The sequence below is a fragment of the Micromonospora sp. WMMD1076 genome, from assembly GCF_029581475.1.
Lineage (GTDB): Bacteria > Actinomycetota > Actinomycetes > Mycobacteriales > Micromonosporaceae > Micromonospora > Micromonospora aurantiaca.
The window spans coordinates 1,174,946-1,289,152 of record NZ_CP120862.1 but is presented as its reverse complement, the minus strand read 5'-3'; the positions used below and the strand labels follow the sequence as shown (position 1 = coordinate 1,289,152).

106 protein-coding genes, 1 pseudogene and 1 riboswitch (1 of these 108 running past the window's edge) are annotated in these 114,207 nt (G+C 72.4%); of the genes and pseudogenes, 33 read left to right on the top strand and 74 right to left on the bottom strand.

Translation table 11 applies throughout. The annotated features are described in order from the left end of the window. The first annotated feature begins 92 nt into the window (after positions 1-92). From O7622_RS06360 to O7622_RS06345, 4 genes are all read left to right on the top strand, one after another. Positions 93-2,876 (top strand): immune inhibitor A domain-containing protein, encoded by a 2,784-nt coding sequence (locus O7622_RS06360; protein ID WP_282312321.1) that lies wholly within the window; start codon positions 93-95, stop codon positions 2,874-2,876. Positions 2,877-3,232: 356 nt separating this feature from the next. After that, positions 3,233-5,635 carry an immune inhibitor A domain-containing protein gene (locus O7622_RS06355; protein ID WP_282314056.1) on the top strand — a complete coding sequence of 801 codons (2,403 nt, stop codon included), beginning with the start codon at positions 3,233-3,235 and terminating at the stop codon, positions 5,633-5,635. A 179-nt stretch (positions 5,636-5,814) separates the two neighbouring features. Then, on the top strand, positions 5,815-6,213 hold the full coding sequence (locus tag O7622_RS06350; RefSeq protein WP_282312320.1) for a hypothetical protein: 399 nt from the start codon (positions 5,815-5,817) through the stop codon (positions 6,211-6,213). A 120-nt stretch (positions 6,214-6,333) separates the two neighbouring features. Further along, entirely contained in the window at positions 6,334-7,266 is a 933-nt protein-coding gene (locus O7622_RS06345) for an alpha/beta hydrolase (RefSeq protein ID WP_282312319.1), read from the top strand. 1 nt (position 7,267) lies between these two features. Here the strand turns inward: O7622_RS06345 and O7622_RS06340 are convergent, their stop codons facing one another. Further along, a complete protein-coding gene (locus O7622_RS06340) occupies positions 7,268-7,633 on the bottom strand; it encodes a hypothetical protein (RefSeq protein WP_282312318.1) in 366 nt (121 codons plus the stop codon). Continuing rightward, positions 7,630-10,752 (bottom strand): SseB family protein, encoded by a 3,123-nt coding sequence (locus tag O7622_RS06335; protein ID WP_282312317.1) that lies wholly within the window; start codon positions 10,750-10,752, stop codon positions 7,630-7,632. The genes O7622_RS06340 and O7622_RS06335 overlap by 4 nt, the downstream gene beginning before the upstream one ends. Before the next feature lie 152 nt (positions 10,753-10,904). Between O7622_RS06335 and mycP the strand changes: the two genes are divergently transcribed. Further along, entirely contained in the window at positions 10,905-12,119 is a 1,215-nt protein-coding gene (gene mycP / locus O7622_RS06330; RefSeq protein ID WP_282312316.1) for a type VII secretion-associated serine protease mycosin, read from the top strand. A 61-nt stretch (positions 12,120-12,180) separates the two neighbouring features. Here the strand turns inward: mycP and O7622_RS06325 are convergent, their stop codons facing one another. Then, complete coding sequence (locus tag O7622_RS06325) at positions 12,181-12,474, bottom strand: WXG100 family type VII secretion target (protein ID WP_013473567.1); 294 nt, start codon at positions 12,472-12,474, stop codon at positions 12,181-12,183. A gap of 20 nt (positions 12,475-12,494) precedes the next feature. Then, entirely contained in the window at positions 12,495-12,812 is a 318-nt protein-coding gene (locus O7622_RS06320; protein ID WP_018787788.1) for a WXG100 family type VII secretion target, read from the bottom strand. Between the two features lie 245 nt (positions 12,813-13,057). Between O7622_RS06320 and eccE the strand changes: the two genes are divergently transcribed. The 4 genes from eccE to rarD all read left to right on the top strand — a co-directional run bounded on the left by eccE (position 13,058) and on the right by rarD (position 16,794). Continuing rightward, positions 13,058-14,860 carry a type VII secretion protein EccE gene (gene eccE, locus O7622_RS06315; protein ID WP_282312315.1) on the top strand — a complete coding sequence of 601 codons (1,803 nt, stop codon included), beginning with the start codon at positions 13,058-13,060 and terminating at the stop codon, positions 14,858-14,860. Between the two features lie 67 nt (positions 14,861-14,927). Then, complete coding sequence (locus O7622_RS06310; RefSeq protein WP_282312314.1) at positions 14,928-15,314, top strand: phage holin family protein; 387 nt, start codon at positions 14,928-14,930, stop codon at positions 15,312-15,314. 56 nt (positions 15,315-15,370) lie between these two features. After that, positions 15,371-15,859: a GNAT family N-acetyltransferase gene (locus tag O7622_RS06305; RefSeq protein WP_282312313.1), complete on the top strand. Its 489-nt coding sequence runs from the start codon at positions 15,371-15,373 to the stop codon at positions 15,857-15,859. Then, positions 15,856-16,794: an EamA family transporter RarD gene (gene rarD / locus O7622_RS06300; protein ID WP_282312311.1), complete on the top strand. Its 939-nt coding sequence runs from the start codon at positions 15,856-15,858 to the stop codon at positions 16,792-16,794. The genes O7622_RS06305 and rarD overlap by 4 nt, the downstream gene beginning before the upstream one ends. A 26-nt stretch (positions 16,795-16,820) precedes the next feature. Here the strand turns inward: rarD and O7622_RS06295 are convergent, their stop codons facing one another. Both O7622_RS06295 and O7622_RS06290 read right to left on the bottom strand, forming a co-directional pair. Beyond that, positions 16,821-17,510: a zf-HC2 domain-containing protein gene (locus O7622_RS06295; protein WP_282312309.1), complete on the bottom strand. Its 690-nt coding sequence runs from the start codon at positions 17,508-17,510 to the stop codon at positions 16,821-16,823. Then, positions 17,507-18,076, bottom strand: coding sequence for a sigma-70 family RNA polymerase sigma factor (locus tag O7622_RS06290; protein WP_282312308.1), 570 nt, complete (start codon positions 18,074-18,076; stop codon positions 17,507-17,509). The genes O7622_RS06295 and O7622_RS06290 overlap by 4 nt, the downstream gene beginning before the upstream one ends. Positions 18,077-18,246: 170 nt before the next feature. Between O7622_RS06290 and O7622_RS06285 the strand changes: the two genes are divergently transcribed. Beyond that, positions 18,247-20,373, top strand: coding sequence for a PhoX family phosphatase (locus O7622_RS06285; RefSeq protein ID WP_282312307.1), 2,127 nt, complete (start codon positions 18,247-18,249; stop codon positions 20,371-20,373). A gap of 118 nt (positions 20,374-20,491) precedes the next feature. Here O7622_RS06285 and O7622_RS06280 read toward each other — a convergent pair whose 3' ends face one another. Continuing rightward, the gene (locus O7622_RS06280) at positions 20,492-21,274 is read right to left on the bottom strand and encodes a helix-turn-helix domain-containing protein (RefSeq protein ID WP_282312306.1); all 783 of its coding nucleotides are present in this window, start codon (positions 21,272-21,274) and stop codon (positions 20,492-20,494) included. 153 nt (positions 21,275-21,427) lie between these two features. Here O7622_RS06280 and O7622_RS06275 point away from each other — a divergent pair, with 153 nt between their 5' ends. After that, positions 21,428-22,618: an MFS transporter gene (locus tag O7622_RS06275; protein ID WP_282312305.1), complete on the top strand. Its 1,191-nt coding sequence runs from the start codon at positions 21,428-21,430 to the stop codon at positions 22,616-22,618. Between the two features lie 145 nt (positions 22,619-22,763). On the opposite strand, the gene O7622_RS06270 is transcribed toward O7622_RS06275, so the two are convergent. The 22 genes from O7622_RS06270 to O7622_RS06165 all read right to left on the bottom strand — a co-directional run bounded on the left by O7622_RS06270 (position 22,764) and on the right by O7622_RS06165 (position 46,437). Next, a complete protein-coding gene (locus tag O7622_RS06270) occupies positions 22,764-23,804 on the bottom strand; it encodes a polyprenyl synthetase family protein (protein WP_282312304.1) in 1,041 nt (346 codons plus the stop codon). Between the two features lie 89 nt (positions 23,805-23,893). After that, on the bottom strand, positions 23,894-25,447 hold the full coding sequence (gene nuoN, locus O7622_RS06265) for an NADH-quinone oxidoreductase subunit NuoN (protein WP_013283614.1): 1,554 nt from the start codon (positions 25,445-25,447) through the stop codon (positions 23,894-23,896). A gap of 60 nt (positions 25,448-25,507) precedes the next feature. Next, positions 25,508-27,040: an NADH-quinone oxidoreductase subunit M gene (locus tag O7622_RS06260; RefSeq protein WP_282312303.1), complete on the bottom strand. Its 1,533-nt coding sequence runs from the start codon at positions 27,038-27,040 to the stop codon at positions 25,508-25,510. Positions 27,041-27,104: 64 nt separating this feature from the next. Then, positions 27,105-28,994 carry an NADH-quinone oxidoreductase subunit L gene (gene nuoL / locus O7622_RS06255; protein ID WP_282314055.1) on the bottom strand — a complete coding sequence of 630 codons (1,890 nt, stop codon included), beginning with the start codon at positions 28,992-28,994 and terminating at the stop codon, positions 27,105-27,107. 79 nt (positions 28,995-29,073) lie between these two features. Then, positions 29,074-29,373, bottom strand: coding sequence for an NADH-quinone oxidoreductase subunit NuoK (nuoK, locus tag O7622_RS06250; RefSeq protein WP_013283611.1), 300 nt, complete (start codon positions 29,371-29,373; stop codon positions 29,074-29,076). Between the two features lie 55 nt (positions 29,374-29,428). Further along, positions 29,429-30,199, bottom strand: coding sequence for an NADH-quinone oxidoreductase subunit J (locus O7622_RS06245; protein WP_282312301.1), 771 nt, complete (start codon positions 30,197-30,199; stop codon positions 29,429-29,431). Next, positions 30,196-30,843 (bottom strand): NADH-quinone oxidoreductase subunit NuoI, encoded by a 648-nt coding sequence (gene nuoI / locus O7622_RS06240; RefSeq protein ID WP_128137504.1) that lies wholly within the window; start codon positions 30,841-30,843, stop codon positions 30,196-30,198. Before nuoI ends, O7622_RS06245 begins: the two co-directional genes overlap by 4 nt. A gap of 1 nt (position 30,844) precedes the next feature. Then, complete coding sequence (nuoH, locus tag O7622_RS06235; RefSeq protein ID WP_282312300.1) at positions 30,845-32,200, bottom strand: NADH-quinone oxidoreductase subunit NuoH; 1,356 nt, start codon at positions 32,198-32,200, stop codon at positions 30,845-30,847. Continuing rightward, positions 32,197-34,638 carry an NADH-quinone oxidoreductase subunit G gene (locus O7622_RS06230; protein ID WP_282312298.1) on the bottom strand — a complete coding sequence of 814 codons (2,442 nt, stop codon included), beginning with the start codon at positions 34,636-34,638 and terminating at the stop codon, positions 32,197-32,199. Before O7622_RS06230 ends, nuoH begins: the two co-directional genes overlap by 4 nt. Positions 34,639-34,696: 58 nt before the next feature. Further along, complete coding sequence (gene nuoF / locus O7622_RS06225; protein WP_282312297.1) at positions 34,697-36,013, bottom strand: NADH-quinone oxidoreductase subunit NuoF; 1,317 nt, start codon at positions 36,011-36,013, stop codon at positions 34,697-34,699. Further along, positions 36,010-37,122, bottom strand: a complete 1,113-nt coding sequence (gene nuoE, locus O7622_RS06220) for an NADH-quinone oxidoreductase subunit NuoE (RefSeq protein WP_282312295.1) — start codon at positions 37,120-37,122, stop codon at positions 36,010-36,012. The genes nuoF and nuoE overlap by 4 nt, the downstream gene beginning before the upstream one ends. Then, a complete protein-coding gene (locus O7622_RS06215; RefSeq protein ID WP_013283604.1) occupies positions 37,119-38,444 on the bottom strand; it encodes an NADH-quinone oxidoreductase subunit D in 1,326 nt (441 codons plus the stop codon). The genes nuoE and O7622_RS06215 overlap by 4 nt, the downstream gene beginning before the upstream one ends. Then, complete coding sequence (locus O7622_RS06210) at positions 38,441-39,178, bottom strand: NADH-quinone oxidoreductase subunit C (RefSeq protein ID WP_282312294.1); 738 nt, start codon at positions 39,176-39,178, stop codon at positions 38,441-38,443. The genes O7622_RS06215 and O7622_RS06210 overlap by 4 nt, the downstream gene beginning before the upstream one ends. Further along, positions 39,175-39,855 carry an NADH-quinone oxidoreductase subunit B gene (locus O7622_RS06205; protein ID WP_013283602.1) on the bottom strand — a complete coding sequence of 227 codons (681 nt, stop codon included), beginning with the start codon at positions 39,853-39,855 and terminating at the stop codon, positions 39,175-39,177. Before O7622_RS06205 ends, O7622_RS06210 begins: the two co-directional genes overlap by 4 nt. A gap of 11 nt (positions 39,856-39,866) precedes the next feature. Next, complete coding sequence (locus O7622_RS06200) at positions 39,867-40,232, bottom strand: NADH-quinone oxidoreductase subunit A (protein ID WP_013283601.1); 366 nt, start codon at positions 40,230-40,232, stop codon at positions 39,867-39,869. Positions 40,233-40,366: 134 nt separating this feature from the next. Continuing rightward, positions 40,367-41,641: a geranylgeranyl reductase family protein gene (locus O7622_RS06195; RefSeq protein ID WP_282312293.1), complete on the bottom strand. Its 1,275-nt coding sequence runs from the start codon at positions 41,639-41,641 to the stop codon at positions 40,367-40,369. A 134-nt stretch (positions 41,642-41,775) separates the two neighbouring features. Further along, the gene (locus O7622_RS06190; RefSeq protein WP_282312292.1) at positions 41,776-41,994 is read right to left on the bottom strand and encodes a hypothetical protein; all 219 of its coding nucleotides are present in this window, start codon (positions 41,992-41,994) and stop codon (positions 41,776-41,778) included. A gap of 74 nt (positions 41,995-42,068) precedes the next feature. Next, complete coding sequence (locus tag O7622_RS06185; RefSeq protein WP_091046507.1) at positions 42,069-42,779, bottom strand: demethylmenaquinone methyltransferase; 711 nt, start codon at positions 42,777-42,779, stop codon at positions 42,069-42,071. A gap of 99 nt (positions 42,780-42,878) precedes the next feature. Next, positions 42,879-44,135, bottom strand: coding sequence for a cell wall anchor protein (locus tag O7622_RS06180; RefSeq protein WP_282312284.1), 1,257 nt, complete (start codon positions 44,133-44,135; stop codon positions 42,879-42,881). Between the two features lie 425 nt (positions 44,136-44,560). Beyond that, complete coding sequence (gene mqnC, locus O7622_RS06175; protein ID WP_282312283.1) at positions 44,561-45,751, bottom strand: cyclic dehypoxanthinyl futalosine synthase; 1,191 nt, start codon at positions 45,749-45,751, stop codon at positions 44,561-44,563. Positions 45,752-45,824: 73 nt separating this feature from the next. Continuing rightward, entirely contained in the window at positions 45,825-45,980 is a 156-nt protein-coding gene (locus O7622_RS06170) for a hypothetical protein (protein WP_282312282.1), read from the bottom strand. A 178-nt stretch (positions 45,981-46,158) separates the two neighbouring features. Then, positions 46,159-46,437, bottom strand: coding sequence for a type II toxin-antitoxin system prevent-host-death family antitoxin (locus O7622_RS06165; RefSeq protein WP_282312281.1), 279 nt, complete (start codon positions 46,435-46,437; stop codon positions 46,159-46,161). A gap of 72 nt (positions 46,438-46,509) precedes the next feature. Between O7622_RS06165 and O7622_RS06160 the strand changes: the two genes are divergently transcribed. Next, positions 46,510-47,160, top strand: coding sequence for a hypothetical protein (locus O7622_RS06160; protein ID WP_282312280.1), 651 nt, complete (start codon positions 46,510-46,512; stop codon positions 47,158-47,160). Between the two features lie 28 nt (positions 47,161-47,188). Here the strand turns inward: O7622_RS06160 and paaE are convergent, their stop codons facing one another. From paaE to paaA, 5 genes are all read right to left on the bottom strand, one after another. Then, a complete protein-coding gene (gene paaE, locus O7622_RS06155; RefSeq protein WP_282312279.1) occupies positions 47,189-48,301 on the bottom strand; it encodes a 1,2-phenylacetyl-CoA epoxidase subunit PaaE in 1,113 nt (370 codons plus the stop codon). Further along, positions 48,298-48,774: a 1,2-phenylacetyl-CoA epoxidase subunit PaaD gene (gene paaD, locus O7622_RS06150; RefSeq protein ID WP_282312277.1), complete on the bottom strand. Its 477-nt coding sequence runs from the start codon at positions 48,772-48,774 to the stop codon at positions 48,298-48,300. The genes paaE and paaD overlap by 4 nt, the downstream gene beginning before the upstream one ends. Then, positions 48,771-49,529 carry a 1,2-phenylacetyl-CoA epoxidase subunit PaaC gene (gene paaC / locus O7622_RS06145; RefSeq protein ID WP_282312275.1) on the bottom strand — a complete coding sequence of 253 codons (759 nt, stop codon included), beginning with the start codon at positions 49,527-49,529 and terminating at the stop codon, positions 48,771-48,773. Before paaC ends, paaD begins: the two co-directional genes overlap by 4 nt. 20 nt (positions 49,530-49,549) lie before the next feature. Next, complete coding sequence (gene paaB / locus O7622_RS06140; protein ID WP_135244135.1) at positions 49,550-49,837, bottom strand: 1,2-phenylacetyl-CoA epoxidase subunit PaaB; 288 nt, start codon at positions 49,835-49,837, stop codon at positions 49,550-49,552. A 110-nt stretch (positions 49,838-49,947) separates the two neighbouring features. Further along, complete coding sequence (gene paaA / locus O7622_RS06135) at positions 49,948-51,015, bottom strand: 1,2-phenylacetyl-CoA epoxidase subunit PaaA (RefSeq protein WP_282312273.1); 1,068 nt, start codon at positions 51,013-51,015, stop codon at positions 49,948-49,950. Between the two features lie 359 nt (positions 51,016-51,374). Between paaA and O7622_RS06130 the strand changes: the two genes are divergently transcribed. Beyond that, positions 51,375-52,355: a hypothetical protein gene (locus tag O7622_RS06130; RefSeq protein WP_282312271.1), complete on the top strand. Its 981-nt coding sequence runs from the start codon at positions 51,375-51,377 to the stop codon at positions 52,353-52,355. Continuing rightward, positions 52,355-53,293 carry a hypothetical protein gene (locus O7622_RS06125; RefSeq protein WP_282312269.1) on the top strand — a complete coding sequence of 313 codons (939 nt, stop codon included), beginning with the start codon at positions 52,355-52,357 and terminating at the stop codon, positions 53,291-53,293. Before O7622_RS06130 ends, O7622_RS06125 begins: the two co-directional genes overlap by 1 nt. Positions 53,294-53,380: 87 nt before the next feature. On the opposite strand, the gene O7622_RS06120 is transcribed toward O7622_RS06125, so the two are convergent. From O7622_RS06120 to O7622_RS06105, 4 genes are all read right to left on the bottom strand, one after another. Beyond that, positions 53,381-54,232: a menaquinone biosynthesis protein gene (locus tag O7622_RS06120; protein ID WP_282312268.1), complete on the bottom strand. Its 852-nt coding sequence runs from the start codon at positions 54,230-54,232 to the stop codon at positions 53,381-53,383. A gap of 136 nt (positions 54,233-54,368) precedes the next feature. Further along, on the bottom strand, positions 54,369-55,610 hold the full coding sequence (locus O7622_RS06115) for an MFS transporter (RefSeq protein ID WP_282312267.1): 1,242 nt from the start codon (positions 55,608-55,610) through the stop codon (positions 54,369-54,371). A gap of 41 nt (positions 55,611-55,651) precedes the next feature. Beyond that, entirely contained in the window at positions 55,652-56,233 is a 582-nt protein-coding gene (locus O7622_RS06110; RefSeq protein ID WP_282312266.1) for a winged helix-turn-helix domain-containing protein, read from the bottom strand. Between the two features lie 55 nt (positions 56,234-56,288). Further along, a complete protein-coding gene (locus O7622_RS06105; protein ID WP_282312265.1) occupies positions 56,289-56,609 on the bottom strand; it encodes a helix-turn-helix transcriptional regulator in 321 nt (106 codons plus the stop codon). Between the two features lie 263 nt (positions 56,610-56,872). On the opposite strand from O7622_RS06105, the gene O7622_RS06100 reads away from it, so the two are divergent. Next, positions 56,873-58,918, top strand: a complete 2,046-nt coding sequence (locus O7622_RS06100; RefSeq protein ID WP_282312264.1) for an AAA family ATPase — start codon at positions 56,873-56,875, stop codon at positions 58,916-58,918. 63 nt (positions 58,919-58,981) lie between these two features. Here O7622_RS06100 and O7622_RS06095 read toward each other — a convergent pair whose 3' ends face one another. Genes O7622_RS06095 through O7622_RS06080 form a run of 4 tightly spaced genes read right to left on the bottom strand, consistent with a single transcriptional unit; the run spans position 58,982 to position 61,205 of the window. Then, entirely contained in the window at positions 58,982-59,581 is a 600-nt protein-coding gene (locus O7622_RS06095; RefSeq protein ID WP_282312262.1) for a hypothetical protein, read from the bottom strand. Positions 59,582-59,585: 4 nt separating this feature from the next. Continuing rightward, positions 59,586-59,939: a YbaB/EbfC family nucleoid-associated protein gene (locus O7622_RS06090; protein ID WP_282312260.1), complete on the bottom strand. Its 354-nt coding sequence runs from the start codon at positions 59,937-59,939 to the stop codon at positions 59,586-59,588. A 9-nt stretch (positions 59,940-59,948) separates the two neighbouring features. Continuing rightward, on the bottom strand, positions 59,949-60,875 hold the full coding sequence (locus O7622_RS06085; protein ID WP_282312259.1) for a WXG100 family type VII secretion target: 927 nt from the start codon (positions 60,873-60,875) through the stop codon (positions 59,949-59,951). Positions 60,876-60,884: 9 nt separating this feature from the next. Then, positions 60,885-61,205, bottom strand: a complete 321-nt coding sequence (locus O7622_RS06080; protein WP_282312258.1) for a type VII secretion target — start codon at positions 61,203-61,205, stop codon at positions 60,885-60,887. Between the two features lie 149 nt (positions 61,206-61,354). Here O7622_RS06080 and O7622_RS06075 point away from each other — a divergent pair, with 149 nt between their 5' ends. The 3 genes from O7622_RS06075 to O7622_RS06065 all read left to right on the top strand — a co-directional run bounded on the left by O7622_RS06075 (position 61,355) and on the right by O7622_RS06065 (position 63,841). Beyond that, positions 61,355-62,242: an ABC transporter ATP-binding protein gene (locus O7622_RS06075; protein WP_282312257.1), complete on the top strand. Its 888-nt coding sequence runs from the start codon at positions 61,355-61,357 to the stop codon at positions 62,240-62,242. 9 nt (positions 62,243-62,251) lie between these two features. Next, positions 62,252-62,989, top strand: coding sequence for an ABC transporter permease (locus O7622_RS06070; protein WP_282312256.1), 738 nt, complete (start codon positions 62,252-62,254; stop codon positions 62,987-62,989). Between the two features lie 93 nt (positions 62,990-63,082). Then, complete coding sequence (locus tag O7622_RS06065; protein ID WP_282312255.1) at positions 63,083-63,841, top strand: VOC family protein; 759 nt, start codon at positions 63,083-63,085, stop codon at positions 63,839-63,841. Between the two features lie 149 nt (positions 63,842-63,990). On the opposite strand, the gene O7622_RS06060 is transcribed toward O7622_RS06065, so the two are convergent. From O7622_RS06060 to O7622_RS06045, 4 genes and pseudogenes are all read right to left on the bottom strand, one after another. Then, complete coding sequence (locus tag O7622_RS06060; RefSeq protein ID WP_282312253.1) at positions 63,991-64,770, bottom strand: ABC transporter ATP-binding protein; 780 nt, start codon at positions 64,768-64,770, stop codon at positions 63,991-63,993. Beyond that, positions 64,767-65,861 (bottom strand): iron ABC transporter permease, encoded by a 1,095-nt coding sequence (locus O7622_RS06055; protein ID WP_282314054.1) that lies wholly within the window; start codon positions 65,859-65,861, stop codon positions 64,767-64,769. The genes O7622_RS06060 and O7622_RS06055 overlap by 4 nt, the downstream gene beginning before the upstream one ends. 77 nt (positions 65,862-65,938) lie before the next feature. Then, a complete protein-coding gene (locus tag O7622_RS06050; protein ID WP_282312252.1) occupies positions 65,939-66,871 on the bottom strand; it encodes an ABC transporter substrate-binding protein in 933 nt (310 codons plus the stop codon). A gap of 106 nt (positions 66,872-66,977) precedes the next feature. Beyond that, positions 66,978-67,071, bottom strand: a riboswitch (cobalamin riboswitch). 120 nt (positions 67,072-67,191) lie between these two features. Further along, a pseudogene (locus O7622_RS06045) lies at positions 67,192-68,511 on the bottom strand (M14 family metallopeptidase); the annotation flags it as partial. A gap of 205 nt (positions 68,512-68,716) precedes the next feature. On the opposite strand from O7622_RS06045, the gene O7622_RS06040 reads away from it, so the two are divergent. Next, positions 68,717-70,054, top strand: a complete 1,338-nt coding sequence (locus tag O7622_RS06040; RefSeq protein ID WP_282312251.1) for a C39 family peptidase — start codon at positions 68,717-68,719, stop codon at positions 70,052-70,054. A gap of 70 nt (positions 70,055-70,124) precedes the next feature. Here O7622_RS06040 and O7622_RS06035 read toward each other — a convergent pair whose 3' ends face one another. From O7622_RS06035 to mqnE, 3 genes are read right to left on the bottom strand one after another with little or no spacing between them, the layout of a single operon-like run. Beyond that, positions 70,125-70,397, bottom strand: a complete 273-nt coding sequence (locus O7622_RS06035; protein WP_091414468.1) for a DUF4229 domain-containing protein — start codon at positions 70,395-70,397, stop codon at positions 70,125-70,127. Between the two features lie 26 nt (positions 70,398-70,423). Further along, the gene (locus O7622_RS06030; protein ID WP_282312247.1) at positions 70,424-70,852 is read right to left on the bottom strand and encodes a hypothetical protein; all 429 of its coding nucleotides are present in this window, start codon (positions 70,850-70,852) and stop codon (positions 70,424-70,426) included. A 7-nt stretch (positions 70,853-70,859) separates the two neighbouring features. Next, positions 70,860-72,029, bottom strand: coding sequence for an aminofutalosine synthase MqnE (mqnE, locus tag O7622_RS06025; protein ID WP_282312246.1), 1,170 nt, complete (start codon positions 72,027-72,029; stop codon positions 70,860-70,862). A gap of 222 nt (positions 72,030-72,251) precedes the next feature. Here mqnE and O7622_RS06020 point away from each other — a divergent pair, with 222 nt between their 5' ends. The 3 genes from O7622_RS06020 to O7622_RS06010 all read left to right on the top strand — a co-directional run bounded on the left by O7622_RS06020 (position 72,252) and on the right by O7622_RS06010 (position 77,740). Continuing rightward, on the top strand, positions 72,252-73,901 hold the full coding sequence (locus O7622_RS06020; RefSeq protein WP_282312245.1) for an NlpC/P60 family protein: 1,650 nt from the start codon (positions 72,252-72,254) through the stop codon (positions 73,899-73,901). Between the two features lie 109 nt (positions 73,902-74,010). Then, positions 74,011-75,648, top strand: a complete 1,638-nt coding sequence (locus tag O7622_RS06015; RefSeq protein ID WP_282312244.1) for a hypothetical protein — start codon at positions 74,011-74,013, stop codon at positions 75,646-75,648. A 190-nt stretch (positions 75,649-75,838) separates the two neighbouring features. Further along, positions 75,839-77,740: a DEAD/DEAH box helicase gene (locus O7622_RS06010; protein WP_282312243.1), complete on the top strand. Its 1,902-nt coding sequence runs from the start codon at positions 75,839-75,841 to the stop codon at positions 77,738-77,740. A 79-nt stretch (positions 77,741-77,819) separates the two neighbouring features. On the opposite strand, the gene O7622_RS06005 is transcribed toward O7622_RS06010, so the two are convergent. Both O7622_RS06005 and O7622_RS06000 read right to left on the bottom strand, forming a co-directional pair. Then, a complete protein-coding gene (locus O7622_RS06005) occupies positions 77,820-78,041 on the bottom strand; it encodes a hypothetical protein (protein WP_282312242.1) in 222 nt (73 codons plus the stop codon). After that, positions 78,034-78,285: a flavin reductase gene (locus O7622_RS06000; RefSeq protein ID WP_282312241.1), complete on the bottom strand. Its 252-nt coding sequence runs from the start codon at positions 78,283-78,285 to the stop codon at positions 78,034-78,036. The genes O7622_RS06005 and O7622_RS06000 overlap by 8 nt, the downstream gene beginning before the upstream one ends. Positions 78,286-78,442: 157 nt before the next feature. On the opposite strand from O7622_RS06000, the gene O7622_RS05995 reads away from it, so the two are divergent. Together O7622_RS05995 and O7622_RS05990 are read left to right on the top strand one after the other, a co-directional pair. Beyond that, a complete protein-coding gene (locus tag O7622_RS05995; protein ID WP_255368150.1) occupies positions 78,443-78,652 on the top strand; it encodes a DNA-binding protein in 210 nt (69 codons plus the stop codon). A 104-nt stretch (positions 78,653-78,756) separates the two neighbouring features. Next, a complete protein-coding gene (locus tag O7622_RS05990; protein WP_282312237.1) occupies positions 78,757-79,377 on the top strand; it encodes a putative glycolipid-binding domain-containing protein in 621 nt (206 codons plus the stop codon). A 16-nt stretch (positions 79,378-79,393) separates the two neighbouring features. On the opposite strand, the gene O7622_RS05985 is transcribed toward O7622_RS05990, so the two are convergent. Both O7622_RS05985 and O7622_RS05980 read right to left on the bottom strand, forming a co-directional pair. Then, positions 79,394-80,488 carry a PLP-dependent cysteine synthase family protein gene (locus O7622_RS05985; RefSeq protein ID WP_282312236.1) on the bottom strand — a complete coding sequence of 365 codons (1,095 nt, stop codon included), beginning with the start codon at positions 80,486-80,488 and terminating at the stop codon, positions 79,394-79,396. Between the two features lie 119 nt (positions 80,489-80,607). Next, the gene (locus O7622_RS05980; protein ID WP_282312234.1) at positions 80,608-81,066 is read right to left on the bottom strand and encodes an Lrp/AsnC family transcriptional regulator; all 459 of its coding nucleotides are present in this window, start codon (positions 81,064-81,066) and stop codon (positions 80,608-80,610) included. A gap of 257 nt (positions 81,067-81,323) precedes the next feature. On the opposite strand from O7622_RS05980, the gene O7622_RS05975 reads away from it, so the two are divergent. Then, positions 81,324-81,590 (top strand): BldC family transcriptional regulator, encoded by a 267-nt coding sequence (locus O7622_RS05975; RefSeq protein WP_013473529.1) that lies wholly within the window; start codon positions 81,324-81,326, stop codon positions 81,588-81,590. A 57-nt stretch (positions 81,591-81,647) separates the two neighbouring features. Here the strand turns inward: O7622_RS05975 and O7622_RS05970 are convergent, their stop codons facing one another. After that, positions 81,648-82,292, bottom strand: a complete 645-nt coding sequence (locus O7622_RS05970; protein WP_282312232.1) for a UbiX family flavin prenyltransferase — start codon at positions 82,290-82,292, stop codon at positions 81,648-81,650. A gap of 142 nt (positions 82,293-82,434) precedes the next feature. Between O7622_RS05970 and O7622_RS05965 the strand changes: the two genes are divergently transcribed. Continuing rightward, positions 82,435-83,400 carry a terpene synthase gene (locus O7622_RS05965; protein WP_282314053.1) on the top strand — a complete coding sequence of 322 codons (966 nt, stop codon included), beginning with the start codon at positions 82,435-82,437 and terminating at the stop codon, positions 83,398-83,400. Between the two features lie 21 nt (positions 83,401-83,421). Here the strand turns inward: O7622_RS05965 and mqnP are convergent, their stop codons facing one another. The 3 genes from mqnP to O7622_RS05950 all read right to left on the bottom strand — a co-directional run bounded on the left by mqnP (position 83,422) and on the right by O7622_RS05950 (position 86,433). Then, positions 83,422-84,327, bottom strand: a complete 906-nt coding sequence (gene mqnP, locus O7622_RS05960; RefSeq protein ID WP_282312230.1) for a menaquinone biosynthesis prenyltransferase MqnP — start codon at positions 84,325-84,327, stop codon at positions 83,422-83,424. Beyond that, positions 84,324-85,784, bottom strand: coding sequence for a menaquinone biosynthesis decarboxylase (locus O7622_RS05955; RefSeq protein ID WP_282312229.1), 1,461 nt, complete (start codon positions 85,782-85,784; stop codon positions 84,324-84,326). Before O7622_RS05955 ends, mqnP begins: the two co-directional genes overlap by 4 nt. A 94-nt stretch (positions 85,785-85,878) precedes the next feature. Beyond that, positions 85,879-86,433, bottom strand: a complete 555-nt coding sequence (locus tag O7622_RS05950) for a carboxymuconolactone decarboxylase family protein (protein WP_282312228.1) — start codon at positions 86,431-86,433, stop codon at positions 85,879-85,881. 63 nt (positions 86,434-86,496) lie between these two features. On the opposite strand from O7622_RS05950, the gene O7622_RS05945 reads away from it, so the two are divergent. Beyond that, on the top strand, positions 86,497-86,967 hold the full coding sequence (locus tag O7622_RS05945) for a MarR family winged helix-turn-helix transcriptional regulator (RefSeq protein ID WP_282312227.1): 471 nt from the start codon (positions 86,497-86,499) through the stop codon (positions 86,965-86,967). Between the two features lie 9 nt (positions 86,968-86,976). Here the strand turns inward: O7622_RS05945 and O7622_RS05940 are convergent, their stop codons facing one another. Then, a complete protein-coding gene (locus O7622_RS05940; protein WP_282312225.1) occupies positions 86,977-88,458 on the bottom strand; it encodes an ATP-binding protein in 1,482 nt (493 codons plus the stop codon). A 96-nt stretch (positions 88,459-88,554) separates the two neighbouring features. Between O7622_RS05940 and O7622_RS05935 the strand changes: the two genes are divergently transcribed. Then, positions 88,555-88,779: a hypothetical protein gene (locus O7622_RS05935; protein ID WP_282312223.1), complete on the top strand. Its 225-nt coding sequence runs from the start codon at positions 88,555-88,557 to the stop codon at positions 88,777-88,779. On the opposite strand, the gene ccsB is transcribed toward O7622_RS05935, so the two are convergent. Genes ccsB through hemL form a run of 6 tightly spaced genes read right to left on the bottom strand, consistent with a single transcriptional unit; the run spans position 88,748 to position 94,806 of the window. Beyond that, positions 88,748-89,722: a c-type cytochrome biogenesis protein CcsB gene (gene ccsB / locus O7622_RS05930; RefSeq protein WP_282312220.1), complete on the bottom strand. Its 975-nt coding sequence runs from the start codon at positions 89,720-89,722 to the stop codon at positions 88,748-88,750. The genes O7622_RS05935 and ccsB overlap by 32 nt on opposite strands. Then, on the bottom strand, positions 89,722-91,341 hold the full coding sequence (locus O7622_RS05925; protein ID WP_282312219.1) for a cytochrome c biogenesis protein ResB: 1,620 nt from the start codon (positions 91,339-91,341) through the stop codon (positions 89,722-89,724). Before O7622_RS05925 ends, ccsB begins: the two co-directional genes overlap by 1 nt. Then, entirely contained in the window at positions 91,341-92,243 is a 903-nt protein-coding gene (locus tag O7622_RS05920) for a cytochrome c biogenesis protein CcdA (RefSeq protein WP_282312217.1), read from the bottom strand. Before O7622_RS05920 ends, O7622_RS05925 begins: the two co-directional genes overlap by 1 nt. After that, positions 92,243-92,818: a TlpA disulfide reductase family protein gene (locus tag O7622_RS05915; protein ID WP_282312216.1), complete on the bottom strand. Its 576-nt coding sequence runs from the start codon at positions 92,816-92,818 to the stop codon at positions 92,243-92,245. The genes O7622_RS05920 and O7622_RS05915 overlap by 1 nt, the downstream gene beginning before the upstream one ends. Beyond that, a complete protein-coding gene (locus tag O7622_RS05910) occupies positions 92,818-93,465 on the bottom strand; it encodes a histidine phosphatase family protein (RefSeq protein WP_013283542.1) in 648 nt (215 codons plus the stop codon). The genes O7622_RS05915 and O7622_RS05910 overlap by 1 nt, the downstream gene beginning before the upstream one ends. A 3-nt stretch (positions 93,466-93,468) precedes the next feature. Next, complete coding sequence (gene hemL / locus O7622_RS05905; protein ID WP_282312215.1) at positions 93,469-94,806, bottom strand: glutamate-1-semialdehyde 2,1-aminomutase; 1,338 nt, start codon at positions 94,804-94,806, stop codon at positions 93,469-93,471. Positions 94,807-94,963: 157 nt separating this feature from the next. On the opposite strand from hemL, the gene O7622_RS05900 reads away from it, so the two are divergent. Further along, positions 94,964-95,296: an STAS domain-containing protein gene (locus tag O7622_RS05900; RefSeq protein ID WP_282312214.1), complete on the top strand. Its 333-nt coding sequence runs from the start codon at positions 94,964-94,966 to the stop codon at positions 95,294-95,296. Between the two features lie 125 nt (positions 95,297-95,421). Here O7622_RS05900 and O7622_RS05895 read toward each other — a convergent pair whose 3' ends face one another. Beyond that, a complete protein-coding gene (locus tag O7622_RS05895) occupies positions 95,422-97,014 on the bottom strand; it encodes an ABC transporter permease (protein ID WP_282312213.1) in 1,593 nt (530 codons plus the stop codon). Further along, positions 97,011-97,952 (bottom strand): ABC transporter ATP-binding protein, encoded by a 942-nt coding sequence (locus O7622_RS05890; protein ID WP_282312212.1) that lies wholly within the window; start codon positions 97,950-97,952, stop codon positions 97,011-97,013. The genes O7622_RS05895 and O7622_RS05890 overlap by 4 nt, the downstream gene beginning before the upstream one ends. A 53-nt stretch (positions 97,953-98,005) precedes the next feature. Here O7622_RS05890 and O7622_RS05885 point away from each other — a divergent pair, with 53 nt between their 5' ends. Further along, positions 98,006-98,530, top strand: a complete 525-nt coding sequence (locus O7622_RS05885) for a MarR family transcriptional regulator (RefSeq protein WP_282312211.1) — start codon at positions 98,006-98,008, stop codon at positions 98,528-98,530. Between the two features lie 4 nt (positions 98,531-98,534). Here O7622_RS05885 and O7622_RS05880 read toward each other — a convergent pair whose 3' ends face one another. Together O7622_RS05880 and O7622_RS05875 are read right to left on the bottom strand one after the other, a co-directional pair. After that, the gene (locus O7622_RS05880) at positions 98,535-99,092 is read right to left on the bottom strand and encodes a response regulator (protein WP_073826503.1); all 558 of its coding nucleotides are present in this window, start codon (positions 99,090-99,092) and stop codon (positions 98,535-98,537) included. Beyond that, positions 99,089-103,453, bottom strand: coding sequence for a HAMP domain-containing protein (locus tag O7622_RS05875; RefSeq protein ID WP_282312210.1), 4,365 nt, complete (start codon positions 103,451-103,453; stop codon positions 99,089-99,091). Before O7622_RS05875 ends, O7622_RS05880 begins: the two co-directional genes overlap by 4 nt. A gap of 170 nt (positions 103,454-103,623) precedes the next feature. Between O7622_RS05875 and O7622_RS05870 the strand changes: the two genes are divergently transcribed. Next, positions 103,624-105,684, top strand: coding sequence for a SpoIIE family protein phosphatase (locus tag O7622_RS05870; protein ID WP_282312209.1), 2,061 nt, complete (start codon positions 103,624-103,626; stop codon positions 105,682-105,684). A 163-nt stretch (positions 105,685-105,847) separates the two neighbouring features. On the opposite strand, the gene O7622_RS05865 is transcribed toward O7622_RS05870, so the two are convergent. Further along, the gene (locus O7622_RS05865) at positions 105,848-107,416 is read right to left on the bottom strand and encodes an FAD-binding oxidoreductase (RefSeq protein ID WP_282312208.1); all 1,569 of its coding nucleotides are present in this window, start codon (positions 107,414-107,416) and stop codon (positions 105,848-105,850) included. 100 nt (positions 107,417-107,516) lie between these two features. On the opposite strand from O7622_RS05865, the gene O7622_RS05860 reads away from it, so the two are divergent. Both O7622_RS05860 and O7622_RS05855 read left to right on the top strand, forming a co-directional pair. After that, the gene (locus tag O7622_RS05860) at positions 107,517-109,610 is read left to right on the top strand and encodes a S9 family peptidase (protein WP_282312207.1); all 2,094 of its coding nucleotides are present in this window, start codon (positions 107,517-107,519) and stop codon (positions 109,608-109,610) included. Positions 109,611-109,625: 15 nt separating this feature from the next. Beyond that, positions 109,626-109,766 carry a hypothetical protein gene (locus O7622_RS05855; RefSeq protein ID WP_282312206.1) on the top strand — a complete coding sequence of 47 codons (141 nt, stop codon included), beginning with the start codon at positions 109,626-109,628 and terminating at the stop codon, positions 109,764-109,766. 4 nt (positions 109,767-109,770) lie between these two features. Here O7622_RS05855 and O7622_RS05850 read toward each other — a convergent pair whose 3' ends face one another. The 5 genes from O7622_RS05850 to O7622_RS05830 form a co-directional block, all read right to left on the bottom strand. After that, entirely contained in the window at positions 109,771-111,282 is a 1,512-nt protein-coding gene (locus O7622_RS05850) for an FtsX-like permease family protein (RefSeq protein ID WP_282312205.1), read from the bottom strand. Then, positions 111,279-111,980 carry an ABC transporter ATP-binding protein gene (locus O7622_RS05845; RefSeq protein WP_282312204.1) on the bottom strand — a complete coding sequence of 234 codons (702 nt, stop codon included), beginning with the start codon at positions 111,978-111,980 and terminating at the stop codon, positions 111,279-111,281. Before O7622_RS05845 ends, O7622_RS05850 begins: the two co-directional genes overlap by 4 nt. Next, positions 111,977-112,513: a PadR family transcriptional regulator gene (locus O7622_RS05840; protein WP_282312203.1), complete on the bottom strand. Its 537-nt coding sequence runs from the start codon at positions 112,511-112,513 to the stop codon at positions 111,977-111,979. Before O7622_RS05840 ends, O7622_RS05845 begins: the two co-directional genes overlap by 4 nt. A gap of 89 nt (positions 112,514-112,602) precedes the next feature. Next, positions 112,603-114,141: a SpoIIE family protein phosphatase gene (locus tag O7622_RS05835; RefSeq protein ID WP_282312202.1), complete on the bottom strand. Its 1,539-nt coding sequence runs from the start codon at positions 114,139-114,141 to the stop codon at positions 112,603-112,605. Positions 114,142-114,143: 2 nt separating this feature from the next. After that, positions 114,144-114,207: the end of a sensor histidine kinase gene (locus O7622_RS05830; protein ID WP_282312201.1), read on the bottom strand. Its footprint extends 1,283 nt past the window's final position; 64 of the gene's 1,347 nt are visible here — the last part of the coding sequence; its start codon lies off the right edge, out of view; its stop codon occupies positions 114,144-114,146.

Here is a 114,207-nt window from a genome sequence, read left to right as displayed (position 1 = left end):
CGGTTACGTTCAGCCGACCGGCGGATTTCGACGAGCGTCACTGAGACGGCCGGTCCTCCACCATTCCCTACGAACGGAGTGGCATGCTCCCCATGTCGCAGCACAGGGCACGGCGACGCTTACTCGTCGCACTGCCCGTCATCGCGCTCGCGGCCACGTCGCTGACCGTGACGGGCAGCGCGGCGGCCCAGCCGGCCCGGTCCGCACCGGTCACGATCGGGGCGGACGAGCACTACATCAACTACGCCGAGCCCGAGGTCCAGCCGGACACCGGCGGCAGGGAGGTCAAGGGACGCGACGGCGTCTTCTCCTCGCCGGCTGACGAGGCCCGCGCCTACGACCGCAAGTACGCCGGGGGCAACCCGATCGCGGCCCGCGAGCTGGCCAAGCTGGAGGCCAAGTCCATCCGGACCGGCCACAGCCCTCGGAAGATCAAGAAGGCCAAGAGCACGCAGACCGCGAAGCTGCTGACGCTGCTCATCGAGTTCAACGACAAGGCGAACGACGACTTCACAGGCGTGATGGTCCCGAAGACGGTGTTCGAGGACCGCACCTGCGTTCCCGGCACCGTGCAGAACGGGCCGCGGCACAACACGATCCCGAACCCGGCCACGCTGCCGCACAAGGACAACAACTCGATGTGGGTGCCGGACTTCTCCCCGGCCCACTACGACAAGATGCTGTACAGCAAGAAGGGCATCACCGAGCGGGTCCGCAAGGACCTGAAGGGGCCGGACGGCAAGCCGGGCATCAGCCTCGCCGGGCGGACCATGCACAACATGTACCTGGAGATGTCCAAGGGCGCGTACACCGTGGACGGGCAGGCCAGCCCGTGGATCACGGTGCCGCACTCGGAGGGCTGGTACGCGGCCTCGCGCTGCTTCCAGGACGAGAACGGCAACTGGGTCGCCGGGCGTGAGCAGTCGATGAACGGCCACCCGGACAACCCGCAGGGCGCCGGGCGCCTCGCCACCGACGCGATCGACGCGCTCGCCGCGGCCGACCCGGACTTCCCCTGGGCCGACTACGATATCGAGGACCAGAGCGACCGCGACGGCGACGGCAACTACCACGAGCCGGACGGCGTGATCGACCACCTGGTGCTGGTGCACGCCAACCAGGGCAAGTCCCGCGGCGGCGGCGACGTCGGCGTCTACTCGGTCTGGGCGCACTCCTCGACGGTGGCCGGTGGCTACACGATCCCGGGCACCAACCTCAAGGTGTCGAACTACATCGTGCAGCCGGAGGACGCCGGCGTCGGCGTCTTCGCCCACGAGTTCGGGCACGACCTGGGCCTGCCGGACCTCTACGACACCTCCGGCAACGCCGACTCCGACGTGGACTTCTGGGACCTGATGGCGTCCGGTTCGCACTCCGGCGAGATCTTCCAGGCGCTGCCCACCCACATGGGCCTCTGGGACAAGTGGGTGCTCGGCTGGGCCGAGCCGAAGACGTTCGGGCCGGGTGACCGGTCCAAGCTGGTCAAGCTCGGGCAGACGTCACGTACGCCGGTCGGCACCGAGGACGGCATCAAGATCGACCTGCCGGACAAGGTGATCTCGCTTGCGACCCCGCACAGCGGCGGGAACATGTGGTATTCCGGCGCGGACCAGAACTGGGCCGACGTCAAGCTCAGCCGCACGGTGTCCGTCCCGAACGCCGCGGACGCGAAGTTCTGGATGTGGAACAACTACGTCATCGAGGCGGACTGGGACTTCGGCTTCGTCGAGGTCTCCACCGACGGCGGCGCCACCTGGAGCGAGCAGAAGGTGTACGCCGAGGGCGGCGCGCTGGTCTCCACCAACGACGGATACGCCGACCCGAACGGCCGCATGGTCGACTTCGGCAACAAGAAGTACGGCCTGACCGGCAGCACGAACGGCTGGCGCCACGACTACGTCGACCTGTCGTCGTACGCCGGGCAGACCGTGCAGGTGCGGCTGCGCTACGCCACCGACGAGGCGTTCGTGGAGCGCGGCTGGTTCGCCGACGACTTCTCGGTGACCGGCGGCGGCGCCACCACCTGGAGCGACGACGTGGAGAGCGGCGCGGCGGGCTGGACCCAGACCGGCGGCACCTTCACCGACACCAGCGGCGCGGGTTGGTACATCGACTCGGGCACCCAGGTGAAGTCGCACTACTACCTGGCCGAGTGGCGTAACTTCGACGGCTTCGACAAGGGCCTGAAGTACACCTACGACACCGTCTACTCGCACGAGGCGTGGAAGGTCGACCGGATCGCGTACAACGCGCCGGGCATGCTGGTCTGGTACCGGGACACCCAGCTCGGCGACGTCAACCACGTCACCGCGCAGATGACGGCGCTGCCCAGCTACGGCGCCAAGGGCGGTCTGCTGATCGTCGACTCGCACAACGACCCGCTGCGCCGCAAGGGCGTCGCGGCCGAGAAGGACCCGTCGGTGCTGAAGAACCTGCCCAGCCGGCCGCAGTCCTCCAACGCCGCGTTCGGCCTGAAGCCGACGTACCCGTTCAAGGAGTGCCTGGAGGCGGCGGACGAGCCGTACAGCGAGTACTGCACGAAGTTCGGCCCGCAGGCTCCGGTGCGCGGCTTCACCGACGCCAAGGGCTGGTACCCGGGCATCGAGATCCGCGACGGCGCCGCGTACGCGCGGGACAACGACGCCTCGGTGGTCGTCCCGTCGCGGGGTAACCAGCAGTACACGACCCGGGTGGTGAACCCGGACGGCACCCCGGCGACGGACTACTACGGTTCGACGCTGGGTGGCGGGGCGATCGTGCTCGGCACCGGCAACCCGGGTGACGCGGGCGTCCAGTACGGCGTCTCGATCATCATCAAGCGGGCCGCCAAGGACAACTCGTACGCCACTGTGTACGTGGTTCCGCCGCGGAGCTGAACCGTACGTTCAAACCGGAACCGGAATGACCGAAAAATGAGCTGAACAAGCTCGATGAGGGAAGGGTCGGGAGCGCGAGTGCTCCCGACCCTTCCGCGTTACCGCTTAATCCATGACTGTCACTGCGATCCATGATCCAGACATCGTTGCTGGTCAACGGCCCGGTAACAGGTCGGCGTGTGACGGTGAAAAGCATCCCCAACAAAAAGTTGCTACAAATCGACGCACACATCTTCCCACCAGTCGCAGCAGTGTCTATGTTCACCCTTGGTCCCACTAGTGGGACGTTCCACCGGCCCGTACCCCCAGTTGGGCCGGTTCCCTCACACCGGAGGTACCACGTGCGCAAAGTCGCAGTGGGTCTGCTCGGGCTTTCGCTGACCGCGACGGGACTGGTGGCAGGCACGTCCGCCAGCGCCGCGCCGACGCCGAAGTTGCCGGCCGCCGCCCCGTCGGTGGCCGAGCCTGCGCAGGCTGAGCACGACCTGCCCAACCCGCTCGAGGAGAAGCGGCGCGCGCTGCGCCAGGAGGGCCTCAGCGAGGTCCTGTCCGGCAGGGCGAAGGCCCAGAAGATCAACGGCAGCACTGTCGTCAAGGTCGGCGAGCAGGCTGTCGCAGGTGCCGCGGCGGGCAGGTCCGCCAAGAGCACCAAGGCCGGCAAGGGTCCGACCAAGGACCAGTACGTCGAACTCTCCCGCGAGCGGACTGACAAGATCTTCGTCATCCTCGCGGAGTTCGGCGACGAGCGGCACCCGAACTACCCGGACCAGGACACCGACCCGGACACCCCGGGCCCGACCCGGTTCGACGGTCCGCTCCGCAACCAGATCCCCCAGCCCAACCGGGCGGTGGACAACTCCACCGTGTGGCAGGCGGACTACAGCGCCGACCACTTCCGGAAGCTGTACTTCGGCACCGCCCCCGGTGACGAGTCGCTGAAGCAGTACTACGAGGCCCAGTCCTCGGGTCGGTACAGCGTCGACGGCGAGGTCACCAACTGGGTGAAGGTGCAGTACAACGAGGCCCGCTACGGCCGCTCCGACGGCTACCCGTGCGCCTCGAACGTCTGCACCAACACCTGGGCGCTGGTCCGCGACGCCGCCAACAAGTGGGTCGCCGACCAGAAGGCGCAGGGCCGCTCCGACGCGGAGATCGCCGCGGACGTCAAGGCGATGGACGAGTGGGACCGGTACGACTTCGACGGCGACGGCGACTTCAACGAGCCGGACGGCTACATCGACCACTTCCAGATCGTCCACGCCGGCGGCGACCAGGCCGACGGTGACCCGTACCAGGGTGAGGACGCCATCTGGAGCCACCGGTGGTACGCCTTCGCCAGCGACCAGGGCAACACCGGACCGGAGAACTTCCCGGCCGGCGGCACCCAGATCGGCAACACCGGCGTCTGGATCGGTGACTACACGATCCAGCCGGAGAACGGTGGCCGGAGCGTCTTCTACCACGAGTACGGCCACGACCTCGGTCTGCCGGACGACTACAACGTGGTCAGCGGTGGGGACAACAACAACGAGCACTGGACCCTGATGGCCCAGAGCCGGCTCGGCGCCAAGAACGACGGCGGCATCGGCGAGCGCGGTGGCGACCTCGGCGCCTGGAACAAGCTCCAGCTCGGCTGGCTCGACTACGAGGTCGTCGTGGCCGGCCAGAAGCGCACCCTGGAGCTGGGCCCGCAGGAGTACAACTCCGACAAGGCCCAGGCCGCCGTGGTGGTGCTGCCGCAGCGGGAGTACACGTTCCAGAACGGCAAGCCGTTCGAGGGTACGAAGCAGTTCTTCTCGGGCAACGACGACGACCTGAACAACACGATGACGCGCACTGTCGACCTCACCGGGAAGACCAACGCCGCGCTGTCGATGAAGGGTCGCTACAGCATCGAGGCGGACTACGACTACCTGTTCTTCGAGGCGTCCACCGACGGCGGCCAGACCTGGGCCTCGCTGCCCGGTACGGCCAACGGCACCCCGCTGAAGGAGATCTCCCCCGGGCGCTACGCCCTGGACGGCTCCAGCGACGGCCAGTGGGTCGACGTCAACATCCCGATGGACGCGGTCGCCGGCAAGGTCGCGCAGTTCCGGCTCCGCTACCAGACGGACGGCGGTGTCTCCGAGGGCGGCTTCTACGGTGACGCGATCACCGTGACCGCCGACGGCCAGACGGTGCTCACCGACGGCGCCGAGGCCGGCGCGAACGGCTGGACCCTCAGCGGCTTCAGCATCGTCGAGGAGACCTACACCCGTAAGTTCGACAACTACTACATCGCCGGCAACCGGTCGTACGTCTCGTACGACAAGTACCTCAAGACCGGCCCGTACTTCTTCGGCTACGCGAACACCCGCCCGGACTACGTGGACCACTACGCGTACCAGGAGGGTCTGCTGATCTCCTACTGGAACCTCCGGTTCGCGGACAACGACACGTTCGCGCACCCGGGTGAGGGTCGGAACATGATCATCGACGCGCACCCGCGGCCGATCTACAACCTGACCGGGCAGCCCTGGCGGGCCCGCGTCCAGGTCTACGACGCGCCGTTCAGCCTGAAGAAGGCCGACTCGTTCACGCTGCACCTCAACAGCCAGCCGCAGTACATCCGCGGCCAGGCGGCGCAGCCGCTGTTCGACGACACCAAGCAGTACTGGTACCCGGAGCTGCCGAACCACGGCGTCAAGCTCCCGGCCACCGGCACCAAGATCAAGGTTCTGGAGCAGAACGGCACCTCGCTGAAGGTCCGCTTCTCCTGATCCACTGATCGACGCACCACGCGATGCCCGGGCGGTTCACCCGCCCGGGCATCGCCCTTTCCGGGGAACCCGGCGTACCCCACCCGCGTCCCATCCGGGTGACACCCCGCACCACGCTGCCGGCCGCCCTCGCGATGGCGCTGCTCGCCGGCGCGGGCTGCGGCCGAGACGGAGGACCAGTGCCCGACGACCGCCAGCCGCCCACACCGCCGGTCTCCGCCGCGCCCGCCTCCCCGCGCGGACCGGGCGCGGACGCGCCCGCAGCGAGCGGCGCGGCCTCGCCCGCCGACCGCCCCACGCCGCTGTCCGCCACCGACCTGCCGACGCTGCGCCGGCCCGCCGGCCCGCCGAAGAGACCGACTGACAACCGGCCCACGGGCGTCGTCGCCGGCTGGATCACCCGGGGCGGTTCCGGGCCGTGCTACGGGCTGATGGACGAGAACGGCACGGAGTACGCGGTGTACGGCCCGAACGCCGGCGAGCTGCGCAAGGGCGACCTGGTCACGCTGCGGCTCACCGCGCGGGACCGCTCCGTCGACTGCGGACCCGGCATCCCGATGCGGATCATCGAGGAGTGACAGGCGGTATCCGCGCCCTCACGCGGCCGGGTATGCGGTTTCGGGTGACCGCCCGGAGAAATCCCTGATCCTCGTCACCTGCGGGGCCGGTGGGTGACCTGCGGCCCTAGGCTGTGCCCCATGACCGACCAGCGCGGCGGACCCGTCGACGAGTCCTGCGTCCTGCCCGAAGGGCCGTGGACGCACCGGTTCGTCGGCGCCAACGGCAGCCGGTTCCACGTCGTCGAGGCGGGCACCGGCCCGATGGTGCTCTTCCTGCACGGCTTCCCCGAATACTGGTACGCCTGGCGCGAGATGCTGCCGGCGGTCGCCGACGCGGGCTTCCGCGCGGTCGCTGTCGACCTGCGCGGTTACGGCGCGAGCGACAAGCCACCCCGGGGGTACGACGGCTACACGCTCGCCGCCGACGTCGCCGGCCTGATCCGGGCACTCGGTGAGCGGTCGGCCACCGTGGTCGGCACCGGCGCGGGCGGGCTCATCGGCTGGACCGCCGCCTCCTTCCACCCGACCCTCGTCCGGCGGCTCGTGGTGCTCGGTGCGCCGCATCCGCTGCGGCTGCGGGCGGCCATCTTCGCCGATCCGCGCGGCCAGTTCACCTCGGCCACCGCGACGCTGAAGTTCCAGCTCCCCCGCTACGAGCACGTACTGACCCGGGACGGCGCCACCGAGGTGGAGGAGATCCTGCGCCGGTGGGGTGGCCCGCGCTGGGTGTCCGGCCCGGACTTCGCCGACTACGCCCACTGCTGCCGGGTGGCGATGCAGATCCCGCAGGCCGCGTTCTGCGCGATGGAGGGCTACCGCTGGGCGTTCCGCTCGGTGCTGCGGCTGCACGGCTACCGCTTCGTGAAGCTGATGCAGAAGCCGCTGGTCACGCCGACCCTGCAACTGCACGGCGCGCTCGACCGGGCCTCGCTCCCCCGTACCGCCCAGGGCTCCGGCCGCTACGTCACCGCCCCGTACGAATGGCGGCTGCTCGACGACGTGGGCCACTTCCCGCACGTGGAGGCCCGGGACGTGGTGCTCGGCGAGATCCTGCGCTGGGCGAAGTCCTGACTCAGACCCGCTGCTCACCGAGGTCGGCCACCTCGGCCGACGGCGCCCAGCCCTGGTAGACGCCGAAGTCGAACGCCTCCAGCCCCATCGCCTCGGCCACCGGCCAGCGCCCGCCGGTGTACTCCAGCCGCAGCCAGCCCTCGTGCTCGGCCAGCACGATGAACGGCTGTCCCTGCCAGGTGCAGGTGGTCCGCACGTACGCCAGATCGTCGACCTCGGCGGCCGGCACCACCCGGACGTACCGGCCGGGGCGTACCTCGGTGAATCCCTCGTCCGGGCCGGGCTGGTACAGGCGGATGTCGTCGCCGTCGGGGCTGGCCTGGTACTCCCGCCCCCGCCAGCGGGCCACGTAGCCGTCGCGGGTCACGCCTCGCCCGCCTTCCGCCACAGCAGCTCGTCGGTGTCCAGGACCGCGACCAGCCTGCTGTCACCGTCCGCGCCGACCCGCCACAGCTCGGCGCCGTGCGGGAGCCGGGCGCTGTCCACCTTGAACTCGGCGATCACGTCGCTGCTCTCCCCCGGCGCGAAGCCGTTGCCGCGGAACGGGGGCCGCTCGATCACCCAGCCCTCCATCGCCCGCATCGCCGCCTCGTTCGGGCCGCCGTACGGGATCCGGTAGAGACTCGGCCGGTAGGCGGGCCAGCGCAGTAGGTAGACCTCGTCGTCGTCAGGGGAGAAAGGCGAGCCCGGGTGGCCGAGGCCGAGCGCGCGGTACAGCTCCGCCGGGGTACGCAGGTGTGCCAGTTCCCCGGCCCGGTGCACGAATCCGGAGACCCGGTCGTAGCCACGCTCCAGGTAGTACGCGAGCTGGCTCGCCGCTATCGCCTTCTGCATGGTCACCGGCCGGTTCGCGGCGATCGTCGGCGCCTCCGGGCGCTGTCGCTCCGCCGGCTGCGGCGGGGCGGCCGGCTCCGGGTCGTCGCCGAGGCCCACCTCGGCCGCCCAGTTGGCGAGCGCGAGGACCTGCTCCCCCGGGTACGCCGCGCCGACCGGGCTGCCCGGGTTGACCCGGAACGACCACGCCACGTCCGGCCACCTGCGGATGAGCTGGACGAATTTGACCCGTACCGTCTCGACCCGGCCCTCGGCGTGGTCGGCCAGGCGTTCCGGCGAGGTGTAGACCGAGACGCACCGCCCGCCCTCGACCTCGTCGGCGTGCCAGACGAAGCCGGGATCACCCGGCCGGCTGCCGGCGGCCGAGTCGGGCGCGACCGGCAGCAGCACCCGGGCCAGCAGCAGGGTGGTGAGGAAGCCGTCGGTGCTGCCACTGCCCGCGGCGGCCAGTAGATCCTCCTCGACGTCGTTCGCCGGTACGAATTCGGCGGCCGATCCGTCGCCTGACGGCGGATCCTCTGTCGTTTCGGGGGCCGCGGGCCCCGCCGTGTCCGGCGTCCGCGTGGACAGCGCCACGGTCGGCTCACCGGGCGCGAACAGCGACGTGGTGACCGGTTCGTCGCCGGTCGCCGGCTCGACGAGGGACACGGTCGGCTGTTCCGCCGGCACGGGTTCGGACAGCGACGCGGCCGGCTCGGCCGGCGGGCTGGTCAATGGCGCGGTGGGGTCGTCCGGCGCGGAGTCCGACAGCGACATCGTCGACTCGGACGGCGCCGGATCGAACAACGACACGGTCGGCTCCGCCGGTGCCCGGTCGAACAACGACACGGTCGGCTCCGCCGGTGGCCGGTCGAACAGCGGAGCGGTCTGCTCGGTCGGGATCGGATCGAACAGCGAGACCGTCGGCTCGGCCGACGACACCGCCGCCGCCGACGCGAACAGCGGCACGGTGGCCTCGCCTGCCGGTGGTGGCGGCTCGAACAGCGACGTCGTGGGCTCGGACTCCGACGCGAGCGACACCGTCGGCTCGTCGGAGGACGTACTCCGGTCCGTCGCGGCGGTGGCCCCGGTACGGGTCGGCGTCGGCTCGGTGAGGTTCACCGTGTCGTCGGCGACCTGCGGGTCCACGGAGAGCGGCATCGTCGGGTCGGTGGTTCCGGCCCACGGCGTGGCCGCGCCCTCGGCCGGTTCCGAGCGCACCGGACCGGCCGGCTGCGCGGACCAGAGCGGCGCGGGCTCGGTCAGGTCGCGGGCCTCGATGACGGTGCCCTCGATCACGATGGGTGTGAAGTCGCGGCGTGGCGCGGACGGCGCGGAGACCGGTTCGGCGATCGACGGAGGCAGTCCCTCCGCCGGCTCGTCGATCGTCTCCCACCGCGTGGTCTCGTCCTCGGTGCCGCCCGGCGCGGCCCCCCATCCGTCAGCAGTGGCCGGTCCGGCGTGCGTCGCCGCAGCCGGGCCCGCGTCGGCCGGTCCGGCGTGACGGCGGGGCAGCGCCTCGGTGGTGTCCCCGGGCGGGCGGGTCGGCCGGAACGCCTGGGTCGCCTCGTCCGGCCGGGGCAGTGACGGCTCGTCCGGCTGGGCCGCGAACGCGTGGGTCGGACCCTCGCGGACCGGCTCGTTCACCGGCCGTCGGCGCGGGAACGGCTGCCCGCCGGCGAACCGGGTCGGTGGGGTGGCCCGGTCGCCGGCCCGGCGCGACGGGTCCAGCGGCGACGGGCGCCGGGCCGAGCGGCCACCGGACGAGGGTTCGAAGAAGGAACGCGACGGCGGCGGAGCGGAGCCCACCGGCGGCTCGTCGGCGGGTGCAGCCGGTGCGGCGGCGAAGGGGTCCGGCTCGTCCGGGCGACGGCGCAGGTCGGTGAGCCAGCCGTCGAGAGCGTCCGTATCCGCCTCGGCGCCGGAAGCGGTCCGGCTCGGGACGTCGCTGTCCGCCGCTCGGCGGCGCGGCGGCACGGTGGGCAGTCGCCGTCCCAGGACCGAGGCGGCCCGCATCGGCACAGTGGCCGGCTCGTCGGTCTCCATCAGCCGCTCGTCCCGGCCCGGCGGCCCGGCGACCGGCGGCACGGCCGGAGGCGGCACCGCGGGTGGCGGCACGACCGGAGGCGGAGCAGCGGCCGGCGGGACGACGGCAGGGGGCACCCGAGCAGGGGTGACGGCCGACGGCGGGACGGGAACGGCGGGCGGGCGGGGCGCGGCCTCGGGCACCGTGTCCCGGGCTCCCCGGGTTGCGTTCTCCACCCGTTCCAGCCGGGCCCGGGCGCCCATCGTGCGGCCGGGCAGCCGGACGTCGCCCCGGGAGAGCTGAGCCACGTACCAGGCGGGCAGGTAGCCCTCGATCGGCAGCCCGGGATCGACCGCCAGCCACCACTCGGGGTTCGGCCAGCCGGCCGCCAGGTCCGGGTAGGGGACGCGGCGGGTGGGGCCGGCGTTCTCCCCCAGGCTCGCGCGCAGCGCGGCGACGGAGGTGAAGGCCAGCACGTGGGTGCGACCCCCGGAGGTCCAGGTGCCCCACCCGGCGGTCGGTCCGTTCGCGACCGGAAGCAGGAGATCGACGCGGGTCAGCGCACGGAAGTAACGCTGCTGGTCCTGCGCGCGCAGCGCGTCCCGCATCGCCACCTCGGCCTCGGTGGCCGGCTCCCATCCGGTCACGGCCACCTCTCCTTCCGCGAACAGGCCACAGGCATCGCCTACAACCTACAAGGTGGCAACAAGATCAGGACTTCTGGCCATCGACGGTCGGCCCTGAGGTCGGCGAGGCGCTAACATCCCGTTCCGGAGCCGACACGTTACGGAGGTCGTCGATGTCTCGGCCTGTCGCGTACCCCGTCGTGGCCGCCCTGGCGACGCTCCTCGTCATCGCGTGTCCGGTCGCCCCGGCGGCGGCCCGCGCGCCCGCCGGCTGCGCCTCGCCGCCCGCGCCGGCCCGGCCGGTGGCGGAGCAGCCGTGGCCGCAGCAACGGTACGCCCCGGACCGGCTCACCCCCCTCGCAACGGGGGCCGGAGTCGTGGTCGCTGTTGTCGACTCGGGAGTGGACCGGTCCCACCCGCAGCTCGCCGGTCGCGTCCTCGACGGCGCCGACTTCCTCGACCGGGGCGGGGACGGCACCCGGGACTGCGCCGGGCACGGCACCGGGGTGGCGAGCATCATCGCCGCCGCGCCGCAGCCCGGCGTCGCGTTCCGCGGCCTCGCGCCGGACGCGCGCATCCTGCCGGTACGGGTGAGCGAACAGCAGGTGGTCGATGGGCGGGAGTCGGGGCGTACCGTCGACGCGGCCGGGTTCGCCCGGGCCGTCCGCTGGGCCGTGGACCACGACGCCGACGTACTCAACCTCTCGGTCGTGCTGTACGCGGACGACCCGGCCGTACGCGCCGCCGTCGCCTACGCGGTGCGGCGGGACGTGGTCGTGGTGGCCGCCGCCGGGAACCTGCACGACAACGGGGATCCCCGGCCCTACCCGGCCGCGTACGACGGGGTGCTCGGCGTCGGCGCGATCGGGCCGGACGGGACACGCTCGGTGTTCTCCCAGACCGGCTCGTACGTGGACGTGGTCGCCCCGGGCAGCGAGGTGCTGATGGCGGCGCCCCGGTCGGGTCACCAGCGGGCGGAGGGGACCAGCTACGCCACCCCGTTCGTGGCGGGCACTGCCGCGTTGCTGCGCCAGTACCGGCCCCGGCTGAGCGCGGACGAGGTGGCCGGCCGGATCGTGGCCGCCGCCGACCCGGCGCCCGGGCGGGACGCGGGCTACGGCGCGGGGGTGCTCAACCCGTACCGGGCGGTGACCGAGTCGGCCGGCGCGACCGATTCCCGTACCCGGCCCGGGGCGGCGCTGCCCGCCGAGCGGCCCGATCCGGCCGCGCTCGCCCGCCAGTCCCGCCGGGACACCGCCCGGGACCGGGCGCTGCTGGCCGCCGCCGTCGCGGGCGGGGCGGTGGCACTGGTGGCGGCGCTCGCCCTGGTGCTGCCGCGCGGCGCACGCAGGCGGTGGCGGGCGGCGGACCCGGCAGCTCCGAGCTGATCGCCGGCCACGCGCGACGCCGCGCGACCCGGTTCACCTGCCCGGGCCGCGCGGCGTCGGTTCACTGGAACAGGTTGGCGTTGCGCTTCTCGGTGTCGAGGTAGTCGGTCGCGGAGTCCTCGACGGCGAGCTTGATGTCACGCAGCATCGCCTGGAGGTCCTGCGAGGCGGCCCGCCACCGGGACTGCCGCACCTCGTACGCCTCGCGGGCCTCGCCGTTCCAGCTCGCCACCAGCGGGGCGGCGTCGCGTTCGAGCTGACCGAGCTGACTCTCCAGCGTGGACAGCGCCCGTTGGATGTCGGCGCCCGCCTGTTGCAGGGCGGCGAAGTTGACGACCAGCACACCGTGCTCCATGGATTCGATCCCTCCGGTTGTCAGAGCGGCAGCTGGATGCCGCGGTTGGTGCCCGCCACCCGGCCGGCGGCCTCGGTGTCGGAGACGTCGTAGTGGCGGCCGGCGCTGCGGATCGCGGTCGCGGTCTCGCGCAGCGCCCGCTGGAGGGCGGCCTGGTCCTGCGCCCACTGCTGCTTGACCTGCGCGAACGAGCGCCCACCGGCGCCCCGCCAGGCCTGCTGCAACACCTCCAGCTCGGCCATCAGGCCGCTGAGCATGGTCTGGAGCGACTGGTCGACCTGCTCGAACTTCGCGGCGGTCTGCTGCATCACCGCGGCTTCTGCCTGGGTCTGGGACATCCCGGACGTCACCTCGTCTCCTCGGTCGTGGCTGGCCACCGTGTGACCACCGTGGACTCGTCGGCGGGAGTCCGGGGCCGGTGGAGGGGGAAGCCCGGCGGCGGCGGACACGCAACTCGACGATTTCGTCGCTGACGGTAGCCGTCCGACTCCGGTTCTGCTACCCCTTCGGGCTCCCCTGTGGACAACCCGCCCACTACGATGAGCCACGCAAGCGTCACGCGGAGGCCCGGCGAGGAGGTGCGGTGACCGCGAGCACGTCCGAGCGGCCCGCGTCCGTCCCGGTCCGCACGCCACAGTGGACGAACCGTCCGACCGCACGGCTGCGCGCCGGTCAGATCGTGGCCACTCAGGTCGCGGCGGCAGTGCTGATCGCGGCTGCCGGGCGGGGTGTCGTGCCGACGGCCGTCGCGCTGCTGTCGGCGGCCCTGCTGCTGCCGGCCGCGTGGGTCCGGGTGCGCGGCCGCTGGCTGCACGAGTGGCTCGCCACCGCCGCCGCGTACGTGACGCGGCGGCGCGCCCTGCCACCGGCGGCCGACCCGGCGGCGCTGCTGGGGCTGCTCCGGCCGGGCTCGGTGGTCGGCGCGACTGAGGCGTCCGGCGGGGCGGCCGTGCTGCACGACGCCGCCGGGCTGACCGCGCTGCTGGAGCTGGGCGACCCGGACGACCTGCTCGGCGACCACTCGCACGAGCTGCCCACGCCGTTCGACCTGCTTCCCCCGGCGGGTCCGGACGCCCCCGCGATCCGGCTGCAACTGGTGTTCTCGTCGTCGCCCGCACCGGCGCCCGCGGTTGCCGGCGGTCCGGCCGGGACGTCGTACCGCCGGCTCACCGACGGGCGGGTGGCCGGGCGGGCCCGGGTGGTGCTGGCCGTCCAGGTGCTGCGCGCCGACGGCTGGCCGGACGAGGACCTGTTGCGGGCGCTGTCCGGCACCCTGCGGCGACTGGTCCGCCGGCTCGGCCCGCTCACCGCCCGGCCGCTGGGCGGCGACGCGGCGCTGCGGGTGATCGCCGAACTGGCCCACCACGAGCCCGGTGCCCCGGTACGGGAGACCTGGCCGCTGCTCACTGTCGGTGGCTTGGCGCAGGCCACCTGGCGACTGCGCCGGTGGCCGGATCCGCGTGGCGAGGCGGCCCGGGGGCTGGTGGGCCGCCTGCTCGCGCTGCCCGCGACCGCCACCACGGTCGCGCTCACAGCCGGTCCGCGCACCGGCGTCGCGCCGACCCCGGCCGAGCTGGCGGTACGGGTGGCGGCCGGGAGCGCGGCCGAGCTGTCGACGGCGGAACGCACGCTGCGCAGAGTGGCCGGTGACGTCGCAGCGGAGCTGCGCCGGCTCGACGGTGAGCACCTCGCCGGGCTGGCCGCCACGCTGCCGTTGGCGGTGACCGGTGGGGCCGCGTCCCCGGCCGGGTCGCCTCCGCCCGCGCTGGACCTGCCCTCGGCCACCGCCGGCCTGATGGTGGGCGCGAACCGGCACGGCGCCGCACTCACCGTCCGCCTGTTCCGCCCGGCCGCGACCCGGGTGCTGCTCGTCGGCGGCGTGCCCACGGCGCAACTGCTCGTGCTGCGGGCGCTGGCGCTCGGCGCGCGCGTGGTGGTGCAGACCGGCCGCCCCCGCTTCTGGGAACCGTTCGTGCGGGGTGTCGGGACGGTCGGCGGCGGCGTACCGCTGCTCCCGCCGGGCCGTCCGACCGGTGGCGCGCCCGGCTCGCCGCTGCACCCGCTGTTGGTGGTGGTGGACGCCGGCCCGGTGCCGCCGGAGGCCGGACCGGCGGCCGCCTGGCAGTCGGTGCTGGTGGTCCGCGACGAGCTGACCCCGGCCGACACGCCCGCGCTGGCCCGGGCCGACCTGGCGATCCTCCAGCCGCTCGACCCGGACGAGGCCGCGCTGGCGGGCGCCGCGCTGGGCCTGGGCGGTTCCGCGGAGTGGCTCACCCGGATCCGCGACGACATGGTGGCTGTGGTCAACCGGCGGGCCCTGCGCTGGGCGCTGCTCTCGCCCACACCTGTCGAGTCGCAACTGGTCGGTCGTCCGGCCCGGCACTGACGAGCCGCACCGCCGCGTACCAGGTCGAGCCTTCCGCTGGTGGTACGGCCGTGGCACGATCCCGGCCATGGATTTCCTGAAGGGTCTTCTGATTCGCGTGGGTTCGACCGCGGTGGCGTTCTGGCTCGCCACCCTGCTCATCCCGGGCATCTCGCTCGACTCCGACTCGGCCACCGAGACGGTGATCACGCTGGTGCTCGTCGCGGTCATCTTCGGTGTGGTGAACGCGGTGCTCCAGCCGATCATCAAGACCGTGGGGTGCGGCTTCTACCTGCTGACCCTCGGCCTGATCGCACTCGTGGTGAACGGCCTGCTCTTCCTGCTCACCAGCTGGATCGCCGGTGAGGCCGGGCTGCCGTTCCACGTGGACGGGTTCTGGCCGGCGGCGGTGCTGGGCGCGCTGTTCGTCGGCATCGTCACCTGGATCCTCGGCGCCGTCCTCGACCGCGACTGACACCGGACCCCGGCCGGCCGCCGTCGCGACCGGCCGGGGGTACTAGCCTCGACCGGGTGTTCACCCTGACCCGCGCGGACGGCTACGAGATCAGCACCGACCCGGACCGGATCGACCTGGACCGGGTGCACGCCTGGCTCTCCACGGACGCGTACTGGGCGCTGGGGCGGGCTCGGGAGACGGTCGCGCGCGCGTTCGCCGGCTCGATCGGCTTCGGCGTCTACCGGCCGGGTGACGGCCGGCAGGTCGCTGTCGCCCGGGTGGTCACCGACGGGGCCACGTTCGCCTGGCTGTGCGACGTGTACGTGGACCCGACCGCGCGGGGTTGCGGGCTGGGCACCTGGCTGGCCGGCGCGGTCCGCGACCACCTGGGCGAGCTGGGCGTACGCCGGATCCTGCTGGCCACGCTCGACGCGCACGGGGTCTACGCGAAGATCGGCTTCCGGCCGGTCGCGGCGGATCGGTGGATGGAGCTGGATCAGCGGGTGACGCCGGTCACCGATAAGGACCAGGAGAGCGATCCACCACTTACGGTGGAGCGGTGAACCAGCTCCGGCTCGGCTACCTGTACGGCATCGGCGCGTACCTGATCTGGGGTTTCTTCCCGATCTACCTCAAGCTGCTGCGCCCGGCCGGGCCGGTGGAGATCCTCGCGCACCGGATCCTCTGGTCGGTGGCGTTCGTGGCGTTGCTGCTGGCCGCCACGCGGCACGCCGGCTTCCTGCGCAAGCTGGCCGGGCGGCCCCGGGCGCTCGCCGGCATCGGCCTCGCCGCCGCGCTGATCGCCGTCAACTGGGGTACGTACATCTACGGCGTCAACTCCGGCCGGGTGGTGGAGACGGCGCTCGGCTACTTCATCAACCCGCTGGTGTCGGTGCTGTTCGGCGTGCTGGTGCTGCGGGAACGGCTGCGCCGGGCACAGTGGGCGGCGCTCGGCGTCGGCGCGCTCGCGGTCGCGGTGCTCACCGTCGACTACGGCCGCCTGCCCTGGCTGGCGCTCACCCTGGCGTTCAGCTTCGCCGGGTACGGCCTGGTCAAGAAGCAGCTCGCGCTGCCCGCCACGGAGGGGCTGTTCGTCGAGTCGGCGGTGCTGGCGCTGCCCGCACTGGCGTACCTGGGATGGCTGTCGGCGCGCGGCGACTCGACGTTCGGGCACGTCTCGGCCGGGCACACCGCGCTGCTGGTGCTCGCCGGGGCCGCCACCGCGATCCCGCTGCTGCTGTTCGCCGGAGCGGCGAACCGGCTGCCGCTGTCCACCGTCGGCATGCTGCAGTACCTCGCGCCGATCCTCCAGCTCGGCTGCGGCGTGCTGATCTTCCACGAGCCGATGCCGCCGGCCCGGCTGGCCGGCTTCGCCCTGGTCTGGCTCGCCCTGGTGGTCTTCACCGCCGACGCCCTACGTCACTCCCACCGCACCCGCCAGGCCGCCCGCACCCCGGCCACCCCCACCCCGGCCCCCACCCCCACCCCGTCTCGCTGATCTGTGAGTGGGGGCGGGCAGGGCAGTCAGCGCAGGTCGTAGGCCAGGACGGGGGCGTTTGTTCCTCGGAGCAGCTCCAGGCGGACCAGCTCGCCCTTGGTGAAGCGGGTGACACCGGAGAAGCGCAGGTCGTCACCGGGAGCGGCGAGCCAGGAGCCGACCTGCTCCGTCGCGCCGTCCGGGCCGTGCGCCACCAGCCGGAACGTGTACGCCTCCCGGTGCCCGGCCCGCCTGTCGTACCCGCAGTGCATGGTGACCTCGGTGCCCCACGGCGTCTCGGTCAGCCCCACCTCGGCGTGCACCGGCACCGTCCCGGCCACCGGCCGCATCGAGGCCAGCGCCACCGGCGGCTTCGACGGCTCGGCGGGCGACTGCACGAGCCCCACCCCGACACCCGCCAGCACGGCGAGCGCGGCGGCGGCGAGCGCTGTCAGCGCGTACCGTCGGCGGGAGCGGGACCGCTCGCGGCGCTTGCGCTCGCGCGCGGCGTCGAGCAGCGCGGGCACCCGCGACGTCTCCGGCCCGACCTCCAGGAACTGTTCCAGCCCGGCCGGGTCGAGCCGCCCCAGCAGGCCGGGCAGCACGGCGATCTCGGCCACCGCCTCCCGGCACTGCGCGCACCCGGCCAGGTGCCGCTCGTAGGCGACCCGGTCCGCCGGGGCGAGGGCGCCGAGCACGTACGCCCCGTCGTCGTGCGCGAACTCGCAGCGTGTCATCCGGTCACCCCCATCTCGGCCAGCGCCAACCGTAGTGAGCGCAGCGCGTAGTGGGTACGCGACTTCACAGTCCCCGGCGGTACGCCCAGCCGTGCCGCCGCCTCCGCGACCGAACGTCCCTGGTAGAAGCACTCGACGAGCACCTCCCGGTGGGTCGGGCTGAGCCGGTTGAGCGCCTCGGCCACCGTCCACGCCTCCACCGCGCGCTCCGTCTCGTCGACCGACTCGGCGGTCTCGGGCAGTTCGTCGGTGTAGACCTCGCCGACCCGGGCCGAGCGCCGCCGCCAGGCGTCGATCGCCAGGTTCCGCGCGGTGGTGAACAGCCAGGCGCGTACCGAGCCGCGTCGCGGGTCCAGCGACTCGGGGTGCCGCCAGGCGCGCAGGAGCGTCTCCTGCACCAGGTCCTCGGCCCGGGGCCGATCGCCGTTGACCAGCCGCAGGGCGTGCGCGTACAACGCGTCGGCATGCTCGTCGTGCAGCGCGCGCAGCAGTTGGGCGTCGTGGTCGCTGATGGCGGTACCTCGCTTCCGGCGGCGGGGAGACCGGCGATGCGTTCGCCCTTCCATACGTGCCGTGACGCCGAACGGTTCATCCGCAGGTCAGCGCGGAGCTGTTCACGTCCGGTTCAGATCGGGGCCGATCCCCGCTCACCGTGCCCTGGCAGCGTCCGGCGGGTGAGCGCCCGGGCCGGCTCGCCCGCGCGCCTTCCGACGTTGAGATCAGGAGGCTCCACCTCATGAGCGACCGGCCTCGCCTGCTTCCGCTGCTGGGTGGCACCCGCCACGGCAGCCGCGACGCGATGACCTGCCTGTACCGGTGCGGCAACGCGTGTGACCACCCGGTGCCGAACCCGACCGGCAACCCGTACTTCGGCGACGTGGTCGACACCGAGATGTCCCGGCGCGGTGTGGTCCGGGCCGGCGCGGTCGGTGCGCTGGTGCTCGGCTTCGGCGGTGCCGCCGCGGGCGCGCTCGCCGGCGCCGCGCCGGCCGCCGCCGCACCCGCCGCCCCGCCCGTGCCCGGCGGCGGCGAGGTCTCGCCCGCCGGGGCGGGCCGCCCTGGTAGCGGCGCGTTGACGTTCAAGCCGATCCCGCCGAACAAGCTCGACACCCTCGTGGTCCCGAACGGGTACGACCACTCCGTGGTGATCCGCTGGGGCGACGAGGTCGTGCCCGGCGCTCCCGCGTTCAGCCCGGGCCGGCAGACCGCCGCCGCCCAGTCCAAGCAGTTCGGCTACAACAACGACTTCGTCGGCGTGCTCCCGATCGACCGTCGGCGCGCGCTGCTCGTGGTCAACCACGAGTACACCAACGAGGACCTGATGTTCCCCGGCTTCACCGGCCAGGACGCGCTGACCGTGGAGCAGGTACGGGTGGCGATGGCCGCGCACGGCATGTCCGTGGTCGAGCTGGAGCGGGTGGAGAACACCGGGCAGTGGCGACCGGTACGGCGTGGCCGGCGCGAGTACAACCGCCGGGTCACGGCGCTGGCGACGAGGTTCGAGCTGACCGGCCCGGCCGCCGGCTCGGCGTGGCTGCGTACCGCCGCCGACCCGAAGGGCCGGACGGTGATCGGCACGCTCAACAACTGCGCCGGTGGCGTCACCCCGTGGGGCACAGTGCTCTCCGGCGAGGAGAACTTCAACCAGTACTTCGTCGGCGGCGACGGCGCGCCGGAGGAGCAGAAGCCGAAGCTGGCCCGCTACGGCATCCCGACCGACGTGCGCCACCCGAGCGGCAGCCGCAAGTGGGAGCGGGCGGACGAGCGGTTCGACCTGGCCAAGCACCCCAACGAGGCGAACCGGTTCGGCTGGATCGTCGAGATCGACCCGTTCGACCCGCAGGCCAAGCCGCGCAAGCACACCGCGCTGGGCCGGTTCAAGCACGAGGGCGCGAACGTCATCGTGGCGCGCAACGGGCGGGTGGTCGCGTACATGGGCGACGACGAGCGCTTCGACTACCTCTACAAGTTCGTCTCGGACAAGAAGTTCATGCCGGGGAAGTCCTCGGTGGCGCGGCGGCACAACCTGACGCTGCTGGAGTCGGGCACGCTCTACGTCGCGAAGATCGAGGGCGACAGCCCGGCCGCCGAGATCGACGGTTCCGGCAAGCTCCCGGCCGACGGCGGGTTCGGCGGCCGGGGCCGCTGGATCAAGCTGGTCAGCGGCAACCGCTCGTACGTCGACGGCATGACCGCCGCGGACGTGCTCACCTTCACGCGGCTGGCCGGGGACAAGGTCGGCGCCACCAAGATGGACCGGCCCGAGGACGTCGAGCCGAGCCTGCTCACCGGCAAGGTCTATGTGGCGCTGACCAACAACAGCGACCGCGGCAAGGCCGGGAAGGCGCCCGCCGACGAGGCGAACCCGCGCGACAGCAACAAGCACGGGCAGATCCTGGAGCTGGTCGAGGACCGCGGCGACAACACCGCCGAGACCTTCGCCTGGTCGCTGCCGATCGTCTGCGGCGACCCGGCCGACGCCTCGACCTACTTCGCCGGGTACGACAAGACGAAGGTCTCCCCGATCTCCTGCCCGGACAACGTCGCCTTCGACGCCACCGGCAACCTGTGGATCTCGACCGACGGTAACGCGCTGGGCAGCAACGACGGCCTGTTCGCCACGGCCGTGGAGGGTCCGGAGCGGGGCCACCTGAAGCAGTTCCTCACCGTGCCGCTCGGCGCGGAGACCTGCGGCCCGTTCATCACCGGCGACAACCGCTCGGTCTTCGTGGCCGTGCAGCACCCGGGCGAGGTCACCGGCGCGTCGGTGGAGAACCCCGCCTCCACCTGGCCGGACGGCGACTTCGCCAAGCCCGGTGTGGTGGTCACCTGGCGCCTCGACGGCGGCCCGGTCGGTAGCTGACCCACCCCGGGGGCGGTCCGGCGCTGGACCGCCCCGCGAGGGGCCGCCGACCCACCAGGTCGGCGGCCCCTCGTCGGTTCTCCGAGGCGATCCCGCCGGCGACGGCGAGCACGGCTCGTCAGTTCTCGGAGGCGATCCCGTCGGCGATGGCGCGCGCGGCGGTGAGCAGCTTGGCGCGGACCACCCGGGCCGAGGTCATCATCTCGCCGGCCGGCAGCGCGCACGCCAGCACCACCCGGCGCTCGATGTCCTTGTCCGGGGTGACCAGCACCGCGGCACACGCCACGCCCTGCCGGAACTGCCCCAGCTCCAGCTGCATGCCGCGCCGGTCACCGGCGGCCAGGTCCGCCTCGAACGCCTCGACTGTGGTGAGGGTGGCTGTGGTGAACGGGCGCATGCCGTACTCGCGCAGGTAGCGGAAGCGCTGTTCGGTGGTGAGCGTGGCGAGCAGGCTCTTGCCGAGCGCGGTGGCGTGTGCGCCCTCGTCGAAGCCCGGCACCAGGTCTTCCATGTAGGGCGAGCGCGGCCCCTCGGCGGACGCGGTCACCGCCACCTGCCCGCCGACGAAACGGCCGAGGTAGTGGCTCCAGCCGGTGTCCGACGCCGCGCGGCGCAGCGCCTCGCCCACCGCCGGCGGCCCCCGGAACGCGGTGACCAGCTCGCGGTAGCGGTCGGCCACCTCCAACCCCACGATGTACGTCCCGTCCTCGCGCCGGATCACGTAGCCCTCGTACGCGAGCGTGCGCACCAGGTGGTAGGTGGTGGCGACGGTCAGCTCGCAGCGCCGGGCGATCTGCTTCACGGTGAGCCCTCTCGGCGCACGGCCGACCGACTCGAGCACTCGAAGCGCGCGGGACACGCTGCGGATCAGGTCCGAAGGTTCCGCCAAGGGGTCGCGCACAACCACCTCCGCCGCCGGGGACTTACACCATATGAAAAACCGGCCGAGTGCGAAATGCCTGTTCGGATGGAGGATGCCGGAAGACCGGACACAGACAGTGTGTCGACGGACACGATGAGCAGCCAAAACGTCCCGGCGTAAGGTGTGCTCGCGATGACTGAAACAGTTTCGCGAGTCACTCCTCCGGCGTCCCGGCACGCCGTCACGGTCGGCGCGGGCGCCACCCTCACCACGATCGTGTGCGTCCTGCCCGTCTTCCTGGTCGGTGGGCTCGCCGTCCAACTCGCTGACGAACTCCGCTTCAGCCCGGCCGGGCTGGGCCTGGCCGTCTCGATCTACTTCGGCGTGAGCGCGCTCGCCTCGGTGCCCTCCGGCACCCTGGTCGAGCGCTTCGGCTCGGCCCCGGTCGCCCGGGCCGCCATCCTGCTCTCCGCCGCCTCGCTGCTGGCGGTGGCGGGGCTGGCCCGCTCGTACCCGATCCTGGTGGCACTGCTGGCCCTCAGCGCCGCCGCCAACGCCCTCGGGCAGCTCGCCAGCAACGCCGCGCTGGCCGAGCACGTCCCCGCCCACCGGCAGGGCCTCTCGTTCGGCGTGAAGCAGGCCGCCGTACCGGCCGCCACGCTGCTGGCCGGTCTGTCGGTACCCACTGTCGCGCTCACCGCCGGCTGGCGCTGGGCCTTCGTGGCGGCCGCGGTGGCCGCGCTCGCCGTGCTGCCGGCCGTACCCCGGGCCGGACGGGGCCGGCGGGCCCGCACCGCCTCCGGTCGCCGTCCCGGCGGCACCGGCCCGCTCGTGGTGATCGGGCTGGCCGCGACGCTGGCGGCCGCCGCGGCGAACGCCCTCGGCACGTTCCTGGTCGACTCGGCTGCGGCGCGGGGCCTCTCCCCCGGCCTGGCCGGCCTGACGCTGACCCTGGGCAGCGTGGGGTGCGTGCTCGCCCGGGTGGGCGTCGGCTGGCTGGCCGACCGGCGCACCAGCGGGCACGTCGGGCTGATCGCCGGGATGCTGCTGACCGGCTCGGTCGGCCTCATCCTGCTCGCGGTGGCCGGATCGGCGCCGCTGGTCGCGGGCGTGGTGCTCGGCTTCGGTCTCGGCTGGGCCTGGCCGGGGCTGATGAACTTCGCCGTGGTCCGGCTCCACCCGCAGGCCCCGGCCGCCGCCACCTCGATCACCCAGACCGGCGTGTACGCGGGCGGCTGCCTGGGGCCGCTCGGCCTGGGCGCGCTCGCCGGAGCGGCAGGCTACCCGGCGATGTGGCTGACTGCCGCCGCAGCGATGCTCCTGGCCGCCCTCCTGATGCTGCTGGGCGCCCGCCTCGTAACCCCCACCCCAGCTCTCCCCTGACCGTCCCCCGCCCCCGCCCCATCGCGTCGATCATGAAGTTGGCGGCGCGGCACGCCGGGTGGGTAGCCGTCAACCTCATGATCGACGAGAGCCTGGGCGGGTGAGGTCGGCCCGGGCGGGTGGGGTGGGGTGGGCGCGGGGTGGGTCAGCTGGTGCGGTCGGCGATGTAGTCGCAGAGCGACTCCAGCGCGCGACGTGCCGGACCCTCGGGGAGCGGTGCCAGCCGGGCCCGGGCGTCCTCGGCGTAGCTGCGCACCGTCTCCCGGGCACGCTTGAGCGCCGGCGACTCCCGCAGCAGGCCCAGCGCCTCGGCGTGCAGCGCGTCGTCCACCAGCGGGCCGGTGGCCAGGATCTCGCGCAGCCGTACGCTCGCCGCGTCCGCGTCGTCGGAGGCCATCGCGTAGAGCACCGGCAGGGTGGGTACGCCCTCGCGCAGGTCGGTGCCGGGTGTCTTGCCGGACTGGACCGACTCGCTGGCGATGTCCAGCAGGTCGTCGGAGAGCTGGAACGCGACGCCGATGATCTCGCCGTACTCGGCCAGGGCCTCGACGTGCTCGGGCGCCGCGCCGCCGAACAGGCCGCCGAAGCGGGCCGAGGTGGCGATCAGCGAGCCGGTCTTCTCGGCGATCACGTGCAGGTAGTGCGCGACCGGGTCGGTGTCGCGCGGGCCGACCGTCTCGGCGATCTGGCCGTGCACCAGCCGGGCGAACGTGTGCGCCTGCAGGCGTACCGCCTCGGGGCCCAGATCGGCGGCGATGGCCGCGGCGCGGGCGAAGAGGTAGTCGCCGACCAGGATGGCCACCGAGTTGGTCCAGCGGGAGTTGGCGCTCGGGGCGCCACGCCGCACTGCGGCCTCGTCCATCACGTCGTCGTGGTAGAGCGTCGCCAGGTGGGTTAGCTCCATCACCACGGCGGCGGGGACGACCTGGTCGGCGTCCGGGTCGCCGAACTGGGCGCCCAGCGCCACCAGCAGCGGACGGAACCGCTTGCCGCCGGCCTCGACCAGGTGCCGGGACGCCTCGGTGACCAGCGGATCGGCGCTCGCCACGCTCGCCCGCAGGCTCACCTCGACCCGGTCGAGCACGCGCAGCACTGAGGCTTCGGCGCGCGGGTCGGCGAGGTGCAGGCCGAGCGCGCCGAACTGACCTGAACGCTCGCCAGCCGGGTTAGCCACGTCCTCAACCATGCCACACCCGTTCGACCTGCTCGTCGACGGGGATACGGGCCGGGGGCCGGCACGCCACGGCGTACCGGCCCCCGGTGGGATCACCTCTGTCATCTGACGAATTCGGCGGCACCGGTCGTCAGGTCGAGCAGCGGGCCGGGCACCACGCCGAGGACCAGCGTGGCGAGCACGCCGATGACCAGGGCGGCCGAGGTGAGCGCGCCCGGCACGGTCACCGTCGGGGTGGACTCGCCCGGCTCCGACAGCCACATCATGACGACGACCCGCAGGTACGGGAAGGCCAGCACCATGCTGGTCAGCACGCCGGCGATCACCAGCCACGCCTGGTTCGCCTCCAGGGCCGGGCCGAAGACCGCGAACTTGCTGGTGAAGCCGCTGGTCAGCGGGATACCGGCGAAGGCCAGCAGGATGAACGTGAAGATCGCCGCGAAGAACGGCGAGCGGCGGCCCAGCCCGGCCCAGCGGGACAGGTGGGTGGCCTCCCCGTCGGCGTCGCGCACCAGCGTCACCACGGCGAACGCGGCGAGCACCGAGAAACCGTACGCGGCCAGGTAGAACATGGTGCCGGAGAGCCCTTCGCGGCTCGGGGCCAGCACACCGACGAGCAGGTAACCGGCGTTCGCGATCGACGAGTACGCCAGCAGGCGCTTGATGTCGGTCTGGGTGACCGCCAGCACCGCGCCGACCAGCATGGTGAGCACCGCGATCGCACCGAGCACCGGGGTGAAGTCCCACGAGGCCCCGGCGAACGCGACGTGGAAGACGCGCAGCAGCGCGCCGAACGCGGCGACCTTCGTGCAGGCCGCCATGAAGCCGGTGACCGGGGTCGGCGCGCCCTGGTAGACGTCCGGCGTCCAGACGTGGAACGGCGCGGCGGCGGCCTTGAACAGCAGGCCGATGGCGAGCAGCGCCATGCCGGCGAACAGCAGCACCGGACTGGACGGGGAGTCGGTGACCGCGGCATGCACGGTGGCGAAGTCGACGCCTGCCGTGCGACCCGGGATCCCGGAGGTGAAGCCGTAGATGAGGGCCACACCGAACAGGAAGAACGCCGAGGCGTACGCGCCGAGCATGAAGTACTTCAGCGCCGCCTCCTGGCTCAGCAGACGCCGGCGGCGGGCCAGCGCGCAGAGCAGGTAGAGCGGCAGCGAGAAGACCTCCAGCGCGACGAACATGGTCAGCAGGTCGTTCGCCGCCACGAAGATCAGCATGCCGCCGATCGCGAACGACATCAGCGGGTAGACCTCGGTGGCGCCGCCGACGCCCTCGGCCTGCCGCCGGTCCTCCGCCGACTCGGCGGTGACAGCGGCGTGCGCCACGAAGGCGCCGCCCCGCTCCACGGTGCGCTCGCCGACGAGCAGCAGCGCCATCACCGCGAGCACCAGGATGGCGCCCTGGAGGAACAGCGTCGGGCCGTCGATCGCGATGGCGCCGCCGATGGTGATGAGCCGGTCGTCGGCGTTCAGGATCACCATGACGATCGCGGCGAGCATCGCCACCAGGGCGAGCCCGAGTTGCACAGCGTTGCGCAGGCGGCGCGGCACGAACGCCTCGACCAGGACCCCGAGCAGCGCCGCACCCAGCATGATCAGGATGGGAGCGAGCGCCGCGTAGTCGATCGACGGCAGCCTCAGTTCACTCACTTCGCGGCCTTTCGTTCGCGACTGCGGGGCTCACTCGCTCCGCTCGTTCACTCCTCGCGCTCACCGGGCGGCCTCCTGGACGCTGCCGACCTCAGGGGCGGGATCGGACTTGCCGACGTCCTGCATGGTCGCCTGGACGGCGGGGTTGATGACATCGGTGACCGGCTTCGGATAGAAGCCGAGCAGCACGATCAGCGCGATCAGCGGCGCGACGACCACCTTCTCGCGCAGGGTGAGGTCGCGGCGCATGCCCTCGACCTCGGTCAGCGCCGGGTTCAGCGTGCCCTGCGTGGTGCGCTGCACCATCCACAGCACGTACGCCGCCGCCAGGATGATGCCGAGCGTGGCGATCACCGCGACCGGCTTGTTGACGGTGAACGTGCCGATCAGCACCAGGAACTCGGAGACGAACGGCGCGGTACCCGGCAGCGCCAGTGAGGCGAGACCGGCGAAGAAGAGCACACCGGCCAGCACCGGCACCAGCTTGCCCGCGCCGCCGAAGTCGCTGATCAGCGCCGATCCGCGCCGGGCGATCAGCATGCCGACCACGAGGAACAGCAGGCCGGTGGCCAGGCCGTGGTTGAGCATGTAGAGCACCGCGCCGGTGCCGGCCTGGGTGGTGAACGCGAAGATGCCGACGCCGATGAACCCGAAGTGCGCGATCGAGGTGTACGACACCAGCCGCTTCAGGTCGTTCTGACCGACCGCCAGCAGCGCGGCGTAGATGATGCCGATGACGCCGAGCGCCAGCGCCCACGGCGCGAACCAGCGCGACGCCTCCGGGAACAGCGGGAGGCAGTAGCGCAGGATGCCGAACGTGCCGACCTTGTCCAGCACGCCGACCAGCAGCGCGGCGGCGCCGGCCGGGGCCGCGCCACCGGCGTCCGGCAGCCAGGTGTGGAACGGGAAGAACGGCGCCTTGATCGCGAAGGCGACGAAGAAGCCGAGGAACAGCCAGCGGGCCGTGTCGGTGGCGAACTCCGCCTGGCTCAGCGCCTGCCAGTCGAAGGTCTTCCCGCCGACCACCCAGAGGCCGATCACCGCGGCCAGCATGAACAGACCGCCGACCAGCGAGTAGAGGAAGAACTTCACCGCCGCGTACTGCCGCTGGTGGCCGCCGTAGCTGCCGATCAGGAAGTACATCGGCACCAGCATGACCTCGAAGAACACGTAGAACAGGAAGACGTCGGCGGCGGCGAAGACGCCGATCATCGTGCATTCGAGGACGAGCAGCAGCGCGAAGTACGCGGGCACCGAGCGCTTCGACGCCTCGGCGTCGTGCCAGGACGCCAGGATCACCAGCGGCACCAGGATCGCGATCAGCATCAGCATGACCAGCGCGATGCCGTCCACCTCGAAGGTGAAGTTCACACCCCAGTTCGGGATCCACGGGTACGACTCGCGGAACTGGAACCGGTCACCACCGGCGGAGAAGGCGAACCACATCACCACCGAGAGCACCAGCACCAGCAGCGACCAGCCGAACGCCACCAGCTTGGCCAGGTCCGGACGGCTGCGGGGCAGCAGTGCCACCACCAGGGCGCCGACCAGCGGCGCCACGGTCAGCACCGAGAGGAACGGGAAGTTGGACATTATTCGGCCTTACCTCCGTCGTGACTGCGTGGCCCGCCGGCGGGGGCGGCCGCGTTGAGGTCGATCACGCCAGCCACCCCGCCTGCACCGCCAGGAACGCCGCCACCACGAGCAGCGCGCCGGTCAGGATCGAGGTCGCGTACGACCGCACGAAGCCGGTCTGGAGCCGCCGGAGCCGGCCCGAGCCCCCGCCCACGGCGGCGGCCAGGCCGTTGACCAGCCCGTCGACGCCCCGGTTGTCGAGGAACACCAGCGCCCGGGTGAGGAAGATGCCCGGCTTCTCGAAGACCGCCTCGTTGAAGGCGTCCGTGTAGAGGTTCCGGCGGGCGGCGGTGACCACCACGCCGGCCGGCTGCGGCTCGGTGGCCGTGCCGGAGCGGAACAGGAACCAGGCCAGCCCGGCGCCCAGCACGGTGAGCAGCAGCGACAGCGCGGTGAGCAGCCAGTGCGCCAGCACCGGCGCGTGCTCCCCGCTCTCGGCGGCGAGCCCGTTGGTGGCGGTGAGCCAGTCCGGCACGGAGGTGGCGAGCAGGAAGCCCGCGCCGACCGAGCCGACCGCCAGCAGGATCAGCGGGACGGTCATCAGTTTCGGCGACTCGTGCGGGTGCTCGATGTCCTCGGTCCAGCGCTTCGGGCCGTGGAACGTCAGCACGAACAGCCGCGTCATGTAGAACGCGGTGAGCCCGGCGCCGAGCAGCGCGGCCATGCCGAACAGCCAGGCCGTCCAGCCCTCCCGCTCGAACGCGGCCACGATGATCGGCTCCTTGGAGAAGTAGCCGGAGAACGGGAACATGCCGATGATGGCGAGCCAGCCCATCATGAACGTCAGCCAGGTGACCTTCATGTACTTGGAGAGCCCGCCGAAGCGGCGGATGTCCACCTGGTCGTTCATGCCGTGCATGACCGAGCCGGCGCCGAGGAACATGTTGGCCTTGAAGAAGCCGTGCGCCAGCAGGTGCACGATGGCCAGCGCGTACGCGCCGCCGCCGAGCCCGACGCCGAGGAACATGTAGCCGATCTGGCTCACCGTCGACCAGGCCAGCACGCGCTTGATGTCGTCCTTGGCCGCGCCGATGACGCAGCCCATCAGCAGCGTGAGCGCGCCGACGCTGACCACCACGAGCTGGAGCGTCTCGTTGGCCGAGAAGATCGCGTTGGAGCGGGCGATCAGGTAGACGCCCGCGGTGACCATGGTGGCCGCGTGGATGAGCGCGGACACCGGGGTCGGGCCCTCCATGGCGTCCGGCAACCACGCCTGGAGCGGGAACTGACCGGACTTGCCGGCCGCGCCGAGCAGCAGCAGCAGGCCGAGCACCAGCACGGTGGTCGAGGTCATCGAGCCGACCCCGTTGAACACCTCGTCGTACTGGGTGGTGCCGAGCATGGCGAACATGATGAAGATGCCGATGGCCAGGCCGGCGTCGCCGACCCGGTTCATCAGGAACGCCTTCTTGCCGGCGGTGGCCGCGCTGGGCCGGCCGTACCAGAAGGAGATCAGCAGGTACGACGCCAGGCCGACGCCCTCCCAGCCGAAGTAGAGCATCACGTAGTTGTTGCCGAGCACCAGCAGGAGCATGGCGGCGACGAACAGGTTGAAGTACGCGAAGAACAGCCGCCGGCCCGCGTCGTGCGCCATGTACTCCACGGCGTAGAGGTGGATCAGGAAGCCCACCCCGGTGATCAGCAGGACGAAGACCGCGGCCAGCGGGTCGAAGAGCAGACCGAAGTCCACCCGCAGGTTGCCGACCGCCATGAAGTCCCAGAGGCTCAGCTCGACCTGCTTGTTCTCCAGCCCGCGCAGCTGGAAGAAGTAGGTGAGCCCGAGCACGAACGCGGCGCCGATGGCGCCCACGCCCAGCCAGTGGCCCCAGCGGTCGGCCCGCTTGCCGAGCAGCAGCAGGATCGCCGCGCTGACCAGCGGGATCGCCACCAGCAGCCAGACACTGCCCAGCATCCCGTCCGCCGTGGCGAAGGTGACGGCTTCGGCTGGCTCAGACTGGGCGATCGTCAGAATCTGTTCCACCACGAGCCCCTCAGTACTTCAGCAGGTTGGCGTCGTCGACGCTGGCCGAGCGCCGGGTCCGGAAGATCGCCATGATGATCGCGAGCCCGACCACGACCTCGGCCGCCGCCACCACCATCACGAAGAACGCCATGATCTGGCCGTTCAGGTCGCCGTTGATCCGGCTGAACGTGACCAGGGTCAGGTTGGCCGCGTTGAGCATCAGCTCGATGCACATGAACAGCACGATCGCGTTGCGCCGGACCAGCACGCCCACGGCGCCGATGGTGAACAGCACCGCCGCGAGGATGAGGTAGTAGTCCGGGGTCACCGTGCCAGCCTTTCGTTCGCGACTGCGGGGCTCCGCTTCGCTGCACTCCTCGCGCTCACCGATCAGTCCCCTTCGGTGCGGTCTCCTCGGCCGTCAGCTCACGCACCGGCATGATCTCCGGGATGCTGCGGTCGGTCAGCCGGCCGTCGGGCAGACGGGCCGGGGTGGCCACCGAGGAGGACGTGGCGTAGACACCCGGGCCGGGCTTCGGTCCGGGGTAGTTGCCGGGGCGGAACCGCGCCTTCATGGTGGCGATCTGGTCCATCCGGTCCGCCTTGCGCCGCTCCACGTGTGCCAGCACCATCGCGCCGACGGCGGCGGTGATCAGCAGCGCCGAGGTCAGTTCGAAGGCGAAGACGTACTTGGTGAACAGCAGCCGGGCGATGCCCTGCACGTTGCCCTCGCCGTTGGCCTGGTCGAGCCCGACCGCCTGGACGCCGTCGAGCGCGCGGTAGAGGCCGGTGCCCACCAGGCCGGCGAAGCCGAGCCCGAGGACCACGGCGGCGACCCGCTGGCCGCGCAGCGTCTCGATGAGCGAGTCGGACGCGTCCCGGCCGACGAGCATCAGCACGAACAGGAACAGCATCATGATCGCGCCGGTGTAGACGATGATCTGCACCATGCCGATGAACGGCCCGGCCTGGAGCACGTAGAACACGCCCAGGCAGAGCATGGTCAGCACCAGCCAGAGCGCGGAGTGGACCGCGTTGCGGGCCCACACCATGCCGATCGCCCCGAGCAGGGCCAGTGGCGCGAGGATCCAGAAGGTGACCTCCTCGCCCCCGGACACCTGGCCGGCGGCGGCGAGCACCGTAGCCGAGGTCATGCCTTGCCTCCCTTGCCCGCCGCGGCGGCGGACCGCTGCTCGGCCTGCTCGGCGCCGGGGAAGGTCACGCCGGGGTGCTCCTCCACCTGGTACCGGCCGGGGCCCATCGACGAGCGCTCGGCGCCGGCCGAGGTGCCCGGGTTGGTGAGCGCGCCGACGTAGTAGTCCTTCTCGCTGTCGCCCAGCCGCATCGGGTGCGGCGGCTGCTCCATGCCTTCGAGGAGCGGGGCGAGCAGCTGCTCCTTGGTGAAGATCAGGTCCTGCCGGTTGTCCCGGGCCAGCTCGTACTCGTTGCTCATGGTGAGCGAACGGGTCGGGCAGGCCTCGATGCAGAGCCCGCAGAAGATGCACCGGGCGTAGTTGATCTGGTAGGTGCTGGCGTACCGCTCACCAGGGGAGAAGCGCTGCTCCTCGGTGTTGTCGCCACCCTCCACGTAGATCGCGTCGGCCGGGCAGGCCCAGGCGCACAGCTCGCAGCCGATGCACTTCTCCAGCCCGTCCGGGTGCCGGTTGAGGATGTGCCGCCCGTGGTAGCGCGGCGCCGAGACCGGCGGCTTGAACGGGTAGTCGGTGGTGACGACCTTCTTGAACATGTGCGAGAAGGTGACACCGAAGCCCTTGAACGTTCCGGTGATCGCGCCCACGTCACACCTCCCTGGAGTCCTGGCCGGCGACCACGTTGGCCGGCTCCCGCTCGGCGAGCACGCGCTTGGTACGCGGGCTCGGCGGAACCTGAAGATCCATCGGCGGCAGCGGGAAGCTGCCGTACGGCCGGGTGTCCGCCTGCTCCTGCAGCGACGGCTTCGGCTCCTTCTTCCGCGACGGCCAGAAGAGCGTGGCCAGCAGCAGCACGCCCGCGCCGACGGCGGTGACGAGCAGCCGGTCCCGGGCCTGCCAGTCCTCGATCGAGCGCAGCCCGGCGAGCACCATGATCCAGACCAGGTTCAGCGGCAGCAGCACCTTCCAGCCGAACCGCATGAACTGGTCGTACCGGAGCCGGGGCAGCGTGCCGCGCAGCCAGACGAAGACGAACACCAGCATGATGACCTTGCCGAAGAACCACAGCATCGGCCACCAGCCCTCGTTGGCGCCCGACCAGATCGTGATCGGCCACGGGGCGTGCCAGCCGCCGAGGAACAGCGTCACGGTGAACGCCGACATGGTCACCATCGCGACGTACTCGCTGAGCATGAACAGCGCGAACTTCAGCGAGCTGTACTCGGTCTGGAAACCGGCCACCAGCTCCGACTCCGCCTCGGGCAGGTCGAACGGCGCCCGGTTCGTCTCACCGACGATGGCGATGAAGAACATGATGAAGCTGGGCAGCAGCAGGATCGCGTACCAGCCGGGCGCGGCCAGGTCGACGCCGCCGATGCTCAGCCGGGTGCCGTCGCCCTGCGCGGCGACGATCCCGCTCGTCGACATGGTGCCGGCGGTCATGAAGACCGCGACCACGCTCAGGCCCATGGTGACCTCGTACGAGACCAGCTGGGCCGCCGAGCGCAGACCGCCGAGCAGCGGGTAGGTGGAGCCGCTGGCCCAGCCGCCGAGCACGATGCCGTACACGGCGAGCGAGGAGAAGGCCAGCACCACCAGCACCGCCACCGACACGTCGGTGACCTGCAGCGGCGTCCGGTGCCCGAAGATGCTCACCATCGGCCCGAACGGGATCACCGACAGCGCGGTGACCGCGCAGACCACCGAGATCACCGGAGCGAAGAAGTAGACGACCTTGTCGGCCTTGCGCGGGAGGATGTCCTCCTTGAAGGCCAGCTTCACGCCGTCGGCGAGCGTCTGGAGCAGACCGAACGGGCCGGCCTGGTTGGGGCCGGGCCGCACCGCCATGCGGCCCACGACCCGGCGCTCGAACCAGACGCCGAGCAGCGTGGCCGCCACGGCGACGACGAACGCGAACAGGATCTTCCCGAGGACCAGCCACCACGGGTCCTTGCCGAAGTCGGCAAGCGTCGGGTCCTGCGCCGCGAGGATGACGGGGTTCACTGCACCCACCTTTCGTTCCCGACTGCGGAGACGCTCACCACGTCGCCGGACGTCGCGCCGAGGCCGCGCCGCACGGTGGAGCCGGGTGAGTTGGTCGGCAGCCAGACGACGCCGTCGGGCATCTCGGTGATCGCCGCCGGCAGCGTGATCGCGCCGCGGTCGGTGCCCACCGTGACCGGGTCACCGTCGGCCACACCCAGCGCCTCTGCGGTGCCCTTGCCGAGCCGGACCACCGGCGGGCGGGCGGTGCCGGCGAGGTGCTCGTCGCCGTCGGTGAGGCTGCCCAGGTCGATCAGCTGGTGCCAGGTGGCGAGCACCGCCTCGCCCGGTCCCGGCTGCCGCACGGCGGCCGGCTCGACCGAGGGCGCAGACGGCCGCTCGACCCGGGTGCGCGGAAGCGCGCCCAGCTCGCGCCGGATGCTCGGCACGTCGCCGGTGCCGAGCCGCACGTCGAGCTGCGCGGCGATCGCGTCGAGGATCCGGGCGTCGGTCATCGCGCCGGTGTCCAGCACCTTCCCGAACGTGCGCAGCCGGCCCTCCCAGTCCAGGAAGCTGCCGGCCTTCTCGACCACCGGCGCGACCGGCAGGACCACGTCGGCGCGGCGGGACACCGCGCTCATCCGCAGTTCCAGGCTGACCAGGAACGGCACCGCGTCCAGTGCGGACTCGGCCAGGCGCGGGTCGGCCAGGTCGGCCGGGTCGACGCCGGCCACCACCAGGGCGCCGATCTGTCCGTTCGCGGCGGCGGTGAGGATGCCGTCGGTGTCGCGGCCGGCCTGGCTGGGGATCACCCCGGCCGGGATGTCCCACGCCTCGCCCAGCTCCGCTCGCGCGGCCGGTTCGGTGACGACCCGGCCGCCGGGGAGCAGGTTCGGCAGGCAGCCCGCGTCGACAGCGCCGCGGTCACCCGCGCGCCGCGGCACCCAGACCAGCCGGGCACCGGTACGCCGGGCGACGTCCGCCGCCGCCGACAGCCCGCCCGGCACCTCGGCCAGGCGCTCGCCGACGATGAGGATCGCGCCGGGCCGGCCCAGCGCCTCGGCCACTGTGGCGTGCTCGGCCAGCACGCCGGCCTCCTCGCCGGGCACCACCCGGGCGAGCTTCGCCCCGAGCTTCTCCAGGCCGCGCGTGGCGAACGGCGCGAGCGCGTACACGGTGAGCTTCTTCTTCAGGTACGCCTTGCGCAGCCGCAGGAAGAGGATCGGGCACTCCTCCTCCGGCTCCAGGCCGACCAGCACCACAGCGGGCGCGTTCTCCACGTCCGTGTAGGTCACGTCGGTGACCCCGGCGACGCTGCTGGCCAGGAAGTCGGCCTCCTCGCGGGAGACCGGGCGGGCCCGGAAGTCGATGTCGTTGGTGCGCAGCGCGATCCGGGCGAACTTCGCGTACGCGTAGGCGTCCTCGACTGTCAGCCGCCCGCCGGTCAGCACCGCGGTGCCGGTCGCGCCGTCGCGGGCCGCACGCAGCCCCTCGGCGGCCCGGGTCAGCGCCTCGCTCCAGGACGCCTCGCGCAGCTCACCGGTCTTCTCGTCGCGCACCATCGGCGTGCTGATCCGGTCGAACGCGCGGGTGTACTGGAAGCCCCAGCGGCCCTTGTCGCAGTTCCACTCCTCGTTCACCGCCGGGTCGTCGCCGGCCAGCCGGCGCAGCACCTTGCCGCGCCGCCAGTCGGTGCGCTGCGCGCAGCCGGCCGAGCAGTGCTCGCAGACGCTGGGCGTGGAGACCAGGTCGAACGGGCGGGCCCGGAACCGGTACTGGGTGCCGGTCAGCGCGCCCACCGGGCAGATCTGCACGGTGTTGCCGGAGAAGTACGAGTTGAACGGGACGTCCCCCTCGTCGCCCTCCTCCCCGTACGCGTCGTCCCGGTAGATGTTGATCTCCTCGTGCGAGGAGCGTCCCATCAGGTCGATGAACTTGTCCCCGGCGATCTCCTCGGAGAACCGGGTGCACCGCTGGCAGAGCACGCAGCGCTCGCGGTCGAGCAGCACCTGGGTGCTGATCGGCAGCGGCTTCGGGTACTCCCGCTTGTGCTCGTGGAACCGCGAGTCCGTCCGGCCGGTGGACATCGCCTGGTTCTGCAGCGGGCACTCGCCGCCCTTGTCGCACATCGGGCAGTCCAGGGGGTGGTTGAGGAGCAGCAGCTCCATCACACCCTCCTGGGCCTTCTTGGCGACCGGGGAGGTGAGCTGCGTGCGCACCACCATGCCGTCGGCGACGGTCTGGGTGCAGGAGGCGACCGGCTTGCGCTGGCCCTCCACCTCGACCAGGCACTGCCGGCAGGCGCCGGCCGGGGCCAGCAGCGGGTGGTCGCAGAAGCGCGGGATCTCGGTGCCGAGCTGCTCGGCGACGCGGATCAGCAGCGCGCCCTTGGGCGCGGTGACCTCGACGCCGTCGATGGTCAGCGTGACGGTCTCGGTCTGCTTGGCTACGTCGGTCACAGTGCTCGCCTTTCGCTCGCGACTGCGGGGCTCGCTCCGCTCACTCCTCGCGCTCGCATCAGTGCGCCCCTACCAGGGTCTTCTCCGACAGCTTCGGAGCGGTACGTCCCTCGATGTAGTCGAGGTAGTCCTGCTTGAAGTACTTCAGCGACGAGGTCACCGAGCTGGTCGCGCCGTCGCCCAGACCGCAGAACGAGCGGCCGAGGATGTTGTCGCAGGTGTCGAGCAGGGTGTCCAGGTCCTCGTGGGTGCCCTGGCCGGCCAGGATGCGCCGGTAGACCCGGACCATCCAGTAGTTGCCCTCCCGGCACGGGGTGCACTTGCCGCACGACTCGTGGTGGTAGAACTCCAGCCACCGGTAGGTCGCGTACACCGGGCAGTCCTGGTCGGAGAAGATCTGCGTGGCGGTGGTGCCCAGGATCGAGCCGGCCGCCGCCACCCCCTCGAAGTCCAGCGGCACGTCTAGGTGCTCGGCGGTCAGCAGCGGCGTCGACGAGCCACCCGGGGTCCAGAACCTCAGGTTGTGCCCGGGCTTCATGCCGCCGGCCAGCTCGATCAGCTCGCGCAGCGTGATGCCCATCGAGCACTCGTACTGGCCGGGGTTCGCGATCCGGCCGGACAGCGAGTAGATCATCGGGCCGGACGACTTCTCCGTGCCCATCGTCTTCCACCAGTCCGCGCCACCGAGCACGATGTACGGCACGCTGGCGATGGTGCCGACGTTGTTGACCACGGTCGGGCTGGCGTACAGGCCGTGGGTCGCCGGGAACGGCGGGCGCAGCCGGGGCTGGCCGCGGAAGCCCTCCAGCGAGTCCAGCAGCGCGGTCTCCTCACCGCAGATGTACGCCCCGGCGCCGGAGTGCACCACCAGGTCCAGGTCGAAGCCCGAGCCGAGGACGTTCCGGCCGAGATAACCCTTGGCGTACGCCTCGTCGACGGCGCTGCGCAGCCGCCGGGCGGCGTGCACCGCCTCACCGCGGATGTAGATGTACGCCCGGTTGGCCCGGATCGCGTACGAGGCGATGATGACGCCCTCGACCAGCGAGTGCGGGTCGTGGGTCATCAGCGGCAGGTCCTTGCAGGTGCCCGGCTCGCCCTCGTCGGCGTTCACCACGAGGTAGTGCGGCTTCCCGTCGCCCTGCGGGATGAAGCCCCACTTGAGACCGGTCGGGAAGCCCGCGCCGCCCCGGCCGCGCAGTCCGGAGTCCTTGATCAGTTGGATCAGGTCGTCCGGGTGCGCCTTGAGCGCCTTGCGCAGGGCGGCGTAGCCGTCCAGCTTCTCGTAGGTGCCGAGCCGCCACGCGTCCGGCGAGAGCCAGCGCTTGGTGAGCACCGGCGTGAGCTTGGCCAGCGTCTCCGGCCGAGGAGTGGTCACTTCCGGACCCCCGTTCCGCTCGCGTCCGCCGGGTCGCCGCCGTCCGCGGCCGTACCGGATTCCGCTTCCTTGAGGTTGCGCTCCTGCGCGCCGGCCGCGTCGCCGGCGGGCTTGCCGTCACCGGCCGGCGGGTTCGACGCCACGCCGGCCGCCTCCGCCGCCCGCGCGTCGCGCGGCGCCGGGGCCGGGCCGTCCACCGGCATCTTCGTGCCGGGCGCGTCCGGCACCGCGGTGCCCGCGTCCGGCTGCCGGGTCTCGGCGGTACGCACCTGCGGCGACTTGGCGTCCGGCGCCTTCACGTCCGGCGCGGTGCTGCCGGTGGCCGCCTCCGGCTCGGCCGGCTCGACGGCCTTGGCCGGCTCGGGTGCGGGGGCCGGCTTCGCGGCCTCGGCCTTCGCCTTCTCCTCGGCGGCGGCCCGGTCGGCCTCGGCCTTGCTGCGGATCGGCGTCCTCGGGTCGAAGCCCGGCACCGAGACGCCGTGCTGCTCGGCCAGGCGCAGGCCGCGCAGGCTGGGCTCGCCCGGCCCGCCGTCGGCCACCGCGCCGTCCCGCTCGTCGGCGAAACCGGCGAGCTGGACCGCCATCTCCTTGAGCGTGCAGAGCCGCGCCCCACGGGTCGGCATCGGCCGGCCGCCGGCGCGCAGCTCCTCGACCACGTCGAGCGCGGCCTGCGGCTCCACGTTGTCGAAGAAGTCGTAGTTGACTGTCATCACCGGGCCGTAGTCGCACGCCGCCAGGCACTCGGCGTGCTCCAGGGTGATCTTCCCGTCGGCGGTGGTCTCCTCGTGCCCGACGCCGAGGTGCTCGGCGAGTGTGTCGTAGACCTTCTGCCCGCCGAGCACGTCGCACATGGTGTTGGTGCAGACGCTCACCAGGTAGTCACCGGTGGGCTTGCGCTTGTACATGGTGTAGAAGGTGGCGACGGCGCCGACCTGGGCCTTGTTGAGCCCGAGCACCTCGGCGCAGAACTCGACACCGGCCGGGGAGACGTAGCCCTCCTCGGACTGGACCAGGTGCAGCAGCGGCAGCAGCGCCGAGCGGGACCGGTCCGCCGGGTACCGGGCGATGATCTCCCGCGCCCGGGCGCGAGTCGTTTCGGTAAAGCTCATCGGTCACAACCACCCATCACGGGGTCCAGCGAGGCGCCGCCGGCGATCACGTCGGCGATCAGGCCGCCCTCGGCCATCGCCGGGAGGGCCTGGAGGTTGACGAAGCTCGGCTCCCGGTAGTGCACCCGGTAGGGCCGGGTGCCGCCGTCGGACACCGCGTGCACGCCCAGCTCGCCGCGGGGCGACTCGATGCCGACGTACACCTGGCCCGGCGGAACCCGGAAGCCCTCGGTGACGAGCTTGAAGTGGTGGATCAGCGACTCCATCGACTGACCCATGATCTTGGCGACGTGCTCCAGCGAGTTGCCCATGCCGTCCACGCCGATGGCGAGCTGCGCCGGCCAGGCGATCTTCTTGTCGGACACCATCACCGGGCCGGGCTTCAGGCGGTCCAGCGCCTGCTCGATCAGCTTCAGCGACTCGCGGATCTCCGCCACCCGGACCAGGTAGCGGCCCCACACGTCACCGTCGGTGTGCGTCGGCACGTCGAACTCGTACGTCTCGTAACCGCAGTACGGCATGGTCTTGCGCAGGTCCCAGGCGAGGCCCGCGCTGCGCAGCACCGGACCGGTGACGCCGAGCGCCATGCAGGCGGTCACGTCGAGCACCGCGACGTGCTGCGTGCGCTCCAGCCAGATCGGCTGGCCGGACAGCAGGTTCTCGTACTCCTTGAGCCGCTTCGGCATCAGCTGGAGGAAGTCGCGGATCTTGCGGATCGCGTCGTCCGGCACGTCCTGCGCCACACCGCCCGGCCGCACGTACGCGTGGTTCATCCGCAGGCCGGTGATGGTCTCGAAGATGTCGAGGACGTACTCCCGCTCGCGGAAGCCGTACAGCATCATGTTGATCGCGCCCAGCTCCATGGCGGTGGTCGCCAGCCAGACCAGGTGCGACGAGACCCGGTTGAGCTCCATCATCAGCACACGGATGGTGGTGGCCCGCTCGGTGATGTCGTCGGTGATGCCGAGCAGCTTCTCCACCGCGAGCGCGTACGCCGTCTCGTTGAACAGCGGCGAGAGGTAGTCCATCCGGGTCACGAACGTCGAGCCCTGGACCCAGTTGCGGTACTCCAGGTTCTTCTCGATGCCGGTGTGCAGGTAGCCGATGACCGAGCGGGCCTCGCGGACCGTCTCGCCCTCCAGCTCCAGGACCAGCCGGAGCACGCCGTGGGTGGACGGGTGCTGCGGACCCATGTTGACGACGATCCGCTCGTCGTTGATCGGGTCCGTGCCGGAGACGACCTCGTCCCAGTCCCCGCCGGTGACGGTGAAGACCTTGCCCTCGGTCGTCTCGCGCTCGGTCGCGTAGTTCGACGTGGTCATTGGTACGACCTCCTACGGTCCGGCGGGGGGATCTCCGCACCCTTGTACTCGACGGGTACGCCGCCGAGCGGGTAGTCCTTGCGCTGCGGGTGCCCCTCCCAGTCGTCCGGCATGAGGATCCGGGTCAGGGCGGGGTGGCCGTCGAAGACGACGCCGAACATGTCGTACGTCTCCCGCTCCTGCCAGTCGGCGGTCGGGTAGACGGCCGTGACGCTCGGGACGTGCGGCTGCTCGACGGAGACCGCCACCTCCAGCCGGACGCTACGGCGGTAGGTCATCGACGTCAGGTGGTAGACCACGTGCAGGCGGCGCTCCTGCGCGCCCAGGTAGTCCACACCGGACACCGAGGAGCACAGCTCGAAGCGCAGCGCGAGGTCGTCGCGCATCACCTGGCAGACCTCGGCGATCCGCTCCGGGCGGACGTGCAGGGTCAGCTCGCCCCGGTCGACCACTACCTTCTCGATCGCGTCGCCGAAGTCCGGGTACGCCTCCTCCAGCGCGTCCCGCACCTCGTCGAAGTAGCTCCCGTACGGCCGGGACGCCTCCTCGACGGGCTTGCGCTGCCGGACCAGGCCGCCGTAGCCGGAGACGTCACCGGTGCCCTGGTTGCCGAACATACCCCGGCCGGCCGGGCTGGCCGGCGGGTACTCCGCCGGGGCGGTGGAGCTGGCACCGGCCGGTGTGGTGGGTACCGGCACCCCGCCGTCGTTGTTCTTGTCGTTCAGTGCGGTCATTTCGGGCCCCTATGCGACGCCTGGAGGTGGTTCTGCGCCTTCATCCAGTTCTCGATCCGCAGCTGCTCCTCACGCCCCTCGCGGACCGCCTTCGTCCACTCGGCACGCCGGGCCTTGTCGCTGCGGTACGACGAGGGCATCGAGCCGTACGGCACCACCGGCACGTCGCCGCGCGCCTGGCGGGCCTCCAGCATCTTGCGGCCGTTCGGGCCCAGCGGCTCATGCATGATCTTCTCGCGCAGCTTGAGCACCGCGTCGATGAGCATCTCCGGCCGGGGCGGGCAGCCGGGGAGGTACATGTCGACCGGGACCACGTGGTCGACGCCCTGCACGATGGCGTAGTTGTTGAACATGCCGCCGCTGCTGGCGCAGACGCCCATCGAGATGACCCAGCGGGGCTCGGCCATCTGGTCGTAGATCTGGCGCAGGACCGGGGCCATCTTCTGGCTCACCCGGCCGGCCACGATCATCAGGTCCGCCTGGCGGGGCGAGGCGCGGAAGACCTCCATGCCCCAGCGGCCCATGTCGTAGTGCGGGCCGCCCGCGGCCATCATCTCGATGGCGCAGCAGGCCAGACCGAACGTGGCGCCCCAGACCGAGGTCTTCCGCGTCCAGTTGACCAGCTTCTCGACGCTGGTGAGCAGGACGCCGGAGGGGAGCTTCTCCTCGATGCCCATCTGCTACCTCCTCAGTCCCAGTCCAGGCCGCCGCGACGCCACACATAGGCGTACGCGACGAAGACCGCGACGATGAACAGGACCATCTCCACGAAGCCGAAGATCGGCAGGGCGTCGAAGGAGACCGCCCAGGGGTAGAGGAAGATGATCTCGATGTCGAAGACGATGAAGAGCATCGCCGTCAGGTAGAACTTGATCGGGAACCGGCCGCCGCCGACCGGCTGCGGGCTCGGCTCGATGCCACACTCGTACGCCTCGAGCTTGGCCTTGTTCAGACGCCGCGGGCCGGCGAGTCGGGCAGCGGCCACGGAGAACAGCGCGAACGCCGCAGCGAGGGCGAACAGCCCGATGATGGGTGCGTAAGGAGAGAGCGTCATCGTTGTCCCCTGCTCGTCCTTCCCTGACCTCGGTGGTTGGCCAAAATCACACTATTCACGTCCCTCACGACCTCGGTCGGCGGGGGCCGATCTCTGTCCGGCTCGCGGGCGTCGGGCCCCGGGCCGGTCGTCTCCTACACGGCCGGGGCCACCTTCGTCATCGCGTTGATGACCCGGTCCATCGCGTCCCCGCCGCGCGGGTCGGTCAGGTTGGCCAGCAGCTTGAGCACGAAGCGCATGAGCATCGGGTGCGGCATGCCGTGCTTGGTGGCCATCCGCATGATCTCGGGGCGGCCGATGAGCTTCACGAAGACGCCGCCGAGCCGGTAGTAGCCGCCGAAGCGGGCCTTCAGCTCCTGCGGGTACGCCATCAGCGCCCGCTCCCGCTCCGCGCCGGCCGGGCGGGCGAGCGCCTGCACCACGACCTCCGCGGCCATCTCGCCCGACTCCATCGCGTACGCGATGCCCTCGCCGTTGAACGGGTTGACCATGCCGCCGGAGTCGCCGACGAGCAGCACCCCGCGGGTGTAGTGCGGGACGCGGTTGAAGCCCATCGGCAGCGCGGCGCCGAGGATCGGACCCTCCGCGTTGGACTCGTCTGTCATCCCCCAGTCCTCGGGGGTGTTCGCGAGCCAGTCGGTGAGCAGCTTGCGGTAGTTCGTCTTGCCGAACGCCGAGGAGGAGTTCAGCACGCCCAGGCCGACGTTCACCCGGCCGTCACCGAGGCCGAAGATCCAGCCGTAGCCGGGCAGCAGCGCGTCGCTGCCCTTGGCCCGCAGCTCCAGCCAGGACTCCAGGTAGTCGTCGTCGTGCTTGGCGGGCGAGCGGTAGTAGCGGCGGACGGCCACGCCGATCGGGCGGTCCTCCCGCTTGGCGAGCCCGAGGGCGAGCGGGAAGCGGCCGGAGACGCCGTCGGCGGCGACCACGAGCGGCGCGTGGAACGTGGCGGGTTCCTTGTCCGGGCCGACCTCGGCCTGCACACCGATCACCCGGTCGTCGGCGCCGAGCACCGGCCCGAGGACGTTGACGCTGGTCTGCAGCTTCGCCCCGGCGGCGACCGCACGCTGGACGAGCAGGTCGTCGAAGTCGAGCCGGGTGCGCACCAGGCCGTAGTTGGGGAAGCTGGCCAGGTCGGGCCAGTCCAGTTCCAGGCGTATACCGCCGCCGATCACCCGCAGGCCCTTGTTGTGCAGCCAGCCCGCCTCGGGCGAGGTGTCCACGCCCATCCGGATCAGCTGCCGCACGGCGCGGGGCGTGAGCCCGTCGCCGCAGACCTTCTCCCGGGGAAACTCCGTCTTCTCCAGCAGCAGCACGCGTACGCCGTGCCGCGCCAGGTGGTATGCCGTGGCCGATCCTCCGGGACCGGCGCCCACGACGATGACGTCGGCGTCGTTCTCCACCGCGGTCATCCGCGCCTCCTCCCGCATGCTCGTGAAATGCTTCACAAGCCGATCCGGTTGGAGTCTATGACCGGCGTTACACCAGTACTCGCTGAGGGGGGCCTAACTTCGCGGAAACGCGCCGGTAAGAGCGTCGAGACCGGTCACGGGCGGGCCTGCACGGCCGGTCCGAGCCCGGCGTCGAGGCGGATGGCGTCGGGCAGGTGGTCGCGCAACGCGCCGCCGGCGGCCCGGTCCAGCGCGGCGAGCACCTCGGCGACGACCTGCCGGACATCGGCGGGATCCGCGCCGGCCAGCTCGCGGAGCTGCGCGATCAGCTCGGCGGCGTCGTCGTCGGTGGCGGCCTGGTCTGGTCCCGTCATGGGGGCGAGCCTACGGGACAAAGTAGACCAAAATCGGATATTCACGAAATGACCAGCTTCCGCTGGCCGGGCGGTCAGTTTCGGACGGCCCGGTGCAGCGCCACGACGCCGCCGGTCAGGTTGCGCCACGCCACCCGGCCCCAGCCGGCCGCGCCGATCCGCGCGGCCAGCGCCGCCTGGTCCGGCCAGGCCCGGATCGACTCCGCCAGGTAGACGTAGGCGTCCGGGTTGCTCGACACCGCGCGGGCCACCGCCGGCAACGACCGCATCAGGTACGACAGGTATACGGTGCGGAACGCCGGGTTCACCGGAGTGCTGAACTCGCAGACCACCAGCCGCCCGCCCGGCCGGGTCACCCGGGCCAGCTCGGCCAGCGCCGCGTCGGTGTCGTTGACGTTGCGCAACGCGAAGGAGATGGTCACCGCGTCGAAGCTGGCGTCGGCGAACGGCAGCCGCAGCGCGTCCCCGGCCAGCAGCGGCACCGACGGCCGGGTGCGCTTGCCGGCCTGCAGCATGCCCAGCGACAGGTCCGCGCCGACCGCGTACGCCCCGGAGTGGGCCAGTTCCTCGGTCGACACACCGGTGCCGGCGCCCACGTCCAGCACCCGCTCGCCCGGCCGCAACCCGAGCGCCGCCCGGGTGGCCCGCCGCCACGACCGGTCCTGGCCGAACGACAGGACGGTGTTCGTCAGGTCGTAGCGGGCCGCGACACCGTCGAACATCGCGGCGACCTCGTGCGGCTGCTTGTCCAGGCTGGCGCGCTGGCCCTGCGGGGTACGGCTCACCCCTCCACTCTGCCAGCCGCGCCGCCCCCACCTCCCCCCGGGTACGCGACAGGGCGGGATGGTCACCCACCCCGCCCTGGTCGCGTGTCGGTTCCCCGGTCAGTCGCCGGTGCGCTCCTCGCCCGGAGCGACAAGGACCACCTTGCGGCGGCGGGACAGCATCATCAGCGCCGCGCCGGCGGCGAGCACCGCCGCGCCGATGCCGCCGATCAGGCCGACCTGCATACCGGTCACCGGCAGGCCACCGTCGCCGCTGCCGCCACCCGCGCCACCACCGGAGGTCGGGGTCGGCACCGCCGTCGCGCCGCCGGTCGGCGTCGGCTGGGCGGTCGGCGTCGAGGTCGGCTGGGCGGTCGGCGTCGGGCTCGGGGTGGACGGGCTCTGGTCGACGAAGACGTCGAACACCGCGCTGTTGTCACCGTCGTCGGTCTCGGCGAACGCGCGCCGCTGCGCCGAGCTGGCGACCCGCGGCTCCTCCTCGGGCGTACCGGAGGCGGCGTCGAGGCCCTCGGCCCAGAGGATGCCGGGCCGGAGCAGCTTCTCGGTCACGTCCGCGCCGACGGTCACCCGGACGTCGGCGGTGTAGTACTGGCCGGGCTTGAGCACCGCGCCCAGGTCCTCGCAGTACGCGTTGAGGAAACCACCCAGGTTCTGCTCGACGCAGCCGTCGGGCAGCTTCGCGAAGGTGACACCGGCCGGCAGCGCGATCCCGTACTTGACGCCGGTGGCGCGCTTGCTGCCGTCGTTGAACACGGCCCAGTCCAGCGGCGCGGTCCCGCCCGGCCGGACCGGGCGCAGGCCCGCCTCGTCGGCGTCGTCACCGTCCACGCGCACGTCGGCGTACACGTCCTGGACCCAGGTGGTGAGGTCGTAGCCCGGCTCGGTGACGGTGATGTCGTGGTCGACCGAGTCGAGCACGCCGGTGCCGTTCGCCGCGCTGATCGAGACCGTGAGCGTGCCGGCCGCGCCCTTGCCACCGGTGGAGAACAACGGGAGGCCGAAGTCCTCGGTGGTGCCGGCGGGCAGGTCGCCGAGCAGGCAGGAGAAGGTGGTGCCGCGGATGTCGCAGCCCTTCGGAACCAGCACGCCCACCTTGGCGGTCTTGAGACCCTTGGTCTCGACGGTGACCCGGACGCCCTTCGCGTCGACGGTCCCGAGGGTGTTGTTCACCTGGAACTTGAACGGCTTGGCCTTCGCCTCGGTGACGCCCTTGGCGAGCTGGTAGCTGAGCGGGATGAGCTGGAGGTCGGCCTTGTCGGCGGCCTGTGCCGGGCCGGCGGCGGCGCCGAGACCGGCGGTGGAGAGCAGGGCCACGACGCCGGCACGGGCCAGCGTGGACCGGTAGCGGAAGGTCATTGTTCCCCCGGGGGTAGGGACGCGTGATCACGTACCGAACGAACGGACGGTACCGGAGCGACGCGTCGTCACGCCACCGCCCGGCGGTGGGAATTCCCGTCGATCCGGCAGACGGCAGGGGCGGGATGGATGACCCATCCCGCCCCTGCCGCGGTGCGTTATGTGAACGGCCCTCCTGGGCCGATGGAGGACGACGGTCCGACGGACGCCGCCAGCGTAATGGCGTCGTCGGCTCACCGGGCCATGCCCACCCGGGTCGCCGCCGACCTGTTACCTGCCTGCTCGCGGCCCGGATCGGTGGTGTCGCGCGGGCAGGCTAGCCGCCGGTGATCACGCTGGTGAAGACCCCTGACCGAAGCTTCACCGAAAACGGGCGGAGCTCCGGCCGCACGACGGACGCCGACCGGCCGAACGGCGGAACCGGGTCAGTTGACCTCGACCAGCGGCAGCGACTTCCCGGCACCGCCGCCGGGCAGGGCGATCGACGAGAAGTGCGAGACGACGCGGTCGTCGCTCGGGTCGTCGGCGGGCGTGTGGTGCACCGCGAGCCGGTTGTAGAGCGTGTCCCGCTGGGCCGGGATCCGGTCGGCCGACCGGATCATGCCGATCAGCTCGTGCAGGTTGGACCGGTGCCGGGCGCCGGCCGAGGAGATGACGTTCTCCTCCAGCATGATCGAGCCGAGGTCGTCCACGCCCATGTGCAACGCGAGCTGCCCGACGTCCTTACCGGTGGTCAGCCAGGACGCCTGGAGGTGCGGCACCGTCTCGAAGAACAGGCGGGCCACCGCGACCAGGCGCAGGTATTCCAGCGTGGTCGCCTGGGTGCGGCCCTTCAGGTGGTTGTTCTCCGGCTGGTACGTCCACGGGATGAAGGCCCGGAAACCACCGGTGCGGTCCTGCACGTCGCGGATCATCCGCAGGTGCTCGATACGCTCGGCGTTCGTCTCGCCGGTGCCCATCATCATGGTGGCCGTCGACTCCAGGCCCTGCCGGTGCGCCAGCTCCATGACCTCCAGCCAGCGGGCGCCGGACTCCTTCAGCGGCGCGATCGCCTTGCGCGGCCGGTCCGGCAGCATCTCGGCGCCGGCACCGGCGATCGAGTCCAGGCCGGCGGTCTTGATCCGGGCGATGGCCTCGTCCAGGCTCACGCCGGAGACCTTCGCCATGTGCAGGATCTCGCTCGGGCCGATCGAGTGGATGGCGAGCTGCGGATACGCCTTCTTGACCGAGGAGAACAGCTCCTCGTAGTACTCGACGCCGTAGTCCGGGTGGTGCCCGCCCTGGAGCATGACCTGGGTGGCGCCCAGCTCGACCGCCTCGCCGCAACGGCGCAGGATCTCCTCGGTCGGGTGGGTCCAGCCCTCCTTGTGCTTGGGGGCCCGGTAGAACGCGCAGAACTTGCACGCCGTCACGCAGACGTTGGTGTAGTTGATGTTGCGGTCGATGAGATAGGTGACGATGTTGTCCGGGTAGCGGCGCCGCCGTACCGCGTCGGCCGCCTCGCCCAGCGCGTGGAAGGGCGCGTCGGTGTAGAGCAGCAGCGCCTCCTCGGGCGTGATCCGCCCGCCGTCCGCGCCGCGTTGCAGGATGTCGTCGAGCTCCCGGTTCGCCGTCACATCCCCGAGCGTACGTCGCGGGCCCGACGGCGGGAAACGCCACTCCTCACCCGGTGACGAGAGACCCACCCGGTCAGGGCATGCCCGGGCTGGCCACCGGCAGCCCGATCGCCTTGGCCGCCTCGAGCAGTCGCTTGTCGTACGTGACGAACGCGACGAACTCGGCCGCCCCCTGCCGGGCCAGGACCTCGGCGGTGGCGAGGTGGACGGCGCCCGGGCTGCGCAGCATCGGCTCCGGATATGCGCCCGCTGTGGAGCGGCACGACGCAACGCCAGTGGCACCTCCACCTCGACGAGAGCCGACGACACCAGGGCGGTGCCGGCGCGCTCGTTCAGCCGGCCGAGCAGATCCGGCGTCTCCGCCTCCCGCCGCAGCATCTTGATGACCGCCGCCGAGTCGAGGTAGATCACCAGCGCTCCTCGTCGCGCGCCTCGACCAGTGCGGCCGCAGCGTCCACCGCGGGATCCCCGAGCACCGGCGGCATCGGGACCGGGCCGGTCGTGGTCGGGGCCGTGGCCCGGCCCTCGGCCACCAACCGGCCGAGAAGCGCGTCGCCGGCCAGCACCGGGACGAGGCGGGCGATCGGCTCACCCCGATCGGTCACCTCGACCGTCTCACCGGCACGCACCCGCGCCAGCACCCGGCTGGTGTGCTGGTTCAGCTCCCGGACGGCGACCTGCTCCATGAGCCATGTGTAGGACGCAACGTTCTACGCGTCACGGATGGAGCTCTGGCGTCGGCCGCCTACACTCTCGGCGTGTCAGTCGTATCGCCTCCGCCCACCCCGGTACGCGTAGCCGGTGCCCGCTCCGCCCTCTGGTCCCTCACCATGACCGCCGTGCTCGTCGGCTTCGGCCTCGCCGTGATCACGGTCAGCGCGGTGGTCGGCCACCTCGCAGTGGGACTGCCGATCGCGGTGGCGATCTCCGTAGCCCTGGTCGGCTGCCTCGCCTTCGCGGTCGGCCTGCGCCTGCTGCACCGGGGCTGGTGGCTGACCCTCCTGTCGGTGCTGCCGGCCCTGTTCGTGCTGGTGGGCACCGTCCAGCTCGCGCCGGAGTCGGTGCTTCGGGAGCGCGGCGTCGCCCAGCAGGTCACCATCACCGACGTGCAGATCGCCGGCAAGCGGCACGAGTTCGTCCTCCAGGGCGACACCGGCCGGCTCGACGAGCCGCTGGTATACCAGGGCAGCTCCCCCGGCTACCGGGTCGGCCAGCGACTGACTGTGCTCGTCGACCCGCAGGGCGAGGTGGAACTGGCCGACGCGCGGGACGTGGACCCGGACGGGAAACGGGGCATGCTCGTATTCGGCGCGGCGGGATGGACCCTGCTCGCGCTGGTCGGCGGGTGGCGCGGCCACGTCAGCCGGGCCCGTGGCCGCGCCGCCACGGCACCGCCTGTCGTCTTCTGACCGGCGGCGCCGCAAGTTAAAGATCAAGCTAGGCGTCGTAGTCGACAGTGAGTGCGTCGGTGACCGGGCTGGACTGGCAGGTCAGCACGTAACCGGCGGCGATCTCGTCGGGCTCCAGCGCGTAGTTGCGCGCCATCGTCACCTCACCGGCCGTCACCTTGGCCCGGCAGGTCGAGCACACCCCGCCCTTGCAGGCGTACGGCAACTCACCGCGCACCCGCAGGGCCGCGTCGAGCACCCGCTCGTCCCGGCCCATCGTGAAACTGGACGAGCGCCCGTCCAGCAGGATCGTCACCTCGGTGCCGGCCCCGGGACGGTCGGTCTCGCGCCGGACCGGCTCCGGCGGGGCGTCGACGTGGAACAGCTCCGTGTGCACCGCCGCGCCCGGCACGCCGCGACCCGCGAGCACCGCCTTCGCGTCCACCACCATGCCGTACGGGCCGCAGAGGAACCACTCCTCGATCTCGTCACCGGGTACGACGGTGTCGAGCAGCCGGGTCAGCCGGTCGGCGTCGATCCGCCCGGACAACAGCGCCGACTCGCCCATCTCCCGGGACAGCACGTGCACCAGGTGCAGCCGGGTCGGGTAGCGGTCCTTCAGGTCGGCCAGCTCCTCGGCGAACATCACCGAGTTCGCCGTGCGGTTGCCGTACACGAGCGTGAACGTGCTGCGCGGCTCGGTCGCCAGCGCGGTCGCGGCCAGCCCGAGCACCGGGGTGATGCCGGAACCGGCGGCCACAGCGCCGTACCGGCGGGCCCGGTCCGGGGTGAACGCGGAGGTGAAGTGACCCAGCGGCGGCAGCACCTCGACGGTGTCGCCGCCGCGCAGCGCGCCGCAGGCGTACGCGGAGAACGCCCCGCCCGGGACCTCACGCACCCCGATCCGCAACCGGCCGTGCCGGGCCAGTTCGTCGGGGGTGGAGCAGATCGAGTACGACCGCCGCACCTCCTCGCCGTCGCCGTCAGCCGGGCGGCGGACGGTGAGGTGCTGCCCGGCGGAGAACGCGAACGTCTCGCGCAGCGCCTCCGGTACCGCGAACGTGATCGACACCGAGTCGTCGGTGAGCCGGTCCACGGCGGCGACGGGCAGCGGGTGGAAGACCGGCCGGCGGCGCACCGGCCGGGTGATGGTGACAGTCACAGCGCCTTCAGGTGGTCGAAGGGTTCGGAACAGGAGCGGCAGCGCCACAGCGCCTTGCACGCGGTGGAGCCGAAGCGGCTGATCTGTGTGGTCTCCGGCGACCCGCAGCGCGGACAGCGTACGGCGAGGGTCAGCGGCACCACCGTGTCGTCGCCGCGCGGCGCGGGCGGGGCGATGCCGGCGGCGGCGAGCTTGGCCCGGCCGGTGTCGGAGATCCAGTCGGTGCTCCACGCCGGGTGGTAGACGGTGCGGACCTCGGCGTCCGGATGCCCGGCGGCGGCCAGCGCCCGGCGGATGTCCTCCCGGATCACGTCCATGGCCGGGCAGCCGGTGTAGGTGGGGGTGATGGTGACGACGACCCGGCCGGTGCCCGCTTCCTCGTCGACAGCGCGCAGGATGCCCAGCTCGTCGATGGTGATGACCCGGATCTCCGGGTCCACCACCGCCGCCGCGGCCGCCCTGGCGTCTGTCACCAGCTCGCTCCGGGGTGGGCGCGGTGCAGCACCTGCATCTCGGCGAGCAGGTAGGAGAGGTGTTCGGTGTGCAGGCCGTCCCGGCCGCCACCGGGCGCCCAGCCCGTCTCCGGCCGGGTCAGCGTGGCCTCGTCCAGCACGGCGGACACGGTGGCGTCGAAGTCGGCCCGAAGGGTGGACGGGTCGACCGGCGCCGCCGGGTCCGGGGCGAACAGCTCGTGGACGTACGGCCACACCTGGTCGACCGCGTCCTGCATGCGCCGGTGCGACTCCTCGGTGCCGTCGCCGAGCCGCTTCACCCACAGCGCGGCGTGGTCCAGGTGGTACGCCGACTCCTTGCGCGCCTTGGCCCCGACCGCCGCGAGCCGCTCGTCAGCGCAGCCGGCCAGCGCCGTGTAGAGCGGCGACTGGTACGCGGCCAGGAAGAACAGCTTCGCCATGGTCACGCCGAAGTCGCCGTTCGGCAGCTCGACCAGCAGGCAGTTGCGGAACTCGCGGTCGTCGCGCAGGTAGGCCAGGTCGTCCTCGTCGCGGCCCGCGCCCTCCGTCTCGCCCGCGTACGTGAGCAGCAGCCGCGCCGCGCCGAGCTGGTCGAGGGCGATGTTGGCGAGCGCGATGTCCTCCTCCATCTCGGGCGCGCGTGAGGTCCACTCACCGAGGCGCTGCGCGGCGATGAGCGCGTCGTCGCCGACGGCGAGCGTGAAGTCGAAAATCGGCGCAGAGCCGCCTTCCGTTCGCGACTGCGGGGCTCGCAAGACCGGCTCACTCCTCGCGCTCACAGGTGCGCAGCCCCTTCGGGGACCTCGTAGAACGTCGGGTGGCGGTAGACCTTGTCGGCGGCCGGGTCGAAGAACGCGTCCTTCTCGTCCGGGCTGGACGCGGTGATGGCGCTCGCCGGCACCACCCAGATGGAGACGCCCTCCTGGCGGCGGGTGTAGAGGTCCCGGGCGTTGCGCAGGGCCATCTCGGCGTCGGGGGCGTGCAGGCTGCCGACGTGGGTGTGCGACAGGCCACGGCGGGCCCGCACGAAGACCTCCCACAGGGGAGAGGATGGGCCGCTCATGCCGTGCCGACCGGGCATGCCCTCACGGCCCTCGCTCCGCTCGGTGCGTTCGCTCATGCCGTGCCGACCGGGCATGCCCTCACGGCCCTCGCTCCGCTCGGTGCGTTCGCTCATGCCGCCACCGGTTCCTTTCGTTCCGCCCGCTTCGCGGCGTACGCCGCGGCGGCCTCCCGTACCCACGCGCCGTCGGCGTGCGCCTTGCGCCGGTGCGCCATGCGCTCCCTGTTGCACGGCCCGTTGCCCTTGATCACCCGCATCAGCTCGTCGTAGTCGGGCTGGGTGTAGTCGTACGCCTGGCGCTCGTCGTTCCAGCGCAGATCCGGGTCGGGGAGGGTGAGGCCGAGCACCTCCGCCTGGCCGACGCACATGTCGACGAAGCGCTGGCGCAGCTCGTCGTTGGAGAAGCGCTTGATCTTCCAGGCCATGGACTGGGCGCTGTGCGTCGAGTCGCCGTCCGGCGGGCCGAACATGGCAAGTGACGGGTACCACCAGCGGTCCACCGCATCCTGGGCCATCGCCTTCTGCGCCGGGGTGCCGTGCGCCAGCGTGTGCAGGATCTCGTAGCCCTGCCGCTGGTGGAACGACTCCTCCTTGCAGACCCGGATCATCGCCCGGGCGTACGGCCCGTAGGAGCAGCGGCACAGCGGCACCTGGTTGACGATCGCCGCGCCGTCCACGAGCCAGCCGATCGCGCCCACGTCGGCCCAGGTCAGGGTCGGGTAGTTGAAGATCGAGCTGTACTTCTGCCGGCCGTCGAGCAGCAGATCCACCAGCTCGTCGCGGCTGATCCCGAGCGTCTCGGCGGCCGCGTAGAGGTAGAGGCCGTGACCGGCCTCGTCCTGCACCTTGGCCAGCAGGATCGCCTTGCGCTTGAGCGAGGGCGCCCGGCTGATCCAGTTGCCCTCCGGCTGCATGCCGATGATCTCGGAGTGGGCGTGCTGGGCGATCTGCCGGATCAGCGTCCGGCGGTACGCCTCGGGCATCCAGTCGCGGGGTTCGATCTTCTGGTCCGCGTTGATGACGTCGGTGAAGTACGCCTCGACGTCCTCGTCCGGGGCCGGACCACCGCGCCGGGCGCGCGCCGCCGCCTCGCGCAGCGCCGACTCCGCCGCCTCCACCTCGCCGAGCAGGCCGCCGCCCGGAGCGTCCTCCGGCGGGGCGAAGTCATTGCCATACATGCAGCCAGTGTTACAGCTCGCCACGAATGACACCAGAGGGTGTAACAGGTTTCGAGTGCCACCTCGCGTCACCGGACGTGCGCGTGCCGCCATCGGTCCTGGTGGCTGTGATGTCGATCACTGCGGATCGCAGAAATCCCCCAAGAGCGGCAAAGCGGCTCAATATCCCGCCCACCCGGCAAAGTCACGGGTGTCGAGACCTGGCATCAGCGCTGTCCGGAAGTAGACTTCCGACCGGCAAACCGTTCGGCTTCATGATCGTCACCGTTCAGGCCACTGTCCCCCGGCCTTGCGGCGACCGGGCCGAACCCATGCGGAAGCGCCGGTCCCCCCGGCCAGACATCTGGAGCTCACCACTCATGCGACCTCGCGTGACCTTGGTGCTCGCCATCGTGGCGGTCCTCCTCGGCGGCGTCATGCTGGTGCCGGCCGCGTACGCGAAGTTCTCCGGCGGCGACGGCGCGGGCGGCCTCGGCGGCGGCGAGCAGGTCCCGGCACCGGCACCGACCACGCCGGCGCCCCCGACGCTCGCCGACGCCCCGGTGTCGGTGAACTTCAAGGGTGAGTTCTTCTCCTGGGCCCTGATGGACCGCGAGACCGGCACCGTCACCGGCGCGAAGAACATGAACCAGACCAGCTCCACCGAGTCGATGCTCAAGGCCTGGATCGTCGCGGACTACCTTCGCCAGCTCGGCGACAAGCAGCCGAGCGCCGCGCTCAAGAAGTCGGCGATCCTGGCGATCCGGGACAGCGACGACGACGGCGCGAACGCGGTCTACCGGGCGGCGGGCGGTTCCTACAAGCCCCAACCGGGCGGCCGGCCCGACCCGGTCATCGCGCGGGCGATCCAGATCTGCGGCCTGACCGACACCAAGCCCGGCAGCGTGCCCGACTACAAGGGCTGGTGGAGCTTCACCGAGATGTCCCCCCGGGACGCGGCCCGCCTCGGCGACTGCATCGCCGACGGCCGCGCCGCCGGCCCCAAGTGGACCAAGTGGCTGCTCAGCGAGATGACCAAGGTGGCCGGCAGCGTCAGCAAGCAGGGCGCACGGTCCGGCGGCGGCCGGTGGGGCATCATCGACGGCCTGCCGGCGACTATCAAGTCGCAGGGCCCGGTGCACATGAAGAACGGCTGGACGCAGCTCGCCTACGACAGCAACTGGCACGTCAGCTGCCTGGCGTTCACCGACAAGTGGAGTCTCGCCGTGATGATGCGGTACCCGGGCAGCTCCGGTCTGCCGTACGGTGCGAAGATGTGCGCCGCCGTCGCCACCCAGCTCGTGGCACCGCAGCCCGGTGCCGCGCTCAAGGTGCCGCAACAGCCGGTCGGGAAGCTCTGATGGCCGGTGCCCGGCGCCGGCCCGGCAGCTACCGGCGCCCGCTCGCGTTCAGCGTCCTGGCTGCGGCCCTCGTCGGCCTGCTCGGCCTCTCCCTGCGTGTGATCCCCGGCTCCCCGCTGGAGGCCACCGCGAACTCGCATGCCGAGCCGACGAGCGAACGGTCCGAGCAGCAGACCGTCGACCGCGGCGCGAAACCGCGGGTCGCTCCCTCACCGTCGCTCGAACCACTGCCGTTCCAGGCGAAGAACCTGGACAACCTCAAGATCAAGGGCTGGTACGCCTGGTCCGTCCTGGACAAGCGCACCGGGAAGATCATCGGCTCGTCGAACATGGGCGAGACGAGCACCACCGCTTCCCTGATCAAGTCCTGGGTGGTGGCCGACTACCTGCGCCTGAGCGCCGCGGAAGGCAAGACGCCGAGCGACGCGGAGCTGGCCGACGCCACGAAGATCATCCGGGACAGCGACAACACCCGGGCGCAGGAGTTCTACGAGAGCGTCGGCGGCTCGGACTCGATCGAGCGGCTGATCTCGGTCTGCAAGCTGACCGACAGCGAGGTCGCCTCCGACGGCGGCTGGAGCCGCACCGAACTGTCCCCTCGGGACACCGCCCGGCTCGGTCTCTGCATCGACGACGGCCGGGCGGCCGGGCCGAAGTGGACCAAGTGGCTGCTCAACGAGATGCGCCAGGTCCGCGCTCCCGGTGACTTCGGCATCCGCAAGGCGTTCCCGGCGGCCGAGCAGAAGAAGATCGCCATCAAGAACGGGTGGATCGACCGGGACAAGGAAGAGGAGTACCACGTCAACTGCCTGGCCATCGGCGACACCTGGACGATGGGTGTGATGCTGCGCACCCCGTTCGGTGTCGAGGGCGGCTGGGAGTACGGCATGGACGCCTGCGAACGCATCACCAAGGCGCTGCTGCGCCCGGCGACCTGACCCAGGCGCGCCCGGCCTGACTCACCCCGGCCCGCGCGGTCAGCCCGCGCGGTCAGCCCGCGCGCGGCCCGCGCGCGGCCCGCGCGGTCAGCCCTGGAAGAACTCCGGTCCGCCGGCCGGCAGCGCCGGCACCTCCCCGTACGCGGCCGCCCGCCGGGCGAACTCGCGCAGCCCGGCCACCTGCCGCTCGCCCAGCGAGAAGTCGAGCGCCCGGAAGTACGTGGCGAGCGTGGCCGCGTCGAACGTCTCCCAGCGGGCCGCCGCCTCGGCCACCTGGTCCAGCTCGGACAGGCACAGGTCGCGCGAGCGCAGGAACGCCTCGTGCACCTCCTTGACCAGGCCCGGGTGGGCGGCGGCGAACTCGCGGCGTACCGCCCAGACGGCGAACACCATCGGCAGGCCGGTCCAGTCGTGCCACGCCTGCCCCAGGTCGGTCACTTCGAGGCCCTTGGCCGGCGCCTCGTAGAGCGCGCGCAGCGCCACGTCGCCGATGAGCACTCCGGCGTCGGCCTCCAGCAGCATCTGGGTCAGGTCCGGCGGGCAGCGGAAGTACTCCGGGCGCACGCCGTGCCGCTCGGCGAGCAGCAGCTGGGCCAGCAGCACCCCGGTACGCGAGGTGGAGCCGAGCGCCACCCGGGCGCCGTCCAGCTCGCCCAGCGGGCGGGTGGACACCACGTTCACCGAGAGCACCGGCCCGTCGCTGCCGACCGCCAGGTCGGGCAGGAGCAGCAGGTCGTCGGCGTGCTTGAGGAACTCCACCAGCGTGATCGGGCCGATGTCCAGGTCACCGGCGACCAGGTCGGCGCTCAGCCGGTCCGGCGAGTCCTTGTGCAGGTCGACGTCGATCAGCGCGCCGGACCGCATCAGCCCCCAGTAGATGGGCAGGCAGTTGAGGAACTGGATGTGCCCCACCCGGGGGCGGGCGATGCGATCGGCCATGACCCGACCGTATCCCCGCCGCCTCCGCCCCGCCCTCGGGGGAGGCACCGAAGTGGGCTACTCCGCAGTACGCGGGAAGGAAGGGCCCCTGCTTGACGCCTGCGGTAGGGGAAGGGGCCCTTCCTGACACCGGAGGTCAAGCGGGCTCCGCCGCGAGGGCTGCGGCGCGGGCGACGGTGCGCTCGCTGCGTACCGCGCGGCGGACCGGCCCGAGCAGCGCGACCACCACCAGCAGGCCGGCCACGCCGCAGCCGGCGATCAGCGTGCGCGGACCGGCCACCTCCAGCAGCAGCCCGCCCACCAGGTAACCGCCCATCGCGGCACCCTGAGCGGCCGCTCCGAAGACAGCGAACGCCCGGCCCCGGGCCGCCTCCGGCACCCGTCGTGCCAGCAGCAACTGGTCGAAGACGTTGTTGCCGCCGTTGGCCACGCCGCCCAGCAGCCAGATCGGCACGAGCAGCGACGCCGAGGGCACCGCCGCCGAGACGAGCACCGCCAGGCAGCAGCCGCCGAGCAGCACCAGCCCGGTGCCGAGCAGCGCGCCGTCGTCGGCGAGCCGGCGGGCGACCCGGGCGAACAGCCACGCGCCGAGCACGATGCCGAGCGTCCAGGAGCCGGTGACCAGGCCGTACACGGTGGTGCTGCTGCCGAGCGTCTCCCTGATGAAGAAGACCTCGATCACGTTCACCGCGCCGACCGCGCCGATCACCGCGGCCACGCTGCCGACCATCACCGTCAGCAGCGGGTCGCGGCGCAGCCGCCACGGGGGTGCGCCCACGGCGGCGGTCCGGGCCGTCGCCCGGCGGCCTCCCCTGCGGGTACGGACGAGCAGCCCGGCCGCCACCAGCGAGAGATAGCTGACGGCGCCGAGGAGCAGCGGTACCCGGGTGCCGAACTGGCCGACGAGCAGCCCGGCCAGCGCCGGTCCGGCGAGTGCGCCCAGCGTGCCGGCGGTCTGGTTCAGCGCGCCCGCCCGGGGCAGGTCCTCGGGCAGCACCATGACCGGCACCAGCGCGGAGATCACCGGCTGGGTGACCGCGAGCCCGGTGGCCAGCAGCGCCACGAGTGCGATCACCACCACCGGATCCGTGGCGTACGCGAGCGCCACGCATGTCGCACCCTGGCCGGTCCCGGCGGCGATCAGCAGCACCCGGCTGTCCACCCGGTCGGCGAGGCGGCCGGTCAGCGGGGCGAGCGCGACAAGCGGCAGTGTCGCGGCGAGCAACAGCCCGGAGACCGCGAGCCCACCGGCCCCGGCGGACTGAAGCGCGAGCGTGAGGGCGGTGGCGACCAGGAAGTTCCCGCAACTGGAGACGCCGCGCGCGGTGGCCGCGAGCCAGACGTCCAGCCAGCGCGACTCGACAGTTGTGAAGGACATACTTCGAAAGTAATCCTTCACAACTGTCGCGCGCAACCCCCTCAGTCGACGGGCATCGCCCGGTACTGGGTCGCCACCGGCCGGGCACCAGCGGGCGGATCGGTCCGGGTCCGCCGCCGATACGGCTCCATCAGCGCCTGGATCGCCTGGTTCAGCTCGGTCAGCTCCTCGGCGGTCATGAGCAGCATGCTGTCGCTGAACCAGGTCGCCGCGTACCACTCCGGCGGCTCGTCCGACGCGCGGCGCAACCACTCCCGGACCCGCTGGGCGTCACGGACCATGTGCGCCTCGACCAGCGCCGCCTCGGCGGCACGCGCCTCCGGATCGGCGTCCGGCCCCACCTCGACGTGGTACGACGGATTCACCGCCTGCCAGACCCGCTCCCGGGCGTCACCCCGGCCCGGCGCCTGCCGGACCAGCCCGAACTTCGCCAGCTCGCGCAGGTGGTAGCTGGTGGCGCTCGGGGACAGCCCGGCGATCTCGGCGCACTCGGTGGCCGTCGCACCGCCCTCCAGCGTGCCGAGATGTTCCATGATCGCCATGCGGGCCGGATGAGCGAGCGCCCGCATCACCTGCGGATCACTGATCGTCACCCGGCTCCTGCCGGGAAGCGGCTCGGTCATGCCTGAATGATCCCGCGGCCGCGGACGCCGGGATCCAGCGGTGGAACCCATCGGATCAGGCGACCTTGAGCTGCTCGTCACCGAAGTCGGCGATCAGTTCGAGGGTGCCGCCGAGCGCGCCGATGTAGCGCGCGAGCACCTCCTGGGTCGCGACGTTGCCCGACTCGATCTGCGAGACCCGGGCGACCGAGACACCCATCCTCGACGCCACCTGCTCCTGCGTCATCTCCCGCCGCTTGCGCAGCTCGGCGAGCCGCCACCCGCGCGCATGATCGAGCATCTCCCCGGCCTCGGCCTCGAACGCGCGCGGTCCGCCGGCGGTGTCGATCGCCCGGTCCAGGTGCGTGGTGTCACGCCAGCGCTTGACGCCGCTCATCCGTTCTCCCCCTGCCGGGCCACCAGGATCTCCCACTCCATTCCCCACTTCCGGACTTAACAATATTCTTAAGGCGGGGGCCGGGTCGAGCGAAACGCTTGCCACTACGAAATTCGTTGGCGTGACCGGCCGGTGCTCCCGTAGCGTGGAGGGCCGCCCGACGGCCGCGGTGAGCATGCACCGCAGCGGACGTCCCCGCGCCGGGAGCAGGCCAACCGCCCCGGACACGCGAGCGAGCCTCAGTTGAGCCATCGGAGTTCATCGTGCCCGCAACCGACCTTGACGCCACACCGAGCCTCGACGCCGAACTGGCCGCCGAGCGCAACCACCTCGACGCCTCCCGTGCCGCGCTGACCCGGATGCGGGAACGCGCCGAGGCGCTCTTCGCCACCGGCGACAAGGTGGCCGGAGACTCGTACACAGCCGAGCAGCTCGGCCGGCACATGGCCCGGCGGGTCAAGGAGCTGGCCGACGACCCGACCACCCCGCTGTTCTTCGGCCGCCTGGACTTCGGCGGCGACGACCCGGACCACGCCGGGCGGGAGTACCACGTCGGGCGGCGGCACGTCACCGACGAACTGGGCGAACCGCTGGTGCTGGACTGGCGGGCCCCGGTCTCCCGGTCCTTCTACCGGGCGAGCGCGCGTGACCCGCAGGGTGTCGCCGTACGCCGCCGGTTCGGGTTCAGCGCCGGGACGCTGACCAGCTTCGAGGACGAGCACCTGGACCGGGGTGAGGAACTCGGCACCGCCAGCCGCATCCTCACCGCCGAGATCGAGCGCCCCCGCGTCGGCCCGATGCGCGACATCGTGGCCACCATCCAGCCGGAGCAGGACGAGCTGGTCCGGGCCGACCTGGCCGACTCGATCTGCGTGCAGGGCGCGCCGGGCACCGGGAAGACGGCGGTCGGGCTGCACCGCGCCGCGTACCTGCTCTATCTGCACCGGGAACGGCTGCGCCGCTCGGGCGTGCTGATCGTCGGGCCGAACCGGGCGTTCCTGTCGTACATCGCGGCGGTGCTCCCCGCGCTCGGCGAGGTCGAGGTCGAGCAGGCCACCGTCGAGGACCTGCTCGCGCGGGTGCCGGTCCGCGCGATCGACGACCCGGCCGCCGCCGCGCTCAAGCACGACGTCCGGATGGCCGAGGTGCTGCGCCGGGCCGTCGACGCCCACATCGGTACGCCGACCGAGCCGATCATGGTGTCGGACGGCTCGTACCGGTGGCGGATCGGGCTCGACCCGCTGCACCGGCTGGTCACCGAGACCCGGCAGGAGGGTCTGCCCTACGCCACCGGCCGGGAACGCGTCCGGGCGCGGGTGGTGGGGCTGCTGCAACGCCAGGCGGAGGCGCGCCGGGCGGAGTCACCGAGTGACGCCTGGCTGCGCCGGATGAGCCGGATCAAGCCGGTCACCGACCTGCTCGACACGGTCTGGCCGGCGCTCACCCCGGACGGGCTGCTGCACCGGCTGCGTACCGACGCCGACGCGCTCGCCGCCGCCGCGGACGGCCTGCTCACGCCCGAGGAGCAGGAGCTGTTCCGCTCCGGCAGGATCGGTCGCACCGCGAAGGCGACCCGGTGGACCGCCGCCGACGCGGTGCTCGTCGACGAGGTGGCCGGGCTGCTCGAACGGCCCGCCGGCTTCGGGCACGTGGTCGTCGACGAGGCGCAGGACCTCTCCCCGATGCAGTGCCGCGCCATCGCCCGGCGCAGCGAGCACGGCTCGATCACGCTGCTCGGCGACCTGGCCCAGGGCACCGCGCCGTGGGCGGCCACCGACTGGCGGGACTCCCTGGCCCACCTGGGCAAGCCGGACGCGGCGGTGGTGCCGCTGAGCGTGGGCTTCCGGGTGCCGGCCGCAGTGGTGGCGTTCGCGAACCGGCTGCTGCCGGCGCTCGCCGTCGACGTACCCCCGGCCCGGTCGCTGCGCAACGACGGCGCGCTCGATGTGCGTACCGCCGAGGACCTGACGGCCGCGACTGTGGCCGAGGTGCGGGCGGCGCTCGCGCACGACGGCTCGGTCGGTGTGATCGCCGCCGACGACGCGGTCGACCGGCTCCGCGCGGCGCTCGCCGGCGCGGGCGTCGAGACCGCCACGGCCGACGACGTCGAGGCCGCGGCGCGCGTCACAGTGGTCCCGGCGACGCTGGTGAAGGGCCTGGAGTACGACCACGTGGTGGTCGTCGAGCCGGCCGCGATCGTGGCCGCCGAGCCGCGCGGGCTGCACCGCCTCTACGTGGTGCTGACCCGGGCGGTCTCCCGCCTGGCCGTGCTGCACCGCGAGCCGCTGCCCGCGCCGCTGACCGCCTGACGCGGACGGACCGGCCGCGCAGACGCGGGCGGACCGGCCGCGGGCTCGGCGGGGCGGGTCCGGTCAGGCGGACAGCGCGGCGGCGACCTCACGCAGCGAGCGGCCGGACTCGGCGATCGGCACGGTGAACGACAGCCAGGAGCCGTCGGTGAAGTCGATCCGCAGCCGCTTCGGGTTGAGCCGGTGCCAGCCGACCCGCGCGGAGGCGATCTCGCCGCGCGCGGCCGACCAGGCCACCGCGCTCTCGGCCAGCGCACGTTCCTCGGCCTCGCGCCCGGCGAGCAGCTTGACCCCGCCGGTGCGGCAGACCACCAGCCGCCGGTCGGTGACCGCGAGCAGCGTCTCCCGGACCTGGAGGTCGGGGCGGGGCGGGCGGAGCGCGCGGTGCAGCCGGGAGGCGGCGGTGCCGGGTGCGCCGCGTCCGGCGATCCCCCAGCCGATCGCGTCGACCAGGCGGTCGCCGCGGTCCCAGGTGGCCAGTGGCAGCAACACGTTGAGCAGCACCGAGCCGATCGTCCGCCGGCTCGGCTCGGCGGTGGACTCCGGCTCGGGCGGCGGCGCCGGAGCGAGCCCCTGGCCGACGTCGGCCTTGGCGTGGGCCAGGACACGCTCGCCCGGCTCGACGAGCAGGCCGATCCGGTCGCGGTATCTGGTCTCGTCCATCGGCTCAGTATCGGTCGTGGCCGTAGCCGTCGTCGGCGGGGCGCTCCGCACCCGGGGAGTTGCCCATCACCTCGCCGACGATCTCGCGTACGCGGGCGGCGGCGGCCTCCTGCGCCCGGTTCGCCGCCGAGGTGATCTCCTCGGCGAGCGTGTACGAGTCGAAGCGCATGGCCCGCGCGTTGATGTCGGTGGAGAGGATCTTGCCGTCGGCCGCGGCCACGACGGTGACCAGGCCGGAGTCGCTCACCCCCTCGGCGCTGCTCTGCTCCAGCTCGGCCATCCGCGCGCCGAGTTCGCGCTGCCACCCGTCCAGGTTGCGGGCCAGCGCCTCGATCCGGTCCAGAGCCGGGAACGTCATTGCTGCCTCTCAGTTCACGATCGAGTCGAACACGTTCTGCACGCCCTTGGTGTACGGGCCGAGATCCTCGCGGTACGTGCCGTCCACCAGGTAGTTGCGGTCCTTGCGCCCGTCGGAGACGTCGTGCAGGCCCATCCCGGTGTCGAGCAGGGCGCCGCCGATGCCCGGGATGTTCACCGGGGACGCCTGGTTGATGGCGAACTTGCCGGGGAAAAGGATCGCGGCGCGTTTGATCTTGAACGCGAACGCCTCCTTGCTGTAGCCGGACTTGTTCCACGCCCGGTACGCCTTCTTGGCCTGCCGAAGCTCCAGCACCACCCGGCGGTAGCGCATGAGCAGCTCGGCGACCTTCTCCAGCTTGGTGACCAGCTTGGTCAGGATCTCCGCGAACCGAGCCACGATCTTGACCATGCGGCCGACGGTGGTGGCGAGCCGGGCCAGCACCCGCACCACTGTGGCCGCCAGGGTCACACCGGCACTCAGCACGGCCGCCACCGCGGCGATGATGACCTCGGTCAGGAACCAGAGCAGGAACTCCAGGATCAGCTCGACCAGCAGGTTGAACGCGTCCACAGCGGCGTTCGCCGCGTCGACCAGCACCTCCTTGGTGCCGTCCAGACCTTTCGCCAGCTCCTCGATCGCCTCCTCGACCGACTCCATCGAGGCATGGAACCTGTCCGCCGCGTCGCCGTCCCAGGCGCCGCGCAGCCGGGCCCGGTCGGCGACCTGGTCCCCGGCGACCTGCCGGACCGTCTCGCCCGTGGTCAGCGCGAGCTGGGCCGCCCGCATCAGGTCGTCCGGCTCACCGGCGACCAGTTCCAGGAGCTGCTCGAACGGCCACAGCACCGCGTTCGACAGCGGCTTGAACGGGTCGGGCGTGCCCGACACGATCTGCTCGAAGTAGGTCTTGTTGCGCTGCAGCGCCTCGGTGCTCATCCCGCCCCCTCAGGCGCCCGGCTTGAACATGTCGGTGTTCGCCACGTCCGTACCGGTGTAGGCGTCGGCGGTGTCGTCGAGCCCCTCGGCGATGTCGGCCATCACCTCGGCGCCGTCCGCCAGCCCTTCCAGGCACGCCTCGAACTGCTGCTCGTACGCGGCGGCGAGGCTGAACGACGCGGGCATCACACCGAAGGAACGCCGGGCCACGTGGCCGTCGCGGAACGTCCGGTGCAGCTCACGGAACCGGCCGGCCCGGTCCCGGGAGGCGGCGGCGAACGCCGTCAACGCCTCCGGCTGGACGTCGAGATTCCTGCTCGGACTGGTCACGGACCCTCCCCAGTGTCCGGTCGGAACTTCCACCGTCGTCGACGGCGCCACCAGACTAGGGGATGCGAGCACCCGGTCAGGGGACAGCGGGGCCGGCGCACGCACGGTAGACAGTGTGGGCACAGCCCTTGCGCCCGAGGAGATCACCGATGATCCTGGCCCGCGCCGAACAGGTCAGCCGACGCTACGGCGAGGTGCTGGCGCTCGACCGGGTCGACCTGACCGTCCGGGCCGGGGAGCTGGTCGGCCTGCTCGGCCCGAACGGCGCCGGCAAGAGCACACTGATCAACCTGCTGGTCGGGCTGCGCCGCCCCACCGCCGGGCGGGTCGAGCTGTGCGGTGGCGACCCGCGCGACCCGGCGAACCGGCGGCGGCTCGGCGTCACCCCGCAGGAGACCGGCCTCCCCGGCACGCTGCGGGTCGGCGAGGTGGTCGACTTCGTCTCCGCCCATTTCCCCGACCCGGTGCCGCGAGGCGAGTTGCTCGACCGGTTCGGCCTCGCCGACCAGGTACGCCGGCAGACCGGCGGCCTCTCCGGCGGTCAGCGTCGCCGGCTCGCCGTGGCGCTGGCGTTCGTCGGCCGTCCCCGGCTGGTTGTGCTCGACGAGCCGACCACCGGACTCGACGTGGAGGCGCGGCACGCGCTCTGGGACGCGATCCGCGGCTTCCACGCCGACGGCGGCACCGTGCTGCTGAGCAGCCACTACCTGGAGGAGGTGGAGGCGCTCGCGCAGCGGGTGGTGGTGATCGGCCACGGGCGGGTCCTGGCCGACGACTCGGTGGCGGCGATCCGCGGGATCGTCGGCGTACGCCGGGTGAGCCTGGTCGCCGGCGACCTGCCGGCGCTGCCGGGCGTGGTCACCACCGAACGCGCCGACGGGCGGGTGCACCTGCTCACCACCGACGCCGACCAGCTCGTCCGCGACCTGGTCACCTCCGGGGTGCCGTTCCACGATCTGGAGGTCCGGCCCACCTCACTGGAGGAGGCGTTCCTCGCCATCACGGCCGACGACCGGCCCGCGCCCACCCCCGCCTAGGAGACCGCCGTGCCGCTCGCCCTGATCCACGCCCGCTACCACCTGTTGGAGATCATCCGGGTGCCGGTGGCGGTGGTGGGCAGCGCGTTCTTCCCCGCCGCCTCGATGCTCTTCTTCGTGGTGCCGTTCGCCGGCGACGACCCGGCCGGCGCCACCTACGCCACCGCCGCCATGGTGACCTTCGCGGTGATGACCGCCAACATCTTCCAGTACGGCGTAGGCGTCTCCGAGGACCGCGACCAGCCCTGGAACCCGTACACCCGGACCCTGCCGACCGGACCGGCACCGCGGCTGGCCGGGCGGATCCTGGCCGGGGTGGTCCTGACCTACGTCTCGATGATCCCGGTGGTGGTGATCGCGGCGGTCGCCACCGAGGCCCGGGTCAGCGCGGTGCAGTTCCTGCTCGGCCTGGGCGCGGTCGCCGTGGTCTCGGTGCCGTTCACGCTGCTCGGCCTGGCGATCGGCTACTCGCTGCCGAGCAAGGCCGCGATCGTGGTGGCGCAGGTGATCTTCTTCCCGCTCGCGTTCGGCGGCGGCCTGCTCTCCGGGCCGGACGACGCGCCCGGCTTCATCAAGGCGATCGCGCCCTACCTGCCGACCCGGGGTGCCGTGGAACTGATCTGGGCGGCGGTCACCGACTTCCGGCCGGACACCCGGGCGCTGGTGATGCTCGTGGTCTGGGTGCTGGTGCTCGCCGCGCTCGCCGGGTGGGCGTACCGGCGGGACGAGGGACGCCGCTTCAGCTGACCTTTTGTCCGGTTCCGGCCCGGTGGCCGACCCGGCGGTGCCACGATGCCGACAGGGCGGGCGAGCGGGCCGCCCCCGGCGAGAGGGGTCACCGTGAACGGCGTCGAGCCCGGCACGCCCTGCTGGACGGACCTGGCCACCCCCGCTCTGGACGACGCACGACGGTTCTACCCCGAGCTGTTCGGCTGGACCGGGCAGATCTCCCCGGAGCCGGACGCCGGCGGCTACACCGTCTTCCGCAAGGACGGCAAGGCGGTCGCCGGGGCCGGGCCACCCGGTACGCCCGACCAGGTGCCGGTCTGGTCCACGTACGTGGCGACCGACGACGCCGACCTGGTCGCGACCCGGGTGGAAGCGGCCGGCGGGCAGGTGGTCGTGTCCCCGTTCGACGTCGCGCGGCAGGGCCGGATGGCGGTGCTCGCCGACCCGGCCGGCGCGGTGTTCAGCGTGTGGCAGCCGATGACGATGCGCGGGGCCGAGCTGTACAACACGCCCGGCGCGATGTGCTGGAACGAGCTGGTCACGCCCGACCCGGAGGGTGCGAAGGAGTTCTACGCGCTGGTCTTCGGCTGGCATCCGGAGGAACGTCCGGCCGGGCCGGTCGCGTACACCGGGTGGCGCTGCGGCGCCCGGATCGTCGCCGGGATGCTGCCCCGGGCCGAGCCGATGCCGGAGGACCTGCCCGCTTACTGGGCGGTCTACTTCGCGGTGGAGGACGCCGACGCCACCGCCGCCCGGGCCGCCGAGCTGGGCGGCACCATCCTCGTCCCGCCGCGCGACAACCCGGCCGGACGCAGCGCCGCCCTACGCGACCCGGCCGGTGCCCTCTTCTCCGTCTCCACCCTCCGCTGACCCCACCCCACCCTCACCGCCTCCCGCCCGTTTCCGCCGTCGATCCTGCACTTGCGGCCCTCTCGACGCGATATATGCACCTTTTTCCGGGGGCCTAAAGTGCAAGATCAACAGCGTGGGAGGGGCGGCGGGACGGGAGGCAGAGAGGGTCAGGTGGGGCGGACGGGGACCACCAAGGGGCCGTGGTCGCCGGGGATGACGCGGATGCGGGCGCGGTAGTGGCGGGCCAGCAACTCCTCGGTGAGCACCTCCTCGGGCGGCCCGGCGGCGGCCACCCGGCCGTCGGCGAGCAGGACCAGGCGGTCGGCGTACTCGCCGGCGATGGAGAGGTCGTGCATGGTGGCGAGCACTGTGAGGCCGTGCGCGCGGCGGAGCTGGTCGACCAGTTCCAGCACCTCCTGCTGGTGCCCGATGTCCAGCGCACTCGTCGGCTCGTCGAGCAGCAGCAGGGTGGCGCCCTGGGCCAGCGCCCGGGCCAGGAAGACGCGCTGCCGCTCGCCGCCGGAGAGCGTGGCCAGCTCGCGGTGGGCGAACGGGCCCAGGTCGAGCCGGTCCAGCACCTCGTGCACGGCGGCCAGGTCGGCGGCGGACTCGCGGCCCAGCGGCGGGATGTACGGGGTGCGCCCGAGCAGCGCGTAGTCGAACACCGACATGCCGATCGGTACGACAGGGGACTGCGCCACCGTGGCCACCACCCGGGCGCGGTCGCGGCGGCGGAGCGCGCCGATCGGCGTACCGAAGAGGGCCACCTCGCCCGGACCGGTGAGCAGGCCGCCGACGGCGCGCAACAGCGTCGACTTGCCGGCGCCGTTGGGTCCGATCACCGTGACCCACTCGCCCGCCGTGACGGTGAGGTCGACGCCGGCGAGGACCGGGGTGCCGCCGAGTGCGACGCGCAGGTCGTGGACGCGCACCGCGGGGGCGTTCACATCGCCACCCGGCGGGCGGTACGCAGGACCAGCACGAAGAACGGGCCGCCGAGCAGCGCGGTGACCACGCCGATCGGGATCTCGGCGGGTGCGGCGGCGGTCCGGGCGACCACGTCGGTCAGAGCCAGGAACGCGCCGCCGAACAGCATCGACAGCGGCAGGATCACCCGGTGGCTGGAACCGGCGAGCAGCCGCATGGTGTGCGGCACGATGATGCCGACGAAACCGATCAGCCCGGACGCGGACACGGCGGCGGCGGTGCCCAGCGACGCGGCGGCGATCAGCAGGTAGCGGGAGCGCTGCGGGTGCAGGCCGAGACCGGCGGCCTCGTCGTCGCCGACGGAGAGCACGTCCAGCTCGCGCCGGTGCAGCAACACCACCACGGAGGTGAGCACGAAGTACGGCAGGACCAGCCACACGTCGTGCCAGCCGGCGGTGGCCAGCCGCCCGAGCAGCCAGGAGTAGACCTGCTGGATGTTGTCGGAGTGCTGTTGCAGCAGGTACGTCTGCCCGGCGGCGAAGAACGCCGACACCGCCACCCCGGCCAGGATCAGCGTGGCGGGTGACCGGTCCCGCCCGCCGGCCGCGCCGAGCAGGTACGTCAGCACGACCGCGCCGAGCGACCCGACGAACGCGGCGAGCGGGATGGTGATCGGCAGCCCGGTCAGCGCGCCGCCCGCACCGGCGCCGAGCACGATCGCCGCGGTGACCGCGAATCCGGCGCCGGCCGCCACGCCGAGCAGGTACGGGTCGGCCAGCGGGTTGCGGAAGACGCCCTGGTAGCAGCCGCCGGCCAGGGCGAGGAGCGCGCCGACGAGCAGGCCGAGCACGACCCGGGGCAGCCGCAGCTCGGTGATGATCGCGACTTCCCGCTCGGTGAGCCCGCTGTCCAGGTGCACACCGGGCAGCAGGTTGAGCAGTTCGGCCGCGACGCTGCCGGGCGGCAGGCTGACCGGGCCGAGGGAGACGCCCGCCACCAGCGCGACGAGCACCGCCACGACACCGGCGAACAGCCAGCGCTTACGCAGCCCGGCGGGCCGGACCGGGGCGCCGCCCGCGCCGGGCGTCCCGCGCCGCCCGGGGCGGGACAGCTGCCGGATGCCCGGCCGGGACGCCCGAGGCGTTCCGGCCGGGTTCGGGGCGGAGTCGGCCTGTCGCAGGGCCACGGTCAGGCCGGGACCTTGGCGGTGGCGTCGACGATCACCTTGAGCAGGTCGACCACGCGCGGGCCCCAGCGCGAGGCGATGTCGTCGTCCAGCTCCACGATCTGGTTGTTCTTCACGGCGGTGATGCCGGACCACCCGCTGCGCGCCTTCACCGTGTCGGCGCTCTGCTTGCAGCACTTGGTGTCGGAGAGGAAGACGAAGTCGGGGTTCGCCTTGACGATGACCTCCTGGGAGAGCTGCGGGTAGCCGCCGTTCTTCCCGTCGGCGTCGGACGCGTCGGCGATGTTCTCCAGGCCGGCGAGCGCGTAGATGGTGCCGATGAAGGTCTTGCTGGTCGCGCTGTACAGCTCCGGGCCCAGCTCGTGGTAGTAGGTCGGCTTCTCCGTACGCTTCGGCAGGTCCTTGGTCAGCGCGGTGATGTCGTCCTTCATCTTCCGCACCACGGCGTCCGCCTCGGACCGGTGGCCGGTGAGCGTGCCCAGGTCGTTGAGCTGCCGGTACGTGTCGTCGAGCGTGGTAGCGGCGGGGATCTGGAGGACCGGGATCTTCAGCGCGACGAGCTGGTCGACGATCTTGTTGAGGTTGTCGGAGAGCACCACCAGGTCGGGGTTCTTGGCCGCGATCGCCTCCGCGTTCGGCTGGTAGCCGGACAGGTCGGTGCGGGGCGCCTCGGGCGGGTAGTTCGACTGGTCGTCGGCGGCGGTGACCTGCTTGCCGGCGCCGATGGCGAAGAGCATCTCGGTGGAGGTCGGCGACAGCGAGACGATCTTCTCGGGCCGCTTCTCCAGCGTCAGCTTGCCGACGGTGGCCGGGAACGCGCCGCCGGAGCCGCCGGCGGCGGGGGTGTCGGTCGAGGTCTTCTCGGCGCAGCCGCCGAGAAGCAGCACGCCGGCCGCGAGCGCGGCGGCGAAGATCCGGGGGGTACGTCGGGACATGGTGCCTCCTGTCGGTCGAGGAGTGTGGTGCTTCGCCGACAGGGAAGGGGCCCGTCCGCGAGGCGCCCTTCCTCGAGAGCGCGTGTCGCGACCGGGCCGCAGGCGGCCTGGCTCGTCCCACGTCCGTCGGCGCCGGCGGAAGGCCGGCGCCGCGCGTACGGGGCATCACAGTTGCGGGACAGCGCCGGTTTCACACCGGCTTCGCTGTGGCACGGTCGGTGCCACGGTAGCGCACGACCAGCGGAGATCGTCCGGACGGGAGGGGTGGGCGGGAACCCCGGCGGGGGTGGAACCGGGGTTCCCGCCCGGCGGTGAGGTCAGCAGTACTGGCTCTGCTTGCCGATCGCCCGGTACGGGCAGTCGGCGTACTCGGACAGGATCAGCACGGCCTCCCGGTTGCGTGAGGTCTGCGCCGGGATCACCTCGTCCGGCGGGTAGAAGCCGCCGCCGGAGGCCGAGCCGGGGTACATCTCGAAGGTGTACGCCCAGATCTTGTGGGTGCCCCACATCCAGTCGATGCTGGTGCCGTCGGCGATGTAGAGGTCGCTCGACTGTTCCGGGGTGTAGTTGTTCGTCGCCGCCATCTGCCGTCCGATGGTGGCGAAGGTGTTGTACTGGTCGGCGTTCATCCCGGTGGCGGTGTTGTTGTACGTGTATCCGTACGGCCAGAGCACCAGCTGCGAGTAGGTGTGGAAGTCGATGTTCGCCTTGATCTGCTGCACTCCGCCGACGACCCGGCTGTTGACGAAGTTGCGCAGCGCCGCGGTCTCCGGGGCGGAGAAGGCGGACGGGCCCCGGTAGGTGTCCGACGACTTGGTGCCGGACGAGCCGCCGCAGCAGCCCCACTGGTAGCCCCAGTTGCGGTTCAGGTCGGTGCCGACGGCGGTGGATCCGCTGTTGGGCTGCCGGTTCTTGCGCCAGGAGCGGTACGAGCCGGTGGCGATGTCGTACTCGCTGCCGTCCGGGTTGACGGTGGGGACGATCCATATCTCCCGGGAGTTGACGATGCCGGTGATCCGGGAGTCGCTGCCGTAGTTGTCGGTGAAGAGGTTGAGCAGGTAGATCGCCATCTCCACGGTTAGGTGCTCGCGGGCGTGCTGCTGGGCGTTGAACAGGATCTCCGGCTCGGCCTCGTCGGTCGCGACGTTGTCGGAGATCTTCACCGCCATCAGGTCCCGGCCCTGGTACGACGTGCCGATGCTCAGCTTCCGGGCGATGGTCGGGTGGTCGGCGACCACCTTGTTCACCACGGCGGTCAGCTCGGCGTAGTCGTGGTAGTTCGAGTCGGCGGGCGGGAACGCGTTGGCGGTCATGCCCCCGTCGGCGTGGTTGTGTTCCGGCGCGACGTCCTTCTCGAGCCGGAATCCGAGCCGGGTGATCGCGTTGGCCTCGGCCTTGGTCGCCGTGACGTGCAGCACGCCGTGCTCGGAGTAGTCGATCGCGGCACCGGTGGAGGCGACCGCGGTGCGGTCGGCCGCCGTACGCGGGCCGAGCACCCGGTAGGCGACTGTGGTCGGCTCGCCGGAGCCTTCCGGTGCGGGCCGGGCGACGGCGGGGGCTGCGGCCGCGGTGACGACGGTGAGGCCGACGGCGGCGGCGAGCGCCAGCCGGCGGCGGAGCGGAGAGGAGCGGAAGGCCATGGACAACCTCCTGGGGGTACGGGAGATCCCGTTGTCCGCACACTCCACCAGGAGACACATGGTCATATCAATATCTGTCTCTATCTTTAGACATCCCGACCTGATCGTCACTTCGGCAATGATTTTCTATGCCTGAACATCTGGCGAAACTTCCCGCCAGGCGCGACAGTGAACGGCAACGATGCCGTCTCCCTGTGGAGCTGCCATGTTCGGAAGATCCCTGCGCGCGGTCGCCCTCGCCGGCCTCACCGCGCTCACCCTCCTCGGCACCACCGCACCGGCCCAGGCGCACGGGCGGCCGGGCGTCACGCACGACGAGCAGATCACGTTCCAGGAGTTCTCCCGCTACCCCGACTGGCGTAGCGGCTCCCACCAGGGCACCCGGGCCGTACCGGGCCGCCACCCCGCGCTGACCATCGGCCGCCCGGCGGGCACCACCGAGTTCACCGACGAGCACACCGGCATCACCCGCACCTGGGAGTACGCCACCTGGACCTCGCCCCAGCGGCGGATCGGATTCGACGCCAGCGAACTGATCGCGTCCTGGAACGCCGCCACCCCGGCCGGCACCTGGATCCAGGTCGAGCTGCACGGCACGTACAACACCGGGGAGCAGACCCCGTGGTTCGTCATGGGCCGCTGGGCCTCCGGTGACCAGGACATCAAGCGGTCCACGCTGGACGGCCAGGGCGACCCGTGGTCGAGCATCTGGACCGACACGTTCTCCGTCGACGACGCCTCGGCCGGGGTGCTGCTGCGCTCGTACCAGTTGCGGCTGACCCTCTACCGCGCGCCCGGCCAGGCCGCCGCGCCGCAGGTGCGGATGGTCGGCGCGATGGCGTCGAACGTGCCGGACCGGTTCACCGTCACGCCGAGCCGCGGCGGCATCGCCTGGGGCACCGAGCTGGCGGTGCCGCGCTACTCGCAGAACATCCACATCGGCGAGTACCCCGAGTACGACGGCGGCGGCGAGGCGTGGTGCTCCCCCACCTCGACGGAGATGGTGGTGGAGTACTGGGGCCGCAAGCCCTCGGCCGAGGACGTCTCCTGGGTCGACCCCACCTACCCCGACCCGACTGTCGACCACGCCGCCCGGATGACCTACGACTACGAGTACGAGGGCGCCGGAAACTGGCCGTTCAACACCGCGTACGCGGCGAGCTTCCCCGGCCTGGAGGGGCGCGTCACCCGGCTGCACTCGCTGGACGAGGCCGAGCGCTTCATCAAGGCCGGCATCCCGGTGGTGACCTCGCAGTCGTTCCTCGCCAGCGAGCTGGACGGCGCCAACTACGGCACCTCCGGGCACCTGTTCGTGATCGTCGGCTTCACCGCCGACGGCGACGTGATCGTCAACGACCCGGCGTCCTCGTCGAACGACGCGGTCCGCAACGTCTACAAGCGGGAGCAGTTCGAGCAGATCTGGCTGCGCACCAAGCGCTACCGGGCCAACGGCACAGTGGCCTCCGGCTCCGGCGGCGTCGCGTACCTGATCAAGCCGACCGCCCGGCCGTGGCCGGTCGTCCCGGGCTCGACCAACTGGTGAACCGCTCGACCAACCGGTGAACGACGAGGGCCCGGCGCCACCTGCGGCGCCGGGCCCCTCGTCCGTCCGCTCAGCCGTCGCGGCGCTCGGCGTCCGGCTCGTCCTCACCGGCGAGCGCGGTGCGCAGCCGGTCCTTCTCCGCGCGCCGCCGCTCCGACGCCTCCGCCATCTCCCCGGCCATCTCGTCCCGCCAGTTGCGCAGCAGGAAGAACGACAGCGCGGCGGAGGAGATCAGCGCCACCATCAGCCGCAGGAACATGTTCATCTCGACGAACCAGAGGGCTGCCAGGACGGCGACGAACAGCCCGACCCGGCCCAGCGTGTACTTGACCGCCGCGCTCATTCCCGCATTCCCACTCTCTCCGTGCCTCAGCCCGTACGCCGGGCCAGCCAGTGCACGCCATGAAACCAGATGACGGCGTAGACCACTGTGAACACCGCCGCAGCCGACGCGCCGGTGAACAGCGCGGGCAGCCCGGAGGCCAGGCCCGCGGCCAGCAGACCGGCGAGGACGCCGAGCCCGAGGCCGGCCAGCGCGGCCACCACCCGGGCGGCGCCGAACTCCCAGGCCCGGAACTCGTCCCAGAACAGCCAGAGCGGCAGGATCACCGCGAGCCAGCCGTTCGTACCCCCGAAGCCGCTGTCGCCGACCGTGGCGAACGCCCACTCGAAGACCAGCAGCGCCAGCACCCCGATGACCAGGCCGGCCAGGCTCACCCCGAGCAGGTCACCGAGGGTGAGGATGCGGCCTTCGGCGTCGCGCCGGGGGAAGCCGCGCTGCTGTTCCTCGTCGCTCATCGCCAGGTCAGGCCCAGACCTGCTGCGGCTCGGACCGGCGCTCCGCCAGCGACGGCGGCCCGTCGTACTCGCGGACGATCTCGTAGCGGGTGTTCCGCTCGACCGGACGGAAGCCGGCGTCCCAGATCATGTGCAGCAGGTCGTCGCGGTGCATGGTGTTCGGCGTGCCGTACGAGTCGGCGTCGTGGGTGATCTTGTATTCGACCACCGAGCCGTCCAGGTCGTCGACGCCGAAGTTCAGCGAGAGCTGCGCGACCGACAGCCCGTGCATGACCCAGAAGCACTTGACGTGCGGCACGTTGTCGAACAGCAGCCGGGAGACCGCGAACGTCTTGAGCGACTCGGCCGGCGAGGCCATCGTGGTCCGGGCCTGGATCCGGTTACGGATCTTGCCGTCCGCCGAGTCGACGAAGTCGTGCTGGTAGCGCAGCGGGATGAAGACCTGGAAACCGCCGGTCTCGTCCTGGAGCTCGCGCAGCCGCAGCACGTGGTCGACCCGGTGCCGGGGTTCCTCGATGTGGCCGTAGAGCATGGTCGACGGCGTCTTCATGCCCTTCGAGTGGGCCAGCCGGTGGATGCGCGACCAGTCCTCCCAGTGGCAGTTGTGGTCGACGATGTGCTGCCGGACCTCCCAGTCGAAGATCTCCGCGCCGCCGCCGGTGAGCGACTCCAGGCCGGCGTCCATCAGCTCGTCGAGGATCGCGTCGGCGGTCAGCCCGCTGATCTTCTCGAACCACTGCACCTCGGTCGCGGTGAACGCCTTGAGGTTGACGTTCGGCAGCGCGGTCTTCAGCTCGCGCAGCACCTTCGGGTAGTAGCGCCAGGGCAGCGTCGGGTGCAGGCCGTTGACGATGTGCAGCTCGGTGAGCTGCTCGTCCTCCATCTCCTTGGCCTTGCGGACCGCCTCGTCGATACGCATCGTGTAGGCGTCCTTCTCGCCCGGCTTGCGCTGGAACGAGCAGTACGCGCACGACGCCGAGCAGACGTTCGTCAGGTTCAGGTGCCGGTTGACGTTGAACATCACCCGGTCGCCGTTGATCTCGGTGCGCCTGTGGTGGGCCAGCCGGCCCAGCCAGGTCAGGTCGTCGCTGGCGTAGAGGGCGATGCCGTCCTCGCGGGTCAGCCGCTCCCCCGCGTACACCTTCGCCTCGAGTTCGCGCTTGAGTCCGGCGTCCATCCGAAAGCCACGTCCTTCCACCTGGGTTCCCGATCGAGCGTACGTCGCGGGTCCGACCGGCCGCCGACGTGGTCGTGCCGGTTCACCCGTGGTCACGCTCCGCACATCGACATCGTCGCAACCGTGAGGTAAGACAGGGTGGGGCGGAACACACACCAGGGCCGTCCTGTCCCGACACGCCCCAACCACGCGTGACGGACCCCAGACCGGACGGGGAGCGGTATGGCTCACAGCACCAAGGCCCGACGGCGACGAGGACGGCAGCCGGTGATCTCACCGATCCTGCGCCCGGCGCTCTGGTCCGCCCTCCTGGGGGCGGTCGCGGCCGCGGCGCTCGCCACACCCGCCTGGGCCGACCCGCTGCCCGACGTCGTACCCGACACCGGCTCCCGGCCCCAGGTCACCGGCCCCCTGCAACTGCCCGGCTCGTCCGGCGCCGTCCGCGGCGTACCCGGCGTACCGGGCGCCGTTCCCGGCCTCCCCGGCGCCGTCCCGGGCCTGCCCGGCGTCACCACCCCGGGCGGCACTGCGGGCCTGCCGGGCACCACCGGCGGGACCAACCCGGCCGACGGCCCGCTGATCGCCCAGATCAACCAGCTCGACGCCCGGGTCACCCTCCTCGGCGAGGAACTGCTCCGGATCAAGACCGCGCGGGACGCCGCCCAGACCGAGCTGACCCAGTCCGCCGCCCGGCTCAAGGAGGCGCAGGACGCGCTCCGCCGCGCCCAGGACAACGCCAAGAGCGCCGCCGCCGACGCCGTGAAGGCCGACGCGGCGGTGCCGCCCGGTGAGTTCGGCGCCAGCCTGCGCGACTTCGCCAACCTCCAGCGCATCACCCGGGGCGACAAGGCCGAGGGCGCCACCACGTCGGTGACCGGCGAACTCCTGCGCGCCACCGGCGCCGAGGAGGCCGCCCGGAAGGCACACGAGTCGGCCCAGCGCCGGGCCACCGAGCAGACCACCGCGTACACCCGCGCCGAGGCCGACCTGCGCAAGCAGGAAACGACGCTCGTCGCGCTGCGCAAGGAGAACGCGGCCAAGCTCCTGGAGATCGAACGCCTGGCGGACGCCGCCGAACAGCGGCTCGGCACCTCGTACGTGGTCGATCAGAGCATCGACGGCCTGGTGGCGGACCCACGGGCGCTCGCCGCCGTGCGCTACGCCCTCGCCCAGCTCGGTGACCCCTACCTGTGGGCCGCCGAGGGCCCGGACCGGTTCGACTGCTCGGGCCTGATGCTCGCCTCCTACCAGGCGGCCGGCTACCGGGGCCTGCCCCGCGTCGCCAAGGACCAGTACTTCGCGACCCGTTCCCGTACCGTCTCGCCGAACGCCCTGCTCCCCGGCGACCTGCTGTTCTTCGCCTCCAGCAGCAGCTGGACCAGCGTCCACCACGTCGCCATGTACATCGGCAACGGCAAGATGGTGGAGGCGCCGCGGACCGGCGACGTCGTCAAGATCTCGGTGGTCCGATGGTCCCGGCTCTACGCCGCGACCCGGGTGATCGGTGCCGTACCCGCCCCGGCCACCCCAGCCCCGCCGCCGACCGTGCCGGCCACGCCGACGCCGTCGACCACGCCCAAGCCGACGCCCACCACGCCGGCGCCGTCGACCACGCCCAAGCCGACGCCGACCACGCCGAAACCCACCACGCCGACGCCGACGCCGACGACGTCCAGCCCGGCGCCGAGCACGCCACCGCCGAGCCCGACCGACTCGCCCGACCCGACGCCGAGCCAGAGCGCGAGCGCCGCGCCGAGCAGCAGCAGCGCCGCGCCGAGCAGCAGTGGCGTCGCGCCGAGCAGCAGTGGCGTCGCGCCGTCGAGCAGCACGTCCGGCAGCGGCTCCGCCAGCCCGAGCAGCAGCACCGACTGACCCAACCGCCGCTCCGGCTGTGCTCCCGGGCCGGAATATGGCACGGTGAGATCCAGGCACTTCCGGTCGGCGCCACGGCCGGAGGCGAGCGTGGGTGCGGAGGGGCGAGATGCGCGAGCAGGACGTTCCGGCGGAGAAGGTCCACCCGGGACCGACGCCCGGCCCCGCCGACCCGTCCGGCGACGACGACCACGGTTCGGCCCCACCCGGGCCGGTAGCCGTCGCGCGGGCACGGGTGTCGGTCGCGGGCTCGGCCGTGCCGCCGCCCGCCGGTGACGAGCAGCCGCTGCCGCAGGCCGGTCCCACGACGTACCGGGCGGCCGCCCCGGCGGACACCCCACCGCCGCTGGACCGGCGCCTCCCCGGCGCCACAGTGCCGCCGTCCAGTTGGTCCGCCTTCGCCGTGGGCGAACGCCAGGCGACGTCCCAGCCCGCCTCCGCGGAGGCCGACGGCGACGCCTCCCCGGGTACGCCCGGCAGTGCTCCGGCCGCCATCCCGGCACCCCGCGTCTCCGGTTCCGCACGCGTGCCCACGCCCGTCGCGACCGCCGACGCGGCAGCACCAGCCGACGCCGTACCGGACCGCGACACCGCACCGGCCGGGCAGGCGGACGGGACCACCGTCGAGCCGCACCACGACTCCCTGTCCCCGGCAGCCGGTTCGGCCAAGTCTCCGCCGAACACGGCACCGGCCTCCGCCGCCGGCCGCTCGGCCCCGCTCACCGGCGCGTCCACGGGCACCGAGCAGGCCGGGTCCGCACTCGCCCGGGCCAGCGCGTCGGTACCCGGCCTGAGCCCTGTCTCCGCCGAGGAGGCCGCCGCCTCCGTGGTGGCCGCGCCGCCCGCCGCCGCCACCGTCTACCGGGCCGGTCCGGTGAACCCGGAACCGCCGGAGCCGGTCCAGCCGCCGGAACCCGCGCAGCCCCCGGCGCCGAACGGCCCCGAGCCCGAGCCGGCGCCGACCCCGGTGCCCGGTCCGACGCCACCGTCGCCCGCGCCGCCGGTACCCGAGCCGGAACCACCGCTGCGGCCCACGCCACCCCTGCCCACGCCGCCCGCGCCCACCCCGCCGACGCCCACGCCCGGACCGGTGCCACCGGTCCCCGGGCCGCCGGTACCGCCGCCGGGTCCGCCCGTACCGCCGCCACCGCCCCCGCCGGGTCCGATGCCCGCGCCGCCGTTCCCGCCGCCACCGGCGATGACCGGCGGGCCGGGCCCACTGGCCGCGCCGCTGTTCCCCGCCCCGGCGCCCGGCCCGTCGTTCCCGCCCGCGCGGGCCGCCGTGCCGAGCCCGCCGGCCACGCCCGGCACGCCGGACGGTGCGCTGCCGTCGTGGGCCGCCGCACCCGTGTCGGCACCGCCGCCGCCACCACCGTTGCCGGCCCCGGCGCTGCCGACCTGGCCGCCGCCGGCCACGCCCGCCCTCGACGCCGACACGACCCGTCCGGTACGCGCGCAGCCCGCCGGCCCGGATCTCGCCGGCGCCGCGTACGGCGGGACCGACGGGCCCGGTTTCGCCACCGTGTCGTTCCCGCAGGGCAACCCGCTGGAGAACTCCGGATCGCTGACCGGGCACATCCTGGCCCAGGGCTGGTCCGAGGAGAGCCCGGCGGCCCGGGGCGGCAACACCAAGGTGATCATCGTGCTGGCCGTCGCGCTGACCATGCTCATCGCGATCAGCCTGCTCGTGGTCTTCCTCGCCAACGACGCGTTGAGCGGCCTGACCGGGACCGTGCTCATCGAGTGACGAGGGTGAGCCCGCCCACTACCGCTTCGCGTTGCCGTGGCGGACTCGGCGATGCGCCGTACACTTGTTTCCGGACACTGACCCGGCGCGCCCGACTACGCGCGCCCATGGGCGATCTTGCGGGCGATTCGGCGGCGTGACAGGCCGCGGCGGGCCATCGCGAAGATGCGCCCCGCTCGAGAGGTATTTCTTGACCACGTTCGCTGAATCCAGCACGTCCCCGTCCGTCGACCCGACGCCTGAGACCGTCGGCTTCGCCTCGCTCGGCCTGCCCCGGCAGGTCGTCGAGACGCTCGCCCGGCAGGGCATCACCACCCCGTTCGAGATCCAGCGGGCCACGCTGCCCGACTCGCTGGCGGGCCGCGACGTCCTCGGCCGCGGCCAGACCGGCTCGGGCAAGACGCTCGCCTTCGGCCTGCCGGTGATCGCCCGGCTCGCCGACCGCAACCGGGCCCGGCCGCTGCACCCCCGCGCCCTGGTCCTGGTCCCCACCCGTGAACTCGCCATGCAGGTCAACGACGCCCTCGTGCCGCTCGGCAAGTCGGTGGGCGTGTTCCTGAAGACCGCCGTCGGCGGCGTGCCGTACGACCGGCAGATCGACGCGCTGCGCCGCGGCGTGGAGATCGTCGTGGCCACCCCGGGACGGCTCGGCGACCTGATCGAGCGCGGCGTGTGCCGGCTCGACGACGTCGAGATCACCGTGCTGGACGAGGCCGACCAGATGGCGGACATGGGCTTCCTGCCCGAGGTCACCCAACTGCTGGCGAAGACTCCGGCGGACGCGCAGCGGCTGCTGTTCTCGGCCACTCTGGACAACGACGTCGACACGCTCGTCAAGCGGTTCATGACCGATCCGGTCACCCACTCGACCGCACCGGCCACCGCCGCGGTGTCCACGATGGATCACCACCTGCTGCTGATCCCGCCGCACGACAAGTTCGCGGTCGCCGCGTCCATCGCCGCCCGTGAGGGCCGCACCATGCTGTTCGCCCGTACGCAGCTCGGCGTGGACCGGCTGGTCGAGCAGCTCGCGGCCGTCGGTGTGCGGGCCGGTGGGCTGCACGGCGGCAAGACACAGCGCATGCGTACCAGGACGCTCGCCGAGTTCCGCGAGGGCCGCACGCCCGTGCTGGTCGCGACCGACGTGGCGGCCCGCGGCATCCACGTCGACGGCGTCTCGCTGGTGCTGCACGTGGACCCGCCGAAGGACCCCAAGGACTACCTGCACCGGGCCGGCCGTACGGCCCGGGCCGGCGAGTCGGGCGCCGTGGCGACGCTGGTGCTGCCCAAGCAGCGCCGCACCACTCTGGCCATGATGGAGAAGGCGGGCGTCGAGCCGGCCGAGACCCGGGTCCGGGCGGGCGACGAGGCGCTGGCCGAGCTGACCGGCGCGCGCGAGCCCAGCGGCGTACCGGTCCGGGACGAGCCGGAGCCGCGACGCGGCGGCGGCTCGCGCCGCTTCGGCGACCGCGACGGCCGGGGCTTCGACCGGGGCGGCCGGGGCTTCGGCGGCGGACGCGACTTCTCCGACCGTGGCGAACGCCGGTTCGGCGACCGTGACGGCCGGGGCGAGCGTCGCTTCGGTGACCGGCCGGCGGGCGAGCGGTCCGGCGACCGGTTCGCGGACCGTGGCGGTGACCGCCGGTTCGGCGACCGGCCGTCGGGTGAGCGCTACTCGGGCGAGCGGTCCGGCGGCGAGCGCCGCTTCGGGCGGCCGGAGCGTCGCGACGACCGGAGTTTCGGCGACCGGCGGTCCGACGGCCGGGGCTTCGGCGAGCAGCGGTCCGACGACCGCGGCCAGCGCGGCGACGACCGGCGCTTCGGCGAGCGGTCCGACCGGCCGTACGGGGACCGGCAGCGGCCGGCGGCCGGACGCGGGTACGACCGCGACGAGCGGCGGTACGACGACCGGCCGAGCGGCTCGCGCGGCTTCGGTGACCGGCGCCAGGACGACCGCCCGCACGCCGAGCGGCGTTTCGGTGACCGGGGCGACGCCCGACCGGCCGAGCGCCGGGGCGGCTTCCGGGCCGAGGGGCGGGGCCGGGACGACAGGCGCGGCTTCGGCGGGCGCCCGCCGGCACGTACCCACTGATCTGCGCGCACCCACAGACGCCGCCGCCGGGCACCTGCTCGGCGGCGGCGGTGCGTCTGTGGTGATGTCGGCTCCCGTTCTAGCTCCCCGGTGTGAGGACGGGATATCGCCGGGTCGGCTCATTCCACAGCGACAGGCGATGACGGGGCCGCCAGTCGGGCGGTGGCGTCGGGATGGTCTTGTCGATGGTCTGCCGGAGGCTGCACCGAGCGGACCGGCCCCATGACCAGGCGACCCAGCAGCCGAACGCCTGGGCGATGACGGCGGCCAGCAGCAGCCCGGTGCCGATCGGGTCAGACATTGCGCACCGACCGCAGCCAGCCCAGGAACCGGATGTGCATCTCGGCGGGGTCCGGCGGCTCAGAGTAGAGCCGGGTCAGGTCATCGGTTGCCTGCCGCATCAGGGCAGCCAGATCGACGGCGAGGTGGCGTCGGTCGCGCTCGTAGTCAGCGACCAACTCGACCTTGGCGTTCTCGCACGGCCAGTCGAGCAGGTCTGCCGTACAGACCCAAAGGGGTTTCAGCGGAGCGTGGCGCTGGGTCACTCGGGGCCTCCTGCATGGTTCGGCGTCCAGGTGGCATCCCCGTCCGCCGCGAACTCGCCACCGGGCGGGGGCCTGATCCCATCGCACCCCAGCTCGCAGGGGGTTGTCAATCTGTAAGTGACAAATGACCACTGCGTGTCGTGCCTACTTTCGGCGTGTGAGACGACCACGCCTGTACGGGCCCGGCGAGCTGGCCGCCCTGTTCGGCGTATCGCGTCAGCGGGTCCTGCAGATCACCCGCCGCCCCGGGTTCCCCGAGCCGCTCGCCCGACTGATCGGCATGAACGTCTGGGACGCGGACGAGGTGGACGAGTGGACCCGTCACAACCGGCCGCCCCGCCCCACAGAGGGCGACGAGCAGGGGTAATCAGTAGCGCTGGCCTGACGCCCGGGTACAGCGGGACATCCCGCTCGGCGGCGGCGTTCGCGCAACCGCTGCCGCCGACCGCCGGTTCGCGTAACGTCCGGACCATGCCGAAGTCGCTCTTCTGGTCCCGGACCGACACCGCCGGCTCCGAGCACGTCGTGCTCGGCGACGGTCAGGGGCTGACCGCCCAGGGTGTGGCGCTCGCCGTGGATCCGATCCCGTACACGTGCCGGTATCGCCTGACCGTCGGCCCGGACTGGTCGACGAACCGGCTGGAGGTCGAGTCCGAGGGAGCCGGCTGGTCGCGGAGCGTACGCCTGGAACGGGGCCGGGACGGGTGGCGCGTGCGTGCCGGCGAGGAGGGTGACCTGGACGCGGCGCTGAGCGCGGCGGGCCACCCACCGGCGGGCCTGCCGGGCACCGACGACCCGGGCCGGCTGGCCGAGGCGCTCGACGTGGATCTGGGCGGCTCGCCGCTGACGAACACGCTGCCGATCCGCCGGATCGGGCTGGGGCGGCTGCCCGCCGACCTGGCCACAGCCGTGACTGTGGCGTGGGTGCTGCTGCCCGGCCTGGCCGTGGTGCCCGCCGAGCAGGTCTACACCTCGCTCGGCCCGGGCCGGGTCCGGTACGCGAGCGGCACGTTCACCGCCGACCTGGAGGTCGACCCGGACGGCTTCGTGGTGCGCTACCCGGGGCTGGCCGAGCGGGTCGAACCGCGCTGACCGGCCGGGGTCGGGCTCAGGCAGCCGACCAGGTGCCGCCGGTCAGGAACCGGTCGATGGTGGCGAGGTGCGGGGCGAGGTCGAGGCCCTGGGCGGCCACCCACTCGTCCGAGTAGTAGGTGTCGACGTACCTGTCGCCCGGATCGCAGATCAGCGTGACCACCGAGCCGGTACGCCCGGCCGCGCGCATCTGCGCGATCAGCCCGAACGCACCCCACAGGTTGGTGCCGGTGGAGCCGCCCACGCGGCGGCCGAGCACCGCCGAGCCGGCCCGCATCGCGGCCAGCGACGCGGCGTCCGGCACCTGCACCATCCGGTCCACCACGCTGGGCAGGAAGGACGCCTCGACCGTGGGCCGCCCGACGCCCTCGATCCGGGATCCGCGGTCGGTGCGTACCGACCAGTCACCGGCCTGCCAGGCGGGGTAGAACGCGGAGTTCTCCGGGTCCACCACGCAGAGCTTGGTGGGCAACCGCCGGTACCGGGCGTAACGGCCGATGGTGGCGCTGGTGCCGCCGGTGCCGGCGCCGACCACGATCCAGGCGGGCACCGGGTGCCGTTCCAGCGCGAGCTGGGCGTAGATCGACTCGGCGATGTTGTTGTTGCCCCGCCAGTCGGTGGCCCGCTCGGCGTAGGTGAACTGGTCCATGAACCGGCCGCCGCTGTCCTCGGCGAGCCAGCGCGCCTCCACCACGACCTTCGACGGGTCGTCCACCAGGTGGCAGCGCCCGCCCTGGAACTCGATCTGGGCGATCTTCTCCGGCGACGTGGAGGCGGGCATGACAGCGATGAACGGCAGCCCGAGCATCCGGGCGAAGTACGCCTCGGAGACAGCCGTCGAGCCTGATGACGCCTCGACGATCGTGGTGTCCGGGCCGATCCAGCCGTTGCAGAGCCCGTAGAGGAACAGCGAGCGGGCCAGCCGGTGCTTGAGCGAGCCGGTCGGGTGCACCGACTCGTCCTTGAGGTAGAGGTCGATCCCCCACGCGCGGGGCAGCGGGAAGGGCAGCAGGTGGGTGTCGGCGGAGCGGTTGGCGTCCGCCTCGACAGTGGCGATGGCCTCGGTCACCCAGCGCCGGCTGGTCTCGTCGCACCGGTCGAGATGAGTCACGTCGGCAACGTTACAAGCGTGGTGGGCTCGGGTTTTCCCGGACCCGGCGGGCCTGCCGCCGCTGACCGGCCCGTCCGGTGGCCCGGATCACCGCAACCCCCGGCCCGGGACCAGAGGTGTCAGGCGGTGGGAGGTTCCAGCGGCTGCGGGCGGTTCTCCCACTTGGTCGACAGGGCGATGCTGGTACGGGTGGACGCCACACCGGCCGTCCGGTTCAGCCGGACGATCAGCTGCTCCAGCTCGGCGATCGTGCCGACTCGCGCGTTGAGCAGGAAGGACTCGACACCGGCCATGAAGTAGCAGGACTCGATCTCGGGGATGCGACGGAACGACTCCAGCACCTCGTCGGTGTCCGCGTCGGAGTCCTCGATGATGCCGATGAGCGCTGTGACGCCGAGCCCGATCGACTCCGGCTCGACCTCCGCCCGGTACGCCCGGATCACGCCGCTGGACTCCAGCTTGCCGACCCGCTCGTGCACGGCCGGGGCGGAGAGGCCGACCTGACGGGCCAGTTCGGCGTACGACAGACGGGCGTTGCCCCGCAACAACTCCACGAGGCTCAGGTCGATCGTGTCCACGGAGAGTGACCCTATCCGTTCGGCGAACACGGAACACTGTCGGTACCCGTGGATCAACCCTTCACAAACATACGATCACGGGGGTTCTCCGCCTGTACCATTTCCTAACCTTCCCAGTGTGTGCGTTTTTCGCGTTTGGCGGACACGTCCGGTAGCCGGTGCTGTAATTGCCATACGTCCCTCATGACGGCTCTGGGCTCGCACCGGCCGGGGGCAGTGTGTTCAGCCGGGGGCTTCGTCGACGCGAGGAGGGGGCTGTGGACACTGGAGATCGCCTGCTGACACCGGGTGAGGTCGCTGCGCTGTTTCGGGTGGACCCGAAGACCGTGACCAGATGGGCAGCGGCCGGCCGGATCGGCAGTATCCGGACTCCAGGAGGGCACCGCCGGTTTCGGGAATCCGAGGTGCGGGCCCTGCTCGAGGGGGAGGGCATGCTGGACGAGGCGGAGGACATGGGCAAGGCCCGCAACATGGGCCCGACCGCTTCCACCGGCCCCGGACCGGCGAACGCCGGCATGTACTGAACGTACGGGGCGCGGTCCGGCCGAGGGCCGCGCCCCGTACGTCGGCAACCGGTTCCGTCAGTCCGGGTCCGCCTCCCGGCGACCGGCGGCCAGTTCGCCGGACCACCGCCGGAACAGCGTGTGCTCGACACCGAGCGCGTCGAGCACCTTCCCGGCCACGAAGTCCACGAGCTGCCCGGCGGAGGCCGCCGCCCCGGCGCCGTAGAAGCCCGGACTGGCCGGCAGCACCACCGCGCCGGCGTCGTGCAGCGCGATGAGATGTTCCAGATGACTGCGGGTCACCGGCGTCTCCCGGGGCACCACGACGACCGGGCGGCGCTCCTTGAGGTTCACCTCGGCGGCGCGCTGGAGCAGGTCCTTGGAGAGCCCGATGGCGATGCCGGCGCACGCGGCGGTGCTGGCGGGCACCACCGCCATGCCGCGTACCGGATAGGAGCCGCTGCTCGGGCCCGCGGCCAGGTCGCCGGCGGGCCAGTGCCGCAGGTCCGCGCCGGTGAGGTCGCGGTCGAGCCAGGCGGCCAGGTCCTCGGTCCAGTGCGCGTCCCGGAAGGGCCGGCCGGTCTCGTCCAGCACCGTCAGCCGGGCCGCCCGGGAGACGATCAGGTCCACCGCCTGGCCGGCGTCGAGCAGGCTCCGGACGACAGCCGCCGCGTACGGCGTCCCGGACGCCCCGGAGACACCCACCACCCATGGTTCGCGCATGCCTCAAGCGTGCCTGGTCGCCGCGGACGGCGGGCGGCGACCCCCGTTCGGTCGGCCCGCCCGGGATGTCCAGTGGGTTCACGGGACGTCCCGCGGCATGAAATTCTTCGACCGGCGATCCACGTCCACGGAAGGGCCGGTGATGACGGCGGCGGTGCTGCGGGCGCTCCGCTCCGACTGCCCCATCCCGCCCCGCCTCTCCCCGTACGCCGACGACGTGCAGGGCTGGCTGGTGGAGCAGGTCGACCGGCTCGGCCTGCCGGCTGACCCGGCCACCCGGCGACGGCTGGAGCGGGCCGGCTTCGCCCGGTACGCCGGCCGCCTCTATCCGGACGCCACCGAGCCCGACCTGCGCGTGCTGACCGCGTTGTTCACCTGGTTCTTCCTCGTCGACGACGCCTGCGACGGGCGGGACGGGCTGACCCCGGCGCAGATCCGCGCGTTGCGTGACGGGGCGCTCGCCCTGCTGCGCGAGGGCCCGCGCGCCCGCCACCCGGGCTTCTCCGGCCCGCTGCGCCGGCTGCTGGTGCAGGCGTGGCGGGAGCCCCGGCGACGGATGCCGGCCCGGTGGCGGCTGCGCTTCGCCGACGCGGTCGCCGACCACCTCGACGGGGTCCACCGGGAGGCCACCGCCACCACGTCCGGCCGCCCCCCGGGCGTCGCCGAGTACGTACGGCTGCGCCGGGCCACGTCGGCGGCGTACGTGTCGTACCCGCTGATCGAGTTCGCGTCCGGGCGTCCGCTGCCCGACGCGGTCTACCACCATCCGGCGCTGCGGCGGCTCGCCGGCCTCGCCAACGACCTGCTGTCCTGGTTCAACGACATCGCCTCGCTGGAGCGCGACCGGGCCACCGGCGGCGGGCACAACCTGGTGCTGGCGACGGCCGCCGAGCGGGGCGTGCCGCTGCCGGCGGCGGTCGACCTGGTGGCCGGGCACTGGCGTGCCGAGATGGGCCGGTTCGCGGGGCTCCTGGCGGCGGCGCCGTCGTTCGGCCCGGCGCTCGACGACGCCGTCGCCACCCACCTCGACGGGCTGGCCGCCGCCGTGCGCGGTACCGTCGACTGGACGCTGGAGAGCGCCCGCTACCCGGTCGCCGCGACGTCCTGACCCGGTGCCCGGCGTTGCCGTTTACGGCCGCAGGCCGAGCCGGATCACCAGGTCGAGCAGCGCGAGGACGAACAACGCGATGCCGACGAAGCCGTTGGCGGTGAAGAACGCCCGGTTGACCTTGCTCAGGTCGGTGGGGCCGACCACCATGTGCTGGTAGGCGAAGGCGACAGCGGTGAGCGCCAGCCCGATCCACCACAGCCAGCCGAAGCCGACCCAGGCACCGAACCAGATGAACAGCGCGAACGTCACCACGTGCGCGACCGTGGAGGCGTGCAGCGCGAAGCGCAGCCCGTACCGGGCGGGGACGCTGTGCACCCCGATCTCGCGGTCCACGTCGGCGTCCTGGCAGGCGTAGATCAGGTCGAAGCCGCCGATCCACAGGCCGACGGCGGCGCCGAGCAGCCAGGCCGGGCCGGAGCCGTCGAGCGTGCCGGTGACCGCCAGCCAGGCGCCGACCGGGCCGACCGCCTGGGCCACCCCGAGGACGGCGTGCGGCCAGTTGGTGAACCGCTTGGCGTACGGGTAGACCACGAGCGGCACCACGGCGAGCGGCGCGAGCACCAGGCAGAGCGGGTTGAGCAGGGCCGCGGCGGCCAGGAACACCACGAGCGCGACGGCCGCGCCGGTCCAGGCCGTCCGCACGCTCACCGCGCCGGTGACCAGTTCCCGGTTCGCCGTACGCGGGTTCCGCGCGTCGATCCGCCGGTCGAGGATCCGGTTCGCGGCCATGGCGAACGTCCGCGCGCCGACCATCGCCACGGTGATCAGCAGCAGGTCGAGCCAGCGCACCCGGCCGCCGTTGAGCTGCATGGCGGTCAGCGCCGACAGGTACGCGAACGGCAGCGCGAAGACCGAGTGCTCGATGGCGACGAGCTTGAGGAAGGACGAGACCCGGCCGGGTCGTTCCTGTACTGCCGCCGTCATCGGATCCCGTATTCCTTCCAGCGCTTGTCGACGAGCGAGACCACCTCGGGCGACATGCGCATCTCCTCCGGCCAGCCCCGGCCGTAGCCCTCCTCGGGCAGCTTGCGGGTCGCGTCGATGCCCGCCTTGCCACCCCAGAACTGCTGGTACGAGGCGTGGTCGAGGTGGTCGACAGGTCCCTCGGTGACCATCAGGTCGCGGGCGTAGTCGACGTTGCCGAAGGCGCGGAACGCGACCTCGTTGTAGTCGTGCACGTCGCAGTCCTCGTCGACGATCACGATCAGCTTGGTCAGCGACATCATGTGCGCGCCCCAGATCGCGTTCATGACCTTCTGCGCGTGCTTCGGGTAGCGCTTGCGGATCGACACGATCGCGCAGTTGTGGAAGACACCGGCGGCGGGCAGGTCGTAGTCGACGATGTCCGGGATCAGGAAGCGCAGCAGCGGCGCGAAGATCCGTTCGGTGGCCTTGCCGAGGCCGTGGTCCTCCTGCGGCGGCTGGGACGTGACGATCGAGTGGTAGACCGGGTCGCGCTGCATGGTCATGCACTCGATGTGCATCACCGGGAACGGCTCGACCGGCGTGTAGAAGCCGGTGTGGTCGCCGAACGGCCCCTCGGGCAGGCGCTCGCCCGGCTCGATGTAGCCCTCCAGCACGATCTGCGCGTGCGCCGGTACCTGCAACGGGACGGTCAGGCAGTCGACCATCTCGACCCGCTCACCGGCGAGGAACCCGGCGAACAGGTACTCGTCGATGTCGGCCGGTAGCGGCGCACTGGCCGAGTATGCCACGACCGGGTCCGCGCCGATCGCGATCGCCACCGGCAGCCGCTGGCCGAGCCGCTCGGCGACCGCGTGGTGCGCGGTGGAGTTCTTGTGGATCTGCCAGTGCATGCCGATGGTGTTGTGCGAGTGCTGCTGGAGCCGGTAGAGCCCGAGGTTGCGCTTGCCGGTCTCCGGGTGCTTGGTGTGGGTCAGCCCGAAGTTGTGGAAGATCCCGCCGTCACCGGGCCACACCTGCAAGCCGGGCAGCCGGTTCAGGTCGACGTCGTCGCCGCGGTAGACCACCTGCTGGCAGGGGGCGGTCTTGACCTTCTTCGGCGGCATCGACTTGAGCTGCATGACCTTGCCCAGACCGCCCATCATCCCGGAGAAGCCCTGCGGCAGTTCCGGCTTGAGCATGTCGCCGATCCGCTCGCCGATCTCGTCGAGGTGTTCCACCCCGAGCGCCATCGCCATCCGCTTCTCGGTGCCGAACAGGTTGATCGCCACCGGCATCTCGCCCCGGGTGGGGCGCTCGAACAGCAGCGCGGGCCCGCCGGCCCGGACGGTGCGGGTGACGATCTCGCTGATCTCCAGCGTGGGGTCGACCGGCGCGCTCACCCGCCGCAGCTCGCCTGCACGCTCCAGCGCCGCGAGAAATTCCTTGAGATCGGTGTACGGGAAGCGAGCCGCCATACCGCCCATCCTCCCGCACCTCCCTGCGGAGGTAAGGACGGGCCCCCTTTTAACGCCTCCGGTAGAGGAGGGGCCCCTTCTTAACACCCGCAGCTCAGGCTGCGGGCTGCCAGGCGTAAGCCATCAGGGGCTCGTCGAGCGGGGCGGCGGTGAGCCGGTTGGCGAACGTGGAGATGGTGTACGTGCCGACGCCGAGCACCACGTCCAGCGCGTGCCGCGGCTGCCATCCGGCGGCCAGCAGCGCGTCCAGGTCGGCGTCCGGGACCGCGCCCCGGTGGTCGAGCACGGCGACTGTGAAGTGGCGCAGCGCCTCCAGCCGGGAATCGGGCAACGTCGTGCCGGCCCGCAGCGCCTCGATCAGCTCGGGCGCGGCGGCGTGCCGGACCAGCGTCGCGGTGTGCATGGCCACGCAGAGGTGGCAGCCGTTGCGGGTGGCGACGGTCAGCACGACCACCTCGCGGGCGACCGGATCCAGGTCGGTGGCCTCGAACGCGGCGTTGGCGGCGAGGAAGCCCTTGAGCAGCTCGGGCGAGCCGGCCATCAGGCCGACCGCGGCGGGCAGGTGACCGAGCGAGCGGCGTACCCCGGCCATGACCGGGCGGGCGGCGGCGGGCGCGGTGTCCGGCTCGTACGCGGTGAAGCGGGACATGACGGGACCCCTCTCGTAAGATGGTCAACGTGGTTGACGAAATAGTAAACGTGGTTGTCGAACATGGCAACGCCTGACCGCCCCGGCTTTGCGCTGCCGCTGCTCCTGCTCGCCGGCTTCCGTACGCTCGTCGACGACCTGCACGCCGAGCTGGCCCGCCAGGGGCACCCCGAGCTGCGACCGGCACACGGCTTCGTCCTCCAGGCCGTCGGCCCGGCCGGCACCACCGCCTCCGACCTCGGGCAACGCCTCGGCGTCTCCAAGCAGGCAGCGGGCAAGACGGTGGACCGGCTGGTCGCGCTCGGCTACCTGGAACGCGTGGACGACCCTGCCGACGCCCGCCGCAAGCTGGTCCGGATGACAGCGAAAGGCCGCGACGGGCTGCACCGCTCGGCTGTGGTCTTCGACCAGCTACGCGAACGCTGGGCGGCCACGCTCGGCGCGGACCGGGTCGCCGCCGTCGAGGACGACCTGCGCCGGATGGTCCCCGCCGACGTGTTCCGCCTCGACGTCCCCGGCTGGTTCGGCGGGTGAGACGACCGCTCAGCGACCGTAGAGGAGAGCCGGGTCGACCAAGACCACGTCCGGCCGCCCGGCCGCGGCCTCGACGAGTTCGTCGTCGAAGCCATGACCGCCCGCCAGCAGCAGCCGCGCTCCGGTCGCGTCGAAGCCGGGTCGCCGTACCAGCAGGGCCCGGATCCGCTCCAGCCGCTGGAGTTCGGCCCGGCCCAGCCGGCGCCCCCACTTGAACTCACCGATCGCCAACAGCGGGCGGGGGCCGTCGCCCAGCGGCGGCTCACCCACCGCGACCAGGTCGAGTTCGTGACGCGTGCGGGTGTCCGGGTCAGTCAGCGTCGCAGCGCTCACCTCGGCGACGTGCCCACCGAGAAGCTCGGGTTCGGCGAAGCGCAGCGTCCACTGCCGCACGATCTCCTCGAACCGAGGCCCGAGAACCGCGCTGGCGAAGCGACGCTGCGAGCGGCGCCAGACGTCGGCTCCGCGCCGCTGCTCCAAAGCCGTCCACGCCGGGCGCATCACGGCCTGGTAGAAGGTGATCAACGGCTCGGTGATCCGGTAGCTGCTGCGACCGCTTCGCAGCGGGTCGGGCTCACGCAGCAGCAGCCCGGCGTCCTCCAGCACGGTCAGCGGGTGCTGGAGATCGGTGGCCTTCCGCCCGATGTAGCCGGCGATGCCGCCACGACTGGCGTTCCCCTCCGCCACAGCGGCAAGAACCGAGTGGTACAGCGCCGTGTCCCGCAGGTCCGGATCCTCGGCCAGCAGGTACCGAGCCTCACGGAACAGCGGCCGGGCCGGGTTCAGGACCGTCCGCACGACCCACGCGTCGAAGTCGTCCGGCCCGGCCGGGGTGTCGTCCTGGACGTACTCCCGACGGTAGGCCGGGGTGCCGCCGACGACGGAGAAGACACGCACCGCGAGCAGCGGGTCGTCGATCTGCCAGAAGGCCGCCGCGGCGCGGAAGTCCAGTGGTTGAACCGGGAGTTCCAGCCCGGCCCGTCCGCGCAACGGCGCCGACCCCGCGAGCAGCCCTCCCATGAAGGACAGCGCCGAGCCGCACAACAACAACCGCGCCCGGGATCCGGTCCGCTCCGGACGCCCCGGTGTCAGCGCGTGCTGGATGATCGACGGCAGGTCACGGGCCGCACGCACCAGGTACGGGAACTCGTCGAGGACGACAGTGACGGGACGTTCCCGTCCGAGCACGAGCAGCGCGTCGACTGCGGCACCCCAGTCCGGCAGGTGAACGGGGCCGGGCGAGCCGGAGTACGCGCCCAGCGCCTCGCCCAACCGGCGCAGCGATTCCGTCGATGTCGCCTCGGTCGCGCCGAAGTAGAAGCCGCCGCTCGCCTGCGCCAGTTGGTACAGCAGCAGGGTCTTGCCCTGCCTCCGGCGGCCGCTGACCACGCCGAGCGTCGCGCCGGGCCGGTCGTCGGCCACGAACCGGGCCAGTTCGGCCCACTCGACGTCCCGGTCGAAGATCTCTGCGGGCTTTCCGAGCACCGGCATGCTGACACCACACTTCTTATAACTACAGTTCTAAGAAGTGTAGTCCTACATTCTGCGTCACTGACAGCGTCGCCGACGGCGGTTCATCATCGGCGGATGGACGACGCATACGTGGTGGGTGACCCGGACGGCCTCAGCCCACTTCAGGCCGGGATCCGCGACGCGGTGGCCCGCGAACTGCACGCCCAGTTCGCGCTGCGGGCCGACCGCCTCGAACTGGCCGACCTGCCGGAGGTGGCCTACCAGGTCACGCGCCGGGTGGACGAGGTGCTGAGCGCGCGCCCGGTCACTACACCCCGGCGTACGAGTGCAGGCCGGTGAAGAAGAAGTTCACACCGAACAGGTTCATCATCACGGTCAGGAAGCCCACGATGGCGATCCAGGTGGCCACGTTGCGCTTCACGCTCGGCGTGGCCCGGGCGTGCAGGTAGCCCGCGTACACCACCCAGGAGATGAACGCCCAGGTCTCCTTCGGATCCCAGCCCCAGGCGCGACCCCAGGCCGCCTCGGCCCAGATCGCCCCCGCGATCACCGCGAACGTGAAGACCGGGAACGAGAAGGCGTGCAGCATGAAGGTCAGCCGCTCCAGCCCGGCCGCCTCCGGGAGGCGGCGGGCCAGGGTGTACGGGAAGCTGCGCCGCCCCTGCTCCCAGCCGGACCGCATCAGGTACGCGGCGGCGGGCACCACGCCCAGCAGGAAGATGCCCGAGGCGAAGATGATCGTCGAGACGTGGATGATGAACCACCACGACTGCAGCGCCGGCATCAGCGGCTCGATCGGCACGTAGAGCTTCAGCTCGGCGAAGGCCAGCAACAGCACCATGACCAGCGTCAGGAACAGCCCGAGCCGGCGCAGCCACGGCTGCTTCCAGAGCACCACGAGCCAGGCCGCCACACCGATCCAGGTGCCGGTCAGCACGAACTCGTACATGTTGCCCCAGGGCATCCGGTCGGCGGCGAGGCCCCGGGTGACCACGGCGCCCAGGTGCACGGCGGCGGCGAGCACGGTGAGCCAGGCGGCGATCCGGCCGGCCAGCACGGCTCGCGCGCCGGTTCGGTCCGGGCGTGGCGGCGTGGCCGCGACGGCCGGCTCGTCGATCGTGCCGCCGGCTCCGCCGACGCCCGCGCCGACCAGCTCCCGCGCCGGCGCGGCCGCGGGCGCCTTCCGCGCGTTGCCAAGCGCGAACTCCACGGCGTGGCTGATCATCGCGATCAGGTACGCCAGGATCGCGAACGCGACCAGCTGGTCGGAGAGTGCGGACATCAGTCGTCTCCTTCTCGCGCCCGCCGCGCGTCCGGCGCGTCACCGCTCACCGCGGCGACGAGCTGCGCGAACTCGTCGGCGAACCCAGGGTGCTCGGTGCGCGGCAGCCCACCGGCCTCCACCAAACTACTACCGCCCGTCGGAGATCCGCCCTCGGGGGGCGAAACCCGGAACCAGACCCGGCGCCGCCGGGCGAACAGCGAGCCCATCAGGCCGAGCAGCAGCGTGCCGCTCGCCACCAGCAGCAGCGTCTGCCCGGGCGCGTGCCGGACCGCGAGCGTGATGTACGGCTTGGTGCCGACGAACTCCAGCGTGCTGCCGTCGTCAAGGGTCCACTTCTCCCCCGGCCGCAGCAGCTTGGTGCCGATCTCCTTGAGCTTGCCGTCGTCGATCTGCCGCCGGTCCAGCGCGTACACCGAGCCGGGGATGCCCGCGTCCAGCCCGAGGTTGCCCCGGTACGCGGTCAGGTTCACCGCCGGGTTCCGCTCGGCCGGGTACTGCGACGAGACGTACGGCGCGCTCTCCGGCGCGGTCGGCAGGTAGAGCCCGTCGAAGGCGATCTGCTGGTCCGGGGCACGCGCGCCGGTCTTCGGGTCGACGTTGGCGTCCGGGAAGATCGCCACGCCCTCCTCGGTCGCGTTGGAGTCGCCGGTACGCAGGAACGGCGCCTCGCTGGTCTGGCTGCGGCCGTACTTGTCGGTGTACTTCAGCAGCGGCGCGTAGCCGTTGCCGAGCAGGTAGACGTTCGCCGAGCCGAGCCGCAGCGGCGAGTTGACCGAGAACCCGGCGGTCCGTTCCGCGCCGCCCGGCTCGTCCACGGTCACCGTGGCCCAGTAGCGGGACGCCAGCCCGGACGGCAGGTAGTCGGCCTCGAACTTCTCCAGCGTCAGGCAGAACGGCGGCAGGTCGGAGCTGTCCACGCGCGGGCCGAGCGACGCCTCGGCGTACTGCTGGCGGGTGTTGCAGAACGCGTTGTCCTCGCCGGCCACCAGGATGCGGTTGCCGTGCCATCCGTACCAGGAACCGAGCGCCACCCCGAGCAGGACGGCGACCAGCGACACGTGGAACAGCAGGTTGCCGGTCTCCTTGAGGTAACCCTTCTCGGCGGAGACCTCGTCGCCGCGCACGGCGACCCGCCACCGGCGGCGGCGCAGCACCGCCGCGATCGCCTCGGGATCGGCGGCGGCCGGGGCCTCCAGCACCGCGTGCTGGGGCAGCCGGTCGAACCGCTTCGGCGCGGCCGGCGGCTTCATCCGCAGCGCGCGGACGTGATCGCGGGCGCGGGGCAGGATGCAGCCGATCAGCGAGGTGAACAGCAGCAGGTAGATCGCGGAGAACCAGACCGAGGCGAAGACCTCGAACGCGCCGATCTGGTTCAGCCGGGGCGCGAGGTCGGGGTGGTCGACGAACCACTGGTTGACGCGTTCCGGGTTGACGCCGCGCTGGGGCAGCACCGAGCCGGGGATGGCCGCGACGGCGAGCAGGAACAGCAGGATCAGCGCGGTACGCATGCTGGTGAGCTGCCGCCACGAGTTGCGCAGCAGGGCCAGCACCGGGTTGGCCCGCCGCCGGGGCGCCTGCGCGGGTGGGGTCGACGGCCGGTCGTCAACGGTCGTCATCAGATGCTCACCTCGCCCACGCCCACGTTCGTCTGCAACCAGATCACCACGTTCACCCAGCCGCCGGTGATCAACGCCAGGCCGATCGCGATCAGCAGCGCGCCGCCGATCCGGGTGACCCAGCGGCTGTTGCGCCGGACGGCGCGGAACACCCCGAGCAGGCGCTGGAAGCCCAGCCCGAAGACGACGAACGGTATCCCCAACCCGAGGCAGTACGCCACGGCGAGCACCACGGCCCGGTCGGCGCTGCCCTCGGCGGTCGCCAGGCCGACCACCGCGCCGAGCGTCGGGCCGGTGCAGGGCAGCCAGCTCAGCGCGAAGACCGCGCCGAGTACCGGTGCGCCGAGCAGCCCGGCGGAGGGCAGCCAGCGGATGCGGAACTCCCGCTGCATGCCGGGGATCACCCCGACGTAGCCGAGGCCGAGCACCACCACGAGCGCGCCGATGACGATCTCCAGCGTGCGCTCGTACCGGAAGAAGAGCTTGCCGACGCCGGAGAAGAGGATCGCAGTGGCGACGAACACGACTGTGAAGCCGGCGATGAACAGCAGCGTGCCGGCGAGCACCCGGCCCTTGACGGCGGCGGTGGTCCGTTGCGGCGCCGCCCGCTCGGCGACGCTCACGCCACCTGAGCCGCCCGCGCTGCCTGAGCCGCCCGCGCTGCCGCCGGTACCGGCGCCGGTGTTAACAAGGGGCCCTTCCTCTACCGGAGGCGTTAATAGGGGGCCCTTCCTTGCACCCTCCAGGTCGGAGCCGGCCAAGCCCGTCACGTACGACAGGTAGCCGGGCATCAGCGGGAGCACGCACGGGGACAGGAAGCTCACCAGTCCGGCCAGCGCCGCCGCGCCGACCGCGAGCAGCAGCGGTCCGGACTCGGCGAGCTGGCGGAACGTCTCGCCCATCAGCGGGCGCCGTTCGGCGGCGGCGACTCGGCGGCGATCTTCTCGACGATCGGCCGCAGCTCGTCGCGGGTGACGGCCCGGCGGATCACCACGGCGATCCGGCCCTCGCGGTCGAGCACGACTGTGGCCGGGGTGGTGTTCGGCGGGATGTCGAAGTTCAGCGCCTGCCGGCTGGCCGGGTCGAAGATGCTCGGGTACGTGACCCGGCCCTCCTCGAAGGCGACCGCCTTGTCCTTGCTGTCCTGCACGTTGATGCCGAGGAAGGTCACGCCGGAGCCCTTGGTGGCCTGGTAGGTGGCCTCCAGGTCGTCCGCCTCGGCACGGCAGGGCGCGCACCAGGAGCCCCAGAAGTTGACCACGACGACCTGGCCGCGGTCGCGGGAGATGTCGTAGCTGCCGCCGGTGAGCAGTTCACCGCTGACCTTCGGCGTCTTGGAGCGCTGGTCGGGGGCGCAGGTGACAGTCGAGCCGTCGGCCACGCACTTGCTCTCCTGGCTGCCGGAGGAGCAGCCGACCAGCGCCGTACCGGCGGTCACGGCGGCGAGCAGGGCGGCGGCGAGCCTCCGGGTGAGCATCAGGCCCCCTTGGCCGTCCGGGCGGTCGGCGAGATCGAGACGAGGTGGGCCGCCGGCTCGGAGTACCCGATACCGACGATCTTGGCGCCGTCGAAGTGGAACGAGGTGAGGCTGGCCAGGCCGCACTGGCGGCGGCGCGGGTCGTGCCAGAGGCGCTTGCGCTCGACGTGCCGGCGCAGCGTCCAGATCGGGAGCTGGTGCGACACGAGCACCGCCTCCCGCCCCTCGGCGGCGACCCGGGCGGCGTGCAGCGCGGCGAACATGCGCTCGGCGATGGCCCGGTACGCCTCGCCCCAGGACGGGGTCACCGGGTCGCGCAGCACCCACCAGTTGCGCGGGTCGCGGAACGAGCCGTCACCCGGAGAGACCTTCTTGCCCTCGAACCAGTTAGCGCTCTCGATCAGGCGCTCGTCGACGCCGACGGAGAGACCGAACTGCGCCGCGATCGGCTCGGCGGTCTGCTGGGCGCGCTCCAGCGGGCTGGCCACCACGTGCACCACGGTCCGGTCGGCGAGCGCCTGCGCCGCCGCCTTGGCCATCTGCACGCCCAGCTCGGAGAGGCGGAACCCGGGCAGGCGGCCGTAGAGGATGCCGTCCGGGTTGTGCACCTCGCCGTGCCGCAGCACGTGCACCACAGTCTCCGCCACTGGTTACCCCCCGTGTCCCGCCGCTGCCGCCGCCCGCGCCGCCACCGGCAGGGCGGCGGCGATCTGCTCCCACGCGGCGTCGTCGATCGCGGTCGAGACGAACCACGACTCGAACGCGCTCGGTGGCAGGTAGACGCCACCGGCGAGCATCGCGTGGAAGAACGCCTTGAACGCCGGCACCATCTGGGTGCGGGCGCTGTCGTAGTCGTGCACGTCCGCGTCGGTGAAGAAGACCGAGAACATGTTGCCCGCGGTGGAGAGGCGGTGCGGCACGCCCGCCGCGGACAGCGCCTCGGTGGTCAGCTTGCCCAGCGCGGCGGCGGTCTCGTCGAGCCGCCGGTAGAGCGCGTCGTCGGCCAGCCGCAGCGTGGCCAGCCCGGCCGCGCAGGCCAGCGGGTTACCGGACAGCGTGCCGGCCTGGTAGACCGGGCCGGCCGGGGCGAGCTTCGCCATGATCTCCGCGCGCCCGCCGAACGCCGCGGCGGGCAGTCCGCCACCCATGACCTTCCCGTACGTCCACAGGTCCGCGTCCGACGGGTCGAGGCCGTGCCACCCGGCGCGGGACACCCGGAACCCGGTCATCACCTCGTCGACGATGAGCAGCGCGCCGTTGGCGTGCGCGATCCGGGCCAGCTCGGAGTTGAAACCGTCGCGGGGCGCGATCACGCCCATGTTGCCGGCGGCGGCCTCGGTGATGATCGCGGCGATGTGCTGCCCCTCGGCGGCGAACGCCTCCTCGACCGCGCGCAGGTCGTTGTACGGCAGCACGATGGTGTCGCCCGCTGCCGCGCCGGTCACGCCGGGCGAGTCGGGCAGGCCGAACGTGGCCACGCCGGAGCCGGCGGAGGCGAGCAGCGCGTCCGAGTGGCCGTGGTAGCAGCCGGAGAACTTGATGATTCTGGCGCGGCCGGTGAAGCCGCGGGCCAGCCGGATGGCCGACATGGTCGCCTCGGTGCCGGAGTTGACCAGGCGCACCTGCTCCACCGGCGTACGCGCGATGATCTCCTCGGCCAGGTCGACCTCACCCGGCGTCGGCGTGCCGAAGCTGGTGCCGAGCGTCGCCGCCTCACGCAGCGCCTCCACCACTGCCGGGTGCGCGTGGCCGAGGATGAGCGGACCCCAGGAGCAGACCAGGTCGACGTAGCGCCGACCGTCGGCGTCGAAGAGCCACGGACCCTCCCCCCGGACCATGAAGCGCGGGGTGCCGCCGACGGCACGGAACGCGCGCACGGGAGAGTTGACCCCGCCGGGCACGACGGCCTTGGCGCGGTCGAACAGGGCCTCGGAGGCCGGGGCGTCGGCCGGGTAGCGGCCGGATCCGGCGGAAAAGGTCTCGGTCACGATGGGGCCATTGTGTCAGCGCCGGAGCGCTGCCTGGCAGGCACCCCGCAACCGGGGTTACCAGGCTCACCCGCCGCTCACCGGCCTGAGCGACGCGGCGGACCGACGGCGATCCACTCGACAGGCCCGTTGGTCGAGATCGCGATAGGCTGACCGGGTGGATCGTGCCGAACTGTCCATCACCGTACACCGGACGGGTGACGAAGCCGTGCTTCGCCTGGCCGGTGAGATCGACATGCTCACGGCCGCCCAGCTCTCGACTGTGGTGAACGAGGTGCTGGCGGATCCGCCCCCGCGCATCGTGCTCGACCTCGCCGGGGTCACGTTCTGCGACTCGCAGGGCCTCGGCACGCTCGTGGTGCTCAGCCGCAAGGCCAGTCACACCCAGTGCCTGCTGATCCTCACCAACGTCGGCGACTTCCTGATCCGCGTCCTGGACATCACCGGGCTCCGCAGCGCCCTGATGATCCGCAACGAAGCCACCCCGTAACCCTCGCTCGCCCTCACCCTCCCCCGCGATCCTGCACTTGCGGCCCTCCGTGCGGGTGGTTCACCCCTTTCGCCGGGGTCGCAAGTGCAAGATCAATATGGGCTGGAGGACAGGGCTGGGGCGGGCTAGAGGACGGGGAGGTCGCGGTGGCGGAACGTGAGTAGGCCCGCTGTGGCCAGGGTCACCGCCAGGGCGGTCAGCACGTAGAGCGGGGCGGGGGTCCAGGTGTCGCGCAGCACCTGCGGGGTGTGCGTGAACGGGGACACGTCCAGCAGCCACTGATCCAGCTCCAGCACGGCGCCGAGCTGCCCGAGCAGCACGCAGACCGCCAGCACCACCCACGCTGCGGACGCGAGGCGGGGCAGCAGGCCGTAGAGCAGCACGGCGAGCCCGGCCAGCACCCACGCGGCGGGCACCTGGGCCAGGCCCGCGGCGAGCATCCGGGCCAGTTGCCGGGGCACGTCACCGGTGCTCAGCCCGTACGTCAGGCCGGTCGCCAGGCCGGTCACCGCGAGCACCACCACCGGGCCGAGCAGCGCGAACGCCACGTGCGAGAGCAGCCAGGTCGAGCGCCGCGTACCGGTGGCGAGCACCGGCTCGGCGTGCCCGGCGGCCTCCTCGGCGCGCATCCGCAGCGCGGCCTGGATGCCGTACCCGGCTGCTGCGAGCCCGGCCAGGCTCAGCGTGACCCCCAGGTACGCGTCGGCCATCCCGGACGCCCCGCCGAGCCGGGCCACGATCTCCTCCATCCGCGGGCTCCCCTCGACGGACCGGCCGGCCGCCTCGGCCGCGCCACCGAGGATCAGCCCGAGCAGGCCGAACCCGACCGACCACCAGAGGATCTGCCCCCGGTTCAGCCGCCAGGCCAGGCCGAACGGACCGGACAGCGCGCCGCCCGCGCCGGCCGGGCCGAGCCGGGGCGGCAGCACGCCCGCGCCCAGGTCGCGGCGGACCGAGATCGGGTACGCGAGCGCGGCGAGCAGCACAGTGGCGGCCAGCGGCAGCAGCAGCACCCACCACCGCTCCCCCTCGTACGGCCGGACGCGGGCGGCCCAGCCCAGCGGGGACAGCCAGCTCGGCCAGTCGTTGCCGGCGGTGTCCCCGGCCAGGCGCAGCCCGAACGCGGCGCCGAGACCGGCGAGGCCGATGCCCCGCGCCCCGCCCGCGGTCTCGGTGAGCTGGGCGGCCAGCCCGCCGAGCGTGGCGAAGACCACGCCGGTCAGCACGGTGACCAGCCCGTACGCGAGTGAGCCGCCGACCGGCAGCCCGGTCGAGACGAGCCCGGCGGCGGTGAGCAGCCCGAGCACCAGGTCGGCGCCGTACGTGACGAGCAGCGCCGCGGTCAGCCCGGCGTGCCGCCCGAGCACGCTGCCGCCGAGCAGTTCCCGCCGGCCGGCCTCCTCCTCGGTGCGGGTGTGCCGGATGACGGTGAGCAGGCTCGCCAGCGCGACGATGAGTAGCAGGAAGCCGCTGCGCTGGGCGGTGAGCGCGCCGATGCTGTCGCCGTACGCCGGGCCGAGCAGCGCGACGATCGACGGGTTGCGGGCGGTGCCCTCCAGGTACGCGGCCCGCTCGGCGGCGGTGGGGAACAGTTCGAAGAAGCTGACCGCGTACGTGGTCGGCAGCACCGCGAGGACCAGCACCCACAGTGGCAGCAGGAGGCGGTCCCGGCGCAGGGTCAGCCGGACCAGGTGACGCGTGCCGGTGAGCGTGCTCATGACCGGTCCGCCGTCTCGGAGGGCGCCGCGCCGGAGGCGGGCACCGCCTCGGACGGCGTCGTCTCGTAGTGCCGCAGGAACAGTTCCTCCAGCGTGGGCGGCGTGCTGACCAGGCTGCGTACCCCCAGCTCGGTGAGCCGGCGCAGCGCGGCGTCGAGCGACGCGGTGTCGACGTCGAAGCGGACCCGCTGCCCGTCCACCCGCAGATCGTGTACGCCCGGCAGGTCGGCCAGGCCGTCCAGCGGCGCGGTGACCTCGGCGTCGATGGCGGTGCGGTGGAGGTGGCGCAGGTCACCGAGCGTGCCGGACTCCACGGCCCGGCCGGCCCGGATGATCGTCACCCGGTCGCAGAGCGCCTCCACCTCGGCCAGGATGTGGCTGGACAGCAGCACTGTGCGGCCGTCGAGCCGGGCCCGGCGGACCCAGTGCTGGAAGACCTCCTCCATCAACGGGTCGAGCCCGGAGGTCGGCTCGTCGAGGATGAGCAGTTCGACGTCGGAGGCGAGCGCGGCGACCAGGCCGACCTTCTGCCGGTTGCCCTTGGAGTAGGTGCGGCCCTTCTTGCGCGGGTCCAGCTCGAACGACTCCAGCAGCTCGGCGCGGCGTTTCGGGTCGAGCCCGCCGCGCAGCCGGCCGAGCAGGTCGATCACCTCGCCGCCGCTGAGGCCGGGCCAGAGCGTGACGTCGCCCGGCACGTACGCGAGGCGGCGGTGCAGCGCCACCGCGTCCCGCCAGGGGTCGCCACCCAGCAGCCGGACGGCCCCCGCGTCCGCCCGCAGCAGGCCGAGCAGCACCCGGATGGTGGTCGACTTGCCGGAGCCGTTCGGGCCCAGGAAGCCGTGCACCTCCCCGGTGCGGACGGTCAGGTCGAGCCCGTCGAGAGCCCGGGTGCGGCCGAAGGTCTTCACCAGGCCGGACACATCGATTGCCGTTTCCATACTTCAGAAGCTACGCTCGTTTCACAAACTTGTGAAGACTGTAGGGTCACGGGGTGAGCGTCGAGGAGCCGACCATGAACGTGCCGCCCCAGCACGACGAGGAAGAGGTCCACCTCTTCGTCGAGCGGATGGCGATGGCCTTCGCCGACGTGGGCTTCCCCCGGATGGCCGCCCGGGTCCTGTTCACCGTGATGAGCGCGGACGACCCGCTCACCGCCGGCGAGATCGCCGAGCGGCTCGGCGTCAGCGCGGCGGCCGTGAGCGGCGCGGTGCGCTACCTGACCCAGTTCGCCATGCTGGTCCGCGAGCCGGTCAAGGGATCCCGGAGCGACCGCTACCGGATGCCCGACAACCCGTGGTACGAGGCGACCATCACCAGGACCACGATCTACAAGAACTTCATCGACATCGCCGGCGGCGGGGTCGACGCGCTGCACGGGCGGAGCACACCGGCCGGGGAACGGGTCGCCGAGATGCGGGACTTCTTCCTCTTCGTACAGGAGGAGGTGGAGTCGCTCGGCGGCCGGTGGCGGGCCCGGCGCGCCGCGACCGGGCACGGTGGCCCGGCCGGCGGCTGAGCCGTCAGCGCGTGTTGCCCCAGCGGGCCTGTTCCAGCAGGTCCACCGCGCGGTCCCGGGCCGACGGGTCGTCGTCGGCGCGCAACAGCGCGGTCGCCTCGTCGACCGCGTCGGTCAGGTGCCGCCACTGCAGGTCCCGCTCCCGCACCAGGTCCGACTGGGCGGCGAGCTGACGGGTCTTCACCCACAGGTCGACGAAGACCGTCACCTTGGCGCGCAGCACCCACGGGTCGAACGGCTTGGTCAGGTAGTCGACCGCGCCGGCCGCGTAGCCGCGCAGCGCGAGCTGGGCGTCCTTGTCCGCGGCGGTCAGGAAGATGATCGGTACGTGCCGGGTGCGCTCGCGCCGCTTGATGTGGGTGGCGGTCTCGAAGCCGTCCATGTCCGGCATCTGGGCGTCCAGCAGGATCACCGCGAAGTCGTCCACCAGAAGCTGCTTGAGCGCCGCCTCGCCGCTCTCCACCGCGACCGACTGCACCGGGAGACCCTGGAGGATCGCCTCCAGCGCCATCAGGTTCTCCCGCCGGTCGTCCACCAGCAGGGCCTTGGCCGTCTGCGTCACGCGTTCTCCTCGCCTCGGCTCCGGCCGATCCAGGACGCCATCAGTTCGATCAGCTCGTCCAGGTCCACCGGCTTGGTGATGTAGTCGCTGCCGCCGGCGCCGAGCGCCGACTCCCGGTCGCCGGGCATCGCCTTCGCGGTCAGGAAGACGATCGGCAGGTCCGCGAACCTGTGGTTGCGGCGGATCTGCGCTGTCGTCTCGTACCCGTCCTGGTCCGGCATCATGGCGTCCATCAGCACGATGTCCACCTCCGGGTGCTCGGCGAGCTGGCGGACGCCGTCCGCCCCGTTGTCCGAGTACAACACGGTCATCCCGTGCAGTTCCAACGCGGACGTCAGCGCGAACACGTTCCGCACGTCGTCGTCGATGATCAGCACCGTCACGCCGTCCAGGCGCCGGGTGGCCGGCGTCTCCTGCGGCTGCGGCAGCTCCATCGGCATGAGCAGCGACGACGGCAGGCCCGCGCGGCTCGGCGACGGCGGCGACGGCGCCACCACCGCGTCCGGCGCCAGCACATCGGGTACGAAGAGGGTGAACGTCGAACCCTGACCGGGCGCGGACGAGACGGTGATCGTGCCGCCGAGCAGGCGGGCCAGGTCACGGCTGATGGACAGGCCCAGCCCGGTGCCGCCGTAGCGGCGGCTGGTGGTGCCGTCCGCCTGCTGGAACGCCTCGAAGATCAGCGACAGCTTGTCGTCGGAGATCCCGATGCCGGTGTCTATCACGGTGAACGCGATCACCCGCTGCGCGTTGGTCAGCGCCGGCACGTCGAAGACGGCGTTCTCGGCCGCCGGGCCGATCCGCAGCGTCACCGCGCCGTTGTCGGTGAACTTCACCGCGTTGGACAGCAGGTTGCGCAGGATCTGCTGCAACCGCTGGGCGTCGGTGACCAGCGCGGGCGGCAGGTCGCGGCCCACCCGCACCTGGAAGTCCAGGCCCTTCTCCTCGGCCTGCGGCGCGAACGCCTGCTCGACGTAGCCACGGATCTCGGCGAACTGGATCTCGGTGGGCTCCACGTCCATCCGGCCCGCCTCGATCTTGGACAGGTCGAGGATGTCGTCGATCAGCGACAGCAGGTCCGACCCGGCGCCGTGGATGGTCCGGGCGAACTCGATCTGCTTCGCGCTGAGGTTGCGCTCCGGGTTCTCGGCCAGGAGCCGGGCCAGCAGGAGCAGCGAGTTCAGCGGCGTACGCAGCTCGTGGCTCATGTTCGCCAGGAACTCCGACTTGTACGCCGACGCCCGGGTGAGCTGCTGCGCCTTCTCCTCCAGGCCGAGCCGGGCCAGCTCGATCTCCCGGTTCTGCGTCTCGATGTTCGCCTTCTGCTCGGACAGCAGCTTCGCCTTGTCCTCCAGTTCGGCGTTGGTGCGCTGCAACTCGGCCGACTGGTCCTGCATCTCGTGTGCCAGCCGCTGCGACTGCGCCAGCAGCTCCTCCGTACGCCGGTTGGCCTGGATGGTGTTGACAGCGACGCCGATGGTGAGCACCAGCCGCTCCAGGAACGCCAGGTGCAGCTCGGAGAACGTGGCCACGCCGGCGAACTCGATCACGCCGAGCAGCTCGCCCTCGAACTGGACCGGCAGCACCACCAGGTCGGCCGGGGGCGTGTCGGCCAACCCGGACCGCACGACGAGGCGTCCGTCCGGCTGCGCCTTGACCCGGATCGTCCGGCGCGACAGGGCGGCCTGCCCGACCAGCCCCTCACCCGGGCCGAACGTGACGTCGTGGCCGCGTGCAACGTATCCGTAGGAGGCGGTGAGCCGCAGCCGCATGCTTCCCTCGGAGCTGTCCGCCAGGAAGAACGCGCCGAGTTGCGCGTCCACCAGCGGGGTCACCTCCTGCATGATCATCCGGCAGACCTCGCCCAGGTCGCGCTGGCCCTGGAGCAGACCACCGATCCGGGCCAGGTTCGAGTCCAGCCAGCCCTGCTCGGCGTTCTTCTTCGTCGTCTCCCGGAGGGTGACGATCATCTGGTTGATGTTGTCCTTCAGCTCGGCGACCTCGCCCTGCGCCTTCACGTTGATCCGCTGGGTCAGGTCGCCGCGGGTCACCGACGTGGAGACCTGCGCGATCGCGCGCAACTGCGTGGTCAGTGTGGAGGCGAGCTGGTTGACGTTCTCGGTGAGGTCGCGCCACGTACCGGAGACGCCCTTGACCTGGGCCTGGCCGCCCAGCTTGCCCTCGGTACCCACCTCGCGGGCCACCCGGGTCACCTCGTCGGCGAACGAGGAGAGCTGGTCCACCATCGTGTTGACCGTGTTCTTCAGCTCCAGGATCTCGCCCTGCGCGTCCACTGTGATCTTCTGACCCAGGTCGCCGTTCGCGACGGCGGTGGTGACCGAGGCGATGTTCCGCACCTGGCTGGTCAGGTTCGACGCCATCGAGTTCACGTTGTCGGTCAGGTCCCGCCACGTACCGGACACGCCCTTGACCTGGGCCTGACCACCCAGCTTGCCCTCGGTACCCACCTCCCGGGCCACCCGCGTGACCTCGTCGGCGAACGACGAGAGCTGGTCCACCATCGTGTTGACAGTCGACTTCAGCTCCAGGATCTCGCCCTGGGCGTCCACTGTGATCTTCTGCGACAGGTCACCCTTGGCGACAGCTGTCGACACCTGGGCGATGTTGCGCACCTGCGCGGTCAGGTTCGACGCCATCGAGTTCACGTTGTCGGTCAGGTCCCGCCAGGTGCCGGCCACGCCGCGTACCTGGGCCTGGCCGCCGAGCTTGCCCTCGGTGCCCACCTCGCGCGCCACCCGCGTCACCTCGTCGGCGAACGACGAGAGCTGGTCCACCATCGTGTTGACGGTCGACTTCAGCTCCAGGATCTCGCCCCGGGCGTCCACTGTGATCTTCTGCGACAGGTCACCCTTCGCGACGGCGGTGGTGACCGAGGCGATGTTCCGCACCTGGCTGGTCAGGTTCGACGCCATCGAGTTCACGTTGTCGGTCAGGTCCCGCCACGTACCGGACACGCCCTTGACCTGGGCCTGGCCGCCCAGCTTGCCCTCGGTACCCACCTCGCGCGCCACCCGCGTGACCTCGTCGGCGAACGAGGAGAGCTGGTCCACCATCGTGTTGACGGTGTTCTTCAGCTCCAGGATCTCGCCCTGCGCGTCCACTGTGATCTTCTGACCCAGGTCGCCCTTGGCGACCGCTGTGGAGACCTGGGAGATGTTGCGGACCTGGCTGGTCAGGTTGCCGGCGAGCTGGTTGACGTTCTCGGTGAGGTCACGCCAGGTGCCGGAGACGCCGCGCACCTGCGCCTGGCCGCCCAGCTTGCCCTCGATGCCCACCTCGCGGGCCACCCGCGTCACCTCGTCGGCGAACGAGGAGAGCTGGTCCACCATCGTGTTCACGGTGTCCTTCAGCTCCAGGATCTCGCCCTGGGCGGCCACCGTGATCTTCTGCGACAGGTCACCCTTCGCCACCGCCGTGGACACCTGGGCGATGTTGCGGACCTGGCTGGTCAGGTTCGACGCCATCGAGTTGACGTTGTCGGTCAGGTCCTTCCACGTGCCGGCCACACCCGGCACCTCGGCCTGGCCGCCCAGCTTGCCCTCGGTGCCCACCTCGCGGGCCACCCGGGTCACCTGCTCGGCGAACAGCCGCAGCGTGTCGGTGAGCGAGTTCATCGTGTCGGCCAGCTCGGCCACCTCGCCGCGCGCCCCGACCGTGATCTTCTGCGACAGGTCGCCCTTCGCCACAGCCGTCGCCACCTGGGAGATCGACCGCACCTGCCCGGTGAGGTTCGACGCCATGGTGTTCACCGAGTCGGTGAGGTCCTTCCACGTGCCCGCCACCCCGCGCACGTCGGCCTGGCCGCCCAGCTTGCCCTCGGTGCCCACCTCGCGCGCCACCCGCGTCACCTCGTCGGCGAACGACGACAGCTGGTCCACCATCGTGTTCACGGTCCGGCCGATGCGCAGGTACTCACCGCGCAGCGGACGACCGTCGATCTCCAGCGCCATGTGCTGGGACAGGTCGCCGTCGGCCACCGCCACGATGACCCGGGCGATCTCGGTCGTCGGGCGGCCCAGGTCGTCGATGAGCGAGTTGACCGTCCGCTGCCCCTCCGCCCAGGAGCCGTCCAGGCCCTCGTCGTCCAGGCGCTCGGTGAGCCGGCCGTCGCGGCCGACGATCCGGCTGATCCGCCGCAGGTCCAGGTGCTGCCGCTCCTGCAACGACACCACGTCGTTGAAGGCGTCGGCGACCTCACCGGGCAGCCCCGCCCGCCGGGGAAGGCGCACCCGGAGATCGCCGCGTCCCACCCTGCGCAACGCCTCGACCAGTTCGCCGAGGAGCACCTCGTGGTCGGACGCGGACGGGTCAGCGGTCACCGACTGATTCACCGTGGCCATCGTTCCTCGCTCCGCTCGGGCTCGTGCCGTCACACGGGCCATCCCATCATTGTGCCGCGCGATCCGTCGAGGTCACCGCGTGTGATCGCGCGTCACGTGCGGTATCAACCCGGGTGGTGGGTTCGCCGGGACGCTTGGCACCCGGGGTGGGCGCGGTGGAGGATGTGAAGGTGTCAGCGGAGGCGGGGCCTGCTAGCGGCGGCGCGGACGAGCGCGTCCGCCGGGTCCGCCTCCCCGCCGACCGCCGCACCCCGGCGGCGGCCCGCGCGCTGGTCCGCACCATGCTGCTCGAAGCGCGGCTGCCCGAGCTGCTGAACGAGGCGCTGCTGCTCACCACCGAGCTGACCACCAACGCCGTCGAGCATGCGCGTACCGAACTGGACATCGAGGTCGACACCGACCGCAACGGCCTCACCGTGACAGTCACCGACTTCGCCTCCGGCCCGGTCGACGAGCTGATCGTGGGCGTGCGCAACACCACGTCCGACATCACCGAGGTCGCCACCCGGGGGCGCGGGCTGCTGCTCGTCGACCACTTCTCCAGCCGGTGGGGCACCACGTACCTGCCGACCGGCAAGGGCGTCTGGTTCCGCCTGGACCGGCCCGGCCCCGGCGGGTCCGCCCGGCCGTCGGCCGGTCCGCTGCGCGTCGCCGAACCGGACCGAAACGGCGACGGTACGCCGAGCGCCGCGGCCATGAGCGAGTTGATGCAGCTCACCCCCGACTCGTACGCCGACGAGCCGCTGCCCGAGTTCGCCACCGGACTGCTGACCCGGGTCGCCGAGATGGTGGGCGCCGCCGGTGGCACGGTCCGGCTGGACCGGGGCGACGGACTCGGCACCCAGGTCTTCGCCCGGTACGGCCGGCCGGCGCGCGAGGGCAACGAACTGCTGCGCGTACCGCTGGCCGTGCACCGCCCGTACGCCGGTGAGCTGGAGCTGGACGCGGCGCCCTCGGCGTACGCCCGGCCGCTCGCCGTGCTGGCCGCCGAACGGCTGTCACTGCACCTGGAGAACGACCGGCTGCGCCGCGCCGACGTACGCCGGTCCACCTGGCTGACGTTCCTGGCCGAGGCCAGTGAACTGCTCGCCCAGTCGCTCGACGTCGAGCTGACCATGGCGCTCGTCCCGCAGCTCGTGGTGCCCCGGCTCGGCCAGTGGTGCGCCGTGCACACCACCGACGAGTGGGGCCGGCTGCGCCTCGCCGCGTCGAGCCACGCCGACGAGACGATGCTGCCGCAGCTGCACCGGATCCTCCAGGAAACCGGCCAGGACTCGATCCAGTCCCGGCTGCGCGAGGCGTCCCGCAACGCCGCCCAGGTGCCGCTCGGCGGCCCGATGGAGGGCTTCGCCGTACCGCTCATCGCCCGCGGCCAGCGGCTCGGCACCCTCGCCGTGGGCCGGCACCAGCGGCACCGGCACGACCCGGACGAGGTCTCGGTGCTGGAGGACGTGGCCCGCCGCGCCGCCCTCGCCATCGAGAACGCCCGCATCCACGCCGAGCGCCGCCGGGTCGCCCAGACGCTCCAGCAGTCGCTGCTGCCGCCGGTGCTCCCGGTGGTCGAGGGCATCGGCTTCGCCGCCGAGTACGTCCCGACCGGCGACGACGCGGAGGTCGGCGGCGACTTCTACGACGTGCTCCCGCTGCCGGACGGCCGCTGGCTCGTGGTGGTCGGCGACGTGTCGGGCAAGGGCGTGCAGGCCGCCGCCGTGACCGGCCTGGTCCGCGATGTGATCCGGGTGCTCGTCGGCGACGGCAAACCGCTGCCCGAGGTGCTCGGCCGGCTCAACGAGACGCTGGTCGAGCGCGGCGGCGGACGCTACTGCACGCTGGCGTTGGCGGCTGTCGCACCCGGCGACGGCGACCAGCTCGACGTCTCGCTGCACCTGGCCGGCCACGACCGCCCGGTGCTGCTGCACGGCGGTGGCGGCGCGACGTTCGTCGGCGCCGGCGGTACGGCGCTGGGCCTGCTCGACACGATCACCACGCCGACCGCCGAGCTGACGCTCAAGCCCGGCGACGCGCTGATCTTCTACACCGACGGGGTCACCGAGCGGCGGCGCGGACGCGAGCTGTTCGGCACCGACCGGTTGCGCGAGTCGGCGGCGCCGCTGGCCGGGTACTCGGCCGACGTGGTGGCCGCCCGGCTGCGCGCCGCCACCATCGCCTTCTCGGTGGAGCCCCCACGCGACGACATAGCCATCCTGGTCCTCCGAAACGACACCCCCTAGCCCGCTCGCCCGCCCTGCCCGGTCGGCGTCAGCGCGAGCCCCGACGATCATGAACTTGGCCGCTCATTTCGCCCGCTTCCTCCCCGCCAACTTCATGGTCGACGAGCGCTCCCTCCTTGGTCCGGCACAGGCGGACCGGGCGAGGGCGGGCGGGGCGGGTGGGTCATAGGCCGCCGGGGAGGCGGCCGGGGGCCAGGCGGTGGTGCGGATCCAGGTGGGCCTTGGCGCTGCGCAGTCTCGGCAACGTGGGCAGTTCGCCCCAGAGGTCCACGGCACGGCGTACCGCCGCGGGCGCGGCCACCACCACGCACCGGCCCCGCCGGGCGATCAGCACGCTGCGGACCGCGGTGAGGATCGAGGCGACCCGCTCGGGCGGCAGCGCGCCGGACAGGGCGGCGTGGACGGTGCCCGCGCCGGCCGAGCCGCGTACCGGCACCGGGCCGCCGGTGGCGTCGCGCAGCGCGTAGACGGCCGCGTGCAGGTCGTTGATCGGCACCTCGATGCGCAGCGCCGTGTCGCCGGGCGCGAACGGGTAACGCCCCCACCATTCCGGTGCGTGGTGACTGACGACCGCCTCGGCGCCGAGGACGGCGGTGAGCCGCTCGGCCCGCTCGGTCACGTCGGCCGGGCCGCCCTCCAGCAGCACCACGAGGCTGCCCGCCGCGGGTCGTCCGGTCACGGCGGGATGGTCGGGGCGGTTGACCACCGACGGGTGCGTCGGCGGAATGCGACGCCGGGGCAGCGGCACCGGCACCGGCAGGTCCAGTTCGACGGCGGCCGGATCGACGCCCGCGGCCAGTACGGCCCGGACCAGGTCGTGCACCTCCAGCGGTGTCCAGACCGGACGGGAAACCCAGAGCCGGCCGGCCGGCACGGCGTGCACCCGCATGGTGGCCGAGACCAGCACGCCGAGCCCGCCCTGCGAGCCGCAGAGCAGCCGGGCCACGTCCAGCCCGGTCACCTCGCCCCGGCCGAGGATCGCGTCCCCGCCGCCGCGCCCGCCGCCCGGATCTCCGGCGGACGCGCCACCGGCACCCCAGCCCGCGCCACCCGCCGGGCCGCCAGCACCCCACCCGCCGCCACCCGCGCCGTCCCCGGCAGCACCACCATCGCCCGCCGGGCCGCGACCGCCAGGTCGGCCACCACCACTGCCCGGCGCGGCCCGGCCCAGCGCCTCCGTACCGGACTCGCCGACGCTCACCAACTCGCCGTCGGCATCGAGGTAGCGCACCCCGACGAGTTGGGCGCACGGGCTGCCGTGGCGGTGACGCAGCGGACCGGACTCGTCGGCGGCGAGCACCCCGCCGAGTGTCGCGCCCGGCGAGGGCGCGTCGACCGGCAGCCGCCGGTTGGTGCGCGCCAGCGTGGCCTGGACGGCGCGCAGCGGCGTACCGGCGCCGATCTCGGCCACCGCCGCGTCGCGCGGCTCGTGCCAGACCCCGGCGAGGCGGCCGGTGTCCAGCATGATGTCCACCTGCGCCGGCGCGGCACCCCAGTCGATCTTCGTGCCGGCGCCGCGCGGCACCACTGTCAGGTCGTGCGCCGCGGCCAGCCGCAACACCTCCGCCGCGGCGTGCGGGCCGCCCGGCACGGCCACCCATCGGGCGGTACGGCCGGCCACCTCGTCGGCCGGGCCGGCGAAGCGGGCGAACGGGGTGCCGCAGATCGCGGCCAGCTTCCGGGTGATGTCGAGGGCTTCGAGCCGGTCGGTGGAACGTGCCGCATCCGCCATGGCGGTTATCGTACACATGTTCGAAAGACCTGGCGGCGAGTCGCCGGATTCGATCGGCGGGCGAGCCCGGCGGCGGCCCGCCGACCGGTAACGTGGCGCCGTGACCGAAACCCCACCGCCCGTCGCCAAGCGCGTCCCGACCGAGCGCCTTCATCACGGTGACCCAGTCCTCGACGAGTACGCCTGGCTCGCCGCCAAGGACGACCCGGACACGATCGCGTACCTGGACGCCGAGAACGCGTACACCGAGGCGCGCACCGCCCACCTGGCCGGGCTGCGCGCGGAGCTGTTCGAGGAGACGCGCCGGCGCACCCAGGAGACCGACCTGTCGGTGCCGACCCGCAAGGACGGCTACTGGTACTACACCCGCACGGTCGAGGGGCAGCAGTACGGCGTGCACTGCCGGCGCGCGGTCCGGCCGGGCGAGACGGCGCCCCCGGTCAGCGCGGACGGGGCCCCGCTCGACGGCGAGGAGGTGCTGCTCGACGGCAACCAGCTCGCCGAGGGGCACGACTTCTTCTCGCTCGGCGCGTTCGACGTCAGCCCGGACGGGCGCTGGCTGGCCTACTCCACCGACTTCTCCGGCGACGAACGCTTCACGCTGCGGATCAGGGATCTGACCACCGGCGAGTCGCTGCCGGACGAGGTGCCGGACACGTTCTACGGCACGGCCTGGTCCAGCGACGCGTCCACGCTGTTCTACGTGACTGTGGACGAGGCGTGGCGGCCGAACCGGGTCTGGCGGCACGCCGTCGGCACGGCGTCCACCGAGGACGTGGTGGTCTACCAGGAGGACGACGAGCGGTTCTGGGTCGGCGTCGAGCTGACCCGCTCCGAGCGTTTCGTGGTCATCGACATCCACAGCAAGATCACCAGCGAGGTATGGGTGATCCCGGCGTCCAACCCGACCGGCGAGCCCGCCGTCGTGGCCCCGCGGCGTCAGGGCATCGAGTACGCGGTGGAGCACCACGGCCACCGCTTCCTGATCCTGCACAACGACGGCGCGGAGGACTTCGCGCTGGCGTACACCTCGGCGGACGCGCCGGGCGAGTGGGAGCCGCTGATCCCGCACACACCCGGCACCCGGCTGGAGGCGGTCGACGCGTTCGAGAACCACCTCGTGGTGTCGCTGCGCGCCAACGGCCTGACCGGCCTGCGGGTGCTGCCGGTGGGCACCGACGACGGCTGGGACATCGACTTCCCCGAGCCGATCTACAGCGTCGGGCTGGACGCGAACCCCGAGTACCGCACGAACGAGGTCCGGCTGCGCTACACCTCGCTCGTCACCCCCGACTCGGTCTACGACTACGACCTGGTCACCCGCGAGCTGACGCTGCGCCGGCAGAAGCCGGTCCGCCCCGGGCCGGACGGGCGGGCGTACGACCCGGCCGACTACGAGCAGCACCGGGACTGGGCGCTCGCCGACGACGGCACCCGCGTACCGATCTCGCTCGTCTGCCGCCGCGACACGCCGCGCGACGGCTCGGCGCCCGCCGTCATCTACGGCTACGGGTCGTACGAGGCGAGCATGGACCCGTGGTTCTCGATCGCCCGGCTGAGCCTGCTCGACCGCGGCGTGATCTTCGCGGTGGCGCACATCCGGGGCGGCGGTGAGCTGGGCCGGCGCTGGTACGACGAGGGCAAGCTGCTGGCCAAGAAGAACACGTTCACCGACTTCGTGGCCTGCGCCCGGCACCTGGTGAAGGCGGGCTGGACGGCGAGCGACCGGCTGGTCGCCCGGGGCGCCTCGGCCGGCGGCCTGCTGATGGGCGCGGTGGCGAACCTCGCCCCGGACGCGTTCACCGGCATCGTCGCGCAGGTGCCGTTCGTGGACGCGCTCACCTCGATCCTCGACCCGTCGCTGCCGTTGACTGTCACCGAGTGGGAGGAGTGGGGCAACCCGCTCGACGACCCCGAGGTCTACGCGTACATGAAGTCGTACACGCCGTACGAGAACGTGAGCGCCGCCGACTACCCGGCCGTCCTGGCGGTGACCAGCCTCAACGACACGCGCGTGCTCTACCACGAGCCGGCCAAGTGGATCGCCCGGCTGCGGTCGCTCGCGCCGGCCGGCGACTACCTGCTCAAGACCGAGATGGGCGCGGGCCACGGCGGCCCGAGCGGCCGGTACGACTCCTGGCGCGAGGAGGCGTTCGTCAACGCCTGGATCCTCGACCGCGTCGGCCGGGCCTGACCCGTTCCGGATCAGATGAGCGACGAGGAGCAGCCGGCCCGGCGCGCACCGGCCTGGCTGCTCCTCGTGGTGGTCGCCGCCGCGCTGGTCGTCTGCTGCTGTTCGACGGTGATCGGCCTGGCCGTCGCCGGCTCCGCCGGGTTGCTCGGCGACTGACCGGTCACGTGCTGCGCAGTTCCTCCACCGAGGTCGCGGCGCGCAGGAACAGCAGGCCGGCCACGACCGTGCACAGCACCGCCGCCAACCCACCCGCCGCGAGCCAGGCCAGCTGATCCCACGGTACGTCCGGCGGGACCGTCGTCTTCGGCACCCATTCGTCACGGGTGTACCGCGCGGCGGTGGCCGGATCGCCGCACAGCTCCGTACCGGCGTCGCAGATCGTCCGCGCGAAGCCACCGTCGCTCGGTGCCGGCATGACGCCCCGGACCAGCAGGTAGCCGACCGTCAACGCGAGCCCGATCGCGGGTACTGCGGGGGCGAGCGCGGCCCAGAGCAGCGACCGGCCGATGGTGGCCCGTGGCACGCCGGTCGCCACCTGCGCCGCGTACGCCCGCCGGCGGCTGGTGATCCCCTCGACCACAGCCACGAGCAGCCCACCGCCGGCGATCGCCATCGCCACCACGACCGCGAGGTCGACCAGGTCCATCGCGCCGAGGAAGAAGCCCGGGTCGGCCATTCCCGAACCGGTGCGGCGGGTCACCTCGGCCTGGGCCCGGAAGTCGGCGCGCATCGCCGCCGCACCGGCGCCGAAGATCAGCGCGGCCAGCAACGCGGCGAAGGTTCGGCTGCCGGCCCACGGGTCGGCGGCCAGCCGGCGGGCGGCGAGCAGGGCGGCCGGGCCGCGTCCGTGCCGGTGCAGCAGCCGGCCGGTCTGGTATGAGATCCAGCCGGTCCCGGACACGACGCCGATCATCGCGGTCAGCCCGCCGACGACGAGCAACGTCGGCACCTGCCAGTCGGGTTCCACGGTGCCACGGCGCTCGTACCAGAGCAGGAGTGGGCGGATCGCGGCGAACATCGCCAGCGCGGCGAGGATGAGCACACCCGGCCACGGCCAGGGCGCCCGGGTGCGGACCTTGCGCACGACGCCGAACGGGGTGGTGGCGACCCGCCGCAGCAGCAACGCGCTCACCAGCGCGGCGGCCAGCGGCAGGCCGAGCACGACGGCTGCCACCGCCACCGGGCCCGGGTGCACGTCGGTGGGCAGCGGCAGCCGCCCGTCCGCGTCGGGCCGGTGCAGCAGCCGGCGCCCGGCCAGGAAGACGGCCAGGCCGACGAGGGTGCCGATCAGACTCGCCACGCCGGTCTCGGCGACCGCGACCCGGGTGACCTGCCCCGGGGTGGCACCGGCCAGCCGGAACGCGGCCAGCCGCCGGTCCCGGCCCGGCGCGCCGAGGCGGGCGCACTGCCCGGCCAGCCCCAACACCGGCACGCAGAGCAGCAGCAACGCGATCGCGACGCCGGGGCGCAGGCCGGGTTCCCGCAGCAGGGCGTTGGTGTACTGGTCGGAGTTGAGCCCTTCGTCGCCGGACGGCTTCACCACCGACAGCACGGTCAGCGCCGCCAGCCCGGCCAGCGTCGCGAGCGCGGCGCTCACCGCCGTGAGCACGACCCGTGCGATGTCGGTGCGGGTGCCCGCCAGCACGAGACGCAGCAGCGTCCCCGGCCTCACCGTGATCCGCCCGGCAGCGCCGGGTCGAGCCCGAGCCCGGTGTGGTCGACCATGCCGTCGCGCAGGCTGACCTCCCGGTCCGCGTACGCGGCGATGCGCGGCTCGTGCGTCACCAGCACGACTGTGGTGCGCTGCTCGCGGGCCAGCCGGACCAGTTGGGTGAGCACCTGCTCGCCGGCCAGTGTGTCGAGCGCGCCGGTCGGCTCGTCGGCGAAGATCACCCGTGGTTCGGTGACGAGCGCCCGGGACAGCGCGCAGCGTTGCTGCTGCCCGCCGGACATCTCACCGGGCCGGGCGTCGGCGACGTCGGCCACGCCGAGCCGGTCCAGCCAGGAGAGCGCCGCGGTCCGCGCCGCTCGCCGCCCCGTGCCGGCGAGCAACAGCGGGAGCGCGACGTTCTCCGCGGCGGTCAGCTCGGTGACGAGCTGGCCGAACTGGAACAGCACCCCGAATTCGGTACGGCGCAGCCGCGAGCGGGCCGCCTCCGACCACGTGTCGATCCGTTCCCCGCGCCAGGTGACCTGACCGGCGTCGGGGCGCAGGATGCCGGCGAGACAGTGCAGCAGCGTGGACTTGCCGCAGCCGCTCGGGCCGGTGACCGCGACGATCTCGCCTTCGGCCACGTCGAGCGTCACACCGCGCAGCGCGGGGTTGTGACCATAGGCGCGGACCACTCCGCGCGCTTCCAGGAACGTCACGTGCGCACCTCCCGGTGCCAGTCGGCGACCCGGTCGAGGGTGGTGTGCAGCCACCGGAGATCGGCGTCGAGGTGGGCGATGGCGAAGTCGGCGGCGACCACCTCGTCGAGGCGGGCGCCGGGGGCCGTCTTCAGCGCGGTCAGTTCGCGCAGGCGTTGCGTGTGCGCCTGCCGCTGCGCGATCAGGCAGGCGCGGGCCTGGTCGACGTCGGTCACCAGGAGCGCGACCACCACCTTGGCGAAGAGCGTGCCGGCCACGTACGGCATCGGCGGCTCGACGGTGCCGAGCCAGTGGTCCAGCGCCGCCCGCCCGTCCTCGGTGAGCGCGTACGAGGTGCGGTCCGGACCGCCCTCACGGGTCTGCCCGGCCGTGGCCACGAGGCCGTCGCGGCACAGACGGGCCAGTGTCGCGTAGACCTGCCCGAAGGCGAGCGGCCGGGCGCGGGGCAGCCGCTCGTCGTGCGCGCGCTTCAGCTCGTAGCCGTGGCGCGGGCCGGCGGCGAGCAGCCCGAGCAGGACGTGCGACGTGGACACGGGTCTACTATTCGCTGAGTGAATAGCGGTGTCAAGAGCGGCGCTCCGTACCAAGATCGATGGCGCGGATCACGCTGTTCGGCCGAAGATCAGCGGCGACGGACCGCTACCACAGCGACGTCGTCGTGGATCTCCGGCGGCGCCAGCTCGACGAGCAGCCGCCGGCAGAAATCGTCCAGGTCGTCGTCCACCCGGGTGGCTGCCACGCCGAGCGCCGCCATGCCGTCGTCGATCGTGGCGTCCCGCCGTTCGATCAGCCCGTCGGTGTAGAGCACGAGCGTGGCCCCGGCGGGCAGCACGAACTCCAGGTCCGGCGGGCGCGGCGCGCGCACGCCGAGCAGCGGCGCGGACTGCGTCACGAACTCGATCCGCCCGTTCCGGCTCAGCAACGGCGGCAGGTGCCCGGCGCTGGCCATCCGGACCAGCCCGGTCGGCGGGTGGAGCAGCAGTACGCAGATGGTGGCCAGCTCGGTCGGCAGCAGGTTACGCATCAGCTCGTTGACCCGGTCCAGGATCACGCCCGGCTGGTGCCCCTCGACCGCGTACGCCCGCACCGCGTGCCGCAGCTCGGCCATCACCGTGGCGGCGTGCAGCGAGTGCCCGGCCACGTCACCGATCGCCACCAGCAGGTGCCCGTCGAGCATCACCAGCTCGTAGAAGTCGCCGCCCACCTCGGTCTGCGCGCTCGCCGGCTCGTACCGGACGGCCAGGTCCAGGCCGACGACGTCGGGCAGCCGCTGCGGCAGCAGGCTGCGCTGCAACGTCACAGCGATCCGGTGCTCCTCGTCGAAGGACCGCTGCGCCTCGACCGCCGAGGCGACCGCCTGGGCGAGCTGCACCAGCACCGGCGTGCGTACGGTCTGGGTGGCGGTCGGCACCACCACGTAGAGCGGGGCCCGGTCCTCGCGCAGCCGGGAGGCGGCGACGGTCACGGTGTCGCCGTCCGGCCAGCCGGCCAGCGCCCAGTTGGCCGGTTCGTCGAGCCGTACCCGGGTGCCGATCGGCACTCCGGTGTCGTCCACCACCCACGGCACGATGGTGGCCGGTGTGTGCGGATCGACCGCCACCCCGGCCAGGCAGTCCCCGTCGAACGTCTCGGCGACCACCGCCGCCGGGGCATTGAAGATCCGCGCCGCGCCGCTCGCGGCGGCCTCCAGCAGCCGGACGAAGTTCGGCGTCGCGTGCATCTCCACAGTGGCGTCGGCCAGCGCGGCGAGCCGTTCGGCGAGCTGCTCGGCCCGCCGCCGGGCCTGGTAGTAGCGCAGCACCGCGTGGGCGGTGGCGACCAGTTCCTCCGGCTCGATCGGCTCGGCCAGGTAGGCGTCCGCGCCCCGGGTGAGACCCTGCGCCCGGTCGACCACGTCGACCGCGTGCGCGGAGACGTGGATGACCGGGATCGACGGGTGCGCCTCCTTGATCCGCTCACACACCTCGAAGCCGCTCATGTCCGGCAGACGGACGTCGAGCACCACGAGGTCGATGTGTTCCCGGTCCACCCGCTCCAGCGCCGCCGTGCCGTTCTCGGCCTCGACTGTGACGAAGCCGGCCCGGGCCAGCCAGTTGACCAGCAGGTATCGCTTGGGGCCGCTGTCGTCGACCACAAGCACGGTCACCGGCCCGCCGTCCACCGTCACGCTCCGCCCGCGGGGAGGACCACCGTGAACGTGCTGCCCCCGCCCGGTTCGCTGGTCAGC

Coding starts and splice junctions, on each gene's coding strand:
- mycP (WP_282312316.1), top strand. CDS start 10,905: ATGTCTCGGCCTGTCGCGTACCCCGTCGTGGCCGCCCTGGCGACGCTC.
- O7622_RS06325 (WP_013473567.1), bottom strand. CDS start 12,474: ATGGAGCACGGTGTGCTGGTCGTCAACTTCGCCGCCCTGCAACAGGCG.
- O7622_RS06125 (WP_282312269.1), top strand. CDS start 52,355: ATGGCCGGTGCCCGGCGCCGGCCCGGCAGCTACCGGCGCCCGCTCGCG.
- O7622_RS05865 (WP_282312208.1), bottom strand. CDS start 107,416: ATGGCGGATGCGGCACGTTCCACCGACCGGCTCGAAGCCCTCGACATC.
- O7622_RS06095 (WP_282312262.1), bottom strand. CDS start 59,581: ATGGACGAGACCAGATACCGCGACCGGATCGGCCTGCTCGTCGAGCCG.
- O7622_RS06285 (WP_282312307.1), top strand. CDS start 18,247: ATGAGCGACCGGCCTCGCCTGCTTCCGCTGCTGGGTGGCACCCGCCAC.
- O7622_RS06260 (WP_282312303.1), bottom strand. CDS start 27,040: ATGTCCAACTTCCCGTTCCTCTCGGTGCTGACCGTGGCGCCGCTGGTC.
- O7622_RS06130 (WP_282312271.1), top strand. CDS start 51,375: ATGCGACCTCGCGTGACCTTGGTGCTCGCCATCGTGGCGGTCCTCCTC.
- O7622_RS06270 (WP_282312304.1), bottom strand. CDS start 23,804: ATGGTTGAGGACGTGGCTAACCCGGCTGGCGAGCGTTCAGGTCAGTTC.
- mqnP (WP_282312230.1), bottom strand. CDS start 84,327: ATGACGGCGGCAGTACAGGAACGACCCGGCCGGGTCTCGTCCTTCCTC.
- O7622_RS06090 (WP_282312260.1), bottom strand. CDS start 59,939: ATGACGTTCCCGGCTCTGGACCGGATCGAGGCGCTGGCCCGCAACCTG.
- O7622_RS06105 (WP_282312265.1), bottom strand. CDS start 56,609: ATGAGCGGCGTCAAGCGCTGGCGTGACACCACGCACCTGGACCGGGCG.
- O7622_RS06200 (WP_013283601.1), bottom strand. CDS start 40,232: ATGACGCTCTCTCCTTACGCACCCATCATCGGGCTGTTCGCCCTCGCT.
- O7622_RS05890 (WP_282312212.1), bottom strand. CDS start 97,952: ATGGAAACGGCAATCGATGTGTCCGGCCTGGTGAAGACCTTCGGCCGC.
- paaA (WP_282312273.1), bottom strand. CDS start 51,015: ATGTATGGCAATGACTTCGCCCCGCCGGAGGACGCTCCGGGCGGCGGC.
- O7622_RS06245 (WP_282312301.1), bottom strand. CDS start 30,199: ATGACCTCGGCTACGGTGCTCGCCGCCGCCGGCCAGGTGTCCGGGGGC.
- O7622_RS05955 (WP_282312229.1), bottom strand. CDS start 85,784: ATGGCGGCTCGCTTCCCGTACACCGATCTCAAGGAATTTCTCGCGGCG.
- O7622_RS05950 (WP_282312228.1), bottom strand. CDS start 86,433: ATGTCCCGCTTCACCGCGTACGAGCCGGACACCGCGCCCGCCGCCGCC.
- O7622_RS05990 (WP_282312237.1), top strand. CDS start 78,757: ATGCCGAAGTCGCTCTTCTGGTCCCGGACCGACACCGCCGGCTCCGAG.
- O7622_RS06040 (WP_282312251.1), top strand. CDS start 68,717: ATGTTCGGAAGATCCCTGCGCGCGGTCGCCCTCGCCGGCCTCACCGCG.
- O7622_RS06020 (WP_282312245.1), top strand. CDS start 72,252: ATGGCTCACAGCACCAAGGCCCGACGGCGACGAGGACGGCAGCCGGTG.
- O7622_RS06310 (WP_282312314.1), top strand. CDS start 14,928: ATGGATTTCCTGAAGGGTCTTCTGATTCGCGTGGGTTCGACCGCGGTG.
- O7622_RS05965 (WP_282314053.1), top strand. CDS start 82,435: ATGACGGCGGCGGTGCTGCGGGCGCTCCGCTCCGACTGCCCCATCCCG.
- O7622_RS05920 (WP_282312217.1), bottom strand. CDS start 92,243: ATGGGCGAGACGTTCCGCCAGCTCGCCGAGTCCGGACCGCTGCTGCTC.
- O7622_RS06180 (WP_282312284.1), bottom strand. CDS start 44,135: ATGACCTTCCGCTACCGGTCCACGCTGGCCCGTGCCGGCGTCGTGGCC.
- O7622_RS05875 (WP_282312210.1), bottom strand. CDS start 103,453: ATGGCCACGGTGAATCAGTCGGTGACCGCTGACCCGTCCGCGTCCGAC.
- mqnE (WP_282312246.1), bottom strand. CDS start 72,029: ATGGACGCCGGACTCAAGCGCGAACTCGAGGCGAAGGTGTACGCGGGG.
- O7622_RS06295 (WP_282312309.1), bottom strand. CDS start 17,510: ATGACACGCTGCGAGTTCGCGCACGACGACGGGGCGTACGTGCTCGGC.
- O7622_RS06085 (WP_282312259.1), bottom strand. CDS start 60,875: ATGAGCACCGAGGCGCTGCAGCGCAACAAGACCTACTTCGAGCAGATC.
- O7622_RS06195 (WP_282312293.1), bottom strand. CDS start 41,641: ATGACCGCGGTGGAGAACGACGCCGACGTCATCGTCGTGGGCGCCGGT.
- ccsB (WP_282312220.1), bottom strand. CDS start 89,722: ATGTCCGCACTCTCCGACCAGCTGGTCGCGTTCGCGATCCTGGCGTAC.
- O7622_RS06110 (WP_282312266.1), bottom strand. CDS start 56,233: ATGACCGAGCCGCTTCCCGGCAGGAGCCGGGTGACGATCAGTGATCCG.
- O7622_RS06015 (WP_282312244.1), top strand. CDS start 74,011: ATGCGCGAGCAGGACGTTCCGGCGGAGAAGGTCCACCCGGGACCGACG.
- O7622_RS06290 (WP_282312308.1), bottom strand. CDS start 18,076: ATGGAAGGGCGAACGCATCGCCGGTCTCCCCGCCGCCGGAAGCGAGGT.
- O7622_RS05855 (WP_282312206.1), top strand. CDS start 109,626: ATGAGCGACGAGGAGCAGCCGGCCCGGCGCGCACCGGCCTGGCTGCTC.
- O7622_RS06050 (WP_282312252.1), bottom strand. CDS start 66,871: ATGTCCCGACGTACCCCCCGGATCTTCGCCGCCGCGCTCGCGGCCGGC.
- O7622_RS06035 (WP_091414468.1), bottom strand. CDS start 70,397: ATGAGCGCGGCGGTCAAGTACACGCTGGGCCGGGTCGGGCTGTTCGTC.
- O7622_RS06120 (WP_282312268.1), bottom strand. CDS start 54,232: ATGGCCGATCGCATCGCCCGCCCCCGGGTGGGGCACATCCAGTTCCTC.
- O7622_RS06345 (WP_282312319.1), top strand. CDS start 6,334: ATGACCGACCAGCGCGGCGGACCCGTCGACGAGTCCTGCGTCCTGCCC.
- O7622_RS06275 (WP_282312305.1), top strand. CDS start 21,428: ATGACTGAAACAGTTTCGCGAGTCACTCCTCCGGCGTCCCGGCACGCC.
- O7622_RS05935 (WP_282312223.1), top strand. CDS start 88,555: ATGGACGACGCATACGTGGTGGGTGACCCGGACGGCCTCAGCCCACTT.
- O7622_RS06360 (WP_282312321.1), top strand. CDS start 93: ATGTCGCAGCACAGGGCACGGCGACGCTTACTCGTCGCACTGCCCGTC.
- paaB (WP_135244135.1), bottom strand. CDS start 49,837: ATGAGCGGCCCATCCTCTCCCCTGTGGGAGGTCTTCGTGCGGGCCCGC.
- O7622_RS05945 (WP_282312227.1), top strand. CDS start 86,497: ATGGCAACGCCTGACCGCCCCGGCTTTGCGCTGCCGCTGCTCCTGCTC.
- O7622_RS06030 (WP_282312247.1), bottom strand. CDS start 70,852: ATGAGCGACGAGGAACAGCAGCGCGGCTTCCCCCGGCGCGACGCCGAA.
- O7622_RS05925 (WP_282312219.1), bottom strand. CDS start 91,341: ATGACGACCGTTGACGACCGGCCGTCGACCCCACCCGCGCAGGCGCCC.
- O7622_RS05970 (WP_282312232.1), bottom strand. CDS start 82,292: ATGCGCGAACCATGGGTGGTGGGTGTCTCCGGGGCGTCCGGGACGCCG.
- O7622_RS06190 (WP_282312292.1), bottom strand. CDS start 41,994: ATGACGGGACCAGACCAGGCCGCCACCGACGACGACGCCGCCGAGCTG.
- O7622_RS06205 (WP_013283602.1), bottom strand. CDS start 39,855: ATGGGCATCGAGGAGAAGCTCCCCTCCGGCGTCCTGCTCACCAGCGTC.
- O7622_RS05940 (WP_282312225.1), bottom strand. CDS start 88,458: ATGCCGGTGCTCGGAAAGCCCGCAGAGATCTTCGACCGGGACGTCGAG.
- O7622_RS06005 (WP_282312242.1), bottom strand. CDS start 78,041: ATGTCTGACCCGATCGGCACCGGGCTGCTGCTGGCCGCCGTCATCGCC.
- O7622_RS06115 (WP_282312267.1), bottom strand. CDS start 55,610: ATGTCCTTCACAACTGTCGAGTCGCGCTGGCTGGACGTCTGGCTCGCG.
- O7622_RS05915 (WP_282312216.1), bottom strand. CDS start 92,818: ATGCTCACCCGGAGGCTCGCCGCCGCCCTGCTCGCCGCCGTGACCGCC.
- nuoL (WP_282314055.1), bottom strand. CDS start 28,994: ATGCTGGGCAGTGTCTGGCTGCTGGTGGCGATCCCGCTGGTCAGCGCG.
- O7622_RS06075 (WP_282312257.1), top strand. CDS start 61,355: ATGATCCTGGCCCGCGCCGAACAGGTCAGCCGACGCTACGGCGAGGTG.
- O7622_RS06210 (WP_282312294.1), bottom strand. CDS start 39,178: ATGACCGCACTGAACGACAAGAACAACGACGGCGGGGTGCCGGTACCC.
- O7622_RS06320 (WP_018787788.1), bottom strand. CDS start 12,812: ATGTCCCAGACCCAGGCAGAAGCCGCGGTGATGCAGCAGACCGCCGCG.
- O7622_RS06170 (WP_282312282.1), bottom strand. CDS start 45,980: ATGCTGCGCAGCCCGGGCGCCGTCCACCTCGCCACCGCCGAGGTCCTG.
- nuoE (WP_282312295.1), bottom strand. CDS start 37,122: ATGAGCTTTACCGAAACGACTCGCGCCCGGGCGCGGGAGATCATCGCC.
- O7622_RS05895 (WP_282312213.1), bottom strand. CDS start 97,014: ATGAGCACGCTCACCGGCACGCGTCACCTGGTCCGGCTGACCCTGCGC.
- O7622_RS06165 (WP_282312281.1), bottom strand. CDS start 46,437: ATGGAGCAGGTCGCCGTCCGGGAGCTGAACCAGCACACCAGCCGGGTG.
- O7622_RS06215 (WP_013283604.1), bottom strand. CDS start 38,444: ATGACCACGTCGAACTACGCGACCGAGCGCGAGACGACCGAGGGCAAG.